The following is a 91306-nucleotide window of genomic DNA, read 5'->3' as shown; positions in this document are numbered from 1 at the left end:
CAATCAAGTGCGTGCTGAGGGTGTACGTCGTATTGCCATACTCAGCGACGAGCCGGAAAAGTACCGCGATAAAAGTCAGTTCCCGAACGATGTTTCCTTTCACCACCGCGACGAACTCGATGCGGTGCAGCGCGAGTTGCGAGAGGTGGCAGGAGTATCCGTACTAATCTATGACCAAACATGTGCCGCGGAGAAACGGCGCATGCGAAAGCGCGGTGATTATCCGGATCCAGACAAGCGCATGTTCATTAACGAGGCTGTTTGCGAAGGTTGCGGAGATTGTTCAGCACAGTCGAACTGCCTTTCAATTTATCCGCTGGATACAGAGTTGGGGCGCAAGCGCAAGATTGACCAGTCATCCTGCAATAAGGATTTCTCTTGTGTGAAAGGCTTTTGCCCCAGTTTTGTCACTGTAGAAGGAGGGCGTTTGAAGAAGGCGCCGGCTCTCGGCCACAGTGACGATTTCACAATGCGGGTGGATGCTTTGCCCACTCCTGAACCGCAGTCGCTGGAGCACAACTTCGACCTGTTGGTAGCGGGCATTGGGGGCACAGGTGTGGTGACGGTGGGTCAGTTGATCACCATGGCGGCTCATCTGGAAGGCAAGGGAGCGAGCGTTTTGGACTTCACCGGATTTGCCCAGAAGGGTGGTGCGGTGATAAGCCATGTGCGAATTGGCTCCTCGCCGGAAACCCTGCATCAGGTGCGTATTGCAGATGGTCGTGCCGACGCAGTGGTGGCCTGTGACGTTGTGGTTGGTACCGATCCGCGTTGCATCAGGGTGCTGGCAAAAAATCGTACCCGGGTGCTGGTTAATCACACCGAGATACCCAGTGGTCAGTTTGTGCAGAATCGCAATGCCGATATTCACATCAATGAACGCATCGATTCCCTCCGCGGTGCGGTGGGTGGGGACAGAGTAGAGATCGTACAGGCGAATGTGCTGATGGAGCGGATAATGGGTAACACGGTCTACTCCAATGTGTTCCTGCTGGGCTATGCATGGCAGCGCGGTCTTATCCCTGTTTCACTCAAAGCGCTTTTGAAAGCGATTGAGCTGAACGGTGTAAACATAGAGGAAAACAAGCGGGCACTGTCCTGGGGTCGACTTTCAGCTGAAGAGTGTTCTTATGTCACCAGGGCTGCGGGTCTGATGGACGAGCCGAAACCGGCGAAATCCCTGGAAGAATTGATTGCGCACCGCGCGAATTTGTTGGTGGCTTACCAAAATGAAGACTACGCGCAAAAATACCGGGACTTTGTGGCCAAGGTACAAGATTGCGAACAATCAGTAAGCCCCGACGGTCAGGCTCTTACAGATTCGGTGGCAAAGTACCTCTACAAGTTAATGGCGTACAAAGATGAGTATGAAGTAGCCCGACTGTATACCGACGGTGATTTTCTGAGGAAATTGGGCGAAACCTTCGAGGGCGATTATCAGTTGACGTTCCATATGGCGCCGCCGATTTTTAATCGAGAGCTCGATGCGGACGGTCGCCCCAAGAAGCGTCAGTTTGGCTCCTGGATGATGGTTGCGCTGAAAGTGCTGGCAAGGTTCAAGTCAATTCGCGGCTCTGCAATAGATCCCTTTAACTATTTTGCTGAACGGCGCGAGGAGCGGGCTTTGATAGGTGATTATCGGTCACTCATTGAAGAGCTTATGAACGGCCTGAATCAAGATAACCTTGCCGTGGCCGTTGAATGCGCAACACTGCCGGATCAGGTACGCGGATATGGACCGGTCAAGGAAAAGTCCATTATTAAGTATCGGGAGTTGCGTGAAGCATACCTGCACCGCTTCCATAATCCATCCAGCGTGGTACAGATACAGGAGGTGGCCTGAATCGGCGAGGCGAATAACTATGTATGAAAAATTGGAGTCGCTGCCCGCCGATCCGATTTCGGGCCGCTCCTCTGCGTTCGCTGCCGTGAATAACCCAAACTGAAGTGGTTAACTGATTTTGGACACTTTCTTAGTTGGTGTTGGACTGATCTAGGTTTCCCGGACGCTTGTGGCCTATTTTCGGGTTTAGATAAGGCTGGCCGGAGTAACCTGTTCTGCTCATTAATGTGCCTGTTTTTTATCAGTATTCGTTTACCACATCGATTAGGATTTGCATTCTTCGATGCAGGGGCCGCTCTCACCGAAGCGGATAGCCGATTTCAGCGGCCGCTCGACCAAAAGCCTCAATGGCCATCTGCACGTCGTCGTCAGTCAGTGCAGCCGACATCTGGGTGCGGATGCGCGCCTTATCCCGGGGTACCACCGGGAAAGAGAATGCCACCACATAAACGCCTTGAGCGAGTATTGCCTCGGCTAATTGGGTCGCCATGGCCGCGTCGTGGAGCATTACCGGCACGATGGGGTGATTCCCGGGCAGCAGCTCAAAGCCGAGTTTTTCAAGGCCTTGTCGGAACGCCGCGGTGTTGGTTGTCAGACGCTGACGCAGCTCGGGTGACTCGGTTACCAGGTCGATGGCCTTGATTGCACCGGCCACCACCGGCGGCGCCACCGTATTGGAAAACAGGTAGGGTCGCGAGCGCTGCCGCAACAAGGCCACGACCTCCTTTTTAGCCGCAGTGTAGCCGCCACTGGCACCACCCAGGGCCTTACCGAGAGTACCGGTAATGATATCCACCCGATCCATGCACCCGCGGTGTTCATGGGTCCCGCGACCATTTGCACCGATGAAGCCGGTGGCATGGCAATCGTCAAAGTGCACCAGGGCGCCGTACTTTTCCGCGAGGTCACACACTTCGTCCAGGCGGGCGATGTAACCGTCCATGGAGAACACCCCATCGGTAGTAATCAGCTTGAAGCGGGCACCATCGGCATCCGCTGCCTTGAGCTGCGTCTCGAGGTCAGCCATGTCACTGTTCTTGTAGCGATAGCGCTGGGCCTTTGACAGGCGCACCCCGTCGATAATACTGGCGTGATTGAGCTCGTCGGAAATCACCGCATCCTCAGCGCCGAGCAGGGTCTCAAACAAGCCGCCATTGGCGTCGAAACAGGAGGGATACAGAATGGTGTCTTCGGTGCCCAGAAACGCACTTATCTTGTCTTCCAGTTGCTTGTGCAGGGTTTGGGTGCCGCAGATAAAACGTACCGACGCCATGCCGTAGCCCCATTCCTCCAGGCCTTTAGCAGCGGCAGCATTGACTTCCGGGTGCTGTGCCAAGCCTAGGTAATTGTTGGCGCACAGGTTGAGTACCTCGCCTCCCTTCACCCCCACGTGGGCGCCCTGAGGTGAGGTAATCAGCCGCTCTTGCTTATACAGACCGGCTGCCTCAATGCCCTCCAGTTCCTGAATCAGGTATTCGCCAAAACGATCGTACACGCGCTGCTCCTCATAAATCCCAGTTGAGTATAACTTTGCTGGCTTCCCCGCTGTTCATAACATCAAAGCCTTGCTGGAACGCGGTGTAAGGCAGGCGATGGGTGATCACCGGTGAGATGTCCAGGCCGGAGTCGATCATCACCGACATCTTGTACCAGGTCTCATACATTTCCCGACCGTAGATCCCCTTTAGGGTCAGCATGTTGAAAATGACCTTGTTCCAGTCGATGGCGGTATCCTCGGAGGGAATGCCCAGGATCGAAATCTTGCCGCCATGGCACATGTTGTCGATCAACTCGTTGAAAGCCTGGGGGTTGCCCGACATTTCCAGCCCCACATCAAAACCTTCTTCCATACCGAGGCTTTTTTGCACGTCGGCGATACGTTCACGGGTTACATTCACCGTCCGGGTAGCGCCCAGCGTTTTAGCCAGCGCCAGCCGTGAGTCGATGACATCGGTAATGACCACGTGGCGGGCGCCGGCGTGTTTGCAGACCGCCGCGGCCATGGCGCCAATGGGTCCGGCGCCGGTAATCAGCACGTCCTCGCCCAGCAAGTCGAACTGAAGGGCGGTATGGGTGGCATTGCCAAATGGGTCGAACAACGAGGCCACGTCGAGATCGATGCCTGGGTTGTGCTCCCAGACATTGGACATGGGGAGGGCCACATACTCGGCAAAGGAACCGGGGCGGTCCACACCGATACCCGAGGTCTGGTTGCACAGGTGGCGGCGACCCGCCATGCAGTTGCGGCAGCGGCCGCACACCACGTGTCCTTCACCGGAGACAATTTGTCCCGGGCGAAAGTCATTGACGTTGGAACCCACCTTGACAATTTCACCGACAAACTCGTGGCCAACTACCAACGGTACGGGAATGGTTTTCTGAGCCCACGCGTCCCAGTTGTAAATGTGCATGTCGGTGCCGCAGATGGCGGTGCGCTTGACCTTGATCAGGACGTCATTGATCTGGACCTCGGGCTCAGGAACATCCTCCAGCCATATTCCCTCGCGTGCTTCTTTCTTGATCAGTGCTTTCAACAGAATTCCACTAGGGCGGATAACTTTCCGCTATGCTAGACGGCAGGTTTTTTATATACAAGAAACATTTCCTTTATAGCGGATTTTTTATGTCCAACTCTGAACCAGCAATCGATCCCGCTGCTCTTCGGCTTGGGCAGCGAGTGGTTGAAATGCGCCAGAACAACGGTCAGACCCTGGACCAACTGGCGTCAGCATCCGGGGTGTCGCGCTCCATGTTAAGTCAGATCGAGCGGGGTAAGGCCAACCCCACCCTCGCGGTGACGTATCGTATTGCTCAGTCCTTTGGGCTGAGCATTGGAGAAATGGTCGATGACCCGAGCCTGGGTTCACCGATTGAGGTGGTGCATGGCAGCGATCCGGGCAACCTGTTTCGCGACGATGAGGAATGCCGGATTCGCACCCTTTCTCCATTGCATATGGAAAAAAATGTCGAATTCTATGAATTGGTGTTGGCGCCAGGTGCTGCCCTGAGCAGCGCACCGCATTTTGTTGGCACCCGGGAGTTGCTCACGGTAACCGCCGGCCGGGCCGCCGTTGTGACTGAGGCCAGCGAGTCGGCTCTGAATGTTGGCGATTCGGCTTACTACCGAGCCGATGTGGCACACAGTGTGAGCAATCCTGGCTGCGAACAACTTCGGGCCTTTCTCGTGGTCACTTACAGTTAGTGCCTGATATGGCAAACCAAACGCAGCCTGAGTGGATTCAGCCTACGCAGTACCGCGTCAAGGGCGTAATGCTCGAAACGAGCGTAAATAGCCATCACAATTGCAAAGAAACCGCCTTGGGTGGTCGGGCGATCGATGTATTCAATACGCCGGTCAATGCGGTCGAATGTTAATGGGTGGTGTAATCACAGGGGTCGATTTACTCGCTACTGCGGTGTTTGCGGTCAGTGGGGCTTTGGCCGCAGCTGAAGAGCGTAACGACATACTAGGCTTCATTCTGTTCGGAACGATCACTGGTATCGGTGGAGGGACGCTACGCGATCTGCTGCTTGGTGCTGACTCTGTTTTCTGGCTCTATCAGAACGAATATCTATGGGTGTGCTTGGGAGCTTCATTAGCAACCTGGTTTTTAGCCCCGCAGTTCAATTCTTTGCAAAAACTGTTGCTGTGGGCCGATGCGGTGGGAATGGCGCTATTCAGCGTGCTGGGCGCGGTAAAGGCGATCCAGTTGGGCGCGCCCGCTGTTGTGGCGATTGGCATGGGTGTGATGTCGGCAACTTTTGGTTCGCTGATTCGCGATACGTTTCTTAACCGCACGCCCGTGTTACTGGCGCCCGAGATCTATGTCACAGCGGCGATGGTAGGTGCGGTCAGTTACACCCTTTTGGCATTTTTCGAGGTGGTGGAAGCGATCGCCCTCCCACTGGCAATACTTTTCGGTTTTGGGTTGCGGGCCTGTGCGATTATTTTTGACCTGAGATTGCCTAAATATGGTGATGGACGGTGAGCTAAACGCCATGCGGCTTGTTTGCAAGGTAGCTCTGGGCCATGGCGATGCTCCGCGATAGCACAACGGCTGCAACGCCATTCTTGGCGCCGGAAGTTGATTGACGGGTGGTTGCTTTGCCGACCGCTCGGCGCATCAATGTTGCGTCGACAAGTATTAACCGATGACATTTCCAAAACGGTCGTCGAGACGCGGTTTTGAATCAGCTCCTCTAGCTAACAATTTCAACCAATAGCGATAGTCTGGATGCTGACGAGGTGCCTACGTGTCTCTATCCTGAAGCTTCGCAATTTTTCGGCGCAAGCCGGCAGGGAGAATCGTATGGAATGGCTGGATCGCCCGCTGGGGCCCATGCGCATCCGCGCTTGGGGACTGCTCGCAAATATGATGGCGAACGCGCTGGCACTGTATGGGTTGTCCCAAGTGCTGAGCAACCAAGGCGGCCACGTGTTGCTAGCGGTGGGCTTTACTCTATCAGTGCTATTTATCGCTCTGCTCGCGGTGCCATCAGAATGAGGGGTCAATCCATAAACGCATGTACTTTGAAACTTAAGGGCGTTTTTGCGGCGGCATTGCTGCTTGCGGGCAGCGCGCTTACAGCGGCCGCTGGAGCAGGGGTCACCGCAGTAACCGGTGTCACAGTCATCCCGATGGACTCCGAGCGCTCTATACCGAATCAGACGGTGGTTATCGCTGATGGACGCATTGTTGCGATAGCCGAGGCGGGCACTGTAACGCTGCCCGTCGGCGCTGACCGGATAGACGGCGCAGGCCGATACCTCATGCCCGGCCTTGCCGATATGCACGCGCACATTTACGGGTTCAACAATGAGGAAGAAGAGGTCGCGTATACGCCTGTGGCTGAGGCCCAGCTTCTAAATTACGCAGCCACCGGCGTAACGTTGGTGCGCGATGCTGGGGGTAGTCCCGGACATTTCTCCTATCGCTCCCGCGTGTCAGCAGGAGACTGGATTGGTCCGGACCTCTTCGTAGCCAGCCCGATTTTTGAGGGCGAGCGCAACGTCTGGGATTTTACGGTGAAAGTCACCGACCCCTCGGCGGTAGAGCCCCTAGTCGCGGATTACGCTGAGACTGGTTACTGGGGCCTGAAAATCTACCACACGACCTCTTCCGAAGTGTTTGACGCAATCATGGCCTCGGCCCAAGCGCACGAACTACCGGTTATGGGCCATGTGCCTTTTGATGTGGGTATTGATGCCACATTAGAGTCAGGGATCAGCTCCATCGAACACCTGCGCGGCTACGACTTCGATGGCGTGCCGGTGGCCAGCCTCTGGGCAGATGGCGGACGCTCGCGGGAAAGGTTCAGCTCCTGGAATCGAATGACACTTGAGCGTCGCGACGAGTTGGTGAGTAAAACCGTTGCCGCTGGCGTTTGGAACGTCCCGACCCTGGCGGTTAACCGAATGTTGTTCGACCCGGCGACCCGCACCAGGGTGATTGAGCATCCACGTTTTACGCGTTTGCTGCCGGCTATGCAGCAGGGTATGCAGGATCTGGCCGGGCTGGATGCAATCTTCTCTGCCGAATCACGGGATGCGCTGGGCGAGGCTTATCCGGTAATGCTGGAATTCATCAAAGCGCTGAGTGACGCCGGGGCCGGCCTCATGACCGGCACCGATTCAGCGGTGCCTGGCTATGTGCCGGGCTTTACGGTCATTGATGAGATCCAAAGCTTTGCCGAGGCCGGCTTGACGCCCTTCCAGGCGCTGCAGGCATCCACCATCGCGCCGGCGCGGTATCTGGGGATTGCGGATGACCGCGGGACTGTCGCCGTGGGCAAGCGTGCTGATCTGGTGGTGCTCAATAGTAATCCGCTGGAGGATCTCTCGGCGCTATGGGACTTGTCCGGGGTGTTTCTGAATGGCCGCTGGCACAGTCTCGCTGACCTCGAAGCAGCTATGGATGAACAAAGCGCGGTGGCAGCAGAGTGAGCGCTGCCGCGTCTCTGTTAGGGGTACACCGTATTGCCCGCGGCGGCGGGCGTACGCTGATGGTCGATGACCGAGCGTTCCTCAACTTTGCCGGCTGCAATTATCTCGCGCTGGGTGATCGCCCGGAAATGCGGGAGGTAGCGCGGAAGGCGATTGACGACGGCGTTCCGTTCTCGCGCTACCTGGTGCGCGATTACGGCGGCTATGACGAACCTTTCGAGCGGGTTGAGGCCGCGGCTGCCGCATTTTACGGCACTGAGGCTGCTGTATATCTGCCCTCGGGTTACCTGATTGGCGCTGCGGGTTTTGCCGGTCTGAGGCCTGAGTACGACGTGCTGGTGCTCGACGAAATGGCGCACTGGTGTCTCGCCGATGCCGCAACGCTCAGCGACGCAGCGGTTAAGACCTTTAGGCACGCCGATTGTGACGATCTTGAGCGCGTCCTGAATGAACTCGAGGGGCAGCGACCTCTGGTGGTCTCTGATGGTGTTTTTGCTACCACCGGCGAGCTACCGCCGCTGGATCGCTACTACGCCCTTGCAGAATCCCGGGATGGTCACCTGTTTGTCGACGAGTCCCACGCGGCCGGGGTCGTCGGTCCCAATGGTCGCGGGGCTATTGACCACTTTGGCCTGGGCGAACGGGCACATGTCGGCACGACCTTAAGTAAAGGTCTTTGCGGCCAGGGTTCGGTGTTTGTCGGCAGTGATAAGCAGGTGGCCCTGGCGCGTGCCAATCGGGCGCTGCGCGGGTCATCACCGGGCTCCCCCATCTCCGCACTCGTTTCAGCGACGGCGATGGATATGGTCCGTGAGACACCGGAGCTCTCAGCATTGTTGCGCGACAAGGCATCGTCACTGCGAAAGCAACTGCAGGCACTGGGGCTTGATATTGTGGATACACCCGCTTCGATCATAGCCTTTGCGGAAGGTGATTTTGAGCACATGCGCGGGCTGCAGAGTGCGCTTTTTGATGCAGGCATCTACGTGCTGCACAGTAACTACATCGCCGCCGGGCCCGGGGGCATGATTCGTCTGTCGGTGTTCGGAGATCATACCGATGAAGACTTCCAGCATGTTTGCGACGCGATCTATCGTTGGCGTAGCGCCAATCCAACATAAAAACTCAGCAACAGGGCGGTAACGTAATGAGTAATGCACCCGAGGGCACGCCGGCACACTACGGCAATCGTATTTACCCGCTGGCCGACGCTATCCCGGTGGAGCAGCTCGACGCAGAGGCAGATTTACTCGACGCTCTGGCCGAAAAACCGCTACCGATACGCTTGTTTGGTTACCTGAAACTTGGTGGGCCGGGATTTATGGCCGCCGCGGCTACGCTGGGTGCCGGCACGCTGACCTCGGCCATGCTTTCTGGCGCAGCGTTCGGCTACAAGCTGCTGTGGGTGACCTGGGTGGCTATGCTGTCGGGATTGTTCATGATGGCAGCGATGGCCCGCTTTACCACTCACGGCGGTTTTCGAGTGATGCAGAAGCAGCGCGAGCGCCACGGCTGGTTCATGGCGAAGGTCCTCACCGGAGCGATCGGGCTGCTCGCCGTTGCTATTGTTTTTAACTTCGGCCAGGTCGCTCTGGGTACCCATCTCATTGAGTCAGTCGGCGAGCGCGTGGGTTTGCATCTGCCCCAATCCTGGAATTGGCCACTTTACGTGGCGCTAACCGCCTGGATCTCGCTGCGCTACGGTCGCGGCAGCCGTGGCGTGGTGTTTGTCGAAAATTTCATGAAGGGTGCTTTGGTGCTCATGGTGCTTTGCTTTGGCGCATGCCTGGTGGTGGTCGGCGTGGACTGGCCGGCAGCCTTGCACGGCTTTTTTATTCCCTGGCTGCCCAGCGGACAACAAGGCATCGACATCTTTATTGCCTCATCCGCGGCTGCCATCGGTGTCGTCGACTGGGTGTTTTACCACTACGCGGGCCTTGCCAAAGGCTGGGGGCCGAAACACGAAAAACTGGCCCGCATGGATACGATCGTAGGCCTGGCTCTTCCGTTTGTCGTTGTTTCGTTCATCGTCGTGTCGGTGTTTGCGGCAACGCTCTATGGCAAAAGCGATCTTCCGGAAACCGCGGCCGCGCTCTCTGCCGCACTGGTGCCACTCCTTGGTGAGCAGTTTGCGGCGATCGCATTCATGATCGGGTTTCTGGCCGTTCCCGTGACCACCTCGGTGATCCTGGGCGTGGTCAGCGCCATTGGCATGCATGAGATTTTTGAGTGGGAGCCGGATGTCAGCAGCCTGCGCTGGAAGCTCTGCATTCTCCTGCCTCAGATTGGCCTTTTTGGTGCGTTTCTGCCGAGTCCGATTCTGTTGATCATCGTCATTGCTGCGCTGCTGTCCGTTACCAACAACGTGGTTGGCTGGTCGTTCTTCCTCCTCCTGAATGACCGCGAAGTTATGCACGAGAACCGTTCGAAGTCCTATATTTGGAACCTCGGCATTCTCGTTCAGGTCACGCTGCTGAACTGCGTGGCGATTATCTGGGTGTTCAACCGTATGGAGCTTTGGTAAAGCCGGGGCCCGCAGAGGTGTGTTTCCCGCTGTGATTCGCATGCGATCTTCTAAAGATGTGAGTGATTTATCGAACAAGGTATAGGTATGAGTCTTCGTTTCCCGGGCGCCCGCTATCTTTCGGTGGTACTGCTGTCCAGTCTTTTCTTGAGTCCATCCACCGTGTTTGCTTCAGCTGAAGGACTGGATGAACCCCAAACCGTGCCATTCGCAAAGGGGCCTTACGAAGTGCGGGTAGAACGCAGTCACTTCATTCCCATGCGCGATGGCGTACGCCTCTCTACAGACCTCTATTTTCCCGAGGGCCATGAGGGCAAGCTGCCGGTCATCATGGAGCGCACCCCCTACGACAAGGCAGCGCGTCGCAGCGCCAACCCCGACGATCCGATATCATCGGCCAACCAGGCCTATTATTTTGCCAGTCACGGCTATGCGGTCGCAGTGCAAGATCGGCGCGGCAAGTTCGAGTCAGAGGGTGACTATGTCGTTCTGAACAATGATGTTGAGGATGCGGCTGACACTCTGGACTGGTTTGAAGAGCAGGATTGGTTCAGCGGTTCGGCCTCAATGATTGGCTGCTCAATTCCGGGAGCAAACACGATCAAGGCAGCGCAGACCCTTCATCCCGCCCTCAAATCGATTGTCCCCCAATCGGCAGCCACAGGCCATGGCACGGCTGGCGGCACTATGGCCAAGTTCTGGATTCGGGGCGGGGTGCAGAATCTGACGATCCCCTTGTGGACCCATTACTTGGGTTCCAAGTTGTTTTTTCGGCCGCCTCATAAACTGAACCGAGACGACTATCTGGCGATCCGTGATTTTTTTGAGCCCGCACCAGACGTGGGGTCAATGGCCGAGCTGTTTGATGAGCAGGGCAATGTCTCCAAGCAGTGGAAGGATGCATTAATGCATTTGCCGGTTGTCGAGATCGACGATGTGCTGGACTCTCCGCCGACTGATTGGGACAATCTTGCGACCCGGGGACCCTTGGATCCCTGGTGGGATGGGGGCGATTACTTAGAGGACGACACCACAGTTGATGGTGCGGCGCTACACATCAACTCCTGGCATGACTATGGCGTTAACGAGACCTTCCTGCAGTACCAGCATTTTAAAAACCGGGCGGAGTCAACCTGGGCGCGAAACAACCAGTTTGTCATTGTCTCGCCACTGTCGCACTGCAACGCAGAGACCGTCACCTCGGCCGCAGTGTCCGGTGATCGCGAATTGGGTGACGCGCGCTTTGATTTTTGGGGGACGTATCTAAAGTGGTTTGACTACACGTTGAAAGGTCTCGATAACGGCTTCAGTGACATGCCAGCAATTCAGTACTATTTGCCTGGGGCGAATGAGTGGCGTGCCGCTAACGAGTGGCCACTTCCAGGCACCCAGCGAACTAAGGTGTATTTAAGCAGCGATGGCTCGGCAAACACTCGGCTGGGTGATGGTCGACTGGCATTCGAGCCCCCGAAAGCAGAGAGTAGGGATATCTACACTTATGATCCTGCAGACCCGGTCTACACAGGACTGAAAGCGGTTCAGCAAGGCGCGTACGAGGCATCGGCCCTTGAAACGCGCGAGGACGTGCTCGTATACACCTCCGAGCCCCTCGATGATGCACTCGAGATAACGGGGAGCCTGCGGGCGAAAATATGGTTGTCTACTGATGTTACTGATACCGATCTTGCCGTCAGGCTTTTGGATGTTTTCCCCAATGGCAAGGCCTATCCGATTCAGGAGGGCTATCTGCGTCTTCGCTATCGTGAAGGATTTGACCGAGAGGTGATGATGGAGCCCGGTGAGCTCTATCCGATTGACCTGGACATGCTGGTGGCGGCAAACCGTTTCAATGTCGGGCACAGAATTCGCATTGAAGTGACGAGTTCTAACTTCCCCAGCTATGGGCGCAACTTAAATACCGGCGGAGATAATGCGCGGGACTCAGAATATCGGCCGGCTAGGGTGACGATTTTTCATGGGCCTGAGGCAGCGTCCTACGTCGAGCTGCCTGTGATTCCGCAGCCGAGAACGACAGTGCAAACACACTGACACGTGGTTTCTTAGGAGTATCCAATGACTAAAGGTTGGAGAATAGCCAGCTTCGTAATGCTGACATTGACAGCGCGGCTGGGAATGGCTGATACATCTTACGCCGTAACCACAGTCGAAGATCTGCGTGAGCAGTTCCTGGCCAAGGTTACCGCACACCGTAAGCTGAATGTAGAGATGCGCGATGGTGTTCATCTTTCGACGGACGTCTACATACCAAAAAACACTACGGGCAAAATACCGGCCATTCTGAATCGGCTTCCTTATGACTACGACCCGCTCCCGGCATTCCGTCTTGCGTGGATGATGAAAGCGATTGATCGCGGGTACGCTGTGATTCTCCAGAACGAGCGTGGTTTATTTTTCTCTGAGGGTGACTACGAGATTCTCGGGCGACCGCAAAAGGACGGGTCCGACATGCTGGACTGGATCGCCGAACAGGAGTGGTCGAATGGAAAAGTGGGACTCTACGGCTGTTCCTCTTCAGCCGAATGGCAGCTGGCTTTATCCGCCACAGATCATCCGGCACTGGCTGCGATAGTGCCCGCCGGCGCAGGTGCGGGTATCGGTGCAGTCGGCCCCTACACCGAGCACGGTAATCTCTATCGCGGCGGCGCGGTGCAGTTATTATTTTCTGCCTGGATGTATGACTATATGCAGCCGGGCATGCGCCCGCTCTTCCCTGCGGCCACGACGCCAGAGCTGCGAGAGAAAATTTCAAAATGGTACGACCTGTCTCCGTCTGTGCCTCCGGCTGATTGGGGCGAGGTTTTTAAAACGCTGCCGATCAGCAAGATCAACGATGAGGCCGGTATGGCCAGCGCCACCTGGGAGGAACTGATCAATCGCGATCCTTCATCTGGCGAGTGGCGTCAAGGTGGTTTGTTTTACGCGGACACCATGCAGATCAACACGCCTGCGCTCTGGTTAAACTCCTGGTTCGACATTTCCGTCGGCCCGAATCTTGCCCTGTTTAATCATGCCCGGCAAAACTCCAAACGCGCTTCCTCAGAGGCTCAATACGCGGTAGTGGGACCCAACCTTCACTGCAACTTCTTTGATGATGACGTCGGCGAAGTCGGGGACCGAGAATTCGCGAATGCCGATATCGGCGCTTATGACCTGATTCTCGACTTCTTCGACCATTTTATGAAGGGCGAGAGCAATGGTTTCAACAGGAATGTGCCTCCTGTTCAGTACTACGACATGGGTAATGAAATATGGGTCGAATCGGAATCCTGGCCACCGACGGATGCTGAACCTCATGTCTTCTACCTCGAGTCCGGAGAGGGTGCCAACAGTTTGTTCGGTGACGGGGTTCTCCAGAGGAAAACGCCGGCTGATGGGTCTGATAGCTTCACCTTTGACCCAATGAACCCAGTGCCTTCAGTTGGCGGAGACGCGTGCTGTATGGGGCCCGACTACAAAGACGGTATGCGTGACCAGCGAGCCGTTGAAGCCCGGGCGGATGTTCTCGTTTACACTAGTGAGCCGCTGGAGCACGATTTGAAAGTAGCGGGCGAGGTCAACGTGACTTTGTATGTTTCTTCCGACGCAGCGGATACAGATTTCACGATAAAGCTCGTTGATGTGTTTCCCGATGGAGCGGCCTACAACATTGACGAGAACATACAGCGGGTCAGTTGGCGTGACGGATATGAGGCGCAGGCACCCGCAATGTCAGAGGGTGAGGTTTATCGTGTGACATTTGCCCCAATGAATACGGCCAATACTTTCAAGCAGGGTCACAGAATCAGAGTCGAAGTCTCGTCGTCAAATTTTCCCCGGTTTTCGCGAAACATGAATACTATGACGCCGCATTATGAGCAGGAGGATCCTTTTGTCGCGCGCAACAGCGTTTACTTTGGGGAAAAGTATCCTTCGCAGGTTTTATTCGACGTCCGAGGGGGCAGGACTACGGCACATGAGAGGGTCTACGGCTGGCAAGTCCTAGGTTTGAACTCGTCGCTGTAACTCGGTCGCCGAGATAAGCCCTTCTTTTAGCATGAACAGACTTCTTTGAATGGTCCGTTAGCTCAACGAGGGCAATAAGGCGTCCGCCCCCAGTACGGTGAACATTGTTTCTCTGAAGCGCAAGTCAAGGCGCTGCCGTGGCGTTTCACTGGCGAAGTAATCGATGGTGCCCGCTTTAAGTCCTACCGCTTTTAGTATTTCTTTCAGGCGCATTGCTTGCGGCCCGCAAAACGTCAACCGGTCGATGGATCCCGCAGACTGCTTGGCACCGGGATGCTGCGTCTCGTTTGCCCAACTGATAAAGAAGGGCAGATGGCAACCGAGGTCGTCATCTGCTGTCATCAGTAGTTTCCAGTTTACTGTCAACCCATCGGGTGTCTTGCGACTTCCGTGTAATATGTCGCTGCAGGTGACCCCGGAGCTAACCAGGATGTCTCGCGTTCCCGACAGATCATCGGTGCGCAATGCCCACCAGCAGAAAGCGGGAGCCGTTAACTTTTCACATTCGTTACGCGCCACCGAGCGTGCGCTCTGCGTTGCATCCGGTGCGATCAACTCAAGGTAGGTTTCACCGGTCAGTGAAACCAGCGCGTTGCAGGTCCCGCGACCCGGGTGTGAACCGCCAGGCTGTGGCTTGACGCCGGTGCAGTTTTCAAACCAGAGATTGGCGTCATCTAGAGATGGGCAGCCGATAAGCACGTGATCGATCTCGCAACTCAGTGTCATGGAATGAACAAATCCTTTTTTCAGGCAGTACCTTAGCTGGCGTCTTTCGCTAACAACGCATCTAGCTGCGCCGCCAGGGCTCTTCGATCGACCTTCCGTGTGCCTCCAAGCGGCATAGCATCGAGGATAATCACACGCCGGGGATGGGCAAAGGCCGGGCCATTCTCAAGACTGAAGTGCTTGATAGCCTCCTCGTTACTTACGGCGCCGGGTGTCAGAACTACAAAGGCCGCTGGGGCCTGGCCTTTTGTGGTGTGGGGCATAGGTATCACCGCTGCCTGAGAGACGGCGGGGTGCTTTTCCAGCAGCGCCTCTACCTGGCCCGGGTAAATATTCTCGCCGCCACAAACGAACATGTCGTCCTCGCGACCGACGAAGTAAAAGAAGCCGTTTTCATCGCGCCGCATGATGTCGCCGGTTCGGTACCAGCCCGCCGCAAAGGCTTTGGCATTGGCATTCGGTCGGTTGAGATAACCCGGCGACACCGCAGGAGTACAGAGCTCCAGCGGACCCTCGACATCGGAGCCGTTGCTAAACCGCCAGTCGATATCGGCAACGGGATAGCCAACGCTGGTAGGCGGGCGCTGCAGCCCCCCCGGATGGTCGCGGAAAACAATCGGCCCGGCTTCGGTTGTACCGTAGCTGTTGCGGATTGTGGCCTCAGGAAAAAGCGTCAGCACCTGTGCTACCAATGAATCCGACACCGGGGACGACCCCAGAAACGCCTGCGTCACGTGCTTCAGCGCCTCCTTTGAGGGTCGATTGCTCAACTGCGCGGCAAGAGCAAACATAGTTGGCACGCCGGTAACATACCCGATACTGTTTTCGGCGATGACCTGCAGCCAGGTGGCCGCGTCGAAACGGGGCATCAGGTGTATGGCCATCCGATTGGAAAGGGCCATGGTGGTAAGGAAGAAGCCGTTCATGTGGTAAAGCGGTGTCGCCACGGCAATACGCTCAGGTGTTTCGCCCTCAAGGTTGTTGAAGTAGTGAGTCAGCGCCCAGCACTGGCCGTGGTGTGTCAGAGGAACTCCTTTAGGGGCGCCCGTCGAACCGGAGGTATAGAGCACTTCAGCAATGTCATCCGGCCCGGGGTCAAAGCAGCTGAAGTTGGCCAGATTTTCGTCTGCTGCAAAGACACTGTCGTCGTCAAATGAGATAAGCCTGATATTGGTGGGCAGGCCGGTTAAATCGGCGTCGTGGAAACACAGGCTACAGCCCGCATCCTGAATTACGTGCTCGCGGGTCGCTTCGGGAAGTACAGGGTTCAAGGGTACCGCGACCGCGCCAAGCCGCATGGTGGCCAGGTAAGCAAGCAGATAGGGCAGACTGTTGCCACCCAGGAGCAGCGCGCGTTCCCCCGGTTTGAGCCCCGCTTGCTGCAGACGGTTGGCCACCGTATTGATGCGCGCATCCACCTCGCTGGCAGTCAGGCGTTCCAGTACCGCACCGCACTCGTCGAGTGCAATCAGAGCTTCATTGCTTGCCCGGGCTGGGAGGCGCAGGCAGTCGCCGAGGTTGGTAAACGAAGCGACGGAGCTGTTCATCAGGCGCTCAGGGCTTGAGCAAAATTTTACCGAAGACCTCCCGATCTTCGATCATGCGCTCGGCCTCAGCTGCCTCGCTGATGGGCAGCTCCACGTCCACCACTGGATCGAGTCGGCCCTCGGCAATCAGCGCCACCAGTGCCTCGAGATCGCTGCGCTTCCAGCCGTCTGAACCCAACATCTTGTGCTCATAGCTCCACCAGTAGCGTGCGTCGACCTGTAGGTCGTAACCGGCCGTTGCACCGCAAGTGAGAATACGGCCGCCCAAAGAAACGCAGCGCTGTGTAGCAGGCATGGTGTCTCCACCAGTAAAGTTAACGGCTACCGTAACGCCGCCGCTACCATCTAAGCGTGGCTTGCCATAAACAGATTTCACGCCGTCGAGGAACGGTGTTTCTACATAGTTATGAACGTGATCAGCGCCAATATCGCGCAGGCGCTGCAGCTTCTGCTCACTGCTCGCACACGCCAGCACCTCGCAGCCGCGCAGCTTGGCTATCTGCACACAGGCCGCGCCGACGCCGCCGCTGGCACCCAGCACCAGGACCTTTTCGCCCTCGGTTACGTTGCCGATGGTGACCATCATTCGCCAGGCCGTGCCGTAGGCTAATGGCAGGCTGGCGGCAGCCTCGAAACTGACACTGTCGGGAAGTTCGATAAGGTTTTCCGCTGGCACGGCCACCTGTTCTGCACGGCCACCGTCGACGGTTTCCCCGATCATGTGCGGCTTGCCATCGTGGAAATAAACCGGGTCAACCAGTACACGCTTGCCCACCCAGCTTTGATCGACGTCACTGCCCACCGACGCTACGGTGCCGGCGATATCAGAGCCGACCACGACGGGTAGATCGAGGGTAATGCCTGGCATGCCCCGCCTGGTGAATACGTCGTGGAAATTGACGGCGCACGCTGCGACGTTCACCACCACCTGGCCAGTTCCAGCCGTCGGGGTGGGATGATCGTCGCGAAACTGCAGCATCGAGCGGTCGCCGTGGGCGACAGTGAGTGTGGCTTTCATGGGAGCTCCTGCGGGGCAACACGGATAATGGTGACCGTCATGCAGATTACCTCGACCATTGAGGGCTCGCTACGTACAACGGTTGAAAAACTATTGCCGAGGGCTTTCGCGCTTTCGAGGTAGCTTACTATCTGCAATTATGAACATAAGGAATTCAACCGTCAGGGCAATCTTTCCTAAGGTTACTGTTGATAGCCTTAAGATAGAGTAGGTGGTAGGAAGTTCAGACGCTGCTCGCGGGAGCGGCCGTCCGCAGCAGGCGTTTTCCAACGAAGCAATACATAAACAAGGTTATTAAGAATGACATTATCGTTTGGTCCTTACGAACTCCGACATTGGACAGCCGCACTGTCGCTTGCTCTATTTGCGACCGCCGGCGCCAGCGCCGATGCACTCTTGTTCCGTGATGTAAATGTCGTCGACGTACGCAACGGACGCGTGCTCGAGGGTCGTGCCGTTCGAATCGAGGGCGAGCGCATTGTTGACATTGTGGCCGATAGCGAGGTTGCGGTTGATTCGGAGGATGTCGTCATTGATGGCGGTGGCTCATACCTGGCACCGGGTCTGATGGACATGCACTATCACCTGATGGTGGAGGAGCATGCGACGCTCAATATGCTGAGAGGTGTGACTACGATTCGGAATATGTGGGGTAATCCCCAGACTCTGGCTTGGAAGGCCGCCGTCGAAGAGGGGACCTTAGCCGGTGCCCGAATCATCACCGCCGGAGCTGTTATCGACGGATCGCCGGCAATTCAGGCTGGTCCGGAACTGACGGACCCCGAGGGTGCAGAGCTGTTTGTACTCGGGCAGAAAAGAGCGGGTTATGACTTTGTTAAAACCTATTCCCGACTGACGCCGGATGTGTTTGCGGCCATCCTTGATGCGGGCCGCAGACACCACATGCAGGTAGCCGGCCATGTTCCCCAGGACGTACCTATGCTGGACGCCATCCGCGGCGGGATGCGTACGTCTGAGCATCTGGCGGGTGTACTTTGGGCTGTCGCCAGAGATCGCACACTTGCCAACCCGAGCCTTGCCGCCTTCGATGATAGGGCCAAAGCGCTGTTGACGAGGATCGCCGCCGGTGAAGTTTCCACGGACGATTACATTGACACCCAGCGTGTACAGGAACTCGCCCGAGTAGCCCGTAAGGAGGGGCACTGGTTTGTGCCGACGATCCGCGTTATGCGGAACTTCACCACCGACCCGGTGCCGTGGATGGAGGGTATCGAGGGGTTTTTTAAACCTTCCATGAGGCCGTTTATAGGGATAATGAAGCAGGGCAGTATAGCGGAGACGTATTTCGAGCTTTCCGAAGCCGAGCAACGCGCGGAAGATATTCACCTGAGACTTCAGCGAGAGGCACTGCTGGCGCTCCATGAAGCGGGAGCGCCCATTTTGGCAGGCACCGACAGTTACCCTGCGGGCGCTGGCTGGGTTCTGGTCGACGAAATGCTGTCAATGCATAAACTGGGGATTCCCGTGGCGGATGTGATCCGTTCCGCGACTCTGGAACCTGCTCGCTATCTGCAAATGGAGGGCGAACTGGGTGAAGTACGGCCGGGGGCGATTGCCGACCTTGTTTTATTGTCAGGCAATCCACTGCAGGATCTGACCGTACTAAAGGCGCCCCGGAGCGTCGTCAAGGCAGGTCAATTGTACTCCGAAACGCGCATAAATGAGATGCTCGAGGATATCGAGACGTCCCTTACCGCGAAGACTGACTGAGCGAATCAATCCGCTCATGATTCTCCTCGAAGCGCCTGGGGTGTTTTGCCGTAATGCTTACGTATAGCCTGAGTGAAGCTGGCCGGGTAGCTATAGCCGACACGATAACCAATCTCCGAAATGGACAGGTCTGTGTTCTCGATCAGTAGCAGGCCGTTCTCCATACGCTGCTGGATGATGAACCCCTGAACGGTAGTCCCAAAGATTTCGCGGAATCCTAGCTTAAGTTTGGTGGTATTGATGCCGACGAGCCTTGCCAGTTCCTGAATCGATGGCGGCGCTGCATAGCTCGCTCCAAGAATACGGTGGGCCTCGTGGATGCGCGAGACATCCCGCTGTGACACACGGTTGGCACCGGTATTGGGTATGGCCTTGCTACGATACTGCTCTATCACGGTGACGAGAATTTCCAGCGCTCTGGCGCCGAGGTAGAGCCGGCGCGTATTGGCAGAAAACCTGTCCCGCGATTCCACCATTTCCCGGGCCAGTCCGATCAGTGTATTTGGCGCAGTAAGCTTGTAATGGCTATCCGGCAATTCATCGCGCTCATAGAGCGAGAGGAAGGGGTCTTGCAGCACGCTGCTATCGAGATGAAGCAACTCCAGTACCGGCCGCGATAAATGGATGCACACGCTCTGGAATGGCTCGTCGACGGCGTCCAATTGATAGGGGATTTCGCGATGACCGCTGAACGAATTGATGGTGCAGTCCCCGGGACCACTGAGGATCTGTCCGCCGGTGTCAAGCATCCGACCTGATAAGGTCAGCCGCACTTTAAGCACTTTGTCGTCGGGCCAGTGGGTGTCAATTCGTTGTCGGTATTGGGCATCGGCGATGGAGACCAGCAGTCCATCCATAATATAGAGCATATCCCAGTAGCCGCTGCCCTCGTCACGGCTGAGGTAATGGCGCGCCCCGCAGGGGTTAAAGCCCGTATTTGTCCCCATACTCTGAGGTGAGCCGACGATCAGTTTCCGACCCGCGGCGATTCCTGCCTGTTCAATAGGGTTCTTCTCGAATACCGTCTTGCGAATCTGGTCAAGCCGGGCGCCGGTCACCACCAGTGGCGTCGATGGAAATTCTTTTTGCGATACGCCGCTCTTAGCAATGACTTTCTTCATGCGTTGCCTCGCCCCTCTCTGCTGTCTTTGCATCATGCCTTCTTATATAAGCATTTCAACCGTTAGCATAAAGGTTTTTTCACCGACCCTGCGATAGTTAGCCACGATGCCAAACAACCAGCGGAGGAGAGCGAGTCGATGCTTGCATCTCAACCAATATTAGCGACTGCAAAGTCCCTGGATCACTTCGTGCACCTGGTGCGGGACGCAGACGCGGCCGCTGCGGTCTACGAGCGCCTCGGGTTCCATGTGCGCCCCCTGGCTGAACACAAAGACATCGGTTCGCGTAACCGGGTGGTGCACTTCGGCCATACCTATCTGGAATTTGCCGACTTTGAGGGTGCTAGAGAGGATGTTGCCGGCCCCTACACGGATCGCTTTCAGCTCGGTGAAGGTCTTGCACATGTCAGCCTGACCAGTGATCGCCTCGAAGACGATCGCGCGCGTCTGGAAGCTGTCGGCATGCAGCCCTATCCAATCCTCAGCGCGCGTCGGCGCATTACGCTCCCCGACGGCAGTTTCGGGGAGACCGCCAGCCGCTGCTTTTATTTGTGGCGGGAGGACAACCGCTACCTCTCACTGTTCTTTTCTGACCACCCGAAGCCCGACATGATCTTTATTCCCGAGTTTGTGAGACACGACAACGGCGCATCAGAGGTTAGCCGCTGTGTGTATATGTCGACAACGCTGGCGGCAGACCGGGATTACTTCAGCCGGTGTTTTGGCTCCGAGCCTGTGGAGGAGGCCTCAGAGCGGATCGCTTGGCAGGGTCCGCGTGGCGATCTCACGGAGGTGCTTAGTCCCGCTGCCGCACAGGTGCGGTATGGCGATTTGCTTCATTTATCCACTCCGGAGCCTCTGCCGGGTATCGGCATCGCTCTGCATTATCGCGTCGCGGATATCGAGCGCTGCCGCGCCGTGCTGGAGGCAGGGGGCCTGGCTGTGCGGAAGCTTGACGAAGGGGCTATCGGGGTTGCCGCCGAGGATGCGGTCGGCTGTATTGCGGTATTTGAAAGCTTAGACAGCAAATGATTTCCAATATGCGTGGGACTTGGGCCCGCAACAAAACACAATTAGATAGTTATCAAGGAGCAAGTATCATGAAAAATCGTCAGGGAAACACTATGCACCGTCGCATTCTTGTGACGGCAGTGGGTTTGGCATCGACACTAGCTGGCTCTGCGGTGATGGCGCAGGAGAGCGAGAGTCTGCGCCTTGAGGAAGTGCTGGTGACCGCGACTAAGCGGAGTGCCTCTATTCAGGAAATTCCTATAGCGGTAAGCACTATAGGAGCCGACGCTATCCAGACTCGCGGTCTGGAGCGTTTTGAAGACTATCTGGCCACTGTGCCAGGTGTGCAGTACACACCCGGAGGCAGTGTGTACACCTCGCTTATTTCTATGCGTGGTGTGAACGATCCGGGTGCGGAGAACGGCCTGACACAGGCGCCCGTTGCTGTCTATCTGGACGAAACGCCGCTCACTGTTTCTCAGGGAGCACTGAACTTAGACTACTCTCTATTTGGTGTTGAGCAGATTACGGTCATCAAAGGACCGCACAGTACGCTCTATGGCGCGTCATCATTGGGGGGTACGCTCAAGGTCGAGACCCGTAGCCCGTCGGTAAGCGAGGGGCTCTTCGAGGCGCAGCTGGGATACAACAGTGTCGACAATGGCGATACGGGTCACACAGCGGCCTTCACTGCGTCGACGCCCCTGATTGATGGCGTCCTGGGAGCAGAAATCACCGCCTACAATATTGAACGCGGGGGCTATATTGATGACCCCAGTCGCGGCGAACAGGACATCAACGGTACGGAAACCACAGGCGGAAGGGTTGCAGTGACATGGTTGCCGACCGAAGATCTGTCCATCGACGCAAAAGTCTATTATCAGGATTTCGAGTCTGACGGCCTGCCGTTTTTCTCCCCGAGTGCCGGGGACCTGATCAGCCGTCCTCTGGACAAGCCACAGACGGACGGGGACGAAATGGTGCTCGGTTCTGTGGAGATTAATTGGGCACTCGGTTTTGCCGATCTGGTCAGCTCTACCAGTGCCTACACGCGAGATAACTTCCTTTATCGCAGCGGTTCTCTTTTTGGTCTGGATCTGAACTTCGATCTTGACTCTACCGCTGAGGCCTTCATTCAGGAAGTGCGCCTTGTTTCGAATACGGATGGCCCCCTACAGTGGTTGGCCGGTGTCTATTTCTCCAGCGAGGAATATGAAGAAATTGGTGGTTTGAGTACACCGTTTTTCACGTTCTTTGGTCAGGACCTTTTGACTGAAATCAACACCTATGCCGCTTTTGGTGAGGTTGGTTACGCACTGTCCGATCGTCTTGAGCTTACCGTCGGAGCGCGGTTTTCGCGCTATGAAGTCGATTCAGAAATCACTGTCGAAAATATTGATTTCGCGACGTTTCAGCCGATTTTCACGACCAGTAACATCGATTTTAACGAGACCGACATCAGTCCTCGAGTGGCCCTGAGCTACGAAATCGACAACGGGTCACTTTACGTGCAGGCCTCCCGCGGTTTTCGCATCGGCCAGCCGAATACTCCAATTCCCGTTGACGCGCCAAACTTCGTCGAAGCCTTTGATTCTGATTCCCTTTGGAACTATGAAGTTGGCGCGAAAACCGAATGGTGGGGAGGGCGGGCACGTCTGAATGGGGCGGTTTACTTCATCGACTGGACCGATATCCAGACCAGCGTATTTGATCCCACGGGCTCCTTCACCTTTGTCACTAACGTCGGCTCTGCCGAGATTATGGGCCTGGAGCTGGAGGGGTCCGTACTGCTCACGGAAGGGCTTACTTTTGAGGCGGGCTTCACTTACACCGACGCCGAGTTTACCAGCGGTATTCCCAGTCAGGGTATTCAGGACGGTGACACGCTGACCGGTGTACCCGACACGCAGTTCAGCGCCGCAGTCCAGTATGACTTTGATATCGGAGGCAGGGACAGCTTTGTCAGGGCAGATTACCTCTTCTATGACGAATTTCTCGCGTTTGACCCCTTCAGCCTTGACTCCAATTCGCGTCTCAAGAACGGTGATTATGAGCGCATCAATGCTCGATTTGGTGTGAGCATGGGCGACTTCCAGCTTGCGCTGTTTGGTAGCAATCTTACTGATGAGCGGCCGCGTATGTCCGTGCAAGCGGCCTTTGGCGAGGATGCAACGACGATCCAGCCACGCACCTATGGTGTGTCGATTAGTTATCGGCCCCAATAAGGAGAGGGTGCTATGCGCATAAACGCTAAATCTCTTGCGCCACTCATGCTCGTCGCACTCAGTGGCGTGCACCAGACCATCAGCGCAACAACGCTGCTTGAGAATGTACATATCATCCCCATGACCGGGGAAGGTGAGGTCCTCAAAGGCGCTGTGCTGGTGAATGATGGGCACGTCCTGGCTGTGGGGCCATCCGCATCAATCACCGTGCCTGCTGAGGCTAAGCGAATCGATGGTGCCGGGGGGTTTCTCATCCCCGGTCTCACGGATATGCATAATCATATTGATTCACCGGAGTCTCTCAAGCTACAGCTTGCCTACGGTGTCACAACAATCCGCAATATGTGGGGAACCGATGAGGTACTCGCACAGCGCGCCGCTGAGCAGGCGGGTGAGCTGCTGGCGCCGGATATCGAGACCGTGTCGCCGATTATTGATCATGATCCCCCGTATTTTCCGGGTTCGATTACGATCACTGATGCGGCCGCAGCTGACGACTTTGTGCGTGATCTAAAAGAGCAAGGATATACCGCCCTCAAGACCTACGAGTTGATTCAGAAGGAGGTTTACTTTGCCCTGACCAAGGCTGCGGATCGCTACGGAATGACGATTGAAGGGCACATTCCTCAGGCGGTAGACGCCTTTGATGCGGTCCTGCTCGGTCACGACACGGTTGAGCATTCGATGCGTGTCGACGCGGCTATTGTCGCCCCCGGTACGACTTATTCAAGCGCATTCCGCCCGCCGGAACTGGTGAGACTGGTAGAGCGAATTGATGCGGGAGAGATGACCTATGAAGAGGCTTTTCGGCGCGATATGTTAAGAGCCCTCGCAGGACTGATGGTCGAAAACGGCACGGCATTGGTGCCGACGATGGGTGTTTATGAGGTCTTGTCCTACTCCCAATCGAATCGAGAGGCAATGGCAAAACACCCGCTCATTGATTACGTGAACCCAGTCTACAAAGGCTTCTGGCTACAGGCTGACCCAGTCGAGGAACTCACCAACGAGGGCGTCAAGGCCGAGCCAAGCGATGCGGAAATTGCATCGCTCGAGTACTTTGCGAGCACGGAGCACGGCAAATGGGTGGCGATCATGCACGAAGAGGGTGTGCTGATTCTCGCCGGCGTTGACGCGCCCAACCCCGGGATGTTTCAGGGTTTTTCCCTCCACGATGAGCTCGGTCGTATGGTCTCGCGCGCCGGTATGAGCAATTACGAGGCCCTGAAAACCGCCACGGTTAATCCAACCATTTACTGGAAAATCGAAGGGCAGCGCGGCGTGATCGCTCCCGGCGCCGAAGCCGATTTTATCTTGCTGGCAAACAACCCCCTCGACGAGATCGCCAACACCAAGTCCATTCAGGGGGTCATGGCGGACGGCCAGTGGCTGGACCGTACGCGGCTGGACGCGGTGCTCAAAGAGGTGCATGAAGCCTACGCTGCTCAGGCAAAAGCGATGGAAGAGGGCGGTGAGCCGGCTGCCGGTTTCCCGGTGCATCTGCATGGCGCCCATGAATAGTCACTGCCAAATGAATGAATCGGTGTAAGTCACTTTTTTCGTAGTTTGGGCGAATAAACAGTCATTACCTATCAATGTTCAACGAGGACACACAGATGAAAATACACTGGCATCAACTGAACTTATCGCATGTTCTGATCCCTTTGCTTGCACTGGGTCCCGTTGGCTCGGCAGCTTTCGCTCAGGTTTCAGAAGAGCGCGCAAGTTCCCGGGCACTTGAGGAGATTGTTGTTACAGCGCAGAAACGTGAGCAGAGGCTCCAGGATGTGCCGCTGAGCTTATCTGCGATCACGTCTCAAACGTTGGAGGATTCAGGCCTTAGTGGGATTCAGGATCTTGCGCAGATGACTCCCGGGCTGATTTTTCAGGAAACGATAGGCCGTCAAACGACCGCGCCCTCAATCAGAGGCATTGCGCCCGGCGGCTTTTCAGACCCAACGGTCGCCGTCATGATTGATGGCTATACCAGTGGATTTCAGCGCTCTGGAAACAACGCATCGCTCGTTGAGCTGGAGCGTGTGGAAATTCTGCGTGGTCCCCAGGCAACCTTGTATGGGCGTAACGCGATAGGTGGCGTTATCAACTACATCACGAAAAAACCCGACGAGGAGTTTCGGGGTGATCTGCGAGCCGAGGCGGGTAGCTACGATACGTATCTCCTGCAAGGTTCCGTTAGTGGGCCGCTCATGGAAGACAAACTGTTTGGTGGGATTGCTTTGGGCTACCGCGAGTCCGGTGGCTTCCTCGACAACGAATTTACCGGTGAGAGCAACGTCAACGACGAGGAGGACGTGAACGCTCGTGTGTCTCTGCGATTTGTTCCAACCGATAGGCTCGAGGTCAACTTCACCGCCGATTATAACGAGGCGGACGACGCTTACGGTGATCCCTCCTATGTGTATCCGAACCAGTATCTGACAGGAAGTCCGCCTTCGCTCCTCGATGTGGGCGCAGGTCTAGTTGACTTTAACGATATCGACAGGCGAGTTGATCAGGTGCCCGCGGGTCAGGGCTTCGTCCGCGAGGAAGCCACCTTTGTCCTGAACGTGACTTACGATTTGGGATGGGCGACCCTCACCAGTATCACCGGTACATCTGATCAGGAGACCTCGATTATCAGTCCCTTTACCCGCGAGCCGTCATCCGCGTTCGATTTTGACGTGCAATGGGATATAGAAAGCTGGAGTGAGGAGCTGCGCCTTGCCTCTCAAGGTGATGGTCCCCTGCAGTGGATGGTCGGCGCCTACATCTTCGACAACCAGCGTGAACGATCACTCTTTCTCGATTTTGGTGATGCCAACTGGGCACTTTTCCAGCAGTCAATTGATGAGGTAGAGAACCTGGCGGTCTTCGGTAACGTCGACTATGCGATTAGCGAGAAGTGGTCGATAGCAGCAGGGCTGCGCTACGACCAAGAGGACAGGAAGCTCACAGATCTGCTCTTGAATAGAGAGGGAGAGTCGAGTATTGAGGAGTGGCTGCCAAGCCTGTCGCTGTCTTACCGGCCCAGTGATGACATACACGTTTACGGTACCGTGTCACGGGGGTACCACGCAGGTGGGCCGAACGAGTTGGGCTCTGTTGCTGCTGGCGCGCCTGAAAGCTATGACCCGGAGTATCTGACCAATTACGAGGTCGGGATCAAGGGCCAGTTGCCTGACGCGGCGTTCAGTTACGAGGTGGCACTCTTCTTCATGGATTGGGAAGAGCAACAGGTTTTCACGGCGTTTGACACGTTTAACCGTTTCATTATCAATGCCGGTCAATCTGAAGTGTACGGGATTGAATTATTCGGCCGCTGGAACCCGGTTGAAGGCCTAGAGCTTACGGGCGCATTATCCTGGCTTGATACAGAGTACACCGAGTTCTTTAACCCAATCGATACGGCGCCTTTTGGTATCGATCCTGACCTTGCAGGTAACAGGCTGCCCTATGCGGCAGATCTTTCTGCCAGTGCCTCTGCGCAGTATACGCGGCCGTTAAGCAATGGCTGGGACCTGCGGTTAAGAGCAGACATGAGCTATGTGGGCGATCGCGCATTCGATGCAACAAACCTGTTCGTCGCTGATGAATATTTCACCACGAATCTATACGCGGGTATTCAGAACGAGCGTTTTGAGCTGGGCGCCTATGCGAGGAATGTGACTGACGAAGAATTCTTAAATGGCGGGTTTGTGCCCAGTCCAGGCTTTCCGCCGCTCGCCACCTTGGGCGATCCTCGAATTGTTGGCCTGCGCCTTCGTGTTCGTTTGTGAATGTGGGTTGTAAGTCGATGCGGGCGCGATCAAAGACGTGGAGCAAAAAACTGATCACGAAAATCTATGTAATTCAGTTGCTTGCTTGCTGCATCTATCTCGGAACGTATAGCAATGCGAGTGCATCGGCATGCCCGGAAGAAAGCGAGGTTGATCTGCTGCTTCGTGCCACAACGATTGTTGATGTTCGAACGGGTCAGCTGCTGCCCGAAAGAGATGTAGTTATCGACGGTGGGCGGATCTGCGCCATATCGCAAAGCTCGGATGCAGCGGTATTCACCGCTGACCAAGAAATCGATGGTCGTGGCCGTTTTCTCATTCCCGGGTTGATGGAGATGCACGGACATGTCGATACGCCCGAGGCGATGACGCTATATCTGGCCAATGGTGTAACAACCGTGCGTAATCTCTGGGGTGAACCTTGGACACTGGCGCTGCGCGATGAGCTTGAAAAAAGCCAGGGCGACTACCCGCGTTTGCTGACGGCGGGTCCGATTGTCGATGGGTCGCCGCCTATCAATTACCCCTTCGTCGTCGTGACCGATGCACGGGAGGCCGACGCCGAGGTCGCGCGGCAGGCCGCTGCTGGTTACGATTTTGTGAAGATCTACTCCAATATGTCGCCGAACGTGTTTGACGCGATGATCGCGGCCGGTAAGAAGTACAACATGGAGATCTCCGGGCATTTACCCCACGACGTGGCGTTTCCTCACGCGCTCAACTCGGGGATGCGCACCATGGAGCATTTTTTGGAGGTGGCAGACGAGTTGCTGCGTTACCCCCCGTCCGTAGATCTCGATCTTTACGTGGTCTACCCGGAGACGCAGCGCCTGCTTGAGGCCGTCGGCCGGGGTGAGGTCAGTCTTGACAACATTGTTGATCGGGGAAGGATCGCTGAAGTGGCTGCACATGCCGCAACAAGTGATACTTGGTTCGACCCCACGCTGATGCCGATGCGTAACTTCACCAGCGACTGGAATCAAATGAATCCTGATTGGCAGCGTTACCTGCCACCCGCAATAAAAGCCTATTGGGAGGGTGCCTGGGCCGCGCGAGAGGGGTGGACGGCAGATGCGCGTCGCGGTGAAGACGCGCTCTATGCCTTGCGCCTCGAATTGTTGGGGGAGATGCACAAGGCTGGCGCACATGTACTCGCCGGCACGGATGCGCCGGTACCGGGCATGTACCACGGTTTTTCTCTGGTTGACGAAATACAGCAGCTAACGCGCGCCGGGCTCAGCAATGCCGCTGCTTTGCGTGCTGCCACCCTCGAGGGCGCGCTCTATCTGAAGCGTGAGGGAGAATTGGGCGAGGTGGTTACGGGCGCCGAGGCCGATCTGGTGCTGTTAGAGGCCAACCCGCTGGAGAATTTGCAGAACCTGCGCAGCGTTGTCGGGGTCGTCAGGGCGGGCTACTGGCAGGACGAGGCTGCACTCAGCGAGCGCCTTGAGACCATAGCGGCGCAATACGCTGCACAGGAAGCGCTGTTCGATGGCGCGCCACAGTTTGCCCCGTCGCGGGCAGATACAAACGAGGAGCTGGTTCGGACCACGGCGGTGAAGGTGGCTAATGAGCCGGTTGATTTCCTCGAGGGCGATGGAGAAACCGCCGCCCGTCTGATGGTCGAGGAAACAGACGCTGCGCTGGATATCAGCTTCGCCCGTCGCGACGAGGATGGCAGATGGGGCGTCACCCGGGTTTCCATGGCGCAGGAGTCCGTGGCTATAGTGCAGGCAGACGGAACGAAGCTGACCCTGGCTAAGGCAGATGGCGTGTGGGAACTGCGCGAGGGCAAGGCTGTTCGCTGGCGGCTGCCTTCCGATGGGTATGTACTGCCGCTTACGGGCACGCCTGTTGATATCGCCATGTTCGCGCAACTTGTCCGATGGTCTGCTATGGAGGCAACGCCGCTGCATGTCTGGCACTGCGACCTGGCAGCGAGCTGTGATGGATCGCCCGTGGCCGCTTATGCCGATGTTGCAGGCTTCGAGAAGATAAACGCGGTGTTTTCAGGCGCTGATCGTATTGATGTGTCGGCGCGCGGACTCGGTACAACACAGATATGGGTAGGAGCGGGCCCGTTTTACGGTGGTCAGCCTATTCGAATGCAGGCGGATACGAAAAGAGGCTGGGAGCGACTCCGATAACGCGGCGTCCGCAGTCGGTAAACAGGAAATCAATATATGTCAGGCACGGTAATTCAAATCATTCAAAGCGGAGCTCTTCGACGATCCGCTCGTCGTTTCGTGATTGCGGTAGTAAGCCTCACGGCGCTGCTGGCGCTACCGGCAAGTGCAGAGCCAGTGGCCATAGTCGGCGGCCTGCTGATCGACGGCAATGGCGGCAAGCCAGTGAAGGATGCCACCGTGCTGATGGAGGATGGCGTCGTGACTGCCGTTGGCAGACGCGCGGAGGTAGATGTACCCGATGGGGCGAAGGTTATCGACGCCGAGGGCAAGACCATCATGCCCGGTCTTGCTGACATGCATGTTCACCTCGTGGGCGGCTGGGACGGTGTGTCGGTGGATATGCTGGGTTACCAGCGTTATCTCAACTCACTGCTCTACGCCGGCGTCACAACCGTGTTTGATGTGGGCAATATCATGCCTTACATCATTCAGATGCGTAACGAGATTGCTGCCGGTCGGCTGACCGGGCCACGCATCTACAGTGTGGGCGCGCTGGTTGATGGGCCGGATCCGGTCTGGCCGCCGCTGGCCTTTGCTTTGAGTTCGGGGGCGCAGATTCCCGGTATTGTTGAGCAGCTGGCAGCGAACGGCGTCGACGCCATCAAGGCCTATACCGGGCTGTCGGTGCCACAATTGCGAGCGCTGGTCGCTGAGGGCAAAAAGCACGATTTGCCGGTGATCGTTGATTTCTGGAATAGGACCGCGTCCTACGATGCGGCCGCGACTGCCCCGCACGCTTTCGCGCACTTGCCGCCGCGCCCGCTCTCCGACGAGGCGCTGGATGTGATTGTAAACAACGACATCCATTTTCAGACCACACTGGCCGTCAAAGAGAGTTTTGCTTTCCGTCGACTGGATGATCTTTCCTTTACCAACTTTTCCCTGATACGGGACACCAGCCCGCCGGCCTTTCTTGAGCAACTGCGCGAGTACGCGCGGTCCCCGCGAGATGAGAATCGGGTGCAGCGAAGCACCGATCGGTTCGAGATCGGGATGGCTTCGGTACCACAGCTACACAAAGCGGGTGTGATGCTCGTTGCCGGCACCGATGCACCTTATCCCGGCGTAACACTGGGGGAAGGACTTCATCGCGAGCTTGAGTTGTTAGTTGAAGCAGGTTTGACGCCTCTCGAAGCGCTGCAAACTGCCACCCTCAACGCCGCCCGCCTGATGGGGGACGAGGAGGGCTGGGGCACGCTGGCACCGGGGCAGCGGGCTGACGTGTTGCTCATCAATGGACGGCCCGATCGCAATATTTCAGAGACACGCAATATTGACCTGGTGATTCAGCGCGGCGTGGTTCTTGATCGTAGTGCGCTTGTACTGGACCCCGCGACAGATCCGGGGTTTTTGCCGGGGGCAGCAGTAGATGACGGGCAGTTTTAGCTACCTGTCGGTGGGGTTTTCAGCAAATTCTGAGGTCGTATATGTTTCGTTATCTTAATTGCCTGGTCGTTTCACTAGTTCTTGCATCGGCCTTTGCCTTTGCAGAGGAGTACACCTCGGTCAGCGATCCCGGCCCCTACGAAGTGCGGCTGGAGCGCAGCTACTTCGTTCCCATGCGCGATGGCGCGCGGCTTTCCACAGATCTTTACATCCCTGAAGGACTGGATCGCCCCCTTGGTACCGTCCTTGAGCGTACCCCCTACAACAAGAACAGCGATAACACCGGAATTGTCTCCAGGGCGAGGTTCTTCGCCAGTCATGGGTTTGTGTACGCCGCCCAGGACAAACGCGGCAAGTATGAGTCCGAGGGTGAGTACCTCACCACGGCTAACGATATCGAAGACGGCGACGACACCATCGACTGGATAGCGAAGCAGCAATGGTCCAACGGTAAGGTAGGTCAGATGGGCTGCTCCTACCCGGGCTTTACCACGATGATGAGCGCGCAGACGTTAAATCCGCATCTTGCTGCGATCATCCCGCAGTCCGCGGCGATGGCGACGGGTTCGATGGCAGACCGTTATTCATTGCTGTGGCGCCGTGGCGGTACGGTGGCTCTGAGCATGGCGGCCTGGCACGCTACAGCCGGCTCGAAGGTGTATTTTCGCCCGCCACCGGGACTGACCAGAGGGGAGTTTCTCGAAATTATCGATGACTTTGACCCGATACCCAAGAACTACAATATGGATTCTTTTGCTCAGGATCCCACGCTGGTTAAAACATTTCAGGAAGCCTACCTGACGCTGCCGGTCCGCGACATACTCAAAGACTTCGACGCGCCACCGAACGATTTCGTACTGCTGAACGAAAAGCCGCATTACGACACGTTTTTTGATGAACTGGGCTACCTGAGCGACGACGCCCGCGTCGACGTGCCGGCTCTGCACATCAACTCCTGGCACGACTACGGTGTAGCTGAGACGTTCATTCATTTCAATTTTTTCCGCGAAAACGCGCTTTCGGAAGAGGCACGGGAGAATCAGTACGTCATCATCGGCCCTACGCAGCACTGTGCGACCGAGACAGTTTCTGAGCAGACTGTTGTTGGCGAACTGGACGTCGGTGATGCCCGTTTCGACTTCTACGGCACCTACCTGCGCTGGTATGACCGCTGGCTGAACGGCAACCAGGACGCCCTCGACGGCATGCCTCACGTTCAGTACTACAACATCGGCGCGAACGAATGGCGCAGCGCGGAGGAGTGGCCGCTGCCGGGTACCGAGTACACTGCCTTCTACCTCGACAGCGATGGGTCCGCGAACTCGCGCTGGGGCAACGGACGCCTGGAGCGCGATACGGATCACTCGGGGAGCGACAGCGACAGCTATGTGCACGACCCGGCAACGCCGTTCACGACCTATCGCGCCACGACGGGTCAGGACACGGACGTTTGGTTCGGCGGCTCCCGGGACCGTAGGGAGATCGAAACACGCAACGATGTGCTGATTTTTGATACCGAGCCGCTCGAAGAAGCGATGGACGTTACCGGCCCGGTGAAGGCGATCATCTACCTATCGTCGAGTGCTGTCGACACGGACCTGGACCTTACCCTCGTGGACGTGTTCCCCGATGGGCGCGCCATGGGCGTCTACCAGGGCACGCTGCGAGTGCGCTACCGCGAAGGGCTTGACCGCGAAGTGCTCATGGAACCCGGCAAGGTGTACCCGGTAGAGGTGGACATGAATGCGATCTCGAATACGTTCTTACCCGGCCACCGTATTCGCCTTGAGGTCGCGAGTGCGCGCTATCCGAATCATGACCGAAACCTGGGCACCGGCGGTGACAATTTCACAGAGAGCGAGGGAGTCGTTGCCAGGAACATCGTTTACCACAGCGAGCACTATCCATCCCAACTTATCCTGCCAATCGTTGCTCGGGAAGGTGATTAATCAGGACTTTTGTGGTGAGTCAGTATGCCATTAGCTTCCCACGCGTCCATTGGATCTGTTCCCTGGTATTCCCTCTGCTGCATGGCGCCTGCAGTCAGGACGCAAACGCTCAATCAGGTTGCGACGGCTGGTAAGCAGATAAGACAAGACGTGATCGCTGGCATTACCGGGCTGTTTAGATTGCTCTGCGCGGCACGCCTGCAATGAACGCTGTCTCGGCAAGAAGATTTTCGATGCAGTTTGAATCTCGTCAAAAGCCATCCCGCATCGTGCGGTTGACGCGTGATGCAGAAGTATCACGATTACGTCGCGTTATTCCGTGACTATGTATTGGGCCTGCGGCAAGTGCTGCGTCTTTACCACATTGCTGGTACGGGCGACTTTCTGCGTGATTCGGACGCGCTGCGAGACTTTGCTATGGATGCCCTGACCACGGGCAGCGAAGCGAACCACCTTGGGACGGGTCTGATTTTTTCATGCTGTGAACCCGGTGAAGCGTGAGCGTCCTGAAAAGTCTGACCTGTTGCCGGGGATCGCTTTTCAGTGGTCGCCCATCAGCCAGCGGCGGTGGCGTAGGTTCCACGCCCGATAGCAAGCAGCTTGCCTTCCTCTGAGAAAACGTCGATATCGCAGACCGACACCGTGCGACCGATTTTTCGCACCTGTGCATGGGCGATGAGGTCAGTGTTAATGCCGGGGCGAAGGTAGTCGGTGCGAAAGTTGATGGTCGGCACCCCGTGTCCGAGTTGCCAGATTAGCGCGAAGTCGCCGGCGATATCGATCAGGCTGGCAATCACACCGCCGTGATGCTGACCGGTGCCTTCAGCGCGGGATATCTTATCGTCATAGCGCAGGCGCATAACAAGCGTCTGCGTGGCGTCATCCAAGCTCTCGATCGATAGCCCCAAGAGTTGGTGAAAGGGACTGGAATCCAGCGCGGTAGCCAGCGCCTCAAGGTCTAGTGGCTTGTTTGGCATATTCTGTTTTCATCCTTTGTCTAATCGATTTTGGGTTAATTTCAGTTTTAGAGGGTATCGGTCGCGATGGCGAACCACCGATGCGACTCGAGTGCTGTCGGAAACCCATGCTCCGCCTTTGCGGCCGCTATGTGTTTCGCGGGCGCGCCGGCGCTGAGTACGTGCTCTGCCTCGGCGAGAATGTCGTGCAGAGGCAACGAACATGCCGTGTCACTGGATTCACAGCCGGGATTGAGCAGGTCACTCAGGGCGATCGGCAGAGCTGCGGCCCCGTCTCGATGAGTCCAGGAGCCCTTTTGTTGATCCAGTACATAGGAGGGCAGGAGGCGTGAACCGTACTCGGCAACCAGCTTGAGTGCTGCGAGCACGTAAGTGATTTCATCGCTATCAGCGGCGTAGTGGAAATTGACCCGCACCCATCCGGGCTTGAAACATTCGTAGCCGTCAGCCACGACCGCGTCGAGCGCTCTTGATCTGTCGCTGTCGATATTGAGCAGATCGTGTCCGTAGGGGCCGGCGCATGAGCAGCCACCGCGGGCCTGTATTCCGAACAAGTCGTTCAGCAGAGCGGCCACAAAACCGTGATGCAAGTCTTTGTCATTGTGTTTCATGCGCAGCGAGAAGATACCCAGACGGTCTTGCGTGGCGGGTCCCAGTACTTCGATCTCTGGAATCGCCGCAAAGTGCTCGAATGCCTGTGCGACCAGTGCGTGTTCCCGGGCTTCTATCAGATCGATACCGATCTGCTCTTTCAGTGCAAATACGAGACCTGCGCGAATCGACTCGACGATTGCCGGGGTGCCGCCTTCCTCGCGATGCTCCGGGTCTTCCAAATACCGGTGTTCCGTGGGCGATACATAGCTTACGGTGCCGCCACCGACCACGGCCGGTACGGCATTGGTCATCAGCTGTTCTTTGGCCACAAGGATTCCCGGCGTGCCGGGGCCGCCGACGAATTTGTGCGGGGATATAAACACCGCATCGATCGCGGCCTGAGGATGATTCATATCGATCGATACATAGGGTCCGGCCGCAGCGTAGTCCCAGAAGGCAAGGGCGCCCGCTTGCTTTAGCAGTGTGGTAATGCCGACAACATCACTGCGCAGTCCGGTGACATTGGACGCGGCAGAAAAACTGCCAATGCGCAGAGGCCGGTCGGAATAGGCATCGAGCGCTGCCGCGAGTTGCGTCTGGTCAATATGACCGTTGCTATCCAGACCAATGCGAACCACATCGGCGATCGCCTCTCGCCAGGGCAATTCGTTGGAGTGATGCTCGTACGGGCCCACAAAAATCACCGGACGCTGGTCTTCAGGAATCGACGCCGCCAATTGATAGCGCTTGTCCAGCTCGCGCGGTATGCGCAATCCCAGAATGTCGATGAGTTTATTGATCGCTGCGGTGGCACCCGAGCCGCAAAAAATGACTTTGTCTGCACTGCCGCCGTTCACAGACTGGCGAATCGCCGAGCGTGCAGCCTCGCGCAGCGCATTCGTCTGCGCGCCAGTAAAAGACGCTTCGGTGTGGGTGTTGGCGTAATACGGCAGTACCTTGTTGCGGATATTGTCTTCAATGAATCCGACCGCGCGCCCGGAGGCTGTGTAGTCCGCGTAGATCAGCGGACGCTCACCATAGGGGGTGTGCAGCGTTGCACGGTTGCCGACGATGTCGCGCTGCACCTCGTCGAGCACTCGTTTCGCGGCCGCATTGTTCGGGCCCGGTCGCCCTTCCGATTGTACTGATGTCGCAGCACGGCCCGAAAGCGCGCGCCATGCACGCTTGAGCGGTTGCGGTAGCTGGTCAAGGAATACGGTGGCGGTAGGCTGCATAGCGAAATACCCGATTGATCAAAGAGAGACTCAGTGTATTGCGGGCACCCTGCGACATTGTCGCTATTTAGGGCGTATAAGGCCATTTATTCGCGACAATAACTATAAAAATATTTATATTGTGCGACAATTGTCTCTGATCTAATCCCTGTCGGTGAGGAAAGTAGAATGCTTGAAAATGTTGACCGCCGTATTCTCGCAGCACTTCAAACCGATGCGTCTCTTTCGTTGGCTGATTTATCCGACCGGATTGCGCTCTCTCGCTCGGCGTGTGGTCGGCGGCTTCAGCGCCTGGAGAGCGAGGGTTATATCAAAGGAAGGGTGACACTGCTGAATGCAGAAAAGGTGGGCCTGCCACTCACGGTTTTTATCTCAATCAAGACCAATCAGCACACCTCGAAATGGGCGGAGCGGTTTCATAAGGTCGTTGAGAAGTTACCTGGAGTACTGGAGGTCTATCGCATGGCCGGCGAAACCGACTACCTGCTCAAGGCGGTGGTGCCGGATATGCCCGGCTACGACCAACTCTATCAACAGTTGATAAAAGCGGAACTGACCGATGTCAGCTCCGGGTTTGTAATGGAGGAGATCAAAAGTACGGTGGCGCTGCCGCTTTAAAAACCGGCAAGCAGAGCGGTGGTAGGCAAAAGCCCTCTGGGAGCGATATATGAGAACTGATTTTGGTATTGATAAGCCTGCCAACTCCAGCCGGTTGACTTGTCACCACCCTTGAGAGATTTATCTCCGCTAACAGGGAAGTCGATTACCCGAGGGGTAGCTCGGTTGAGTACTTCACTTCGCTCAATGCCACCGAAGAATTAATGTCCTGAACGCCGGGAAGCTGGGACAAATGGTTTCTGAAAAAGTCCTCATAGTGCTCAACATCTTTGGCGACGATTCTCAACAAGAAGTCACTGCGTCCCAGCATCACATAGCATTCGGTCACTTCCGGGAATGAGCGGATGGAGTCCTCGAAATCCCCTACGGCCTGACGCCCATTCGCTGAGAGCTTCACCTCGGTATAGATCACCAGGTTCAGTCCCAGCTTCCTGCGGTTCAGCAGGGTAACTCGCCGGTCGATGTATCCCTCCGACTCGAGCTTCTTGATCCTGCGCCAGCAGGGGGGTTGCGAAAGGTTCACCGCCTCCGCGAGTTGCGCCACTGACACGCTCGCGTCTTGCTGCAAGTGCTTGAGTATTGTCATATCGGTGGTATCGAGATCCATCATTATTCCAAAAAATATATAATTATTAGTCGGATATAGGTAATAAATATACCTTAAAGTGGAAAAATGGGGGAAAGAAAGCATAATTACTTTGTTCGCCTCTTGCTACGCTAGTGAGTAGGAGGTGGAGTCGCGGATGTGTGGAAACGGGCCCCCATTCTCCGGAAAGGGCGCCGTCCCCAGGAGAAAAAGAATGAAAACCTCTTCGCCATCTCGATTGTTTGTTCCCGTTGCTTCGTCTCGTCCCGGAGAAGTCCCGGATTTCTCCCAGCTTCATATTCCCGAAGCCAAGGCGTCACCGGCGAAGCCCGAAGGCGTGATTACCGCAGAGGAGACCTACGATCTTGCCCTTGGACTGGTGCGTGTTCTCGATGATGGCGGTTGCGCTGCTGGGGATTGGTTGCCGGATCTTTCTGTCGAGCGTCTTATTGAAGGTCTGCGTCACATGATGCACGTCCGCGCTTACGACGAGCGGATGTTCCGGATGCAACGCCAGGGGCAACTGTCTTTTTACGTGAAGTGTACCGGCGAAGAAGCGGTGGCCGTTGCCCAGGCAATGGCGCTGAATCCGGGTGACATGCTGTTTCCGTCCTACCGACAACAGGGCCTGTTATTTGTTCGCGGCAGATCCGTTGTCGACATGATGTGTCATTGCATATCGAATGCTCGCGACAACCTGAAGGGTCGCCAGATGCCTGTCTTCTACAGCTGGAAAGAGGGCAACTTCTTCAGTATCTCGGGCAACCTCGCGACGCAGTACAGTCAGGCTGCGGGCTGGGCGATGGCCTCGGCCTACAAGGGAGAGGAGCATATTGCGTCCGCCTGGGTCGGTGATGGCAGCACCGCCGAAGCCGATGTGCACTACGCCATGCTCTTCGCCGCGACCTACAAAGCCCCCGTGCTGCTCAACGTCGTTAACAATCAATGGGCCATCTCCACACCGCAGAGCTTTGCGTCCACCGGTACTACGTTTGCGGCGCGTGGGATTGGCTATCACATTCCCAGTGTTCGGGTAGATGGCAATGACTTTCTTGCCGTCTACGCTGTCACCGAGTGGGCTGCAGAGCGCGCTCGGCAGGGCCACGGTCCCACTTTTATCGAGCACTTCACCTATCGCGCGGAAGGTCATTCCACGAGTGACAATCCTGCCGGGTACCGAGCAGAGGATGAAGCGCGACTCTGGCCACTTGGCGACCCGATAGCGCGACTCAAACAACACCTGATTACCCTGGGTGCGTGGGATCTCGATCGGCACGCTGCGCTTGAGGCCGAGTTGGCAGATTCTGTGACGCGCGACTGGAAAGAGGCTATCGGTTACGGGAGTCTCGAGAGCGGGCCGCATTGGCCCGTCGAATCGATGTTTGAAGATGTGTTTAAAGAGATGCCCCCACACCTACTCAAACAGCGCAAGCAATTGGAGTCGGGGTCATGACTGCAATGAGTATGGTGCAGGCCATCCAGTCGGCTCTGGATTGCACGATGGAGGCTGATCCCAGCGTTTTGGTGATGGGCGAGGATGTGGGTTTTTTTGGTGGCGTCTTCCGCTGTACGGAAGGGTTGTACGAGAAATACGGTGCGCATCGCGCGCTGGATACGCCGATTGCCGAAGGCGGCATTGTCGCGGCGGCCGTGGGTATGGGGGTTAATGGTCTGCGGCCCGTGGTTGAAATGCAGTTTGCGGATTACATCTATCCGGCCATCGATCAGATCATTTCAGAGTTGGCGCGGCTGCGTCATCGTAGCGGTGGCGAATTCTGGGCACCTGTTGTTATTCGTGCGCCCTGTGACGGTGGTATACGCGGCGGACAAACCCATTCGCAGAGCCCGGAAGGAATTTTCACCCACGTTTGCGGCCTGAAAACGGTGATGCCGTCTAATCCCTACGATGCGAAAGGATTGCTGATCAGTGCAATAGAAGATGACGATCCGGTCGTTTTTTTCGAGCCCAAGCGTATTTACAACGGTCCGTTTTACGGCCATAACGAGCCCAGCTCCGGACCCAATAGCTGGACAAAGCACCCCATGGGTGAAGTGCCCAACGGGCATTACACGGTTCCACTGGGTAAGGCCAATGTGCTTCGCCGCGGCGGTGCAGTTACGGTGCTGGCTTATGGAACCATGGTCCACGTGGCCGATGCCGCGATCGAAAATAGTGGTATCGATGCCGAGCTTATTGATTTGCGAACGCTACTGCCCTTGGACACCGAGGCGATTGTCGAATCGGTGCGCAAGACCGGACGCTGCGTTGTGGTGCATGAGGCGACGCGGACCAGTGGTTTTGGAGCAGAGCTCGTGAGCGAGATCCAGGAAGAGTGTTTTTGGTATCTGCGTGCTCCGATCGAGCGAGTCACCGGCTGGGATACGCCTTACCCACACGCCTACGAATGGGAATACTTTCCTGGACAGGCTCGTATTTCGGCGGCCATGCAACGCGCTATTGAATGTGACTGAGGAGGCGGGTGTGAGCACGTATTCGTTTAAGCTCCCCGACCTGGGGGAGGGTATTGTCGAGTCTGAGGTTTCGGCGTGGTACGTCGAGGTGGGTGATCGTGTCGACGAGGATCAGCACATCGCCGATGTCCAAACCGAAAAGGCCGTTGTAGAGATCACGGCGCCGGTAGCCGGCACGATCCTTGCCTTGGGCTGCCCTGCGGGCGAGGTGCTCGCGGTGGGTGTCGAGCTGGTGTGCTTTGACACCGCGGGGTCTTCAAACGAGGAGCCTGAAGGGGCAAACGAGGAGCCTGAAGACGAGGTAGCGTCGAGCCCGGCGCAGCCCGCGCCTGAGAGTCAACAAGGGGGTTCCAAGGAGTCCAAACCGTCGGCGGTTGTACCGCGTTCCGATCCCGCTGGCTTTACCACGGAGACCCCTGAAGGAGACCCCGCGTTTCGTCAGGTACTGGCGTCGCCCTCGCTGCGGCATCGGGCGCGGGAAGCGGGAGTCAACCTCATCGATGTGCCCGGAACCGGGCCTGGCGGAAGAATCCAGCATAAGGACTTTGAGGCATTTCTGGCCGCCGGTGGAGAGCTTGTCACGGGTCAGGAATCCTCGAGGCGGGTCGCCGTGCACGAAAAAAGCATCAGTGGCATGCGCCGGGTTATCGCCCAAAAAATGTTGGATGCCAAGCGGAATATACCGCACTACTCGTATATTGAAGAGGTCGATGTCACTCAGATCGAGGCGTTGAGAGCGCATCTGAATGCCCATCGCACCGAGGATCAACCAAAGCTGACTCTGCTTCCGTTTCTGACCGCGGCACTGGTCAGAGTTCTGCCTCAGTTTCCGCACTGCAACGCTCGCTTCGACAGCGAAAAAGAGCTGCTTTCTGAGTATGACGCGGTGCACGTTGGTTTTGCGACGATGACTGACGCCGGGCTTATGGTGCCCGTTGTTCGGCATTGTGAGGAGCAGGACGTGTGGCAGATTGCAGCGGAGTTATCGAGAGTGTCGGGAGTGGCGAGAGCGGGTAAGGCAAAGCCCGCGGAACTGTCGGGCTCGACCATCACGATCACCAGCCTCGGTGCCATTGGCGGTATCGCAACCACCCCCATCATTAATGCCCCGGAGACCACCATCATTGGTGTGAACAAAATGCAGCGGCGTGCAGTGGTTATCGATGAGCAGGTGGTGATTCGAACTATGATGAATCTGTCCGGGTCTTTCGATCATCGAATTGTCGATGGTTATGACGGCGCACAGATGATTCAGTTGCTTAAGAGCTTTATCGAAAATCCTGGTGCGATTTTTGTCTGAGCACCAAATCTGGTGGCATTCGAATATTTTTTCAATTACATGCCAATGATCAACAAGAGCAGAAAGTTTAGGACATCAATGATGAGCATTATGAACTACACCTCCCTCCCGGACTTTGATCACCATGAAGAGGTCGTGCGCTGCGTCGATGAGGGCAGCGGTCTTAGAGGTTTTATCGCGGTACACAATACCAACCGTGGCCCCGCTCTCGGCGGATGTCGCATGTGGACTTATGGTGACGAGGCGGCGGCGTTAGCTGATGTCTTGCGTTTATCACGTGGGCAAACCTACAAGGCGGCGCTGGCCAATTTGGATATCGGTGGCGGGAAATCGGTGATTATTGGTGACCCCCGTAGCGACAAGTCACGAGACTTGCTACTTGCCATGGGTGATTACGTCAACAACCTCAACGTTTCTTATATCATCGCCGAGGACTCCGGGACCGGTGTGGCAGATATGCGTGTCATGAATGAACGAACCCAATGGGTTGCAGGTGTTGTAGAGGGCTCTGAGCATGGTGGTGACCCATCACCCTCCACGGCATACGGAATGTTTGTGGGCATCAAAGCAGCGGTGCGACATCGATTTGGTTCCGATAATCTGGCCGGCATGCGCATAGCGATACAGGGAGTCGGCAACGTAGGTTACCGTCTTGGCGCATTATTGTATGAGGCGGGCGCTTCGCTGTACGTGGCTGATGTGTTCGCGGACAACTGTGAATGCGCTGTCCGCGAATTCGATGCCCGCGTGGTGTCAGTAGAAGAAATACATCGGACTGAGGTTGATGTTTATTCGCCCTGTGCACTGGGCGGCGCGATTAACGACCGAACCGTAATGCAGATAAAAGCAGCCGTCGTCGCAGGCGCCGCGAATAACCAGCTGTCGAGCCCATTGCACGGTAACAGGCTTCAAAAGCGCGGTATTTTGTGTGTTCCGGACTATGCAATTAACGCCGGCGGCATTATCGATATTGCCTACGAGAGAGCAGGCGGGGATCAAGAGGGTAAACGTCGACATCTTGACTCCATCTCCGACACCCTGGCTGAGTTATTTCGACGAGCAGACGAAAGTGGTCGTTCTACTGCCCGGGTAGCCGATGAGTTGGCAGAGGAGCGTTTTCAGAAGCGATCAGAGGGCCGTCATCATCAAATCTGAAGAATCCAAGTCGTTGCCGGCAGAGGACAGCATTACCTATCAGAATGAGAGCACGGTCACTGGCGGCTCCTTGTCAGATCTTAAACCAGACCAGCGTCACGGTGCCTTGCGAGGTGCCCAGCTACTGGCCGTTGCGTTGCAGGCCGAGGGTGTGGATACGCTTTTTGGTTACCCTGGTGGCGCCAACCTTGAGATTTTCGATGCTCTACCGGAATTTGGAATTCGTTGCGTGCGGACCGAACACGAACAGGGTGCCGTTCATGCGGCACAGGGCTTTGCTCGAGCCACCGGCAAAGTAGGGGTTTGTCTTGCGACGTCGGGTCCTGGTGCCACGAATCTGGTTACGGGCATAGCCGATGCCAACAGTGATTCAACATCAATCGTCGCCATAACAGGAAACGTTCCGTCGTCTCTGCTAGGAAAGAATGCATTTCAGGAGGTCGATATTGTCAGCATCACCAAACCGATCACGAAACGGAACTATTTGGTTCGTCGGGTTTCTGAAATACCGGATATAGTTCGTTAAGCTTTTCTTTTGGCGGGTGGCAACCGGCCAGGTCCTGTTCTTATCGATATTCCGAAAGATATTCAGCAACAGTATCCGAAAGATGCCGACGGACAATATATCGCTCCCCAGATCCCAGCGAGGATTCAGCCGCCTGAAGAGGCAGCCAGCGGTATGACCGATTCCCAACTAGAACAGGTCTGTACACTTATTGCGGAAGCAAGTAGACCCGTGATCTATGCGGGAGGCGGTCTAGTCAGCGCTGACTGTGGCCGCCTACTACGGCAACTTGCGGATAAAATTGATTGTCCGGTGACGACCACTGTTATGGGTCATGGTCTTTTTCCCCCGACCCATCGGCTGGCATTGCATTGTCTTGGCATGCACGGATCAAAATACGCCAATATTGCGATTAATGAAGCTGATCTGGTACTCGCGTTGGGCGTTCGCTTTGATGACCGCGTGACGGGGAACGTTGACAAGTTCATACGCTCGGGCAAGATTATTCACATCGACATTGATCGCCACGAGCTCAATAAGAACAAAACAGTAACGATGCCTGTTTGTGCTGATCTCAAAATAGCGCTCGAGCAGGTTCTTGATGCGGTGCCCAAGTATCTTCACGATGATTGGGTTACTAAGCTGAATGCATTGCGCGAGGCGCACCCCTTCGATATTCCTGATTCGGAGGGTATCAGCCCGCAGTACGCGATTCGTTTGCTGAGTGACATGACTGATGGCGACGCAATAATTACTCTTGGTGTTGGCCAGCATCAGATGTGGGCGATGCAGCATTATCAGGCAGCGCGTCCCCGGTCTTTCTTGTCAAGTTCTGGTTTCGGAACCATGGGTTACGGCCTCCCTGCTGCTATCGGTGCGAAGGTGGGCATGTCGGACCGGCAGGTCATTGACATCGATGGAGATGGCTCACTGAATATGACTATTCAGGAGTTGGCGACCTGCCATCGCTATGGAATCGGCGTAAAAACCATGGTCATCAACAACCAGTGGTTGGGGATGGTCCGACAGTGGCAGGACATGATTTACGATGGCCACCGCGCTGAATCGGACATGTCCGACCCAATGAGGGTAAAAGCCGATGATGACCTGGATATCTATCCGAATTTTGTCACAATCGCAAAGGGCTACCGGGTCGCTGCGGAGCGAGTATCAAAACCTGGTGAACTACCTGATGCATTGGCGAGAATGCTCAGAGACCCCCAAGAGCCCTATTTATTGGACGTTATCGTAGAGGCGGAGTCTAACGTTTATCCGATGATTCCGGCCGGCGGCAGCTACGAGGACATTATAATGAGTGATGCGGATCTGAAGTCGGTATCGAAGGGCAGTCAGGGGTCGAATATTTGACTCGAAACCCAGATGCGTACTTTCATTCGCCGTATCCACTCGCTCCAGAACAACAATGATCTGGCTTTCGTAAATCGTAACTTCTTCATCGCAGCCGTCTGTGCTCATTGCCACAGAAAACTCCAATTAACGATGTCTTAGATTTGGGGAAGTGGACAATAGGAGTAAAACACGCATTCATACTTTTGTATGATTGTGGAGTATATCCGCTTGCCATAACTTGACCTCTCGAATAAAGAAGAAGTCGGAGGCTGAAGATGGCATTGGCACGGAGCGTAAGCGCGCCCACACACGGCGTTGATCTGGGGCGTATTGAAGCTCTTATGTCACGCGAGAAAGCGCGTTTTCTGAAAGAACACCCGATATCTGGCGAGCTTTATACGGAAACAAAAGAGCACTTCATTCATGGGGTTCCGCTTCATTGGATGAGTCAATGGCCGGGGCCCCATCCTATATTTGTTGAGCGTGCGAAAGGCACTTCGTTACTCGACGTGGATGATAATAAGTACGTCGACTTCTGCCTTGGTGATTCGGGTGCTTTCTTTGGACATGCCAATCCTGTTATAGCTAACGCGATTGCTGAGTATGTTCAAGGTCATGGGTCCACCATGATGTTGCCGTCGGAAGACGCTGTGTATCTGGGAAAAGAGCTTGCGGGTCGATTCGGATTGCCGACCTGGCAATTTGCTACTTCTGCTACGGATGCAAACCGGTTCGCTATCCGAATTGCGCGAATGGTCACAGGTCGTAACAAGATTTTGGTATTCAACGGTAAATACCATGGATCCGTTGATGAGACTCAGGTCGAGTTAGATAGCGGTAACATGGTGCCTCAGCATGGTATCCATCCGAATGCGACGAACTTCCCTGAAACGACCGTATGTATCGAATTCAATGACCTCGGTGCTTTGGAGTCCGCTCTTAAAGCCGGAGATGTCGCCTGCATACTTGCCGAACCTGTTATGACCAATATTGGTATGGTTCCTGTGGATGAGGGTTTCCACGATGAGATGCGCAAGCTGAGCAAGAAGTATGGAACACTTTTGGTCATCGATGAAACCCATACGATCTGCTTTGGGCCGAGTGGTTATACCGGTCTTCATGGGTTGGAGCCGGATTTTTTAGTAGTGGGCAAAGTACTTGCTGGTGGTATACCGAGCGCGGTGTATGGCATGACCAGCGAGATTGCTACCCAGCTCGAGGAAATGACCGCTGGTCCAGGGATAAACCATTATGGGTTTGGAGGCACACTCACGGGGAATGCGCTTACCGCTCGCGCCATTCGCGCAACTCTGGAAAATGTTGCGACCCAGGAAACATATGACCGGATATTCTTATTGGCAGAGCGCCTGCGATCTGAGATTAGCAAAGTAATTGAGCATAATAATCTCCCGTGGCACGTCCTGCGTTTTGGAGCCAGAGTCGAATATCTTTATCGTCCTGAGCCGCCAAAAAATGGTTCCGAGGCTGCTGCCGCACGCGATGACTTTATTGAGGAATTTATTCATCTCTACGCATTAAACAGAGGTGTTTTGTTGACACCATTTCATAATATGGCACTGGTCTCGCCCGCGACTTCTACGAAAGATATTGATTATTACCTCGAAGTGTTTAGTGAATGTATTGAGGAACTTACCGGCCAATAAGAATAAGTGGAGGTAAAAAATGTCGGAACAGAAAACAGGATTTGTTTGGCATGAGCTTTATATGTGGCACAACACTGACGGCCATACTTTATTTTTGCCATCTGGTATTGCTCTTGAGCCTTATCGACATGTAGAGAATCCCGACGCAAAAAGACGAGTTAAGAACTTACTGGATGCCTCTGGTTTAAGTGCGCAACTAAAGTCAATCGTCCCGCGTAAAGCATCCTTTGAAGATCTTACTCGGGCCCACACCTCTAAACACGTGACTGACGTGAAAGTGAAGAATGAGCAAGGGGCGCGGGATGCCGGCAATCTTGCGCCTCTTGGACAGGGCAGCTATGAGATTGCTTGTCTGAGCGCAGGAGGGTTACTTACGGCGCTTGACGCGATCAAGAGCGGTGATATCAAAAACGCATACGCGCTTGTTCGCCCTCCTGGACATCACGCTGAAGCTGATTTGTCGATGGGTTTCTGTATTTTTAATAACGGAGCCGTGGCAGCCAGATATGCGCAGTCTGTGCTCGGTTACAAGAAGATCGCCATAATCGATTGGGATGTGCACCATGGTAATGGGACACAAGCAATTTTTTGGGATGATCCGTCGGTTTTGACTGTCTCGCTGCACCAGGATCGATGTTTTCCGCCAGATTCAGGCTATATTCAAGATAATGGAGGTGGCGCCGGTGCCGGGTTTAACTTGAACGTACCCTTGCCCCCGGGCTCCGGTCGCGGCGCATACCTGTCGGCACTGGAGCGAGTCGCGCTTCCGGCGATCGAGCGGTTTAAACCGGATTTAATTTTCGTTGCCTGCGGATACGATGCCGGCGCTTTTGACCCCATGGCAAGGCAGATGCTGTCAAGTGACACCTTCGGAGAGATGACAGCTTTAGTTAAAGGTACCGCATCACGGCTTTGCGAGGGTCGGATGCTCTTGTATCACGAGGGTGGATACCACGCTGAAACCGTACCCTATTTTGCGCTTCGCGTTATTGAGGAGCTGGCGGATATTCGAACGAATATCGAAGATCCTTTCCTGATGGCAGCTGAGGCTCTGGGCGGGCAGGATCTACAACCACATCAAACAGCGATGATCGACCAGGCAACCATCAACATAGACGCCATCGGCACTTGAGGAGATATCTATGGAAGCGACGGGCAAAACGGTAATAAGTGGTGGCGACATTATCCTTCAGGATGGCTCCGAGGGTGCGGCTGAGGCGGTTGTCGTGGAGGATGGGCGTGTGCTCGCTTCGGGTTCCGCGCGAGATATGAATAGCCTCGCGGGTGGTGGTGCCCGCCGTTATGACCTGGAGGGCGCGACCCTCATGCCAGGTATTGTCGACAGTCACCCTCATTTTTTGCATTTCGCCGCTTTCGAGGTTGCATGTGTCAACATATTAGATGCCACGGATCACGATGACATTGTGGCGCGAATTGCAAAAAAAGCGCAAGAGACACCAGAAGGGCAGTGGATTATTACTACGCCCGTCGGAGAACCCCATTATTTTATCCGACGGTGGTACAAGGACCTAAAAGAGCGTCGAATGCCTGATCGGAAAGTACTGGACCGAGCAACTACCCGACACCCGGTTTTAATTCAGGCATGGGCGCCGAGAACTCCGAATATTGTATCTTTTAACTCGCTTGGCTTACGAGAAGCCGGGATATCTTCCATAACACCTGACCAGGTGTGCTCAGTGCGGATTGAAAAGGATGACAGCGGCGTACCAACTGGGGTTTTGCGAGGCCCGGTTGTCAATTACTACACAGAAGATCCTTTTTGGCTACAGATCTTGTCAAAACTTCCGCCACCGCCTAATCAGTTATGGGAACTTGGTGCGTTAGAAGGACAGAGACTGGCGGCGAAACTAGGTGTCACGTCTTGCTATGAGGCTCACGGTATGGACCCTGAGCACATACTCGCCTACAAGAAGGTAAGAGACAGCGGAAAATCCACAATGCGGGTGTTAACCGCGATGGAGATTGTAAATGGTCTCTTCGATCCGCACTGGCAGCCGACGAATGAAGAGGTCATTGAGCGATTGGCGACCGCCGCAGCGCTGCAGAGCACGGATGATGATTTCTTTCGTCATCGCGGTGCAACCCTAGCTCGGGGCGGACCATGCTGGCCGGGCTTCCTGCGAATCCATGATGAGATGAAAAATCCCGATGGACATCTCACTCGCGGTAAGACATTTGTGACCAAGGAGATTGAGGAGTTGGTCATTGACTATTGCCTGAAGAATGACTTACGGCTGAATATGGTGCAAGGAGGATATCGAGATCAGGATGACTTCTTTGATTCACTTTCATCGTTTGAAGGGGATTACGACATACCGTCACGCAATTGGATATCGCAACACAATATTCTGATAACAGAGTCCCATTGCGAGAAGCTCGCTCGCCTGAATATGGATATAACCACCAGCGTGAGCTTTGTTTGGGGAAAAGGGGACATGTACGGTGAACGCATTGGTGAAAGTTCATGGCGCGATTTGGTCCCATTAAAGAGAATGGTCGACTCCGGCGCGAACGTGGCGTGCGGTAGCGACTGGGGCCCCAAAAACATTTTCCATCATATCGCGCTAGCTGAAACGCATGAATTTGCTGCCAGCGGATACCGTAATGACACTGCCGATCACAAATTGAACAGACAGGAGTCATTGGCAACATGGACCACGGCTCCGGCAAAAATAATGCAATGGGAAGGCATTGGCTCTCTTGCGAACGGGTGTTTTGCAGATATGGTGGTGGTTGATCGTAATCCATTAACCACTTCCAATGAGGATCTTGAAGGCACCCAGGTTTTAAAAACGGTGGTCGGTGGTAAATCCGTTTACGAGACCTCGGCTTTGACGAAGTGGGGGCAGCTGTAGTCAATCAGGTTGGATTTTTCGTCGGGTAAGACACATGGCTATGTCTCGGATGAGCCCTATACCTATGGGTATTATCCCGAGATCATGCCGGAGGGAATCTTAAAGAACGTTTTTGGGCGCCCCATCAGGCCCCAAGAAAATTTCCGCTATCTCGATTTGGGCTGTGGTTTCGGAGTTACCAGCAGTCTGGTTGCCGCCCTTTACCCAATGGCTGAGATCGTGCAAGTGGATCTTAATCCTGCGCACACCGATTCCATTAGGCGCTTCAACACAATGGCGGGATTGGAGAACTCAGTTGTCTTGAATCGCGACCTACTGTCGCTTGAGCCAGGAGAACTGGGCGAGTTTGATTTCGTATCTGCACAAGGGTTGTTGAGTTGGATTTCCGATGACGTCAGAGCTGCCGCATTCTCTTTCGTTTGTGAATCGCTCAAGCCAGATGCGTTGGTGTATTTAAGCTACCTGACTCCTAAAATTGATCCCAGGTTAATCGCTTTTCGCGAAACGTTATACCAGGCATTTGATGCAGCCCCTGGTGGGTCATTACAGCGCCTTCGTACAGCACTTGACGATTGCTTGGAGCTCGCGGGCAAGGGGTCGTGGCCGAATCTGGATAAAGATGAAGCGCAGTCGCTCCTTTTTTATTTTATGCAGCGCTCCCCGAATTACCTTCTTCACGAATTTCTCAATGATGATTGGAGTCCCATCGTCTCACGGGAGTTGGGGGAGATCATGATGGCTAATAACCTCTTTTCTCGCATTCGACATGAGGACACTAATTTTCAGTCTGGCTACTGCCGTGAAATTTTCGGAAAAGGCAACATCAATAAGCTGTTAGAACTCGAAACCGCAACGTATTCCTATTATGCAGAGTGTTATCCGGGGAGCGAGCCGGTGTTTTTCAAAAATGAAAAACATTGGGGAAGCGCTGCAGTCAATAAAGATCCCGCGGCTGGTGTCTATATTTACGATGTCACCGTGCCAGTATCCCTCGTTAGTCGCCTTGCTCGTTACAACAAAGCCATTCTTGATTCGCCGCTTTCGGACGAGAAAAGCTCACGCCCGCTGGCAATATGTGGCGCAGGACAGGGGGTTCGGTTAACTCCCGTCCAACAGGAATTTATTCGCGTGTTTCTTTCCGGTCAAAGGCCAACAGCTGAAACTTGTCAGCCACACCAAAATAGGGGGATTAACAACGCTAAAGAGCTTTGGGCAATGACGAATGGGACACGGGAGTTAACGTCTTCAGAGAAATATTTTCTTGAATTTATGATCGATTACATCCCTTATGGTGCCTAGTAGCAAAGCGCTCATACTTTTGGACGATTGAAGGCTTCTCAAGGCTCTCTAAACTTGGACTTCACTTGATAAAAAAGGAGCGGGTCTCGTGAGTCCTACAAAAAATAGATTAAATCATTTTCACTTTCTCAGTCTAGCCGGTATCGGCTTCTCGCTTCAGGCTTTTCTTCTGGTTCCTCAAGCCTTGTCGCAGTCCGGCGATTCTGATGTTCGAGCATCGAGCGGATTCGCGCTGGAGGAGGTGACGGTTACCGCGCGACGACGTGAGGAGTCGATGCAGGACATCCCTATTGCTATGAGCGCATACGGTAGAGAAGATATCGATAATATGGTGGTTGGCGACATTAGGGATCTAGCCAAATTCTCTCCCAATGTGCAGCTTGATTCGGCATCCGCCATTGGAGGCAGTGGAAGTTCGTCGACGATATTTATAAGGGGCGTCGGACAAACTGATTTTCTAATTACGACCGATCCAGGCGTTGGTATGTATCTGGACGGTGTGTACATCGCAAGATCCGTCGGCGGTGTATTAGACCTTCTAGACGTAGAACGCGTAGAAGTCCTGAGGGGGCCGCAGGGTACGCTATTTGGAAGGAATACAATTGGCGGAGCCATAAACGTGACCTCTGGCAGGCCAACAGGTGAGCTTGGAGGCTCCGTGAGATTGCGCGGTGGAAACAGAAACCGCCGAGACATCCAAGGTTTTCTCGACATACCCATGATCGATGATGAACTGAATGGGCGAATATCGTTTTCTTCAAAAAATATTGATGGTTATGGAGAGCAAGCTCCAACAAATCGTGAACTCGGCAACGAGGACAAACTCATATTCCGCGGAGCCCTGGACTGGGCGCCATCAGAGGATTTTAATCTCTTTCTGTCTGCGGATTACACAGACGTGGATGAGAGCGGAGCGGCAATCTTTACACCTGAAATCAATGGACAGGCTGATCTCGCGTCTCTCTACAATGCTTTTGTCGCTGCTCCACAAGGGCTTTCTTACGACAGCTCCTGGGTCTCAGAAGATCGATACAGGTCTAATGGAACTGGGCCCGCGGTCAGCCAAGTTGAAGTGCTTGGCATTGCCGCTGTTGCCGAGTGGAATTTATCTGACACAATTTTGTTTAAATCAATAACAGGTTATCGTGAGCTTGACGCGCTTTTTGGAAGAGATGCCGATGGGTCACCCCTTCAGTATGTGGAGACCCTACAAACGCAAGAGCAGGATCAGGTGAGTCAAGAGTTTCAGCTGTCAGGTAGCTCCTTCAACAGTGCACTCGATTGGATGGTGGGGGCGTACTACTTTGATGAAAATGCAATTGACTTCAATGAAGTAAGAATTGCAGTGGGTCTATACGATGCTTTGGAGTCTTTACCGACCTCACTCGATAACTTGGCTGTGGGTAATTTCGGCGCTCCGCCGACGCCGGGAGTGCCAGGCGGCACTGGAAACCCTGTCAATGATGGCCTTGATATCGATATTGACGCTTACAACGAAGTAAATAATGAGAGTTATGCTGTTTTTGGGCAGGCCGATTATCACGTTAACGAAGATGTTTCACTTTCACTGGGGCTCAGATATACCAAGGATGAGAAGGAGTTTATCGTAGAGCACATTAGAAATAATGCAGGGAGTTTTGTCGCTGGTCCTGCTACGGTCGATGAGAGTTGGGATGATGTGAATTATCGCGTTGGCATGCAGTATCGCGTTTCAGATAACGCACTGCTGTACGCGTCAGTGGCAACGGGTTTTAAGAGTGGAGGTTTTAATGGTAGGCCTCTCGATGGGTTTGCAGTGCAGGCTTTTGATCCTGAGGAAGTGACTGCCTACGAATTGGGTTTCAAGAGCGAGCTGTTACAGAACACATTGCGTTTTAATGGAGCAATATATTTCAACGACTACGAAGATATCCAGCTAACTATTCTCACCGCGACACCACAGGGTAATTTTACCTTTATCACTGAGAATGCTGCCGAGGCGGAAATACAGGGGTTCGAACTAGAGGCGACATGGGTGCCAACGCCTTCGCTCCAAGTAAACCTTGCGACTGGTTACACGGATGCTGAGTACAAAGATCTCGATCCGGGCGCGACGATCACCACTGACACCAGCTTTCCCAAAACACCCGAGTGGACCACGGCGTTGGGTGCACAGTATGTGTTTAATCTTGGGGAGCTCGGTAATCTGCGTTTGAGGGTAGATGCGGCCTATCGCGACGACTACTTTAATGATGCCGAAAACGCTCCGGAAATTGCGCAGGAGGCCTTCACTATCTTTGATGCAGTTGCTGCTTTAGAAGACAAAGATGGCAATTGGGTCGTGGGTGTTTATGGGAAGAATCTCACTGATGAGTACTACATTCAGGCCGGTGATTCCGATCTGGGCGCCTTGGGTTACTCGGAGGGTTATCTCGGCCCTAGACGTGAGTATGGTGCCTACGTGGACTATAGCTTTTAGCACGGCCAGGGATGGAGTGATCAGAAATGGAGTTTTCAGGTAGAGTAGTACTAGTTACTGGTAGTGGGCAGGGAATCGGGCGAGCTATCGCGGAGGGATTCGCCCTTAAAGGTGCGCAGGTTTTTACTGTTAGCAGAACGGCTTCTACTGGTGAGGAAACGGTTAGTCTTATAAGGGCCGCTGGTGGAGAAGGTTGTTTCCATCAGGGCGACCTACAGACGCGTGAAGCGGCACAGAAGTGCGTTAAGGCAGCGGTTGATAAATACGGTGGGCTGGATGTGCTTGTTCACAACGCAGGGGTTTTTCCCTTCGTTGGTATTGAAGAGTTGGGAGACGCTGACTTGGAACTCACGCTTTCCGTGAATCTGAAAACGGCCTTTTGGCTTGCACAGGCGGCGATACCTTGGTTACGAAAGTCTGAACATGGCAGACTGTTGTTTACTTCATCTGTCACAGGGCCAAGGGTGGCGATGCCTGGGTTGACCCATTACGCGGCTTCAAAGGCTGGGTTAAACGGTTTTATTCGATCGGCCGCATTAGAATTCGCCAAATATGGCGTGACGGTAAACGGTGTTGAGCCTGGTCTGATACACACCCCCGCAATGGCGAATTTGGGGGATGAGGCGAACAGTGAACGAATGCGTGCCAATATACCTCTTAAACGCCTTGGAGAGCCTCGCGAAATTGCCGCTGCGATGATGTATTTGGCCAGTAGGGACGCTGGTTTCGTTACTGGTCAGACAATAGTGGTAGACGGTGGGGCATTGCTACCAGAAAACCCAGAGGCTTTGCTCTGGTAGGTTCGTTTGGATTCTAAAGCGTGATGTGCTCCAGGACTTCATGTTTACCCAAATACAACTTCGACAGTAAGTCTGTTCTGGATCTCACGCCGACTTTCTCAAAGATTTGCGAGATATGTGTTTTCACGGTGGGTAACGAAATGCCCAGGTGAGCGCTAAGTTTTTTGTTACTGGCACCCTCGCGCAATAGCCGAACGACCTCAATTTGTCGCGGTGAGAGGTTATATTGCCGGACGAGTAAATCGGTTTCACTATCTTTTTTCGGCAGAATATGGCTGTTGAGCGCGTACTGAATATAGTCGTGAACAGATTCGAGACGACAGCGGTCTTCGGAAGAAAAAGGACCGATGTCTTTAGATCTTAGCAACGAAATCCCGGCAACAATCTGGCTGCCGTCTCGCAGGAATACCTCCATCTCGTAGTGAACGCCCTGGGGGATCATGAACTCGCGGAAGTAGGAGTCATCGGATGGATCCCAGTGCCGATGAACATCCTCACCGGTGACGATTAGTTTATCTGTCTGCGCAAAGTTTTTGGGATGGAATGGGTCAATATGCTCGAATTCCTGAGTATATGCCGGGAGTGTTTCTTCCAACATATTGCGAAGCGAATGCCCAAAAGGACCACGTTCATTATTCACAAAATAAAAACAGCTGGCACTGGTGGCAACTAAACGTTCGCACAAACCCAACGTCTTCTGAGTGTATTGCGTCACATAATTGGGCTCGATCATAATTTGACCTATGTGGTTTTTGTGAACTCCTTGAAATGGTTGATAGCACACATCGGACCGATTGTCATTCGGGTTATGAGTAGAGGGACTCGATTGTTACGAAGGGTACGCAGTGTCAATAAAGCTTTTCATTAGCGAGTTGATTTTGGACCCGTTTTTGGGGATTGCAATCTGAATTCAAGATGCTTTGGGGGTTCCAATGGTTTTTGAATTTTTGCCACTTTTGACGCTCGATATCGTGTATATCGATTATAAGAATCACTCGACGTCTAGTCGCATAGGCAGCTAGCTTCCAGCGATACTGAAAGCTAATCAACAATATGGGCACTAAAAGTTGTTATTTGCTAAGGGATAAAATTCAACCTCTCCTATACGCATTCCCTGCAATTTCCCTGTTAAAAAACAGGACTTAAAGAGTACCGAGAAATTTACTTTTTAAAACAGTGGTGTGGGGCGCCGCAGCCAGAAGCGGATGACGTAATGACAACTATTTCCCTGTAGATTTTGCTGGAACAGGTAAAATGCGACCAGAGACCCGTTAGCTATGGACTGCCTGCACCGCCAGCATTAAAAAAGGGTCCCGTTGGGACCCTTTTTTAATGCTTTGCAGAAAGACGGATGAGAACCCTCGGGTTCGACAAAACGCGACTAAAGGAGCGTTTTGGACGGTGGAGCCTGCGACGCCGCCCCCAAGGCTGTTCGAATATATCCCTCGGCTCTCCGGCTCTCCCCACTTAAGGGGGGATGCACCGATATTCACTAAACCCTGTTGATGATGAAGAGCCCGGCTTGCTCAATGGGCGCCGTTGGCTATTGTGTTGACAACCCGGCCCGCGAAACCTTCTTTGGCGTGCTGAAACGGGAGCGCACTCACCACACAAAATATCGGACGTTGGATATCGGTAGAGCCGATATATTTGACTAGATCGAGCGGTTCGATAATCCTCGTATGCGAAGAAGAGTGGCTAGACAAGACCTGAAGTTTTCAGGCGTTTTAAACCCGCCATGGAAATGGGGTAGAACTAGGGCGTCACAATGAATGGTAGGAAGCGGGAGAGCCGATGATGAAGAGCCATAACATCTATTCAGTGCAGCTTGAGCAGAACAGAGCTAACTACGCACCGCTCTCTCCATTGAGCTTCCTCGCCCGCTCTGCTGAGGTCTATCCTGATAAAACGGCGATAGTCCACCAGTGTCCACTTCCCTTAATCCGAGACACCGTTAACTGGAGTTTTCCAGTTTCCTCCGATAAGTACTGGGTATTAACTAGGCGTGACAAGCCCAGTTCTTCACTATCACATCTAAGAAAATCTGGAGTAAATATGGAAGTTGGCCACTTGATCAACGGAGAACTCTGCCGGGAATCTGATCGCAGTGTGGTGGACTTTTTTGAAGTGTCCTTAAAATCGGGGTAGAACCCTCTAATTCTAAGACCGTTTACAGGACTACGTTTAAGCTCGGCAGTTACACAGAAATATTTACAAGGTCTAATGTTGTAGCGCTGCAGACGTGGCTTCGTGTCCGATTATTCGCCATCGGCGCGCGGATCATTGGTGCCAAAATGTCCCATCGCCGAGACCACCTTGCGACTCAGTAATTTGGGGTGGTCCTCAAGCAACCGGGCCCGCGTATTTGCCAACCGCGTCTGTAACGCGTTGTCGCCCATGCGCATTGCGAGATCCGCACCGGCACGCAACTGGTCGGCCTTCAGTTGTAATCCCGCCGTCTCCACATCGAGGTTGGCGAGTTGCAGCAACAGCTCGCGAGCTGTCTGGCGATCACCATCGTCCAGCCGGTAGCCGGCCAGAAGTCGCAGGTAACGGGCGTCTAGCGGATCCCGCTCGAGGGCGGCCTGCATGGCATCAATCGCCTTGGCAAGTCCGCCTCCGAGGATGTCGGGTAGGTCGTAGTAGGTCCTCGCCAACAGCGCGTGCGCCGCGCCGCGCAAGCGCTGTGGATCTTCGCTTACCACCGGTTTCAAAAGCGTGAGTGCGGGTGCCTGCGCGCCGATGAGGAGCGCATCGTAATAGTCGAGCTCGACCCGATTCGGATGGGTTGTTCGGGCTCTTTCTAGCAGCTGTCGCTGTTGAACGCGAGAGCGCTGCAGGGCCTGCATGGGCTCACTGACCAGCTGTTCCGAGGGTACGTCGTCGACGTACCAGACAATAAGGTGACCCAAGTCGTAGAGAATGATTCGATCCAGGTAATAGGCGTAATGTGCATTCGCATTGAGAGCGTTTAGCTGGGCGGCCGGGTCCTCAGCTCGTTCGTCGGCAACCCCGATCAATAGTTCGGCGCCACAGCGCAGGCGATCGATATCCCAGGTCTGTTGCAACAGCTGATTCGCCAGCTGTTCGGATGTATCCGGGTTTTCCTCGTTGACGGCGGCGCAGTCAAATGCACTGTCTGAACCCGCGTCGACAGCTTGGCTACTGACCGGAAACACGAAAAGCGATGCCATTGCTGCCAGCAGGAGCGCTGCGTGCCAGCGAGTGTGCCTGCGCGGTAGGCTCATGGCCAACTCCCGTTCCTGCGGTGGATTGGCGACTGGGCCGCAGAGCGTGCTCGGTTCAATTGCCGACTTCATTCAATATATAGCGGGCGAGATCCAGGCGCAGCTCTTCCGACAGGTAGTTTTGTGGCGGCATGGCGGGAAACCGGTCAGCCGGCCACTTTTTCTCGGGAGCCGCGATCCAGCTAGCCAGGGCCTCCGGTTTGCCCCTGTAAATGCCCTGAATCACCTGCATCGGTGGGCCGATCATAATGTGGCTGTAGGCGTGGCAACCGGAGCACACCGCATGGTAGGTGAGTTGCGCTTTCTGCTTCGGCGACAGGGGTTCGCTTGGGATGGGCTCATCCAGTTGGTAACTGCGCACCTTGGTACTGGTGGGTGTCCCTTCACAGTCCTGCCAATGGTTCACTCCCAGCAAGGTCGCGCCCTGGTCGCCGTCAAAACAATGGTCGTTGCCGCGGGCGAAATTCATGATGTCGGCACCCTCGGGGATCGGCGCTCCGAAAACCTGGAAATCACCGGTTTCGTAGCCGTTGTTGACAAACACATTACCGACGATGCGGGCCTGGTCGGGCTGCGGGTCAATGGCTGCATCCACCGGAAAGGCCGTTCCGGTACTGCCGACGCTGGCAACGCAGACGCCACAGACTCGATTGCCTTTGACAATGTTGCCCTCGATTATGACCCGGTCCGCACCGACGACGGTAATCCCGCGTCCGGATCGATCCCGGGCGCGCTCAAACTGTTGGGCATTATTATTGATGACAAAGTTGTTGCGGACGATGGTGTCAGCGCTGGTCTTTGTTTGCAGACCCGGAATGATTACCACCGGAATGCCGACAGCATTGTCGTGTACGTAGTTAGCCTCAATCAGTATGAAATGCGAGTTTTCGGCCTCGATACCGAGGGCGTTGTCGTACACTTCGTTGGCAATGACATCGACGTTTTCCGACATGCCCACATAAATGCCCGCATCGCTGGTCCGCGAAATGATATTGTTGGCCACGAGTCCGTTTTTGCCGAATTGCGGGAAGATTCCGTAAAGGTGAATGTTGTCGACAATATTGTTGCGGATGACGAAGTTATTTCCACCCTGGGTGGTAATCCCATTACTGCGGTAATTGCGTACGTGGAAGCCTTCGATCACCACGCCGTGGCCGGAGGCAATAATGCCGTCGTGTAATGCCTGTTGTTTTCCGTCGAGGATGGGCCGCTGGCCATTGACAATGATCCCGCGCAGGCGGATATCGTCCTTGTCTATATAGACGGTCTGCTCATAGATTCCCGGCATTACGTGAACGCTATCGCCGGCGACTGCGCGGTTGACAGCCTCCTGGATGCTTTCACCGGTTTGCACGGTGTGGACCGCCGCCTGAACTGTAGCAATCATCGCCAGCCAAAGTGCTGCGGCTGCAGCGGTGGCTCCTAGCGTCTCCCGGACATTCGACATGACTGCCCCCTGATCACAACAGATGAGTTACAACGATCAGCGTAGCACCTGCAGGCCAGATGGTAAAACGTCGGGTTTTTCCGGAAGTGCGGTTGCATCGGTGAGCGTCTTCATGAAGGCAACCAGATCCTCTATTTCATCGGTTCGCAGTCGCGCGTCGACCAGGTGCCAGTGCAGTGTCAGTCGCGGGCCTAGTTCCCCGACGGCATGGCCGGGCAGGGCGCTGTAGAAACCGACGCTCTCAGCCAGTGACTGAAACTGCCCTGCGTGCATATACGGCGCGGTAAGCGCGATATTGCGGAGGCTCGGTACCTTAAAAGCACCGTACAGGCTTGGCTCCTGAAATACCGGCCCGGCACCAGCGTCGAAGGATTGGCCGGGCGGTGGCGGTACTGCGGTCGTGGCGAGCTGGCCACTGGTAAACAATGGTGGAGTGTGACATTGGGAGCAACGGGTCGCGAAGGAGCGAAAAACGTTCAGGCCGTTGGTCTCCTGCGCTGTCAACGCATCCTGGGCACCATGAATATAGCGATCGTAGGCACTGTTGAGCGATACCAAGCTGGTTTCAAATGCAACCAGAGCATCCAGCACATCTCGATACAGCACGCTGTCGCGCGCGTATGCGGTGGCAAACATGTCGCGGTAGGCGGGCAGCGAATTCAGTCTCGCTACCAACGCTTCACTGTCGATTGCCATTTCTTTTGGGTGCGCGAACACCGCCTCGATCTGATCTTCGAGAGAAGTGGCGCGGCCGTCCCAGAAGAAAAGCTCCTGAAACGCCAGGTTCCAGAGTGGGGGGGCGCTGCGGGTAAGCGTGTGACCATCGCGTCGGTCCGGCCCGACGCCATGTCCACCGTTACCCATGCTTTGGGCCCGACCATCAGACATGCCGAATTCGGGGGCATGGCAATGAGCGCAGGACAAGTCCTGATGCTGTGACAACACCGGGTCAAAAAACAGGTAGCGGCCGAGATCAATCTGTTGCGGGGTAAATCCGTCGCGGCGCGGACCGAGAGCGACCCGATAGCCCCCCCACGCTTCTCCGGCCTGGGGATAGAGATCGTACAGCGTGCTCAGCCGGCAGCGTCGGTTGTGGTCGAGCGCGAAATACTTGGGGCAGTCACTGTTGAGGGTGAATTCGGCCGGCGGGATTTCTGACCGCGCCGCGATGGTTTGGAGGCTGCTTGCAAGCAGGCACAAGCACAGAAGCATTGTCCGATGTCGAGTCTGTGTTTTCATCACCCCCTATCCTACGGCAGGCGGGTCGTCGACATTAGAGACCTTGCAACCCTGATCCAATACTAGGCTCACCGCTTCGCGTTTGAATTCAGGGGTAAATGATCTTCTCGTTTTCATTTGATCACTCCTCAATCGGTGGCAGATTACTGGAATGAGCATCTTTTAGTCGATCCAATTTTCTATACGCAATCCTGGTACACGTTCAAACTCGCGCTCATTGTTGGTTACGACGGAATTCCGCCCGCGAGAGCTGAAAAACAACTTAACTTACTGTCCGACATCTGTTGACCACTACAGACAGTCTCAGCTGCCGGATCACCAGCCCACCGCCGAACCATCCTTGCGGTGGTCCGACCCGACCCGGTACACACCGTTTACCGGGGCATCCTGCTCAATGCTCTGCGCGCCGTAAACAGGGGCCTCAAGACCGGGTTCGGGGGTAAACAGAATCCCCTGGTAACCACCTACGGCGCCACCGTTAACTGCTTTGACATCATGCCCGCGAGCGCGCAGCGCTGTACCGACGAGGGCCTCAAGCTGTTGCTCCATGGCAAGCACGTTCGAGCGCTGATTGTGGGTAAAACGTGCGGCGTCCGTCGTCATCTGCACGTTCATACCGTGGTCGATCATATTGACCATGTGCTGCGCGTGGGTCTCCGGCTGCACGCGCCCACCCATGTTGCCAAAGGTCATCAGGGGCGCACCGCCCTGCATAACAAAGCCCGCGATAATTGAGTGGAACGGGCGCTTTCTTGGCTCTACTACATTGGGATGATCGGCATCGAGGCTGAAAGGATTGCCACGGTTATGCAGGATCATGCCATAGGGTGGGATCGTGACAGCCGAGCCGTAAACATCGTAAACACTGTGTACGAGGCTGACCATATTGCCCCAGCGATCGGCCGCAGTAAGGTAAACAGTCCCACCCTTGAGACCGCCTTCCACCGACGGTTCCGATGCGGCATTCATATCGATCCGATCACACAGGGACGCGGCGTAGGACTTTGACAGCAACTCTTCGATAGGTACATCTACAAACTTCGGATCGGCGTTGTAGGCATAGAGATCCGAGTAGGCGAGCTTTTTGGCTTCCACCATGAAATGCCAGTAATCCGGGTGCGCGGGACCCAACGCAGCCAAGTCGACCTTGTGCTGCGGCGCGCACACCTCAAGAATGTTGAGCATCTCCAGGGCCGCAAAACCCTGCCCCGGTGGCGGCAGCTGAAAAATATCGTAGCCGTGATAGGAACTGCTGACCGGCTCGATCCATTCGGACGTGTACTCGGCCAGATCGGCGTGTGTCATGACACCGCCACCCGCCTGCACTTTCGCCACAATGGCGTCGGCGATCGGACCCTTATAGAACGCATCGCGGCCATCGCGCTGAATCAGGCGCAGAGCGTCTGCAAGGTCCGGGTTGCGGATGATGCTGTACAGCGGTGGTACCGCCCCATCGACCAGAAAGGTCGCCGCGGAATCAGGGTCGTCGCGCAGCCTGTCCTGTACTCGTGACAAATCGGCGTGGCGACGCTCGGCCTGTCCCCAGCCCTCCTCGGCGAGGCGCGCCGCTCGCTCAAAGGTCTCCGCAAATCCCAGGGTTCCAAAGCGAGTCAGGAGTGCGTCGTAACCCGAGATAGCACCCGGAACGGTGGCCGCATTGACGCCGAAGTCCGGCATCTCCGTAACTCCCAGCTCCTCCGTAAAGAACTCTCTCGTCCAGGCCTCGGGTGCCCAGCCCGCGGAATTCAAAGCGTAGAGCTTTTGATCTGCAGCACTCCACACCAGGGCAAACAGGTCGCCTCCTATGCCCGTATCATTCTGCGATGTGACATCGAGGACTGCTGCGGCGGCCACGATGGCATCGATGGCGTTGCCGCCCTTGCGCAATATCTCGAGACCGGCCTCGGACGCCAGGGGGTCACTGGTCGCCACGACGCCGTGGCGTGCGAGCACCTCGGAGCGCCCCTGGGCCAGCCAGCCCTGCGCCCGGGAACCCGCAGCCGCGACGATGCGCGCGGAGGGTTGGGGATTGGTGGCGGTGGGCACGCCAAATGCGTTGTCGGATTGCGCGTGAACGATGGAGGCGAGGCTTGTTCCCAGTACGATAGCCGCGAGGACTCGTGTCATATCTCTATCCCTGAAAATGTGATCGACATTTCCTGCATCCTAACACCCGCCCAGCCACTACCGTATTGCCTGGGAGGGTATCGCCAAGTTAAGCGTGTCTAAGCAGAGCGACTGAACGTCTAAGCAGAGCGACTGAACTCAGTCGTAAACCACGGCCTCGATAATCGCGAGGTGATCATCGACCCCCCGACGAAAAGCAGTCTCGCTGATCCTTTCGTCGTTTCCGCGAATTCTTCCCATCTCTTCTTCGGGTATTACCGCGGGTGTAAAACCATAGCTGGCGATACCGGCATCGCGGGTGAAGTGACTATCGGTAAAACCTGCTGACACCGAGGGCATAACTCGCGATCTCGGATGGCGCTCCGCCGTGATATCGGTAATGGCAGAGTAAAGGCGCGAGTCTGTGTCGGTAATCGCCGGCGAAAACGCCATAAGCACTTCCACTTCGACCCCGCTGGGCGCCACCAGCTCACGCACTTCTTCTACAAAATCATCCACAGGTTCATCGGGCAGAATGCGGCAATCGAGCTCACCCCAGGACTCCGGGGGAACAACGTTGATCTTGTTCGACGCCGACATCCGCGTAATAGAGCAGGTATCCCGCGTAAGCGCATGCATGAGTGGCGAAAAGCCCTGCAGGCGACTGAGAAAATCCGGCGCCTCAATCGCCTCGGTCATATTTTCAAACGCGGGCACCCAATCGGGCTCTGCACTCTGAGCGATGCTGCGGAACATCGCATCCACGGGGGGAATGATCCGGGCGGGGAAGGGGTTGGTGCGCACCAGCTCCAGCGCCTGAACCACGCGGGTTACAGAGGAAGTGGGATAAGGCATGGAGCCGTGTCCCGGCTTGTCGATCGCCGTAAGCCTCAACCATACGGGCACTTTCTGAGTCAGCTCCACCGAGAATGTCGTTTCGCCCTTGGCGGTCAGGCGGCCGCTGCCACCCTCGTTGAGGAGCAGTCCTGCGCCGTCAAAAATTTCCGGATGATTTTTGAGGAGCCAGCCCGCGCCATAAAGCCCCCCACCGCCTCTTCATCAGCGGTCGCCACGAATACCACGTCTCGATTCAACGGCTTGCCCGCGCGATGGAGACTCAGAAAAGTGGCCAGCTGGGTGATGCCTGTTCCCTTCATATCGATAGCACCGCGACCCCAGATATAGCCGTCGCGAATTTCCCCCGACAGGGGATCGATAGTCCAGTATTTGGGATCTGCGGGGACCACATCCGTATGCTGCAAAAGAATCAACGCGGGCTCGTCGCCCCCCTCGATGCGCGCCCAGATGTTTCCTCGCCCGGGGGCACTCTCGGCGGAACTCCAGGCAATGCCTTCAGCGTCCAGAATCTCAGAATAAAAACCAACCGCGCGGGACTCGTTGCCTGGCGGGTTAACGGTATCGATTTTTAAAAAAGCCTGGAGCCAGTCCACCGCCTCATCATCCAGGGTTTGGGCCGACGTCGGCAAAACAAAGGCGCACAGTGCCGCCATCAGTCCGACCTTCAGCGGCCGCATCCACGCTGCCAAAGCAACCCCCGTCACCCTCGATTCGCACGCTTTACTCAACTGGATTTCTCCCTATTACGGATCCATTGCGCCGCCTGCTGTTGTCAGTGCGGCGAGGCTGGTTCCTTCGATTGCTTTTTGAATATGCCCGATATTTTTCAGACTCGAAAGTAGCCTATTGCCGGCGATTTGGCGAACGCTCATCGATAGCGCAGCTGCCAGTTTCCCCCGTGCTCCCGCTCGCAGGCCTCTTCGGTATCGCAGCGAATTTGCGACGAATTGGCATTGAGAGTTACACCGATAGTGCGCAGCTCCGCACTCACCAGCGCCGACAAATGTTTATCCACCTTTGAGGCGCGAGCCCTGTGCAGCTGCTCATCCTCTTTGAAAACACTGACGACCACCAGGGATTCAGGAAAATGCTCGTAATCAACGAAATGCGTTATCCAGGCGAAGTCCGGGATGGACTCCAGGGCTTCATTACAGACGCGGGTGAGGGCCGAGACAATATCTCTTTCCCGTTTCTTATCAGTTTTTCTCAAGCGGGCTACCTACGATAAAGCGGTGGAATCTACGGCAAGCCTACACCAGTGCCCCGAACACAATCTCAAAACCACCGTCGTGCATCGCCCCGGTTTTCCAGCAGGCCGTTTTGTCGTTGTTGTAGAGACATCCTCTTAAGATTAAGAAAAGAGGTCTCCTGAAAACCCGGGGCGATTCAGCGTCTCACTAATGGGGGAGTGGACCATTCATCCATTTCCATTTCGCCCAGTGTTCGATTATTCCCACGAAGGATAACCAGCAAAGTGCAGCCATCAGGTGATCTCGACGTGTGTTTTGATCCCTGCAGGAACCGCACGTAATCTCCGGCACGGTAGGTACTGTCGTCACAGTCGATCAGTTCTCCTTCCATCACCAAAAACTCTTCGAATCCAACGTGCTCATGCGGTTTCGACTCTGCCCCCGGATCCATGCGCAGTATGAAACACTCGAATTCACCGTTATGTAACTCTCCGCTCAGCGGCATCCATGACATGCCAGGAATAGGGTCGCCGTAGCGGTTGTAGGGTTCGAGTTTGTCTTTGCGGATGCTGACAACCTGGCGCAGTTTTGGATCTAGCATGGCTTGGCGTTGGCTCCAGTTGGACGTTTCAATTGATGACAGTAATGGAGATCTTGCAGTAATTCAGCATTGGCTTCACGCAGGTATCGTTTTCGTCATACATGGTCTGGTCGCCATATTAGGTAAATTGTATCGGCTCTTTGTCAGTAGCGAAAATCAGGCTGCTTTTACCTGCAAAGTCCAGGGCATTCGCCGCCACACCAGCCACGCGAGCAGGAAGTTTGATTGCAGCATCAGAGCGAGCACCCACTCGAACGCGTCCTCAACGGTGTCGTACCAAGCCTCATTCCACAGCTCGAGTACCACCGTCAGCAACCCGGTTGCCAGCAGGGCAATGCAAACAAGCCACATGCTGCGCAGCAATCCGGAAACTCGGGGTAGCGTCAACTGACGCAGCTGGGCCACCCAGAGCAGTTGTGCAAGGTAGGTCATCGAGAAAAAGAGCACCACACCGATACGGCGTTGGCGTCGCCATACATCACCCACTTCGCCGAGAACGGTAACGTAGAGAATAAGACCCATACATGCCAGCAGGCCCAGCACCAACATCCAGCGTTGGCGACCGGTCACGGGCAACCCTGCGGCGTCCTGAAGGTTTCGAATCCAGGTGGCACTGAGCCACCAAAATCCCATCATGATCACAGCAACCGGCAGCATCGTCGCTCGAAACACATAGCTGGCCGGCGGTTGTCGTCCGGTGGCACTTATCGAGGTGCAGCTGTCAACATAGGGGAAACACCAGTCAACGTGGCCATAGCTTGCAGACAGCAGGTAGGTCACCTGAATGGTAATGAACGGTACGACAGCGGAGAGTAGCGCCAAAATCCTCGGGTCCATCAGATCCTCCTGTTCAGTGAGTGAAGCCTGGGGCCGGTTTGGCAGATCGCTTTGCCCAGCCGTAACCCGCTATGTTGCCGGTGCATACACGTTAACCACCCATAATTGATAGCGTCGGTGGATGAACTTACATAGATGAACCTATAGTGATGAGGCCATATAAATGACTTTGATTTTCCCCAGAGACCATCTCCAATGCAGTACTCATAAAGCGGGGTAGGCTCTCTGTCTGTGCTGCCAATTCAATCGCAGTCGCCGTGATATCGAGGATCTACCCGCTGAACTCGATATTATTGTCACCCGGAAGTCGATCCGCCTGTATGGCCTCAAATTCGGCGCCAGATAGGTCTTGAGACCCAAGCGAACGCATCGTGACCATGGCGATACTTTCTACATTGATCACGTATTCGTGAAGATAAAAGTTAAACAACACTACCTTTGACGTGTATTAAACTAAGAGGGACTGCCCCGCGAAGCGCTCTGGGTACGGCGGGGTGATGGATGCGTTTCCTCGGGAAAAACGTGAGGGCATTGCCGCCAGGTGTGTCGTGAACCTCTTTGTTGCCGCCTACTACTTATTCAATCGTGTCCGAATTTCCTTCGCGGACAAACAGTATGACTTGCGAGGGATATTGCACGGAATGATGCACGGTATTGCGGGCAACGACGCTTTCCGTCTCATCGTAGTTGTTGCCGCCGGTGTTCAGATTACGCATGTACTGGGGGAATTTGCTGGACGACACCTCGACCCGAATCCGATGACCGGCCTTGAATTCGTAGCTGGTCGACATCGGCGTCGGATTGAGCTCATAGACCTGGCCGTCCTCCATGAATACTTCCTGCTCGTAACCGTCGCGATAACGTGCTCGCAGGATCGTGTCATCCACGTTCCAGGCAGTACCATCCGGATGAACGTCAACAAGCTTCACAGTAAAATCGGTGTCGCGGGCGTCAGACGATACAAAGAGCTTCGTGCGAACAGAGCCCGTGACCTCGAGGTCAGATTCGAGCGGTGGGGACGTATACACGAGCACGTCAGCGCGCGCCTCGATACCACGCTGGTCGAAGCTGCCCCCCAGGGCCGCTCCCCGGTTACAGCACACGCCACCACCCAGCGCGGGCACCGGATTCATCGGGTCATAGGTATACGTATCGGCACCGGCGTCCATCGGCGGCTCGGCAGACAGGATGCCATCACCGAACACGCTGTTCGCGCCGCCATCGCTCGTCAGGTACATCGTGACCGGTTCGGCGTCGGCCGGCGGCCAGGCATCAGCAGACTGCCACTCATTGCGGCCCATCGTGTAGAACTGCACGCGCGGCGTTTTTTCGTAGAAGCCATTGTCCTCGTCCTTCAGATAGTAGTCGAAGAAGGAGAAAATTGATTCCCAGTAGTCGTGGTAGGCATTGCCGACGTTCAGGTCGCCCGCGATGTAATCCTCATACTCTGGCGTGCGATAGAAACCGCAGTGCAGCGTCGGCGCGACCATCATGTACTGACCATCCCGGACGGCGGGTTCGGTAGCGTTCTCGCGAACATGCTGGTAGAGCGCAAGATTCGGCCCCTGGCTGACGTCGAACCAGCTGTTGAACCAGAAAGCCGGCACGCTGAAGTCCTCGTTGTCGTGATAAAGACCACCGCTATACCAGGCCGGATCGTTAGGCTTACGAACCATCAGCTCGGCGCCGGGCCCTTCGTTGGCGCCGGCCTCCTTCAGCCAGTCGATTGCGGGCAGCTTTTGCATGTGTTTCGCCCAGTCCATCTCCGGCATCTCAGCCGCCAGGTCATAGCTCTTTCTCAACCGCTGGCGCTGCGCCTGGGTCAGGTCTTTCGGAAACTGCGGACGCGTATTCTGCTGAACACCATAGAGCCATACCGTAAACAGCGTCTGGTGGACCCCGCCTTTGTACCAGTTGCCTTGCTCATAGAACTCGCCAACCCGGCCAATACCGGCACCCGACGCCATCGGTGCCATCGCCGCATGCGCCGGGTGATCCTGCGCCGCCAGCGCCAACTGCCATTCGGCCGTCGACGAGCAGCCCCAGGTGCCGACCTTGCCATTCGACCAGGGTTGCTCCGCGAGCCAGGTCAACGAGTCGTAGCCGTCGGTCTGTGGCCGGCCGAGAATCTCCCAGTCGCCTTCGGAGTAGTAACGGCCGCGTTCGTTCTGCACCACCAGCGCGTAGCCACGTTCGATCGCCTCGACACCGGCCATTAGCGAGGCGCCGGCGATCTTGTTGAAGTTGTACGGCGTCTTGACGAAGACGACCGGGAACGGTCCATCACCCTTGGGCAGATAGACGTCGGTGGCCAACCTGACGCCGTCGCGCATCGGCACCATGATCATCGTATCCGACTCGGCGAGGGCATTAAATTTGGCGCGGTTCGGGTCGCTTTTCTCCTGCGCCGCGAGGGGCGCGGCGAGCAGGGAAAACAGCAGAGCGGCGCAGGCAGTGGCACCCGGGGTGTGATTCATGGTGTCTCCTGAAACAATTCTTGTACTTTTATAACGATCGTAATTGTATCGTAGTAAGCAGCCAGGGCCAGCCCATGGCACTGTCGGTAATCTATTCAATCTTGGTCGCCCCACAGGGTAGGAGCTCGACACTTTTCGTGAATTCAGGATGAATGCGTTTGCAGAATGGAGTAGGGGCGGCTGCCTGAAACAGGTAGATCGACATTATCAAGATTCTGACTTTTAACTGGTCAGCACCAGCTTGAGTGTTTTCTTTACGGGAGGAAGCCTATGATCGAAGGCGACACACAGTGGCTACTCCTCTGCCTCGCCGGTTTTTGCGTGGGTTTGGCAAAATCCGGCTTCTCCGGGTTTGCCCTGATTTCTGTGTTTTTGATGGCGGAAATGTTCGGCAAGCAATCGGTGGGGATACTGCTGCCCATGCTGATTATCGCGGATTTCGTGGTTTATCCCCTGTACCGAAGACACGGCTCCTGGCGAGCGGTTTGGCATCTGTTACCCATTGCGGTGGTTGGGGTGGCGGTGGGGTTTGTCCTGCTGGAGGCGATGCCCGAGGCCTGGGCCAAGCCCGTGATCGGCAGCCTGATATTAATCATGGTGCTGCTGCAGCTTGTGCGCCAATTTGACCCGGACGTTGTTCACAGACTGGCGCACTCAAAGGGATTTGGGCTACTGGCCGGCGGCTTTGCCGGTGTTGCGACCACCATCGCTAACGCCGCGGGTCCGGTGTTTCAGTTGTACTTTTTGGCGCGACAGTTACCCAAAATGGAGCTCATTGGCGTGGGTGCGCGTTTTTTCCTGGTCATTAACCTGATTAAGCTGCCTTTTATGGGTGGCCTCGCCTACACCACTACCGAGACACTGTGGCTGAATGCCAAGCTGACACCGTTTATCTTGCTCGGCATTATCGTCGGTCGCTACGCGTTGCGCTGGGTTTCGCAACAGGTGTTTGAGTGGATGATTGTGCTGTTTGCGATCTTCTCGGCACTGAAACTATTGATGGCCTGAGTCACGCCTCGACGTTGCCTGGAGAAGACTACCAGGTCCGACTACCTATTTTCGCCGGGATCTTTATCCTGAGTACCTTATTGATCGAAACATTGCGCTGTGACGCCTGCTGCGGCTACATTTGTTCGGGTGTGAACATATTTAATAAGAGTCCGTGTCCATGAATGCCATTAACAAGCAATCCCCCGCCAACGGTCCCAGCTACCAGGAGTACCTCGATCGGGAGACGGTGCCGGTGCCCGAGCATCTGCGTGTCACCGACAGCCCCGATCTGGGGTCCATGCGGTTAGACCCGACCCGCTACACCTCCCGCGACATGCACGATTTGGAGGTGCAATACGTCTGGAGCAAAACCTGGCAGTTCGCCTGCCGCGAAGAAGACATTCCCGACGTCGGCGACTACACGCTGTACGAGGTGGCGGACCTGTCGCTGATCGTTGTGCGCACCAGCGATACTGGGATAAAGGCCTTTTTCAATTCATGCCTGCACCGGGGCCGCAAGCTGGTGACGGAAGATGGCTGTAGCAACAAATTCCGCTGCCCGTATCACGCCTGGACATGGAACACCGATGGCAGCATCGCCTTTGTGCCCTGTAAAAATGATTTCGAGTATGCCGGTGAAGACGCATTCCAGCTACCCGAGGCGCTGGTGGATACCTGGCAGGGCTTCGTCTTCGTCAATCCCGATGCGAAGGCCATGCCGCTGTTGGAGTACCTTGAAGTCCTGCCCGAGCATTTCAAGGACTACGAACTCGGTGACTGCTATAAGGTGTTGCACGTAGAAAAGGTGGTGGAGTGTAACTGGAAAGCCGCCCAGGAAGCCTTTATGGAGTCCTACCATGTGATCGCTACCCACCCCAATATTTTGAAGTTCATGGGCGACTGCAACGCGCAATACGACATTCTCGGTGACCACACCAGTCGCGCCATTACCGCCAACGCCGTACACAGTCCCCATATCAAGCCCCTGTCGGAACAGGAGGTCATGGAAGAGACGCTAAGGGGTAGTGGTCGCGTGTTGTTTGATGGCGAACTGAAAGTGCCCGAGGGCATGACGGCGCGGGCATTCCTGGCAGCGATGAATCGGGAGCAGTTCAGCAAGGACTACGACCGGGATTTTTCTGAAGTCACCGATGCGGAATTGCTCGACGCCATGCTGTATCTGGCATTTCCCAATACCCAAATCTGGGGCGGTTTCCTGGGTAATATCGTCTATCGCAGTCGCCCCCATGGGCATGACCCCGATAAATGTATCTTCGACATTATGGTTCTTCAGCGGTTACCCAAGGGGGCAGAAAAACCTCGGGGGGTGAAGCCTACGCGGCTGAATGTCGATCAGAGCTTCGCGGATGCCGAAGAGCTGGGTGTGCTCGCTGGCGTATTCGATGAAGACATGAACAACCTGCCCCATATGCAGCAGGGTATGAAGATCGCGGCGATGAATGGCCGCGACGGCCTAATCCTCGGTGATTATCAGGAGTCGCGGATCAAGCACCTGCACAACATGATCGACAAATACATTGATGCGGGCGGGCAAAGCTAGCCTGGCTGTCGGACTACCGTGTCCCTGCTATTTTACGAGAGTGATCCAGCCATAGGGATCATCGACCTCTCCATATTGGATATTGGTAATTTCGCGGTGTATTAAACGGGTTACGCGCCCTGGCATGTTGTTATTCACCGTGTGTGCCTCACCCTTGTAGGTCAGCGTTCCCACGGGGGATACCACCGCTGCGGTTCCACAGCCAAAGACCTCGGTAATGCGGCCACTATCGATATCGTCGAGCACCTCGGTAATCGCCAGGCGCGATTCTTCGATATACAAACCGAGGTGCGGGGCGAGCTTGAGAATAGAGTCTCTGGTGATGCCTTCCAGAATGCTGCCGCTAAGGGCGGGGGTTACGATTTTTTCATTGTCATAGACGAAGCAGATATTCATTGCGCCCACTTCTTCGATGTACTTGCCTTCAATGGCATCCAGCCACAACACCTGGTCAAAGCCGTTACGGGAAGCGGCCTCGCTAACCTGAAGGCTGGCCGCATAATTACCCCCCGTCTTTGCCTCGCCGACTCCACCTTTGACCGCCCTCCGGTGATGGTCTGAAACCAGAACGGACAGGGGCGAATGTCCGTCACCAAAGTAGGCGGCAACCGGGCTGCTGATTATAAAATGCTTGTACTGGGTGCTCGCGGCGAGGCCCAGTCGGGGGCTGGTGGCAATCATCGCCGGGCGCAGGTAAAGGGAACTACCGGGTTCGCTGGGAACCCAGTCTTTGTCGAGTGCGACAAGTTCACAGAGCGCCTGAAGGTGGAAGTTTTCATCGACTTCAGGCATCGCCATACGAGCGGCGGACCGGTTGAAGCGACGGCAGTTTTCGATGGCGCGGAAAAGACACACTTCGCCGTCGGCTCTTCGGTAGGCTTTCAGCCCCTCAAAAATTTCCTGCCCGTAATGCAGTACGGAGGCAGCAGGGTGCAGGCGAATCCCATTTAATGGATGGATGCCGGCCTCGGACCAGCCCTGGTCGCCGTCAAAGTCCTGGCTGAACATGTGGTCACCGAAGGTGGTGCCGAAAGCGCCGGCCTTGCCGCGGTGCCCAATGCTGTTGTCATTCGATCTGTGAATAGGAATTGATTGAGCTTGATTCATCTACTGGCGACTCCACTGAGAGTTGATAGCCGACCCCACTGCTGTGGTTGAGGTTCTGTCGAGTTACTTGGTACACGAGGGCTTGTTGATACGTTTTGTAGGCATTCGTCCATATTTAACGTCGGCACAAAGAATGCCAAGAGCTCAGGGAACACTCTTTTGACTTCGGTCAAAATAAGATTTCCCAGGTGCCTACGCCCAGCACTGAAAAAGCCACCTGAACGTAGAAAGTAAGGGAAGACGTCTCTGCCTTTGGTAAGTTTATCCCTTTAATAAAGATGTGAACACATTCGGCGACATACAAAGGCCGCTATTATCGTTCGGGTGGGCTTATCGCGGGGGGACTGCGCCGCTTGATTGACTTTTCAGACATCCCTGCGGCGTTAGGCGCGGACTAGGCCGCCCCCGTTACTGCGTCACCGAGCGTCGGGTGGGCATGAGCCGTTCCGGTAATGTCTTCGAGACACCTCACTATTTACAGCTCCAGTGCCAGTGCCAGTGCCCGCGAAAATCCACTGGCGAGATCAGCACAGTTTATCTGTTCCACGTCCATCTTTCGTTAGACTTCTTTGAAGTGTCCGTAACATCGGGGTTGAACCCTTCAAGACGGTCCTGCTGCTTGCACACCTCTACGGCCCAGGGACCTAGTGTGATTCAAGGGTGCAATGGGGGCGAATTCGTCTTCGAATAGCGCCCGCCACGTCTTCCACCGGGCAGTGTCTAAAGTTGACGTTAACGTAAACTTTAACTAGAGTTCCCAGTCTCTACTCTGGAGCGGGATCATGGGCGAGGGCAAGACGTTTACCATTTCGGAGCTGGCTCGGGAGTTCGACGTAACGACACGAACCATTCGGTTTTATGAAGAGAAGGGGCTGTTGCACCCCTCCCGACAGGGCCAGCACCGGATTTTTGGTAAGCAGGACCGCGCGACGCTGGAGCTCATTTTACGCGGCAAGCGCGCCGGGCTGTCCCTCGAGGAGAGCCGGGAAATCATCGACATGTACGACCCTGCTGGCGACAACTACGAGCAGTACCAGTTCCTGCTCAACAAGGTTAATCAGCGGCAGGCGCAGCTGGAAGCACAACTGGAAGACATCAAAGCACTTCTCAACGGTTTGGAGGAGGTGCGTAAGCGTTGCAATCGGGCCCTGAAAAAGATCGCTCGTCCGCGGGCAGCCGGGTAATCAATCGGAGAACACCATGTCTGTAAGTTATCCCACCTTGAATTTTGGTCTCGGCGAGGATCTCGACAGGTTGCGGGATTCGGTGCGTGCCTTCTGCGATGCTGAGCTTGCGCCGCGGGCTGCGGATATCGATCAGAGCAATGAGTTCCCCATGGACATGTGGCGGAAGTTCGGTGACATGGGCCTGTTGGGCATTACCGTAAAGGAAGAGTACGGCGGTTCTGATATCGGCTATCTCGGCCATGTGGTGGCGATGGAGGAGATCTCCCGCGCCTCAGCCTCGGTCGGGCTGTCCTACGGCGCCCACTCCAATCTCTGCGTTAACCAGATACACAAGAACGGCTCCGAAGCACAGAAGCAAAAATATCTGCCTAAGCTGTGCAGCGGTGAGCATATCGGCGCGTTGGCCATGTCTGAGCCCAACGCCGGCTCGGATGTGGTCAGTATGAAGCTCAAGGCCGAGAAGCGCGGCGGCAGGTACGTTTTAAACGGTAACAAGATGTGGATTACCAACGGCCCCGATGCCGACACCTATGTCATTTACGCCAAAACCGATCCCAACGCGGGCTCCCGCGGTATGACCGCGTTTATCGTCGAGCGTGATTCGCCCGGATTTTCTCGTCACCAGAAGCTGGACAAACTGGGTATGCGCGGCTCCAACACCTGCGAGCTGGTATTTGAAGACTGCGAGGTGCCGGCGGAAAACGTGCTCGGTGAAGAGGGCCGGGGTGTGGCTGTGCTGATGTCCGGGCTGGATTACGAACGGGCAGTGCTCTCGGGCGGACCCGTGGGCATCATGATGGCCTGTCTTGATCAGGTGATTCCCTATATCCACGATCGTAAGCAGTTTGGCCAGTCCATCGGTAAGTTTCAGTTGATCCAGGGCAAAGTGGCCGACATGTACACCCACCTCAGCGCAGCGCGCGCGCTGCTTTACGCCGTGGCGCGGGCCTGCGACCGCGGTGAGGAATGTCGCAAGGATGCCGCCGCGGTCATTCTGTTCGCCGCCGAGAAGGCAACCCAGATGGCGCTCGATGCTATCCAGCTGCTGGGTGGGAACGGTTATATCAACGAGTTTCCCACCGGTCGTTTGCTGCGCGACGCCAAACTTTACGAGATCGGTGCCGGCACGTCCGAAATCCGTCGTATGTTGATCGGCCGCGAGCTGTTTAACGACACTCAGTAGGGAGCGCGCCAACATGCCTGTCATCCAGTCAAAAGCGAATATACGCGCCCCCGAGTACGCCGAAAACGCTGAGCATATGCAAGCGCAGGTCGATGACCTGCGGGCGAAGTTTGAAGTGATAAAGCAGGGGGGCGGCGAGAAGTCCTGCGCCCGACATGTCAGCCGCGGCAAGTTATTGCCCCGGGACCGGGTAGCCGCTTTGATTGACCCGGGTTCACCCTTTCTGGAACTGTCGCAGCTGGCAGGCTATGGAATGTATGGCGAGGATAGGATCAATGCCGGCGGCGTCATTGCCGGTATCGGCCGAGTACAGGGTCAGGAGTGTGTCATTGTCGCCAACGATGCGACCATCAAGGGCGGTACCTACTACCCGATAACGGTAAAGAAGCATTTGCGCGCACAGACTATTGCCGAGGAAAACAACCTGCCGTGCATTTATCTCGTCGATTCAGGCGGTGCCTTTCTGCCGCTTCAGGACGATATCTTTCCTGACCGGGATCACTTTGGCCATATTTTTTATAACCAGGCGGTGATGTCTTCGAAGGGTATTCCGCAGATAGCGGTGGTGATGGGTTCATGCACCGCCGGCGGTGCTTATATTCCCGCCATGGCGGACGAGTCCATTATCGTCAAAGAGCAGGGAACGGTATTCCTCGGCGGGCCTCCGTTGGTAAAGGCCGCGACCGGTGAGGATGTGACTGCGGAAGAACTCGGCGGTGGTGACGTTCACACTCGGACTTCCGGGGTGGCGGACCATCTGGCCCAGAATGATCACCACGCCTTGCAGTTGGCGCGACAAGCGGTAGGCAGACTCAACCGGGTCAAACGCGTGTCATTGGATGTGACCGAATCGGTGCCGCCGCTGTATCCCGAGCGTGAAATATACGGCGTTATCCCGAAAGACACCCGCCAGCCCTACGATGTGCGCGAGGTGATTGCCCGTGTTGTCGACGGTTCTGAGCTCGATGAATTCAAGGCCCTCTACGGCACCACCCTGGTGTGTGGCTTCGCCCGTATTCATGGTTATCCGGTGGGCATTCTGGCCAATAACGGCATTTTGTTTGGTGAGTCAGCGGAGAAGGGGGCGCACTTCGTAGAGCTGTGTGCCCAACGTAAGATTCCGCTGGTATTCCTGCAAAACATTACCGGCTTCATGGTGGGCAAACAGTATGAGCACGGCGGTATTGCCAAGCATGGTGCCAAGATGGTGACCGCCGTCGCCACCGCGGCGGTACCCAAATTTACTGTCTTGATCGGCGGCTCTTTCGGTGCCGGCAACTATGGTATGTGTGGCCGGGGCTACGACCCACGTTTCCTGTTCATGTGGCCCAACGCACGAATTTCGGTGATGGGCGGGGAGCAGGCGGCGGGCGTTTTGTCGCAAATCAAACGCGAGCAGATCGAAGGCCAGGGCGGCAACTGGTCTGCCGAGCAAGAAGCCAGCTTCAAGCAGCCCATCATCGATAACTATGAACATCAGGGTCACCCCTACTACGCCTCGGCCCGATTGTGGGACGACGGCGTGATCGATCCGGCAGAAACCCGAATGGTGCTGGGCCTGGCGATTTCCGCCAGCCTTAACCGGGACATTGAAGAGACGAAGTTCGGCGTCTTTCGAATGTAATGGTCGGATGCAAAGACCGAATGTAACGGCCGGGTGTATTGGGCTGGGCAAAAGGATAAGTGCATGAGTGCAACATTTGTAAGTACGGTTGTCGATGATCGCGGTGTCGCGACCGTCACCCTGGACAACCCGAAAAAACATAATGCCTTTGACGACACTATTATTGGCGAGCTCACCGAGGCGTTTACCGCGGTAGATGACAATGCTGATGTCAGGGTCATGGTGTTGGCTTCAGCGGGTAACAGCTTCTCCGCTGGCGGCGACCTCGACTGGATGAAGCGGATGGCCGGTTATACCCGCGAGGAAAATCTGCAGGACGCCCGAGCGCTGGCCGAAATGCTACGGGTTCTCAGTACCATTTCCACGCCCACCATTGCCCGCGTTCAAGGCCCTGCATTCGGCGGAGGGGTGGGTCTTGTGAGCTGCTGCGATATGGCGGTAGCGAGTGCGCGCGCGACCTTTAGTCTCAGTGAAGTAAAGATTGGCATGATACCTGCGACGGTCAGCCCCTACGTCGTTGCCGCCATTGGTGCCAGGGCCGCACGGCGCTACTTCGTCACCGCCGAACGTTTCAGCGCCGAGCAGGCCCTGGCCCTTGGTCTCGTTTCCGAGGTGGTCACAACAGAAAGCGAGCTCGACGACGCGTTGAATATGCTGATTACCACGATATTGGCTAATGGCCCGGCAGCGGTGGCTGCCGCCAAGAACCTGGTGTCCGAGGTGGAGGGCAGCACCAATCAAACGGAACTCATTGAGTTGACCAGCCAGCGTATCGCCGACATTCGTGTGTCCAAAGAGGGGCAAGAAGGGCTTGGCGCCTTTCTTGAGAAACGTAAGCCATCATGGATTCCATAAACGGGTCAGCGAATGTCTGCTAAATGCTTTGACAAGATACTCATCGCCAACCGCGGTGAAATTGCCTGCCGGGTGATTCGTACTGCTCGAAAGATGGGCATTCGTACCGTGGCGGTTTACAGCGATGCTGACCAGGGCGCACTGCATGTCGAAATGGCCGACGAGGCGGTGCATATTGGTGGTGCACCGTCGAGAGATTCTTATCTCGTCTACCAGAAGGTGATTGATGCCGCGCTGAAAACCGGCGCTCAGGCGATCCACCCCGGCTACGGATTTCTATCGGAGAACCCTCGCTTCTGCGAGGCGTGTCGCGACAACAGCATTGTTTTTATCGGTCCACCGGTCGCCGCCATTGAAGCCATGGGTTCGAAATCTGCCGCCAAGCAGATCATGGAGGCGGCAGGTGTGCCTCTGGTGCCGGGCTATCACGGGAATGATCAGGACCGGGATGTGCTCAAGTCCGCCGCCGACGATATAGGCTATCCAGTACTGCTGAAGGCGGTTGCCGGTGGCGGTGGTAAGGGTATGCGCCAAGTGTGGTCTTCAGGTGAGTTTGATGAGGCCTTGGCTGCGGCTCGCCGCGAAGCAATGAATGGCTTTGGCAACGATGATATGCTGGTGGAAAAATATCTGACCCAGCCGCGCCATGTTGAAATACAAGTATTTTTTGATGGTCATGACAATGGCGTTTACCTGTTCGAACGGGATTGCTCGGTGCAACGCCGTCACCAAAAAGTCATAGAAGAAGCACCTGCACCCGGAATGACTGAAGCGTTACGGGCGGCGATGGGCGAGGCCGCGTTGCGGGCGGCTCGCGCCATCAATTACGAGGGAGCGGGCACGGTTGAATTTCTGCTCGACAATGACGGTTCTTTTTACTTCATGGAAATGAACACCCGCCTGCAGGTTGAGCACCCGGTTACTGAAATGATCACGGGCCGGGACCTGGTGGAGTGGCAGCTGCGGGTCGCCGCGGGGGAGATCCTACCCGCAACCCAAGATGAGCTGACCATCACCGGCCACGCCTTCGAGGCTCGTATTTATGCCGAGGATCCCGATAACGATTTCCTGCCAGTGACCGGTATTCTCTCTTTTCTAGAGCCTCCGGAGCCCTCTGCTCACGTGCGCGTGGATACTGGCGTATTACAGGGCGATGAAGTCAGCGTTTATTACGACCCGATGATTGCAAAACTTATTGTCTGGGACGAGAACCGGGACAAGGCGCTGCAGCGACTGACTCGCGCCCTGCGGGAGTATCGCATCAGCGGCATGACAACCAACCTTGATTTTCTCTACAACCTAGCCAACAGCGCCGCTTTCCGCGCGGCGGATCTGGATACCGGTTTGATAGAGAAGCATCACGGCCAGATCTTTCACAATACACAAGGAGAGTTGGAGCAGGAAGTTCCGCTGGCGGCGCTATACCTGATATTGGCGCAGGAACGAGTTGCCCAACGGGCCAGAGCGCCCTCCGGTGATGCCAACTCCCCCTGGTTTGATGCCAGTGCCTGGCGCCTTAACGAGACCAATGTGCAGCACTTCGAGCTGGCAATTCACGACCATCATTACCCGGTCAGTGTTGAGCACATCGACTCGGCGGATGATGCCCGCTATCGCATCGGTTTTTCCGACAAGACCCTACTGGCGCAAGGTAACCTGAAGGATGGCGAACTGAGAGCCAACCTTGATGGTTATCAGTTGCGCGCATCGGTTGCCGAGCACGAAGGTAGTTTCAGTCTCTATACTCAGGACAGTGCGGTCAGCTTCAGACTCGTCACGCCGGATAGGGGTAACGTCAACGACGGTGGACTCGGAGGCGGTCTGACCGCGCCAATGAACGGCACCCTCGTTACTCTGTTGGTTGAAGCCGGTAGCCCGGTGAAAGCGGGCGATGCGCTGCTGGTGATGGAGGCCATGAAAATGGAGCACACGATTCGGGCGCCCAGCGACGGTAGCGTGTTGGCGTTTTACTATCAGGCTGGAGACCTGGTTGACGGCGGTGCGGCTCTGTTGGATTTCGAGGTCAGTGAGCCCTGAAGAAGGTATGACTAGCTACCGTTTGCCGCATTGAAGCAATGCCTGCTTCCCATGACTGCATCCGAATAGCGGTCTTATGCTTTATTGCTGTTTAATTTTTAACTACGGCACTCTAAAAGGAACACACCGACCTCTGGGTATACGGAGCCGGCCTTATCAAATACCTGTGCCCTCGCGCCGCCGAGCACATGACTCGAGGCTGCACTTCCGATGATAGACTACGGCCATGTGATCGAAGGTAGATAACAGGTAAGCACTATGTCATCGACGTCCATTGATCTTTTTGATCCTGATATCCAGCGATGTCCGTGGGAGGCGTATCGCAGCCTGCGTAAGAACGCTCCGATCTATCGGATGGAGCCTTCGGGTATTTATCTGATCACCAGCTACGCCTTGTGCGAAGAGGTCATTCGCCAACCGGATCTGTTTATCAGCGGCGTGAGTCCCATGGCGCTGCGTCCTGGAGGAGTACCCGAGGAGGTGCTGCGTCAGTACACCGATCACGGCTGGCTGCCCCGGGCGTCCTGCTCAACGTCAGATCCGCCCGAGCACACCCGGGTTCGTGATTTTCTACAACCGCTATTCACCGCAAAGCGTATTCGTGCCTACGAGCCACGAATACGCGAGATAGCCGAGTCGCTGGCAGGTCAGCTCAAACCGGGTATGTCTGAGGATTTTGTGGCGCTATTTTCCCATCCGTTACCCATGCAGGTGATCGCCGATTTGCTGGGGGTTCCCGATGGGGATCTGGGGCAATTCAAGGTCTGGTCCGATGCCATCGTCGAGCCCTTCAGCATGATGATCAGCGAAGCACGGGAAGTTGAGTGCGCCGCTTTGGTGGTTGAGATGCAGCACTACTTCAAAAACCTATTGGAACAGCGCCTGGCGGAGCCCCAGGACGATATGCTCACCGAGGTTGCACAGGCGGGTGAAGGAAACGACGGCTTTAATCTTGAGGAGCAGTTGACGATTTTGACCATCGATCTTCTGGCCTCCGGTAATGAGACGACGACAGCAGCGATTTCTTCGGGGATGCATTTGCTCTGCCAGTCGCCTGATCTGGTGGGCGAACTTCAAGGCAGTCCCGATAAACTCCGTAACTTCTGTGAAGAAGCCATGCGCCTTGAATCCCCGGCGCAGGGCATGTTTCGGCAGGTAACCCGAAAAACGGAGTTGGGTGGCGTGACCCTGAACGAGGGCGATTTATTGAACCTTCGCTTCGGTGCCGCCAACCGGGACGAAAGCCGATACGATCGAAGCGAAGAGCTTGTTTTGGATCGGCCAAAACCCGGTCAGCATCTGGCGTTTGGCACGGGACGCCATGTCTGTGTTGGCGCCGCGCTCGCTCGCGCTGAGATGCAACTGGCGTTTCAGGCGCTACTGCAGCGTTTTAACCGATTCGAACTCGCGCCTGATCACGAGCCCCCCGCAATCACGCCGAGTTTCTTTGGAAGAAATATTGAGTGCCTGCACATTATCGCGACCTGACTGAATAGCCGTATCCCGCCATCGAAGCATTGAGGCGTCAAAGCCATTATTCAATGCAGAATGAGTATCGAAGGACAGTCGGGCTGGAGGGGTTGATACGACAGCAACAACAACTCACAGCGACTGTTGCGATGGCTATCGTGTCACGCGAATACTGCGCGATGTTGAACATCTCAAACGTAGCCTGGTGGTCCGGTTTGTATCTCGGTTTGGGACGCTATTTTGTATTGGCGATTTGACCGGCTTTATCAAGAACTTCTGACAACCCCGAAAGCAACCTTGGTTTAAAGGCATTAGGAGTGCGTGGCTAATCAACGCTTCTTAATCGCTCCCGATTTATCGAGCGCGCCAGTGCCTGCATATCCTCCACCGTATCGCTCTCGTCAAGAATCTCCCGGCCTAGCAGAGTCTCGATGGCGTCTTCCAAAGTGACGATACCCGCGGTTTGTCCGAACTGGTCTTCCACCAGGAACAGATGCATTTTATGCCGGATAAACAAATCCATGAGTTTGTGTACCGGGAGTTTTTCCGAGACGCGAACCACCTCGCGCTTAAACTGCGAAATCGGCTCTTCTCCTTTGCCGGCGCGCTCGGCGTCAAACAGGTCGGTACGGAGAATTTTTCCGGTAATGTTATCCGCGGAGTCGCTGTAGCTCAGCATGCGCGAGAACTGCCGCGTTCCCTCCATACTCAGTGCGTCCGAGACCGATGTGGATTCCTCCAGCATATGCACCACAGTGCGCGGTGTGAGTATGTCGCGGGTTTTTACTTCGCGTAGGCGCAGCAGGTTAACCAGGTATTCATTTTCCTGAGAAATCAACGCGCCGTCCTGATAGCCCAGCGAAGCAAGCGCCAGGATTTCTTCACGGGTAATATTGCGCTTCTCCTTGCTGCCCAGGAACTGGGTCAGTCGTGTGGAGATCCATACCAGCGGATAGACGATTCTGACCAGCCAGGAGATAACAAAAGCCGCGGGGACGGCGAGTCGATGCCAATAGGTGGCGCCGAGAGTTTTGGGAATGATCTCAGAGAAGTACAGGATAGCGAGGGTGAGCAGCACTGCGACCAGCGTCTCCGATTCGGCACCGAACACCTGGATCGCCTGCGCACCCACGCCAGCCGCGCCCATGGTATGGGCGAACGTGTTCAATATAAGAATGCTGGATAGCGATTCGTCCATATTGCGCTTGGCGCTATGCACGATCTTTCCCGATCGGGGGCGTTCCTGCTTGAGTTGCTCAAGATACGTCGGAGTAATGGAGAGCAGCACCGCTTCGAGAATAGAGCAGAGGAAGGACACGCCAATGGCAATCGCCAGATAGGTAAATAGCAGCGTCAACCGGTTTCAGCCCTCTCATGGGATTCGTTCTCTCGCTTATACGCATCAGCCCCGGTTTTTTCAAATCACTACGCTTACAACCACTGTCTCATTTCATCACGGTGTTTTGGCTTGCGACGTTGGCCGTCTTCGATCGCTTCTTTTAGCGATTTAGCGAGCGGGGACTTCTTCAGGACAGACCGGTGTCGGTTGGCGTGACGATTCCTCGCGAATCTGCCAAGCTCCCGGACCATGCATATCGATCCCTCATTACTACCCATAGGCCTGATCTTCGGTCTTGGGGTTGTTTTTCTCGCCGGTTTGGTGGTGGCTGTTTTTAATGCGCCGTGGCGGGCGCTTTGGCACACACCGGAGCGCCTGCACCTGTTGGCGGGCGGCACCCTTGGTTTGGTACTCCTGTGGCTCATGAATATTACGGTCGTGGAGGGGGTTGTGTTGCACCTGCTTGGCATGACGACCTTTACCCTTGTGGTCGGCTGGTGCTTCGCGGTGATTGGCGCGACGGTGGCGTTGGTGGTGGTGACCGTGCTGGTGGATTTGCCATTTGCTGGCGTCGGCGCTGCTGGCTGCTTAACGGTCCTGATTCCCGCAATCGTGAGCTGGTCTCTGGGGCGTTGGCTCTACAGACCCAGGCTGCGCAATCCGTTTTTCTATATTTTGGGTGCGGGATTTGCCGGTGGTGCGCTGGTTATCCTCATTGACGCACTTTGTGCGCTGGTGATTATCGCTATTGCCGGGTGGGACCCCTGGACGAGCGCTGTCGCAGATATTTTTCCGCTGCTATTACTGATTGCCTTCCCCGAAGCCTTTATCAACGGAATGTGCATCGCCGCATTGGTCATCTTTTATCCCGATGCGGTCAAGACCTTCGATGACCGATTTTATCTTGACGGGGATGCCTGATTCCTAGGCGGCCGGGGCCGGCTGGTTCACTGTGGGATTGCTTCGACATCTCCTCTATCTCGCCTGGTTCCCGCATGAAGCGTTGACTCCGCAGAGACCACTGGGCTCGCCGGGTTGTGGTACGGTCACCGCTTCACGGCCACCCCCGGCCATTTATCAAAGGAGCAACTTATCTTGAGCGACCAATCGATGAATCACGACGACGTCGATCTGAATGGCGGCCACGAGGTCAGTGCGTGCTACGAGTTGCGGATCGAGGGACCGCCGGAGTCCGGGCCCGCGCTGAGATCAGTGATTGCCGGCCTTGCCTTTGATCTGGGCAGTCTGGATGGATTGGTTTCCGCCGATGTGTATCGACCGGGTGAGGGGAGTGTCAATGACCCGTATTTTGATCACGCCGATGCGCCGCTTGCCATTCTCATGCTGGATTTTACCGATGATGAGGCGCGGGCGGAGGGGCTCCTGCAGTGCCAGGCGCTAAAGCGCTTTGGTGCGATTGAAGGCCTGTCTATAACCAGCGCCTTTTTGCGACGGATTGCCTATGCACTGGAGCCCGGTGCTGCACCGCCCCCGTTTACCGCGCCCATCAGCAACGTCGTGCGTTATCGGCGTCCCCATAGCGATGAACAGGCGTTTACGACCTTTTATCTGGAGACCCATCCGATTACCCAGCAGCGATTGCCCGGTATCGGCGCCATTCATTGCTATCTGCCACAGCAGGGTGTGGATCCCAATGGCTATGACGATGCGGACTATGTCATGGGCAATGAGGTGTCCTTCGATGACCTGGCCGGTTTCAATGGGGCGATGCGGTCGGAGGTGCGCGAGGAGATGCGCGCTCATTTTCGTCAGTTTCCGGCGTTTACCGGGTTGTTAACCCATGACTATATGCAGCGAGAACGACTGCTAGGAGATCCCTGAAATGGGCAAGATCTTTATGACCGGCGCGTCCGGTAATCTGGCGCGGGTGATTACGCCGGTATTGCATCAGGCGGGGCTGGAATTGACCCTGGGTTCTCGACAGCGTCCCGAGGTTGTGCCTGGCGGCGCTGAGTATACGCCCGTCGATCTCACCGAGCCTGCCCATCTGGAGGCTGCCTTTAGTGGGCATGAAACGCTTATTTTGATTTCACCCGTGGTAAAGCATGAAGTCGGCATGGTAGAAAATGCGCTGGCTGCCGCCCGCCAGGCAGGTGTCAAGAAGGTGGTCGCGATAGGTATCATGAACGAGGCCAAGCGTGTCCAGATCCCCCACTTTGAGAACAAGCGACGGATTGTGGAGTTGATCAAAGAAAGCGGCCTTGAGTACGTCATCCTCAAACCCAGCTTCTTTTTTCAGAACGACGGCATGGTATTGGCTCCGCTGCGCGAGCATGACGTGTATGCCTTGCCGATCGGTTCCGTCGGTCTCAATGCCGTGGACACCCGCGATATTGCCGACGCTACGCTGCGAGTCGTCACCTCCGAGACGTTCGACGGTCAGGAGATCCCGCTGTGCAGCCCCGATCGTTGCACGGGTGAGGGCAATGCCCAGGTGTGGTCGGAGGTCCTCGGTAAAGAGATTACCTATGCCGGCGACGATCTCGGTGCGTTCACCGCGGGTATTCGCAACGCCTTCGCAACCACCGTGGATGAGTGGCTGGTCGACGATTTGACCACCATGATGCGTATCAATCAGACCGTTGGTAATCACGCCACGGATCACGATCTCGCAGCCAGTGAAACGGTGCTCGGCCATGCTCCGCGCCGCTATAAGGATTTCGTAGCGGAGACCGCAGCCGCGTTCTGATCGTATTGGCCCTCGTACCGCCTGTTCACTAGCCGCTCTGTCGGAATAGGGTCCATCTTATCGACCGGATCGACATTCTCTTTGCCCGGGGAAGGAGTATGCTATTCATGGAGAGAAGTTCTAGGGTGCGCGCCATTACCAGAGGGGTGTATCCGGGTCTTGGCCGTAGGGGGGGCGAAATATCGAATGCGAGTAGTTTGGGTCATGATGATTGCCGCTGCCATTGTCGGTTGCAGCAGCAGTAACTCGCGCTGTATTCAACGGGAATGGCAGTGGATTGAGGAGACTCGCTACTTTACCGGCGGAGGTTCCGCCAAAACCAATGTCCGCAGGAGCGTTTGTACGGGTTGGGAAGACGTCCCCGACGACGAGGACAGCCTGATCACCGACTTAATGACTGAAGGTGATGTGAAGAGCGAAGGCCATTAATCGTCGCCCCCGGCGACACGGTTCCTATATCAAACCCCTGTAGCATTCCTGGATTATCGCTTTCGGACACCCACCAGAGCTGTCGGCAGCGCGCTGAGTATGGCCATCACCCCGATCGATTGGCTTATGCGATAAGATTCCTGTTTACTCATTACCGTTTACCAAGGACCTCCTATGCGTAATTGGCGGCTGGTACGCGCGTTGCTTGGTCTACTGCCGATCGTCGGTGGTTCATTAATCAGTCACGCCGAAGTCGTCGTGGGTGATGGCAGTGTTTCCTGTGCGGCGGATCCCGCGTGCATGAATCGACTGCATCCCGATATTCCGATGGTCGCTACTGCTCAGCCTGGAGAGCGCATCGTCTTTGCCGGCAGGGATGCCCTCGATCTGGCGTTGGATGCCGATGATGCGGACAGCGGCGATGTCACGCCAAACGCAGGTTCGGGTATTGTTCACCCGCTAACCGGTCCGGTTTATATCAAGGGTGCCAAAGCCGGTGATGTACTGGCGGTCACCATCGAATCCCTGGAGCCCGCGCAGGCTGGATGGACCGAGTCCGGTGCCTTTGGTTTTGCGGGGGATCAGTTCGGTATCGAGGAGCGCTTCATCGTCTGGCGAATCGATAGCGACTACGCCGTCAGCGATGCACTCCCCGGGGTTCGTATCCCGAATGCCAGTTTCCCCGGTGTGCTCACCACGTTGCCGGGCGAGGGTCTTCTTAAGCGTATTTTGCAGCGAGAGGCGCAGCTACTCGAGGCGGGTGGTGCGGTAGTGGGTATTGATCCGACCGAGGCGCAGCCCGCATCCATGTGTGGTGCTGAAGGCACCAAGGCGGCCGAGTGTTTGCGCACGATCCACCCCGTGAGCACGGCGGCAATATGGATATTCGCTATCTGACCATGGGCACCACGGTTTATCTGCCGTGTTTTATCGATGGCTGCGGGCTTGCCGTCGGTGACTTTCACTATGCCCAGGGCGATGGGGAAGTATCGGGAACCGCCATTGAAATGGGCGGCACCTTAACGGTGACCACGCGGGTCGTGGAGGATGCACCGGATCTCTCCCACGGTCCCCACTACGAAGGTCCGGCATCGGTATTGGGTATACCGTCGACGCGCTTTTACGCCGTAACGGGGTTTCCGTTGAAAGCGGAAGGCACGGTGCCAGCCAACCTCAGTTATCTGGGTTCCGATCGTCTGGCCGAGCTCGGCAATTTGTCGGCGGATATCCACCTCGCGGCCCGGAATGCGCTCGCTGCGATGATTGATTACATTGTTAACACCTACGGCTATGACGAGGCGCAGGCGTATATGATTGCCAGCGTGGCGGTGGATATGCGCATTGGGCAGCTGGTCGATATCCCCAACGTTGGCGTCACCGCGATCTTGCCGCTGGATATTTTCGTCGACGAGGCGAGCGAGTAGCGGCGCCGATCGCCGAGTAACCCTATTCGGGTGGCTCAACTACAGGGTGTCATTGGAAAGAGAAGCCGGCCATGAAAAACGCAGCATCCGCCTACGTCAACGAACGCACCGAAAATAACGTCCGCTGGATTACGCTCAATCGGCCCGATCAGCGCAATGCCCTGTCGTTGGCAATGATCGAGGCACTCACCGAAGCCCTGGAAGCAGCGGCAGAAGATTCCCAGGTTCGAGCGGTTGTGATTGCCGCCGAAGGCTCCGCGTTTTCTGCCGGGCACGACCTGCGCGAGATGAAACGCTTGTCGGATGAATCTGTGGACTCGCAACAAGAACGGGTCCGCGAGATTCTGGAGCGCTGTTCGTCGCTGATGCTCTCGATAGTTTATTCATCCAAGGCGATCATCGCCAGCGTGCAGGGCATCGCCACTGCTGCGGGGTGTCAGCTGGTATCGGCGTGTGATCTCGCCATTGCCGCAGATACCGCGCGCTTCGCCACCCCCGGCGTTCATATCGGTGCGTTTTGCACCACACCGCTGGTGGGTGTTGGACGAAATATTCATCGCAAACATGCCATGGCACTGGCGCTGACCGGCGATGCCATCTCGGCGGAAGACGCGGTGCGCTTTGGCCTCATCAATGAGGCGGTAGCCGCTGCCGATTTACATGGGCAGACCAGTGCGCTGGCCGAGCGCATCGCCAGTCGATCGGCGCAGGGCATTCGCCAGGGTAAAGCGGATTTTTACCGCCAGATCGACATGCCGATCGAACAGGCTTTCGCCTATGCCAACGAGGCCATGCTGCGGGCGATGACCTCGGACGAAGCCGAGGAGGGCAAAGCGGCGTTTTTTGAAAAACGGCCACCCCAGTGGGGAGAGGCCTGAGCAATGCCGGTGACTGATGATGCGGGGATCGCCGAGATACTCAAGTCGGTGCGGACCGTCGCGTTACTGGGCGCGAGCAGTAAGCCCGTCCGGCCCAGCTATCAGGTTTCCGAGTTCCTGCGGCGGCACGGTTATCGCGTGATACCGGTGAACCCGGGGCTGGCCGGCAGCGAACTGCACGGAGAGCGGGTCTACGGCACGCTGGCAGACATTCCCGAGCCAGTGGATATGGTCGATGTGTTTCGTAACGCCCGTTTTTTACCCGCCATCGTCGAGGAGACCATTCAGGTCGGTGTTCCTCTATTGTGGACGCAGCTGGGTGTCATCGATCCGGCGGCGACGATGTTGGCGGAGCAGCAGGGTATCCGCGTCGTTGTGGATCGCTGTCCGGCGATCGAATGGCCCAGGCTCCGGGCGGCAGGCCTGCTGGATAGCCCAAAGACTTGCCAACCGTAGACGAGGCAAGCGCATTGGGAATGACAGCGTAGAATCGCGCAAAGAGAGAGTCAGATTGTTTACCTGCTGAAGAGTCGCCGATGGTTTCCGTCGCCTGGGTTTGGTACTGACTACCGCCTTGGTACTATTGTCCCATCGGCCCCGAGACCACACGATAACAATAGGGATCCGGTCCACTGACACACTACCGAGTATCGAGGAACACGACGTCATGCAGTCAGCGCTCGCACCGATAATAGATCAGTACCGCGACTGTGAGGGGGCGCTACTGCCGCTTCTTCACGCCGTGCAAGCGCAGTGGGGTCATATTCCCGATGCGGCCATTGATCCGATCGCCAGGGAACTGAATCTTTCTGCCGCTGAGGTTCACGGTGTGATCTCCTTTTATCACGACTTCAAAACCAGCCCGCAGGGCGAGCATCTGGTTCAGGTGTGCTGCGCTGAGGCCTGTCAGGCCCGGGGATCGCGCTCGCTGGAGTCCTACGCTACCCAGCGGCTGGGTATCGATTACGGCGAAACCACGGTGTCCGGTCGGGTAACGCTCGAGCGCGTGTACTGCCTCGGTAATTGTGCCTGTGGCCCGTCGCTGCGCATTGACGATGATGTGTACGCGCGGGTCGATAACCCGACATTTGATGCTCTACTCGCAGAAAAAGCAGAGGAGCCCGGCCTATGACGCTCCGTATTTACCTGCCGCGAGATACCACCGCCAACGCGCTGGGTGCCGACCGACTGGCGCACTCGCTGGAGGCACTCGCCGGTCAGAAGGGCATGGACCTGACAGTGATTCGCAACGGCTCCCGCGGTGCGTTTTGGCTGGAGCCATTGGTGGAAATGGACCATAAAGGGCAGCGTCTCGGCTTTGGCAACGTCACCGCCGCCGATGCCGAGACGCTGCTGGCTGCGCTGGCCGACAACCCGACCGCGCACCCCAGCTACGTGGGCCCGGTGTCCGAGATTCCTTTTCTCAAAAATCAGCAGCGGCTAACCTTCGAGCGCGCGGGTGAGGGCGATCCCCTCTGTATCGAGACCTATCAGCAGTTGGGGGGCTTTGTCGGCCTGCGAAACGCACTGGCAATGACGGCCCAGCAGATCGTTGATGAGGTCAAGGAATCCGGCCTTCGGGGACGCGGCGGTGCCGCCTTTCCCGCGGGTATTAAATGGCAGACCGTGCTCGATGCGGTCGGCAACAGGAAGTACATCGTCTGCAATGCGGACGAAGGCGACTCGGGCACCTTCGCGGATCGCTTGCTTATGGAGGCCGATCCCTTCCAGTTGATTGAGGGCATGACGATTGCCGCTCTGGCAGTGGGTGCCACCCAGGGTTATATCTACCTGCGTTCCGAGTACCCGCTCGCGCACCAGATTTTGAACGAAGCCATTGAGCGGGCCGAACAGGCGGGCTATCTGGGTGATGATCTTCTCGGTAGCGGACAGGCCTTCCATCTTGAGGTTCGTCTCGGTGCCGGCGCCTATATCTGCGGTGAGGAAACCTCGCTACTGAACAGCCTTGAGGGTAAGCGCGGTATTGTGCGGGCGAAGCCGCCCCTGCCCGCCATTGAGGGGCTCTTCGGCAAGCCCACGGTGGTCAATAACGTACTGACGCTGGCGGCGGTGACCACCGTGCTGGCGAAGGGATCCGACTTTTACCAGGACTTTGGCGTGGGTCGTTCCCGCGGCACCCTGGCCTTCCAACTCGCGGGTAACATCGAGCGCGGCGGTCTCGTCGAACTGGCCTTTGGCACGACGCTCCGTGATCTCGTCAGCGAGTTCGGTGGCGACTCAGCCTCGGGAAGACCCTTGCGCGCGATACAGGTAGGCGGTCCCCTGGGGGCGTATTTACCCGAGTCGAGTTGGGATACACCTCTTGACTACGAGGCCTTCGCCGAGATCGGTGGAATGATTGGCCACGGCGGTGTGGTGGTGTTTGATGAGTCGATCAACATGAGTGATCAGGCACGTTTTGCCATGGATTTTTGTGCCGAAGAGTCCTGCGGCAAGTGCACGCCCTGCCGTGTGGGTGCGGTACGCGGGGTCGAGGTCATCGACAGAATTCGCGAGGGTAACGAGCCTGAGAAAAACCGCGAACTACTGCTCGATCTTTGCGACACCATGGAATCTGCATCGCTGTGCGCCATGGGTGGAATGACACCGTTTCCTGTGCGCAGTGCACTACACTATTTTCCAGAAGATTTTCAGTCGGAGGGCTCGCAATGATCGAGTTTTACGAACCGCAGCTCGATTTGGGAACGCCAAGGCAAACTGCAGCGGCAGAGGTGTCACTGCAGATCGATGGCGTTGACATCAGCGTCCCCGAGGGCACCTCGGTAATGCGGGCGGCGATGGAGGCGGGTATCAAGGTGCCCAAGCTCTGCGCGACCGATTCCCTTGAGCCCTTCGGTTCCTGCCGGGTCTGTCTGGTCGAGATCGAGGGGAGTCGTGGTTACCCCGCATCCTGCACCACACCGGTGGCGGACGGCATGGTCGTCCAGACCCAGACCGAGAAGCTCGCTGATCTGCGCCGCGGTGTGATGGAGCTGTACATTTCCGATCACCCCCTGGACTGCCTCACCTGTCCCACCAATGGCGATTGTGAACTGCAGGATACTGCCGGAGAAGTAGGCCTGCGCAATGTTCGCTACGGCTACGAGGGGGAGAACCATCTGGTCGCCGAGAAAGACACCTCGAATCCGTATTTCACGTTCGATCCCTCCAAATGCATTGTTTGCTCCCGCTGCGTGCGTGCCTGTGAGGAAACCCAGGGGACCTTTGCCCTGACGATCGATGGGCGTGGTTTTGATTCCAAGGTCAGTGTCGGTGGTGATAAGACCTTCATGGAATCGGATTGTGTGTCTTGTGGGGCCTGTGTCGCCGCGTGCCCCACAGCGACGCTTACCGAGAACAGTATATCGAGGCCGGTAAGCCCGAACACAGCGCGATTACCACCTGTGCGTATTGTGGCGTGGGCTGTGGATTCCGCGCTGAGATGCGGGGCAATACCGTGGTCCGTATGACCCCGTGGAAAGACGGCAAAGCCAATCAGGGGCATTCCTGCGTCAAGGGACGATTTGCGATTGGGTACGCCACCCACAAGGACCGCATTACCTCACCGATGATTCGCGACAGCATCGATCAGCCCTGGCGCAAGGTCTCCTGGGACGAGGCGACTGCATTTGCGGCGAAACGCCTGCGCGATATTCAGGCGAGTCATGGGGTAAAAAGTATCGGTGCGATTTCGTCCTCGCGCTGCACCAACGAAGAAGTCTGGCTGGTGCAAAAGCTTGTGCGCACCTCCTTCGGTAACAACAATATCGATACCTGCGCCCGGGTCTGTCATTCCCCGACCGGTTACGGTCTCAAGCAGACACTCGGTGAGTCTGCGGGGACGCAAACCTTTGATTCGGTACAGTCGGCGGATGTCATTGTTGTCATGGGCGCGAATCCGACCGAGGCACACCCGGTGTTTGGCTCGCAACTAAAACGCCGGCTCCGCGACGGTGCTCGACTGATCGTGATTGACCCACGTCAGATCGAGTTGGTCAGTGCGCCGCACATCAAGGCGGACTATCACCTGCCGGTTCGGCCGGGTACCAACGTGTCAGTGCTTAATGCCTTTGCGCACACGATTGTTGCGGAGGGTCTTCACGATCGGAAGTTCATTGAGCGTCGTTGTGAAGATGAAGCGTTTAACGAATGGCTGGCCTTTATCCGCCGCCCAGAGCATTCCGCAGAATCCAGTGAGGTGCATACCGGCATACCGGCGGAAGACCTCAAGGCGGCGGCGCGGCTGTACGCTACCGGCGGCGAGTCGGCCATTTATTATGGCCTCGGTGTTACCGAGCACAGCCAGGGTTCGACCACCGTTATGGCGATTGCCAACCTTGCGATGCTTACCGGTAATGTCGGCCGTTTGGGTGTGGGGGTGAATCCCCTGCGCGGGCAGAATAATGTGCAGGGTTCCTGCGACATGGGCTCGTTCCCCCATGAGTTACCCGGTTATCGTCCGATAGGCGATGACAGCGTGCGTGCAACCTTTGAGGCGGACTGGGGCGTGACCCTCGACGGCGAACCCGGTCACCGTATTCCCAATATGTTTGAGGCGGCGCTCGACGGCAGTTTCAAGGGCCTGTACTGCCAGGGGGAGGATATCGCCCAGTCCGATCCGAACACCCAGCACGTGGAGGCGGCGCTGCGTGAGCTGGAATGCCTGATTGTCCATGATATTTTCCTCAACGAAACGGCCAAGTTTGCCCACGTTTTCTTACCGGGTTCCTCGTTCCTGGAAAAAGACGGCACCTTCACCAACGCCGAGCGGCGAATTTCGCGGGTGCGTAAAGTGATGCCGCCGCTGGCGGGTAAGGCGGACTGGGAGGGCACGCTGGCGCTTGCGGAGGCGCTGGGTTGCAACTGGCAGTACAACCACCCTTCGGAAATTATGGAAGAGATTGCGCGGTTAACACCGACGTTCCACGGCGTCACCTACGACAAACTCGATCGTCTCGGTAGTATCCAGTGGCCGTGCAACGACGATGCACCGACGGGTACGCCGATCATGCATGTGGATGAGTTTGTTCGTGGTAAGGGGCGCTTTGTGGTTACCGACTACGTGCCGACCACTGAGCGCAGTAACCGCAAGTTTCCATTGCTACTCACCACGGGTCGAATTCTCAGCCAGTACAATGTTGGCGCGCAGACCCGGCGTACCCGAAATTCAGACTGGCATGAAGAAGATATCCTCGAACTGCATCCACAGGATGCGGAAGATCGAGGTATTCGCGACGGCGACTGGGTGGGTATTCAAAGTCGGATCGGCACCACGGTGCTGCACGCCCGCTTGTCGGAGCGCGTGCGCCCCGGCGTGGTTTACACCACGTTTCATCACCCTGTCTCCGGGGCCAATGTCATCACCACCGATAATGCCGATTGGGCAACCGACTGCCCGGAGTACAAGGTGACCGCGGTACAGGTCAGCAAAGTCAATGCGCCGTCCGCATGGCAGCGGCGGCAGCAGGAGTTCAACGAGCAGCAGCTGGAATTGCTTGAGCAGGCACGGCAGGCCTGATGTCCCAAAATCAGGGGGCCGATGTCACGGGTATACACACGGTTAGTCGTTATCGCCTGGAGGATGGTCCATCCGAGCGGTCAACCGAT

The 91306-nt window shown here is 55.9% G+C and carries 72 protein-coding genes and 2 pseudogenes; 51 read left to right on the top strand and 23 right to left on the bottom strand.

The genetic code is table 11. The features are described 5' to 3' along the window. On the top strand, nucleotides 1-1843 hold a 1843-nt coding region (locus tag NOR51B_RS00360; RefSeq protein WP_154647694.1), incomplete at its 5' end, for an indolepyruvate ferredoxin oxidoreductase family protein. A 298-nt stretch (nucleotides 1844-2141) separates the two neighbouring features. On the opposite strand, the gene NOR51B_RS00355 is transcribed toward NOR51B_RS00360, so the two are convergent. Together NOR51B_RS00355 and tdh are read right to left on the bottom strand one after the other, a co-directional pair. Then, entirely contained in the window at nucleotides 2142-3338 is a 1197-nt protein-coding gene (locus NOR51B_RS00355) for a glycine C-acetyltransferase (RefSeq protein ID WP_009020466.1), read from the bottom strand. A gap of 10 nt (nucleotides 3339-3348) precedes the next feature. Next, nucleotides 3349-4377, bottom strand: coding sequence for an L-threonine 3-dehydrogenase (tdh, locus tag NOR51B_RS00350; protein WP_009019722.1), 1029 nt, complete (start codon nucleotides 4375-4377; stop codon nucleotides 3349-3351). 89 nt (nucleotides 4378-4466) lie between these two features. On the opposite strand from tdh, the gene NOR51B_RS00345 reads away from it, so the two are divergent. The 8 genes from NOR51B_RS00345 to NOR51B_RS00310 all read left to right on the top strand — a co-directional run bounded on the left by NOR51B_RS00345 (nucleotide 4467) and on the right by NOR51B_RS00310 (nucleotide 14334). After that, nucleotides 4467-5045: a helix-turn-helix domain-containing protein gene (locus tag NOR51B_RS00345; protein ID WP_050759374.1), complete on the top strand. Its 579-nt coding sequence runs from the start codon at nucleotides 4467-4469 to the stop codon at nucleotides 5043-5045. A 172-nt stretch (nucleotides 5046-5217) separates the two neighbouring features. Continuing rightward, a complete protein-coding gene (locus NOR51B_RS00340) occupies nucleotides 5218-5832 on the top strand; it encodes a trimeric intracellular cation channel family protein (protein WP_009019641.1) in 615 nt (204 codons plus the stop codon). Between the two features lie 321 nt (nucleotides 5833-6153). After that, on the top strand, nucleotides 6154-6348 hold the full coding sequence (locus NOR51B_RS15475; protein WP_040481431.1) for a hypothetical protein: 195 nt from the start codon (nucleotides 6154-6156) through the stop codon (nucleotides 6346-6348). 26 nt (nucleotides 6349-6374) lie between these two features. Beyond that, nucleotides 6375-7787, top strand: coding sequence for an amidohydrolase family protein (locus tag NOR51B_RS00330; protein ID WP_009021501.1), 1413 nt, complete (start codon nucleotides 6375-6377; stop codon nucleotides 7785-7787). After that, entirely contained in the window at nucleotides 7784-8908 is a 1125-nt protein-coding gene (locus NOR51B_RS00325) for an aminotransferase class I/II-fold pyridoxal phosphate-dependent enzyme (RefSeq protein ID WP_009020793.1), read from the top strand. Before NOR51B_RS00330 ends, NOR51B_RS00325 begins: the two co-directional genes overlap by 4 nt. A 26-nt stretch (nucleotides 8909-8934) precedes the next feature. Continuing rightward, nucleotides 8935-10311, top strand: coding sequence for a divalent metal cation transporter (locus tag NOR51B_RS00320; protein WP_009020829.1), 1377 nt, complete (start codon nucleotides 8935-8937; stop codon nucleotides 10309-10311). A gap of 87 nt (nucleotides 10312-10398) precedes the next feature. Further along, the gene (locus NOR51B_RS00315; protein WP_009018968.1) at nucleotides 10399-12360 is read left to right on the top strand and encodes a CocE/NonD family hydrolase; all 1962 of its coding nucleotides are present in this window, start codon (nucleotides 10399-10401) and stop codon (nucleotides 12358-12360) included. A 24-nt stretch (nucleotides 12361-12384) separates the two neighbouring features. Then, the gene (locus NOR51B_RS00310) at nucleotides 12385-14334 is read left to right on the top strand and encodes a CocE/NonD family hydrolase (RefSeq protein ID WP_081443850.1); all 1950 of its coding nucleotides are present in this window, start codon (nucleotides 12385-12387) and stop codon (nucleotides 14332-14334) included. A gap of 57 nt (nucleotides 14335-14391) precedes the next feature. Here the strand turns inward: NOR51B_RS00310 and NOR51B_RS14745 are convergent, their stop codons facing one another. Genes NOR51B_RS14745 through NOR51B_RS00295 form a run of 3 tightly spaced genes read right to left on the bottom strand, consistent with a single transcriptional unit; the run spans nucleotide 14392 to nucleotide 17625 of the window. Continuing rightward, entirely contained in the window at nucleotides 14392-15060 is a 669-nt protein-coding gene (locus tag NOR51B_RS14745; RefSeq protein ID WP_009019698.1) for a VOC family protein, read from the bottom strand. Between the two features lie 32 nt (nucleotides 15061-15092). Beyond that, nucleotides 15093-16607 (bottom strand): class I adenylate-forming enzyme family protein, encoded by a 1515-nt coding sequence (locus tag NOR51B_RS00300; protein WP_009020922.1) that lies wholly within the window; start codon nucleotides 16605-16607, stop codon nucleotides 15093-15095. A gap of 7 nt (nucleotides 16608-16614) precedes the next feature. Then, nucleotides 16615-17625 carry a zinc-binding dehydrogenase gene (locus NOR51B_RS00295; protein WP_009019727.1) on the bottom strand — a complete coding sequence of 337 codons (1011 nt, stop codon included), beginning with the start codon at nucleotides 17623-17625 and terminating at the stop codon, nucleotides 16615-16617. Nucleotides 17626-17925: 300 nt separating this feature from the next. Between NOR51B_RS00295 and NOR51B_RS00290 the strand changes: the two genes are divergently transcribed. After that, complete coding sequence (locus NOR51B_RS00290; protein WP_009020853.1) at nucleotides 17926-19356, top strand: amidohydrolase family protein; 1431 nt, start codon at nucleotides 17926-17928, stop codon at nucleotides 19354-19356. A gap of 14 nt (nucleotides 19357-19370) precedes the next feature. Here the strand turns inward: NOR51B_RS00290 and NOR51B_RS14740 are convergent, their stop codons facing one another. Further along, complete coding sequence (locus NOR51B_RS14740) at nucleotides 19371-20477, bottom strand: helix-turn-helix transcriptional regulator (RefSeq protein WP_009019627.1); 1107 nt, start codon at nucleotides 20475-20477, stop codon at nucleotides 19371-19373. Nucleotides 20478-20615: 138 nt separating this feature from the next. Here NOR51B_RS14740 and NOR51B_RS00280 point away from each other — a divergent pair, with 138 nt between their 5' ends. The 8 genes from NOR51B_RS00280 (at nucleotide 20616) to NOR51B_RS00245 (ending at nucleotide 33514) form a co-directional block, all read left to right on the top strand. After that, entirely contained in the window at nucleotides 20616-21509 is an 894-nt protein-coding gene (locus tag NOR51B_RS00280; protein WP_081443848.1) for a VOC family protein, read from the top strand. A 68-nt stretch (nucleotides 21510-21577) separates the two neighbouring features. Continuing rightward, complete coding sequence (locus NOR51B_RS00275) at nucleotides 21578-23713, top strand: TonB-dependent receptor (protein ID WP_009018895.1); 2136 nt, start codon at nucleotides 21578-21580, stop codon at nucleotides 23711-23713. Between the two features lie 12 nt (nucleotides 23714-23725). Continuing rightward, nucleotides 23726-25234 carry an amidohydrolase family protein gene (locus NOR51B_RS00270; RefSeq protein ID WP_040481428.1) on the top strand — a complete coding sequence of 503 codons (1509 nt, stop codon included), beginning with the start codon at nucleotides 23726-23728 and terminating at the stop codon, nucleotides 25232-25234. A 95-nt stretch (nucleotides 25235-25329) separates the two neighbouring features. Beyond that, entirely contained in the window at nucleotides 25330-27489 is a 2160-nt protein-coding gene (locus NOR51B_RS00265) for a TonB-dependent receptor (RefSeq protein WP_040481426.1), read from the top strand. 17 nt (nucleotides 27490-27506) lie between these two features. Then, entirely contained in the window at nucleotides 27507-29636 is a 2130-nt protein-coding gene (locus NOR51B_RS00260) for an amidohydrolase family protein (RefSeq protein ID WP_154647562.1), read from the top strand. Between the two features lie 36 nt (nucleotides 29637-29672). Beyond that, complete coding sequence (locus NOR51B_RS00255) at nucleotides 29673-31064, top strand: amidohydrolase family protein (RefSeq protein ID WP_009021121.1); 1392 nt, start codon at nucleotides 29673-29675, stop codon at nucleotides 31062-31064. A gap of 41 nt (nucleotides 31065-31105) precedes the next feature. Beyond that, nucleotides 31106-33013, top strand: a complete 1908-nt coding sequence (locus NOR51B_RS00250; RefSeq protein ID WP_009021497.1) for a CocE/NonD family hydrolase — start codon at nucleotides 31106-31108, stop codon at nucleotides 33011-33013. A 285-nt stretch (nucleotides 33014-33298) separates the two neighbouring features. Continuing rightward, entirely contained in the window at nucleotides 33299-33514 is a 216-nt protein-coding gene (locus NOR51B_RS00245) for a hypothetical protein (protein WP_009019135.1), read from the top strand. 53 nt (nucleotides 33515-33567) lie between these two features. Here the strand turns inward: NOR51B_RS00245 and NOR51B_RS00240 are convergent, their stop codons facing one another. Both NOR51B_RS00240 and NOR51B_RS00235 read right to left on the bottom strand, forming a co-directional pair. Then, on the bottom strand, nucleotides 33568-33990 hold the full coding sequence (locus NOR51B_RS00240; protein WP_009019397.1) for a PaaI family thioesterase: 423 nt from the start codon (nucleotides 33988-33990) through the stop codon (nucleotides 33568-33570). 47 nt (nucleotides 33991-34037) lie between these two features. Next, nucleotides 34038-35819: an aminotransferase class V-fold PLP-dependent enzyme gene (locus NOR51B_RS00235; RefSeq protein WP_009020661.1), complete on the bottom strand. Its 1782-nt coding sequence runs from the start codon at nucleotides 35817-35819 to the stop codon at nucleotides 34038-34040. Between the two features lie 168 nt (nucleotides 35820-35987). Between NOR51B_RS00235 and NOR51B_RS00230 the strand changes: the two genes are divergently transcribed. Beyond that, on the top strand, nucleotides 35988-36437 hold the full coding sequence (locus NOR51B_RS00230; RefSeq protein WP_009020102.1) for an Lrp/AsnC family transcriptional regulator: 450 nt from the start codon (nucleotides 35988-35990) through the stop codon (nucleotides 36435-36437). A gap of 145 nt (nucleotides 36438-36582) precedes the next feature. On the opposite strand, the gene NOR51B_RS00225 is transcribed toward NOR51B_RS00230, so the two are convergent. Continuing rightward, nucleotides 36583-37047, bottom strand: coding sequence for an Lrp/AsnC family transcriptional regulator (locus tag NOR51B_RS00225; protein ID WP_009019827.1), 465 nt, complete (start codon nucleotides 37045-37047; stop codon nucleotides 36583-36585). A 190-nt stretch (nucleotides 37048-37237) separates the two neighbouring features. Here NOR51B_RS00225 and NOR51B_RS00220 point away from each other — a divergent pair, with 190 nt between their 5' ends. From NOR51B_RS00220 to NOR51B_RS00170, 12 genes are all read left to right on the top strand, one after another. Then, complete coding sequence (locus NOR51B_RS00220) at nucleotides 37238-38476, top strand: thiamine pyrophosphate-dependent enzyme (RefSeq protein ID WP_009021241.1); 1239 nt, start codon at nucleotides 37238-37240, stop codon at nucleotides 38474-38476. Continuing rightward, the gene (locus NOR51B_RS00215; RefSeq protein ID WP_009020552.1) at nucleotides 38473-39495 is read left to right on the top strand and encodes an alpha-ketoacid dehydrogenase subunit beta; all 1023 of its coding nucleotides are present in this window, start codon (nucleotides 38473-38475) and stop codon (nucleotides 39493-39495) included. The genes NOR51B_RS00220 and NOR51B_RS00215 overlap by 4 nt, the downstream gene beginning before the upstream one ends. A 10-nt stretch (nucleotides 39496-39505) precedes the next feature. Beyond that, complete coding sequence (locus NOR51B_RS00210; protein ID WP_040482198.1) at nucleotides 39506-40795, top strand: dihydrolipoamide acetyltransferase family protein; 1290 nt, start codon at nucleotides 39506-39508, stop codon at nucleotides 40793-40795. A gap of 81 nt (nucleotides 40796-40876) precedes the next feature. Next, entirely contained in the window at nucleotides 40877-41950 is a 1074-nt protein-coding gene (locus NOR51B_RS00205) for a Leu/Phe/Val dehydrogenase (protein ID WP_230198368.1), read from the top strand. Then, a complete protein-coding gene (locus tag NOR51B_RS15595; RefSeq protein ID WP_230198367.1) occupies nucleotides 41892-42476 on the top strand; it encodes a thiamine pyrophosphate-binding protein in 585 nt (194 codons plus the stop codon). The genes NOR51B_RS00205 and NOR51B_RS15595 overlap by 59 nt, the downstream gene beginning before the upstream one ends. 153 nt (nucleotides 42477-42629) lie before the next feature. Continuing rightward, nucleotides 42630-43823: a thiamine pyrophosphate-dependent enzyme gene (locus tag NOR51B_RS15590; protein ID WP_230198366.1), complete on the top strand. Its 1194-nt coding sequence runs from the start codon at nucleotides 42630-42632 to the stop codon at nucleotides 43821-43823. A 257-nt stretch (nucleotides 43824-44080) separates the two neighbouring features. Beyond that, the gene (locus tag NOR51B_RS00195; protein WP_040481423.1) at nucleotides 44081-45469 is read left to right on the top strand and encodes an aspartate aminotransferase family protein; all 1389 of its coding nucleotides are present in this window, start codon (nucleotides 44081-44083) and stop codon (nucleotides 45467-45469) included. Between the two features lie 19 nt (nucleotides 45470-45488). Continuing rightward, nucleotides 45489-46601 carry a class II histone deacetylase gene (locus NOR51B_RS00190; RefSeq protein WP_009019132.1) on the top strand — a complete coding sequence of 371 codons (1113 nt, stop codon included), beginning with the start codon at nucleotides 45489-45491 and terminating at the stop codon, nucleotides 46599-46601. A gap of 10 nt (nucleotides 46602-46611) precedes the next feature. Then, entirely contained in the window at nucleotides 46612-48345 is a 1734-nt protein-coding gene (locus NOR51B_RS00185; protein ID WP_009020336.1) for an amidohydrolase, read from the top strand. Nucleotides 48346-48354: 9 nt separating this feature from the next. Continuing rightward, nucleotides 48355-49644: a class I SAM-dependent methyltransferase gene (locus NOR51B_RS00180; protein ID WP_009019420.1), complete on the top strand. Its 1290-nt coding sequence runs from the start codon at nucleotides 48355-48357 to the stop codon at nucleotides 49642-49644. Nucleotides 49645-49732: 88 nt separating this feature from the next. Beyond that, nucleotides 49733-52102 (top strand): TonB-dependent receptor, encoded by a 2370-nt coding sequence (locus NOR51B_RS00175; RefSeq protein WP_009019323.1) that lies wholly within the window; start codon nucleotides 49733-49735, stop codon nucleotides 52100-52102. Between the two features lie 26 nt (nucleotides 52103-52128). Next, a complete protein-coding gene (locus tag NOR51B_RS00170; RefSeq protein ID WP_040481421.1) occupies nucleotides 52129-52902 on the top strand; it encodes an SDR family oxidoreductase in 774 nt (257 codons plus the stop codon). Between the two features lie 13 nt (nucleotides 52903-52915). On the opposite strand, the gene NOR51B_RS00165 is transcribed toward NOR51B_RS00170, so the two are convergent. Then, the gene (locus tag NOR51B_RS00165; protein WP_009020045.1) at nucleotides 52916-53635 is read right to left on the bottom strand and encodes a response regulator transcription factor; all 720 of its coding nucleotides are present in this window, start codon (nucleotides 53633-53635) and stop codon (nucleotides 52916-52918) included. 790 nt (nucleotides 53636-54425) lie between these two features. Between NOR51B_RS00165 and NOR51B_RS15585 the strand changes: the two are divergent. Beyond that, nucleotides 54426-54674: pseudogene (locus NOR51B_RS15585) on the top strand (IS3 family transposase); the annotation flags it as partial. Nucleotides 54675-55160: 486 nt separating this feature from the next. On the opposite strand, the gene NOR51B_RS00160 reads toward NOR51B_RS15585, so the two are convergent. The 11 genes from NOR51B_RS00160 to NOR51B_RS00120 form a co-directional block, all read right to left on the bottom strand. After that, nucleotides 55161-56150 carry a tetratricopeptide repeat protein gene (locus NOR51B_RS00160; protein WP_154647561.1) on the bottom strand — a complete coding sequence of 330 codons (990 nt, stop codon included), beginning with the start codon at nucleotides 56148-56150 and terminating at the stop codon, nucleotides 55161-55163. Nucleotides 56151-56205: 55 nt separating this feature from the next. Continuing rightward, nucleotides 56206-57597, bottom strand: coding sequence for a NosD domain-containing protein (locus NOR51B_RS00155; protein WP_009020632.1), 1392 nt, complete (start codon nucleotides 57595-57597; stop codon nucleotides 56206-56208). 36 nt (nucleotides 57598-57633) lie between these two features. Then, nucleotides 57634-58836 carry a cytochrome-c peroxidase gene (locus NOR51B_RS00150; protein ID WP_009020348.1) on the bottom strand — a complete coding sequence of 401 codons (1203 nt, stop codon included), beginning with the start codon at nucleotides 58834-58836 and terminating at the stop codon, nucleotides 57634-57636. A 6-nt stretch (nucleotides 58837-58842) separates the two neighbouring features. Continuing rightward, complete coding sequence (locus tag NOR51B_RS15870) at nucleotides 58843-58953, bottom strand: transposase (RefSeq protein WP_195891453.1); 111 nt, start codon at nucleotides 58951-58953, stop codon at nucleotides 58843-58845. A 198-nt stretch (nucleotides 58954-59151) separates the two neighbouring features. After that, a complete protein-coding gene (gene ggt / locus NOR51B_RS00145; protein WP_009019489.1) occupies nucleotides 59152-60963 on the bottom strand; it encodes a gamma-glutamyltransferase in 1812 nt (603 codons plus the stop codon). A gap of 138 nt (nucleotides 60964-61101) precedes the next feature. After that, complete coding sequence (locus NOR51B_RS15580) at nucleotides 61102-61866, bottom strand: peptidase dimerization domain-containing protein (protein WP_009019392.1); 765 nt, start codon at nucleotides 61864-61866, stop codon at nucleotides 61102-61104. Nucleotides 61867-61892: 26 nt separating this feature from the next. After that, a complete protein-coding gene (locus NOR51B_RS15575; protein ID WP_230198365.1) occupies nucleotides 61893-62528 on the bottom strand; it encodes a M20/M25/M40 family metallo-hydrolase in 636 nt (211 codons plus the stop codon). A 140-nt stretch (nucleotides 62529-62668) separates the two neighbouring features. Further along, on the bottom strand, nucleotides 62669-63010 hold the full coding sequence (locus tag NOR51B_RS00135; protein ID WP_009019694.1) for a hypothetical protein: 342 nt from the start codon (nucleotides 63008-63010) through the stop codon (nucleotides 62669-62671). Between the two features lie 176 nt (nucleotides 63011-63186). After that, nucleotides 63187-63591 (bottom strand): cupin domain-containing protein, encoded by a 405-nt coding sequence (locus NOR51B_RS14725; protein ID WP_009019861.1) that lies wholly within the window; start codon nucleotides 63589-63591, stop codon nucleotides 63187-63189. A 156-nt stretch (nucleotides 63592-63747) separates the two neighbouring features. Further along, nucleotides 63748-64428 (bottom strand): Frag1/DRAM/Sfk1 family protein, encoded by a 681-nt coding sequence (locus NOR51B_RS00125; RefSeq protein ID WP_009020565.1) that lies wholly within the window; start codon nucleotides 64426-64428, stop codon nucleotides 63748-63750. A 575-nt stretch (nucleotides 64429-65003) separates the two neighbouring features. After that, on the bottom strand, nucleotides 65004-66905 hold the full coding sequence (locus NOR51B_RS00120; protein WP_009020616.1) for a CocE/NonD family hydrolase: 1902 nt from the start codon (nucleotides 66903-66905) through the stop codon (nucleotides 65004-65006). A gap of 270 nt (nucleotides 66906-67175) precedes the next feature. On the opposite strand from NOR51B_RS00120, the gene NOR51B_RS00115 reads away from it, so the two are divergent. After that, the gene (locus NOR51B_RS00115) at nucleotides 67176-67913 is read left to right on the top strand and encodes a sulfite exporter TauE/SafE family protein (RefSeq protein WP_009019086.1); all 738 of its coding nucleotides are present in this window, start codon (nucleotides 67176-67178) and stop codon (nucleotides 67911-67913) included. A gap of 160 nt (nucleotides 67914-68073) precedes the next feature. Next, nucleotides 68074-69456, top strand: a complete 1383-nt coding sequence (locus NOR51B_RS00110; protein WP_009021234.1) for an aromatic ring-hydroxylating oxygenase subunit alpha — start codon at nucleotides 68074-68076, stop codon at nucleotides 69454-69456. 27 nt (nucleotides 69457-69483) lie between these two features. Here the strand turns inward: NOR51B_RS00110 and NOR51B_RS00105 are convergent, their stop codons facing one another. Beyond that, entirely contained in the window at nucleotides 69484-70563 is a 1080-nt protein-coding gene (locus NOR51B_RS00105) for a branched-chain amino acid aminotransferase (RefSeq protein WP_009021253.1), read from the bottom strand. Nucleotides 70564-71345: 782 nt separating this feature from the next. Between NOR51B_RS00105 and NOR51B_RS00100 the strand changes: the two genes are divergently transcribed. The 6 genes from NOR51B_RS00100 to NOR51B_RS00075 all read left to right on the top strand — a co-directional run bounded on the left by NOR51B_RS00100 (nucleotide 71346) and on the right by NOR51B_RS00075 (nucleotide 78937). Continuing rightward, nucleotides 71346-71747 carry a MerR family transcriptional regulator gene (locus NOR51B_RS00100; RefSeq protein WP_009020802.1) on the top strand — a complete coding sequence of 134 codons (402 nt, stop codon included), beginning with the start codon at nucleotides 71346-71348 and terminating at the stop codon, nucleotides 71745-71747. A gap of 16 nt (nucleotides 71748-71763) precedes the next feature. Further along, entirely contained in the window at nucleotides 71764-72933 is a 1170-nt protein-coding gene (locus NOR51B_RS00095; RefSeq protein ID WP_009021406.1) for an isovaleryl-CoA dehydrogenase, read from the top strand. A 13-nt stretch (nucleotides 72934-72946) separates the two neighbouring features. After that, a complete protein-coding gene (locus tag NOR51B_RS00090; RefSeq protein WP_009020333.1) occupies nucleotides 72947-74557 on the top strand; it encodes a carboxyl transferase domain-containing protein in 1611 nt (536 codons plus the stop codon). 63 nt (nucleotides 74558-74620) lie between these two features. Then, nucleotides 74621-75412 carry an enoyl-CoA hydratase/isomerase family protein gene (locus tag NOR51B_RS00085; protein ID WP_009019197.1) on the top strand — a complete coding sequence of 264 codons (792 nt, stop codon included), beginning with the start codon at nucleotides 74621-74623 and terminating at the stop codon, nucleotides 75410-75412. Nucleotides 75413-75424: 12 nt separating this feature from the next. Continuing rightward, the gene (locus NOR51B_RS00080; protein WP_009019606.1) at nucleotides 75425-77449 is read left to right on the top strand and encodes an acetyl/propionyl/methylcrotonyl-CoA carboxylase subunit alpha; all 2025 of its coding nucleotides are present in this window, start codon (nucleotides 75425-75427) and stop codon (nucleotides 77447-77449) included. A 258-nt stretch (nucleotides 77450-77707) separates the two neighbouring features. Then, on the top strand, nucleotides 77708-78937 hold the full coding sequence (locus NOR51B_RS00075; RefSeq protein WP_009019146.1) for a cytochrome P450: 1230 nt from the start codon (nucleotides 77708-77710) through the stop codon (nucleotides 78935-78937). Between the two features lie 307 nt (nucleotides 78938-79244). Here the strand turns inward: NOR51B_RS00075 and NOR51B_RS00070 are convergent, their stop codons facing one another. Beyond that, nucleotides 79245-80276, bottom strand: a complete 1032-nt coding sequence (locus tag NOR51B_RS00070) for a CNNM domain-containing protein (RefSeq protein ID WP_009019394.1) — start codon at nucleotides 80274-80276, stop codon at nucleotides 79245-79247. A gap of 231 nt (nucleotides 80277-80507) precedes the next feature. Here NOR51B_RS00070 and NOR51B_RS00065 point away from each other — a divergent pair, with 231 nt between their 5' ends. The 11 genes and pseudogenes from NOR51B_RS00065 (at nucleotide 80508) to fdhF (ending at nucleotide 91217) form a co-directional block, all read left to right on the top strand. Beyond that, a complete protein-coding gene (locus NOR51B_RS00065) occupies nucleotides 80508-81179 on the top strand; it encodes an energy-coupling factor ABC transporter permease (RefSeq protein ID WP_009020270.1) in 672 nt (223 codons plus the stop codon). Nucleotides 81180-81353: 174 nt separating this feature from the next. Continuing rightward, complete coding sequence (locus NOR51B_RS00060) at nucleotides 81354-82100, top strand: EthD domain-containing protein (RefSeq protein WP_154647559.1); 747 nt, start codon at nucleotides 81354-81356, stop codon at nucleotides 82098-82100. A 1-nt stretch (nucleotide 82101) separates the two neighbouring features. Further along, entirely contained in the window at nucleotides 82102-82968 is an 867-nt protein-coding gene (locus tag NOR51B_RS14720) for an SDR family oxidoreductase (protein ID WP_009020019.1), read from the top strand. 186 nt (nucleotides 82969-83154) lie between these two features. Then, nucleotides 83155-83397 carry a hypothetical protein gene (locus tag NOR51B_RS00045; protein ID WP_154647558.1) on the top strand — a complete coding sequence of 81 codons (243 nt, stop codon included), beginning with the start codon at nucleotides 83155-83157 and terminating at the stop codon, nucleotides 83395-83397. Nucleotides 83398-83571: 174 nt separating this feature from the next. Then, nucleotides 83572-84821: pseudogene (locus tag NOR51B_RS15865) on the top strand (acetamidase/formamidase family protein). Between the two features lie 71 nt (nucleotides 84822-84892). Beyond that, nucleotides 84893-85699: an enoyl-CoA hydratase gene (locus NOR51B_RS00035; protein ID WP_009021596.1), complete on the top strand. Its 807-nt coding sequence runs from the start codon at nucleotides 84893-84895 to the stop codon at nucleotides 85697-85699. Between the two features lie 3 nt (nucleotides 85700-85702). Further along, nucleotides 85703-86155: a CoA-binding protein gene (locus NOR51B_RS00030; RefSeq protein WP_009020094.1), complete on the top strand. Its 453-nt coding sequence runs from the start codon at nucleotides 85703-85705 to the stop codon at nucleotides 86153-86155. A gap of 211 nt (nucleotides 86156-86366) precedes the next feature. After that, nucleotides 86367-86831, top strand: a complete 465-nt coding sequence (locus NOR51B_RS00025) for a formate dehydrogenase subunit gamma (RefSeq protein ID WP_009019923.1) — start codon at nucleotides 86367-86369, stop codon at nucleotides 86829-86831. After that, nucleotides 86828-88372, top strand: coding sequence for a formate dehydrogenase beta subunit (locus NOR51B_RS00020; protein WP_009021547.1), 1545 nt, complete (start codon nucleotides 86828-86830; stop codon nucleotides 88370-88372). Before NOR51B_RS00025 ends, NOR51B_RS00020 begins: the two co-directional genes overlap by 4 nt. Beyond that, nucleotides 88369-89169 (top strand): 2Fe-2S iron-sulfur cluster-binding protein, encoded by an 801-nt coding sequence (locus NOR51B_RS15815; protein ID WP_009019446.1) that lies wholly within the window; start codon nucleotides 88369-88371, stop codon nucleotides 89167-89169. Before NOR51B_RS00020 ends, NOR51B_RS15815 begins: the two co-directional genes overlap by 4 nt. After that, nucleotides 89142-91217, top strand: a complete 2076-nt coding sequence (gene fdhF / locus NOR51B_RS00015) for a formate dehydrogenase subunit alpha (protein WP_009020325.1) — start codon at nucleotides 89142-89144, stop codon at nucleotides 91215-91217. Before NOR51B_RS15815 ends, fdhF begins: the two co-directional genes overlap by 28 nt. Nucleotides 91218-91306: the final 89 nt, after the last annotated feature.

The organism is Luminiphilus syltensis NOR5-1B (assembly GCF_000158175.1).
GTDB classification, from domain to species: Bacteria; Pseudomonadota; Gammaproteobacteria; order Pseudomonadales; family Halieaceae; genus Luminiphilus; species Luminiphilus syltensis.
The sequence above is the reverse complement of the archived record's forward strand: the minus strand, read 5'-3'. Positions and strand labels throughout refer to the sequence as shown.

Excerpts from the sequence above, each read along its gene's own strand:
- NOR51B_RS00345 (WP_050759374.1), top strand. The coding sequence starts at position 4,467 with ATGTCCAACTCTGAACCAGCAATCGATCCCGCTGCTCTTCGGCTTGGG.
- NOR51B_RS00340 (WP_009019641.1), top strand. The coding sequence starts at position 5,218 with ATGGGTGGTGTAATCACAGGGGTCGATTTACTCGCTACTGCGGTGTTT.
- NOR51B_RS15475 (WP_040481431.1), top strand. The coding sequence starts at position 6,154 with ATGGAATGGCTGGATCGCCCGCTGGGGCCCATGCGCATCCGCGCTTGG.
- NOR51B_RS00320 (WP_009020829.1), top strand. The coding sequence starts at position 8,935 with ATGAGTAATGCACCCGAGGGCACGCCGGCACACTACGGCAATCGTATT.
- NOR51B_RS00315 (WP_009018968.1), top strand. The coding sequence starts at position 10,399 with ATGAGTCTTCGTTTCCCGGGCGCCCGCTATCTTTCGGTGGTACTGCTG.
- NOR51B_RS00310 (WP_081443850.1), top strand. The coding sequence starts at position 12,385 with ATGACTAAAGGTTGGAGAATAGCCAGCTTCGTAATGCTGACATTGACA.
- NOR51B_RS14745 (WP_009019698.1), bottom strand. The coding sequence starts at position 15,060 with ATGACACTGAGTTGCGAGATCGATCACGTGCTTATCGGCTGCCCATCT.
- NOR51B_RS00300 (WP_009020922.1), bottom strand. The coding sequence starts at position 16,607 with ATGAACAGCTCCGTCGCTTCGTTTACCAACCTCGGCGACTGCCTGCGC.
- NOR51B_RS00295 (WP_009019727.1), bottom strand. The coding sequence starts at position 17,625 with ATGAAAGCCACACTCACTGTCGCCCACGGCGACCGCTCGATGCTGCAG.
- NOR51B_RS00290 (WP_009020853.1), top strand. The coding sequence starts at position 17,926 with ATGACATTATCGTTTGGTCCTTACGAACTCCGACATTGGACAGCCGCA.
- NOR51B_RS14740 (WP_009019627.1), bottom strand. The coding sequence starts at position 20,477 with ATGAAGAAAGTCATTGCTAAGAGCGGCGTATCGCAAAAAGAATTTCCA.
- NOR51B_RS00280 (WP_081443848.1), top strand. The coding sequence starts at position 20,616 with ATGCTTGCATCTCAACCAATATTAGCGACTGCAAAGTCCCTGGATCAC.
- NOR51B_RS00275 (WP_009018895.1), top strand. The coding sequence starts at position 21,578 with ATGAAAAATCGTCAGGGAAACACTATGCACCGTCGCATTCTTGTGACG.
- NOR51B_RS00270 (WP_040481428.1), top strand. The coding sequence starts at position 23,726 with ATGCGCATAAACGCTAAATCTCTTGCGCCACTCATGCTCGTCGCACTC.
- NOR51B_RS00265 (WP_040481426.1), top strand. The coding sequence starts at position 25,330 with ATGAAAATACACTGGCATCAACTGAACTTATCGCATGTTCTGATCCCT.
- NOR51B_RS00260 (WP_154647562.1), top strand. The coding sequence starts at position 27,507 with ATGCGGGCGCGATCAAAGACGTGGAGCAAAAAACTGATCACGAAAATC.
- NOR51B_RS00255 (WP_009021121.1), top strand. The coding sequence starts at position 29,673 with ATGTCAGGCACGGTAATTCAAATCATTCAAAGCGGAGCTCTTCGACGA.
- NOR51B_RS00250 (WP_009021497.1), top strand. The coding sequence starts at position 31,106 with ATGTTTCGTTATCTTAATTGCCTGGTCGTTTCACTAGTTCTTGCATCG.
- NOR51B_RS00245 (WP_009019135.1), top strand. The coding sequence starts at position 33,299 with ATGCAGAAGTATCACGATTACGTCGCGTTATTCCGTGACTATGTATTG.
- NOR51B_RS00240 (WP_009019397.1), bottom strand. The coding sequence starts at position 33,990 with ATGCCAAACAAGCCACTAGACCTTGAGGCGCTGGCTACCGCGCTGGAT.
- NOR51B_RS00235 (WP_009020661.1), bottom strand. The coding sequence starts at position 35,819 with ATGCAGCCTACCGCCACCGTATTCCTTGACCAGCTACCGCAACCGCTC.
- NOR51B_RS00230 (WP_009020102.1), top strand. The coding sequence starts at position 35,988 with ATGCTTGAAAATGTTGACCGCCGTATTCTCGCAGCACTTCAAACCGAT.
- NOR51B_RS00225 (WP_009019827.1), bottom strand. The coding sequence starts at position 37,047 with ATGATGGATCTCGATACCACCGATATGACAATACTCAAGCACTTGCAG.
- NOR51B_RS00220 (WP_009021241.1), top strand. The coding sequence starts at position 37,238 with ATGAAAACCTCTTCGCCATCTCGATTGTTTGTTCCCGTTGCTTCGTCT.
- NOR51B_RS00215 (WP_009020552.1), top strand. The coding sequence starts at position 38,473 with ATGACTGCAATGAGTATGGTGCAGGCCATCCAGTCGGCTCTGGATTGC.
- NOR51B_RS00205 (WP_230198368.1), top strand. The coding sequence starts at position 40,877 with ATGAGCATTATGAACTACACCTCCCTCCCGGACTTTGATCACCATGAA.
- NOR51B_RS15595 (WP_230198367.1), top strand. The coding sequence starts at position 41,892 with ATGAGTTGGCAGAGGAGCGTTTTCAGAAGCGATCAGAGGGCCGTCATC.
- NOR51B_RS15590 (WP_230198366.1), top strand. The coding sequence starts at position 42,630 with ATGACCGATTCCCAACTAGAACAGGTCTGTACACTTATTGCGGAAGCA.
- NOR51B_RS00195 (WP_040481423.1), top strand. The coding sequence starts at position 44,081 with ATGGCATTGGCACGGAGCGTAAGCGCGCCCACACACGGCGTTGATCTG.
- NOR51B_RS00190 (WP_009019132.1), top strand. The coding sequence starts at position 45,489 with ATGTCGGAACAGAAAACAGGATTTGTTTGGCATGAGCTTTATATGTGG.
- NOR51B_RS00185 (WP_009020336.1), top strand. The coding sequence starts at position 46,612 with ATGGAAGCGACGGGCAAAACGGTAATAAGTGGTGGCGACATTATCCTT.
- NOR51B_RS00170 (WP_040481421.1), top strand. The coding sequence starts at position 52,129 with ATGGAGTTTTCAGGTAGAGTAGTACTAGTTACTGGTAGTGGGCAGGGA.
- NOR51B_RS00165 (WP_009020045.1), bottom strand. The coding sequence starts at position 53,635 with ATGATCGAGCCCAATTATGTGACGCAATACACTCAGAAGACGTTGGGT.
- NOR51B_RS00160 (WP_154647561.1), bottom strand. The coding sequence starts at position 56,150 with ATGAGCCTACCGCGCAGGCACACTCGCTGGCACGCAGCGCTCCTGCTG.
- NOR51B_RS00155 (WP_009020632.1), bottom strand. The coding sequence starts at position 57,597 with ATGTCGAATGTCCGGGAGACGCTAGGAGCCACCGCTGCAGCCGCAGCA.
- NOR51B_RS00150 (WP_009020348.1), bottom strand. The coding sequence starts at position 58,836 with ATGAAAACACAGACTCGACATCGGACAATGCTTCTGTGCTTGTGCCTG.
- NOR51B_RS15870 (WP_195891453.1), bottom strand. The coding sequence starts at position 58,953 with ATGAAAACGAGAAGATCATTTACCCCTGAATTCAAACGCGAAGCGGTG.
- ggt (WP_009019489.1), bottom strand. The coding sequence starts at position 60,963 with ATGACACGAGTCCTCGCGGCTATCGTACTGGGAACAAGCCTCGCCTCC.
- NOR51B_RS14725 (WP_009019861.1), bottom strand. The coding sequence starts at position 63,591 with ATGCTAGATCCAAAACTGCGCCAGGTTGTCAGCATCCGCAAAGACAAA.
- NOR51B_RS00125 (WP_009020565.1), bottom strand. The coding sequence starts at position 64,428 with ATGGACCCGAGGATTTTGGCGCTACTCTCCGCTGTCGTACCGTTCATT.
- NOR51B_RS00120 (WP_009020616.1), bottom strand. The coding sequence starts at position 66,905 with ATGAATCACACCCCGGGTGCCACTGCCTGCGCCGCTCTGCTGTTTTCC.
- NOR51B_RS00115 (WP_009019086.1), top strand. The coding sequence starts at position 67,176 with ATGATCGAAGGCGACACACAGTGGCTACTCCTCTGCCTCGCCGGTTTT.
- NOR51B_RS00110 (WP_009021234.1), top strand. The coding sequence starts at position 68,074 with ATGAATGCCATTAACAAGCAATCCCCCGCCAACGGTCCCAGCTACCAG.
- NOR51B_RS00105 (WP_009021253.1), bottom strand. The coding sequence starts at position 70,563 with ATGAATCAAGCTCAATCAATTCCTATTCACAGATCGAATGACAACAGC.
- NOR51B_RS00100 (WP_009020802.1), top strand. The coding sequence starts at position 71,346 with ATGGGCGAGGGCAAGACGTTTACCATTTCGGAGCTGGCTCGGGAGTTC.
- NOR51B_RS00095 (WP_009021406.1), top strand. The coding sequence starts at position 71,764 with ATGTCTGTAAGTTATCCCACCTTGAATTTTGGTCTCGGCGAGGATCTC.
- NOR51B_RS00090 (WP_009020333.1), top strand. The coding sequence starts at position 72,947 with ATGCCTGTCATCCAGTCAAAAGCGAATATACGCGCCCCCGAGTACGCC.
- NOR51B_RS00085 (WP_009019197.1), top strand. The coding sequence starts at position 74,621 with ATGAGTGCAACATTTGTAAGTACGGTTGTCGATGATCGCGGTGTCGCG.
- NOR51B_RS00080 (WP_009019606.1), top strand. The coding sequence starts at position 75,425 with ATGTCTGCTAAATGCTTTGACAAGATACTCATCGCCAACCGCGGTGAA.
- NOR51B_RS00075 (WP_009019146.1), top strand. The coding sequence starts at position 77,708 with ATGTCATCGACGTCCATTGATCTTTTTGATCCTGATATCCAGCGATGT.
- NOR51B_RS00065 (WP_009020270.1), top strand. The coding sequence starts at position 80,508 with ATGCATATCGATCCCTCATTACTACCCATAGGCCTGATCTTCGGTCTT.
- NOR51B_RS14720 (WP_009020019.1), top strand. The coding sequence starts at position 82,102 with ATGGGCAAGATCTTTATGACCGGCGCGTCCGGTAATCTGGCGCGGGTG.
- NOR51B_RS00045 (WP_154647558.1), top strand. The coding sequence starts at position 83,155 with ATGCGAGTAGTTTGGGTCATGATGATTGCCGCTGCCATTGTCGGTTGC.
- NOR51B_RS00035 (WP_009021596.1), top strand. The coding sequence starts at position 84,893 with ATGAAAAACGCAGCATCCGCCTACGTCAACGAACGCACCGAAAATAAC.
- NOR51B_RS00030 (WP_009020094.1), top strand. The coding sequence starts at position 85,703 with ATGCCGGTGACTGATGATGCGGGGATCGCCGAGATACTCAAGTCGGTG.
- NOR51B_RS00025 (WP_009019923.1), top strand. The coding sequence starts at position 86,367 with ATGCAGTCAGCGCTCGCACCGATAATAGATCAGTACCGCGACTGTGAG.
- NOR51B_RS00020 (WP_009021547.1), top strand. The coding sequence starts at position 86,828 with ATGACGCTCCGTATTTACCTGCCGCGAGATACCACCGCCAACGCGCTG.
- NOR51B_RS15815 (WP_009019446.1), top strand. The coding sequence starts at position 88,369 with ATGATCGAGTTTTACGAACCGCAGCTCGATTTGGGAACGCCAAGGCAA.
- fdhF (WP_009020325.1), top strand. The coding sequence starts at position 89,142 with ATGCGGGGCAATACCGTGGTCCGTATGACCCCGTGGAAAGACGGCAAA.